Here is a 113,263-nt window from a genome sequence, read left to right as displayed (position 1 = left end):
CGCGCCCTCGGCGCGACGCCGCCCGCCTGGTGCCACCTGCCGCTCGTGCGCGACGCCGAGGGGCGCCGGCTGGCCAAGCGCCATCAGGCGCTGTCGATCCGCGAGCTGCGCGCGCGTGGCATGACGCCGGACGAGGTGCTGGCGCAGGCGGAGGCCGTTCGGCCGGGAGCGTGAGCGGCGCGAGGCCGCCGCTGGCGAGCGGATTGCAGCGCGTCGTGCGCGCCAACCCCTGCACCGCGCCCACATGCCCGACGACCTCACTCCCTTCCCGCGCCGCCCGCTCGGCCGCACCGGCTTCGAGGCCAGCATCCTGGGCATCGGCGACCTCGCCGACCGCAGCGTGCCGCTGGAGCAGTGCGCGGCGACGCTCCGCCGCGCCGTCGACGCGGGGCTCAACGTCGTCGACACGGCGCCGAACTACGAGGACGGCTACTCGGAGCAGGTCGTCGGTCACGCGCTGCGTGGGGTCCGCGAGCGGGCGTTCGTGATCACGAAGATCGACGACCTGACCGACCCCGTCGCGCCGCAGCTCGAGGAATCGCTCGCGCGGCTGCGGATGGAGCACGTCGACGCGCTCGTCTTCCACAACCTCTCGGACCTCGACGTCTTCCACACGCTCATGGAGCCGGGCGGCGGCTTCGCGCAGCTCGCGGACTGCGTCGCCCAGGGGCGCACGCGCTTCCGCGGCATCTCGTCGCACAGCCCCGAGGTGCTGCACGCCGCGATCACCGCGGGCGTCTGCGACGTCGCGATGTTCCCGCTCGGCCCGTTCGTCGACGAGCGGTACGTCGCCGAGACGCTGCCGCTGGCGCGGGCGCACGGCGTGGCGACCGTGTGCTTCAAGACGTTCGGCGCGGGCAAGCTGCTGGGCGACGTGCTGGGCTACAACCAGCCGCTCCAGCTGCGGCCGCGCGGCAAGCTGTCGTCGGGCGGCGCGAACGCCACGCTGGACGACGCGCCGACGCTGCCGCGGCTGACCGTCGAGGAGTGCCTGCACTACACGCTGACCCTCGACCCCGACGTGGCGCTGCTCGGCCTCAGCTTCCCGAACGAGCAGGACCAGGCGTTCGCCGCGGCGCGCCGCTTCGCCCCGATGTCGGATGCCGTGATGGCCGACGTGCGCCGGCGCGCGGTCGAGGCGCGGCGGGACAAGGGCCCGTGCTGGTGGAACCCGGACCCGCTGGCATGACCGCGGTCGGCGGGCGCTAGATTCGGCCGGTCCGCCGACGTCCACGCCCGCCCCTACCCATGCTCCAGCCCCCGCTCGCCGACGTCGAGGTGCGCGTCCTCGGCGCCCTCATCGAGAAGGCCGTCACGACGCCCGACGTCTACCCGCTGTCGCTCAGCGGGCTGACGGCCGCGTGCAACCAGACGTCGAACCGCGACCCCATCATGCGCCTCGACGAGGAGCAGGTGTCGCAGGCCGTCACGACGCTGCGCCGCCGCAACCTGCTGCGCGCGATCCAGCCGATGGGCTCGCGCGTCACGAAGCACCAGCACCTGCTGGCCGACGCGCTCAACCTGGATGCGCGCGAGCTCGCGGTGCTCGGCGTGCTGATGCTGCGCGGGTCGCAGACGGCGGGCGAGCTGTACACGCGCACCGCGCGGCTGGCGGAGTTCGCGGGGATCCCGGACGTCGAGGCGACGCTCGACGCGCTGATCGCGCGCGAGCCCGAGGCGCTCGTCACGCGGCTGGCGCGCCGCCCCGGGCAGAAGGAAGTCCGCTACGCGCACCTGATGGCGGGCGAGCCCGCGATCAGCAGTGCGCCCGACGTCGCGGAGCCGGCGCGCGCCCCGGCTGCAGAGGTGCAGGACGACCGCGTCGCCGCGCTGGAGCGCACCGTCGACGAGCTGCGCGCGGAGCTCGCGGCGCTGCGCGAACGGTTCGAGGAGTTCCGCGCGCAGTTCTGACGGCGAGCTGGAGGCGACCCGTCAGCGCGTCCAGATCACGATGCTGCCGCAGGGCGCCGCGTCGCCGCCCGCGGCGCCCGGCAGCCGGCGGAACTGCGCCGGCGCCGACGCGTCCGTGTAGATCTCGATGCCGCGGACGCGGTCGGGGCGCGCGAAGTTGTCGATCTCCAGCCGGTCGAGCGTGTCGAAGTAGTGCCCGTCGATGAAGAAGCCGGGCGTGCAGTCGCCGAACGGGCCGCGCATGAGGATCGAATCGCCTTCCAGGCGCACACCGCTCATGTTCTTGAACAGGTCCGACGTCTGGATCACCAGCCGCTTCGAGATGTCGGCCGCGGTGAAGTAGCGCCCCGGGCCCGAGCGGCGGCGGTCCTCGAAGCCCGCCAGCCCCTCGCTGTAGCGCGCGGTGACCTTCACCGCGTCGAGCACCGCCTGCATCGTCTGCAGCGAGAGCCGCAGCGGCGCGCCGCCCTGCACGACGTCCACCGGGCGGCGCTCCGGGAAGAAGCCGACCGCGCGCACCTCCAGCAGCCGCGTGCCGTACGGCACGTTCGCGAGCGTCCACGCGCCGGTCGCGTCGGTGCGCGTCTGCGCGCTGCCGGCGATGCTCACGAGCGCGCCCTCCAGCGGACGGCCGCCCGCGGTCGCGACCACGGTCCCGCGCAGCGTGCCCTCGCCGGTGCGGCGCGCGCGTGCCGGCGCGGCGCTGTCGGAGGGTGCGGCGGTGGCCGCGACCGCGGCGTCCGCGCGCGCCGCGCCCACGTACAGCGCCCGGTGCAGGAAGCCGTCGGCCGGCACCTCGAGGTCGATCATGTCCGTGCTGTCGGCGCCGCGGCTCGCGCCGACGGCCATCAGCCCGCCGCGCGGCACGTTGCAGAGCGCGAACAGCCCGTCCGCGGCCGTCGTCGCGACGATGCGCTTCGTGGTCGGGACCATCCCGCCGCGGCCGAGCGTCAGCTCGCTCCACACGCCCGCCACCGACGCGCCCGCGACCGGTGCGCCGTCGCCCGCGCCGCGGACGACTCCCATCACCACCGCGCCCGAGTCCGCGGTCGCCGGCCCACAGAGCTCGGCCCGGATCTGCGCGGCCGACGGGCTCGCGACATCGAGGCGCACGGGGCGGCCACGCTCCACCTGCACCGCGCGCTGCGGCGGCTCGATGCCGAGCGAGTCGAGCATCGGGTGCAGGAAGCCGAGCGTGTAGCGGCCGTCGGCGACGCCGGAGAACGTGAAGCCACCGATCGAGTCGGAGACGACCGAACGGGTGCCACCCAGCGCATCGGTGGCGGAGACCAGCTGCACGGTGGCCCCGGCGAGCGGCGCCCGCGACAGCCCGTCGCGCACCACGCCGCTGACGGTGATGCCGGCGGGCGTCTGGGCGGCCGCCGGAGCGGCGAGGAACGCGACGAGGAAGGAGAGGTGACGCAGGCGCACGGGAGGGTCGGCTGGTGGGTGGGTGCCGACCAACTTACGCGCCGGCGCCGATCCCGCGAGTCGCCTGCCGTTGCAGCTGACTCGCGCTAACGCGCGCCGAACATGGCCGCGGGGCGCAGCCGCAGGCCGACGCCGAGCCGCGTCCCGCCGAGGTCCAGGCGGTCGAACGCCGCGAAGTCCGCGGACATCGGCGCCGAGCCCACCTGGCGCCGCACGTCGCCCTGCACCGCGATCCAGCGGCGCACCGGCACCTCGAGCGTCGCGCTGCCGTAGCCGAAGCCGCCGCGGCCCGCCGAGCCGAAGTCGTCGGCGTACGCGACGCTGCGCGGCGCGTCCACGAAGTCGCCCCACTGGTGCAGCCGGTAGCGCGCGACGCCGCCGCCGGCGCCGAGCAGCAGGCGCACGCGGTCCGTCGCACCCGCGCGCGTCCCTCTCCACCGGAACGCCTGCCACTCCATGCCCACGTACTGCAGCGACGCGACGTCGAGCGTCGTCTGCTGCCGCACGTCGGCCGTGACGCCCGTCGCCTGCGCGCGGCTCACGGACGCGACCGTGCTCCGCCCCGACTCGGCGCCCAGCAGCACGCCGAAGCGCGGCGTCAGCGCGACGTGCAGCTCGCCGCCCGTGAGGCGCGGCCGCAGCGCGCCGTCGGTGGGCAGGAGCGCGCGGTCCATGAGCGCGAACAGCTCGCTGCGTCCCGACGGCCGGAGCTGGCCGAGGCGCGCCGTCACGCTGACGCGCCCCAGCCACGACGCGGACGACGACGTGGACGACGAGTCGCGCGCGGGCTGCTGCGCCGCCGCGGGCGTGGCGAGCAGCGCGAGCGCCAGCGTGTGGACGAACGTGCGGGCGGCGCTCATCGGGCGGGCTCGCGCACGACGAAGTCGAGCGTCACGCACGCCTGGCGCGTCTGCCGGCGCTGCGCGAACACCATGCACGACGTGTGCGGGAGTCGCGGCCGCACCGTGAACGTCGCCGCCCCCACCAGCGCGTCCGCCTGCACGGTGACGCGCGCGCTGCCCTCGCCCTGCGAGCGCACGACGCCGCTGCCGTCCACGTCGACGACGCGCGCATCGGCGGAGCGCCACGTCAGCGCGGGCGGGCCGTCGAGCATCGCGTGGCCGCGCGCGTCGGTGACCTCCACGCGCAGCTGGCGCGCCGCGCCCAGCGTGCCGAACGCCGTGTCCACCGGCGCGAGCGTGAGCCGCGCGGCGCGCTGGCGCACCTCGACGACGACGCTGTCCGCGAGACGGTCGGCCCAGTAGCCCGCCGGACGGACGCCCGTGGGGCCGACGTCCAGCGCGGCGACGATGGTCACGCGGCCGTTCCCGATCGCGCGGAAGACGCCCTCGGCGTCCTGCGCGACGACGTCGCCGCGCGAGAGCGACCAGCGCAGCTTCGCGCCGTCGAGCGGCTGGCCGTGCTGGTCGAGCACGCGCGGGCGCACGAGCGCGGTGTCGCCAATGCTCGCGAGCGACGCGGCGCTGGCGGCGGTGAGGCCGACGGTCGTCGGCTCCGGGCCGGCGGGCGCGACGACATCGTCGGGCGCGCAGGCGGCGAGCGTGACGAGCACCAGGATCAACGGGCGCAGGGAGGGCCGGAGCATGAGGGGAGAGGGGACGCGGGGAATCATGGCGCGGTCCGCGGCGCGGCCGGGGCGGTGGGCGGAACGACGACGGCGGTGAGCAGCAGCCGCGCGTGCGCGCCCGGCTCGATGCGCGCGATCGACCACTCCTGCGTGGGCGCGCGGTACGTGCCCTCGACGGGCGTGGTGCGGACGACGGTGAAGCCCGGCTCCGTGAACGCGCGCGGGATGACGACGTCGATCGCCGGACCGCGACCGTGGTTGGTGACGGTGAGCGTGATCGTGATCGTGTCGCCGACGGCGGGCGTCGCCCGATCGGGCGTCGCCGTGAGGTCGAGGTCCGGCGGCGGCGGCACGACCTCCACGGCCAGCGCGACCGAGCGCGGGGCCGACGCGGGGTCGATGCCGTTCACCTGCAGCGTGTAGGCGCCTTCGGGCAGCGTGGCCGCGACGGGCACCGCGGCCGCGAACGTGCCGTCGGTCGCGACGGGCACGGTGCCGAGGAGCGACGGCGCGGTGCCGCGTCCGATCAGGTAGAGCGTGACCCAGGTGCTCGGCGCGAAGCCGCTGCCGTCCGCGGTCGCGCGGCCGCCGTGCTCCAGCTGCAGCGTGCGCGACGAGTCCACCGGGAGTGCGGCGCCCGATTCGTCCGCCGCGCGCAGGCGCAGCGTGAAGCCGCCGTCGCGCACGCGCACGATCGTGTCCTGCACCACCTCCGCGATCGTCGCGAGCGGAGTGGTAGGCGTGGGCATCGGCGCGACCGGGACGAACGGGCCGGCCGCCGACGTGAACGCGCTCGTGCCGCACGGGTTCACCGCCGCCACCCGCACGAGGTACGCGCGGTTGTTCGTCAGCCCCTGCACCGTCGCCGCGGTGGGCGCCGCGCCCGTGGCCGCGAGCTGCGTCCAGCTGCGGCCGCCGTCCATGCTCCCCTCGACCACGTAGCCCGTGATCGCGCGGCAGCCGACGGTCTCGGGCGCCGACCAGGTGATCGCGAGGCTGCCCGCTCCCGGCGCCGCGGCGACGTTGCGCGGCGCCGACGGCGGCGCGGCGGCGACGATGCTCGCCGTGGTCGTGGGCGCGCCGGTCATCACCAGCGTGTACGTCGACGCCGCCGCGCCGGTGAGGCCGACCGCGCGCAGCGTCACGCGCTTGCCCGCGCCGACCGCCGCGTCCGCGAACGCTGCATTGGCCCACGTCAGCGCGACCTCGTCGCCGGGCTGCGCGCCGACCAGCCGCAGGTCGTTGCGGGTGATGGTGGCGTCGGTCGTGCCGTCGTGCACCTTGTCGGCGACCGCGAACGAGCCGCCGATGGTGAGGAGCCGCGACGTGATGCTCGCCGTGCTGGTTGGCGCGCCGGCGAGGCTCAGCGTGTAGTTGCCCGCGGCCGCGCCGGCGAGCGTCGCGCCCGTGATCGACACCGGCTTGCCGTTGCCCGTGAGCGGATCGCCGAAGGCCGCGGTCACGCCCGCCAGCGTCACCGCGTCGCCACCCACCACGCCGACGAGCGTCAGCGCGCTGCCGGCGATGGTCGCGGTCGCGTTGCCGTCGAACGGCTTGCTGGCGGCCGTGAACGTGCCGCCGATGGTGACCGGGCGCGCCGTGATGCTCGCGGTCGTCGTGGGCGCGCCCGTGAGGTCCACCGTGTACGCGCCCGCGTCGGCGCCGCCGAGCGTGACGTTGGTGATGACCACCGTCCTGCCGGTGCCCGCGCCGGCCGACTGGAAGCCGAGCGTGACCGACGCGATCGTCACCTGCTGGCAGGGGCCCACGCCGACGAGCGAGAGCCCGGACGTGTTGCCCGTCGCCGCGGTCGTGCCGTCGTAGACGCGGTCGTGCGCGGTGATGCCGCCGGCGATCGTGACCGTGCCGGTCGCGGGCACGACAGGCGGCACGATCGGCGGAACGACGACGATGACGCCGCTCGTGATGTCGGCGGTCGTCGTCGGCGCGCCCGCGACGTTCAGCGCATAGTTGGAGGCCGCGGCGCCCGCGAGCGTCGCCGCGGTGATCGCGACCGGCTTCGCCGTCCCGACGGCCGCGTTGGCGAAGGCCGCCGTCACGCCCGTGAGCGAGAGCGCGTCGCCGCCGACGGCGCCCAGCACGGTGAGCGCGTTCGTCGCGATGGTCGCGGCGGTCGTGCCGTCGAACGCCCTGCTCGCCGCGGTGAACATGCCGCCGATGGTGACGGGCCGCGCGGTGATGGCCGCGGCGGCCGTCGGCGCGCCGGCGAGGTTCACCGTGTACGACGCCGCGTTGGTGCCGCCGAGGGTGACGTTCGTGATCGTCACCGTCCTGCCCGTGCCGACCGCCGCCGACTGGAACGCGAACGTCGCCGACGCGATGGTGACCTGATGGCCGCCGTTCACGCCCGCGAGCGTCAGCGCTCCGGTCGTGCCGGTGGCGACCGTGGTGCCGTCGTACGCGCGGTCGCTCGCGGTGAAGCTGCCGCCGATCGTGACGGTGCTGCTCGCGCTGGCGATCACCAGCTCGGCCGACGTCGCGTCGCTGAGCGTGAAGCCGTCCGCGTCCGTGATCGTCGCGGTGACGGAGTAGGTGCCCAGCGCGAGCGGCGTGGTGAGCGCGAGCGACCAGCTGGTCCCGCTGCGCACCACGGCCGGCGTCGAGGTGGTGGTGTACTGGACGCCGTCGAGCACCACCGACAGCGCCTCGCCCGCGGCGACCGTGGCGGTGCCGGCGATCGTCGGCGTCGTGCTGGTGGTCGTCTGCGCCGTCACGGTCACCGGGCCCGCGGGGCGCGAGCTGACGACGGTGGCGAGGTAGGCGTTCAGGCCGTTCAGCAGCTGCGACTGCGCGGCGTTGCCGCTCTGGTTCGAGCCGTCGGTCGCCAGCGTGCCCGTGTAGCCCGCGACGTAGCCGCCGATGCTGGTGCCGCCGGGGCTGTCGCCGTTCGTGATCTGGATCGAGCCGCCCGAGTACGCGAACGTGATCGGGCTCGCGGGGCGCGGCAGGATGCCGATCAGGTCCGTCGTGCTGCCGGTGTTCATCCGCCAGTTGGCGGAGGCCGGGATGTCGAGCGTCGTGCCGTTCGTGCGCACGATCCGCAGCGTGCCCGGGATGTCGTTCCCCTGGAGCTCGAACTGGTTCGTCGACGAGCTCTGGATGAAGAAGAGGCGCGCGATCCCGAGGGTCGCGAACGTCTTGACGCTCTCGGCCGAGCCGGCGGAGGAGGCGCGCGTCCCGATGAAGCCGTTGGGGAGCGGCACGCTCACCAGGTTCTGGGCGCGCAGCTCGCCCGCCGCGCCCACCAGCGCCACCAGCGCCACCAGCATCGCCATCCACCGCCAGGTGCGCCGCCCGACCCCGCGCCCGACCACACCCGCCAACGCACCACGCATACGACCTCTCGAGGGAGACACGACGACCGCCCGGGCGGATCCGCCCACGCGCATGGCCGGTCAGTCTCGACCCCTCGGATGGCCTGCTGCAGTCGTCGACCGCAGTTGCGCGGAAACGTCATGAAGGCGGCCCCTCGTGGTGCGGTGGGCCCCGTGGCGCTAAGGTAGGGCGCCCCTCCTCCCCGCCGCGCTCCTCCCCCCGCCCCGCGCCCACCGTGCAGGATCTCACCACGGGCTCCATCACCCGGCACCTGCTGAAGACCACGAGCTTCATGCTCGTGATGATGGTCTTCCAGACGCTGTACTTCCTGATCGACCTGTACTGGGTCGGCCGGCTCGGCACCGAGGCGGTCGCCGGCGTCGCCATCGCCGGCAACCTCTCCTTCGTCGTGCTCGCGGTCGGCCAGGTGCTCGGCGTGGGGACGACGACGGTCGTCTCGCACGCGGTCGGGCGGCGCGACCAGCCCGAGGCGCGGCACCTCTTCAACCAGTCGATGGTGCTGTCGTGCGTCGCCGGCGCGGCGTTCCTGGTGGCGGGGCTCGCGCTGCTCGGGCCGTACACGCGCGCGATGGGCGCCGACCCGGCGACCGCCGCGGTGGCCGCCGCCTACCTGCGCTGGTTCGTTCCCGCGATGGCGCTCCAGTTCCCGCTCGGCGCGATGGGCGCGGCGCTGCGCGCGACCGGCAACTTCCGCCCGACGATGATCGTGTCGACCGCGAGCGTCGTCCTCAACATGATCCTCGCGCCGTTCCTCATCTTCGGCTGGGGGACGGGGCGCGCGTTCGGCGTCGCGGGCGCGGCGATCTCCTCGCTCGTCGCGATCGTCGTCGGGCTGGCGTGGATGGCGACCTACTTCCGCCCGGCCGACGCGTTCCTGCACTTCGCGCGCGCGGAGTGGCGGCCGGACGTCGCGCAGTGGCGCCGCATGCTCGCGATCGGGCTGCCGGCCGGCTTCGAGTTCGCGATGATGGCGCTCTACCAGGTCGTCGTCTACACGGTCGCGCGCCCGTTCGGCGCGGCGGCGCAGGCGGGCTTCGGCATCGGGATGCGCGTGATCCAGGCGGGCTTCATGCCGGTCGTCGCGCTGGGGTTCGCCGTGGCGCCGGTGGCGGGGCAGAACTTCGGCGCACGGATGGCCGACCGCGTGCGCGCCACCTTCAAGGACGCGGCGCTGCTGGCGACCGTGGTGATGGCGCTCTTCGCGCTGCTGTCGCACGTGGCGCCCGAGGCGATGGTGCGCGCCTTCACCGGCGACGACGCGGTGGTCGCCGTCGGCGCCGACTACCTGCGCATCATCTCGTGGAACTACGTCGCGTCGGGGCTGATCTTCGTCGCGGGCAGCACGTTCCAGGCGATGGGCAACACGATCCCGTCGCTGGTGGCGTCGGCGGTGCGCATGTCGCTGGTGATCGGGCCCGCGCTGCTGCTCTCGCGCCTGCCCGGCTTCCGCCTCACGTGGGTCTGGTACCTCGCGATGGCCACGGTCTACGTGCAGCTCGCGCTCAGCCTCTGGCTGCTGCGGCGCGAGTTCGCGCGGAAGCTCACGCCTGGCGCGGCGACGCCGGCGGTCGGTCCCGCCGCGGCGGTGGAGGTCGCGGGCGGCTGACCGCCTGACCCTGATGAGCTCCGGAGGTACGGCATGCGATCGCTCACACCCCACGTGCTCGTCGCGCTGCTCGCGCTCGCGCCCTCCGCCGCCCACGCGCAGCGCGCGCCCATCCTCACGGAGGCGAGCGTCACCGCCTTCCTGCGCGCCTTCGAGCCGACGGCGGCCGAGCACGTGCGGCTGCGCGGGTTGGTCCGCGCGGTGACGCGCGACGTCGCCGTGCAGCGCAGCGACTCCGTGCGCGCCTGCCGCGGCGACGAGCGGTCGGTCATCCAGCCCGGCACCGCGGCCGGCGTCCCGATCGACTCGTTCGAGCGGCTGATGCAGGCCGCCGTGAACGGCGACCAGGCCGCGAAGCGCCGCGTGGACGCGATCACCGCGCAGATGCAGGCGGCGTCGCGCACGGTCACCGCGCGCGGCAACGACTGCGAGCGGCAGGCGCCGCCGCAGGAGTGGTTCGTGCGCCGCCGCGCCGCCGCCAACGCGGAGCTGCGCCGGCTCGGCTGGTCGGGCGCGAGCCGCGCGACCATGCGCACGACGGGACGCACCGTGGAGTTCGGGGCGCGGCTGGACTCGATCGCGCTCGCGCACGCGGACGGCGCGCTGTCGCCGGCGGCGCTGCGCGCGCTGCACGACGCGCTGCACGCGGCGGTCATCGGCGACGATGGCGCCGCGCGCCTCGCGCCGCCCGAGCGTGCGACCGTCGCGCGCCACCGCGCCGCGCTGCGGGCGACGTTCGCCGCGTTCGACCCGTGATGACGCACGAACGGGGACGGCCACCGTGGCCGCCCCCGTTCGTGTCTCGCGTCGCGCCCGTCCGCCCCCCGACGGCGGGCGCCCTCCAGCGTCGTGCCACGTCGTGCCGCGCCCTGCTCACATCCCGAAGCTGGTGTCGTCGCTCGGCGCGGTCTCATCGCCGCTGCGGTCCACCACCACGTTGTAGCCGCTGAAGTGCTTGATGCGGCCGTAGAGGTAGAACGTGCCCGGATCGCGCTGCGTCCGCACGCTCGGATCGGCGAGCGACTCGTTGATGCACGTGCGGCTGCCGGTCGGGCACCAGAACGCCTGGTACTTCTTGTCGAGCGCCGTCGCCTTGTCGTAGAGGTAGAGCGTCACGGTCTGCGTCGGCACGAAGCGGACGTCGGGGCTGAAGCGCACGCGCGGGTGGCCCGCGGCGTCCGTCCAGGTGCGCACCGTGAAGGTGATCGCGCTCGCGAGCGGCGTGCACGGCGCGTCCCACGTGCCGGGGCCGTAGCTCGACGTCGACGGGTCGCAGACGGCGCCGGCCGGGAAGCGGATCTCGTGCGCGCCGATGCGCTCCGTCTGCGCGGCCGACGGCGAGTACGTGAACTGGTGCAGCGTCGTGTCGCCGGCGGTGCCGATCAGCGTCGCACGGCTGGTGACCTCGCGGGGCGCGAGCGTCGACTCGGCGGTCACGGGCGCCGTGCCCGGCGCGTCGGCGCACGCGGTGACCAGCCCGCCCAGCAGGGTGAGGCTCGCGGTCAGAGCGGCGCGGCGAACGATGGCGGTACGCGACATGGGATCGATGACAGGAGGGTGTATTGGAGGGGGAGTGGGCCGCATCGTCGTCGGTGCCGCCCTTGGTTTCTTCCCTCACTGTCATGTATCGACGTTCATGTTCGCCGACTTGAGCGCTCCCGCACCACTTTCTGCGAGAACTTGAGCGCGGGATCGTCACGCGGCGTGCACGGGGTGTCACGCCGTGCGCCCGAAGTGCCGCCCGCGTGACGCCATGGACGCGCTTCACCTCGATGGTGCTCCGCGTCGCGGACACGATCGGGCTGGAGCACGACTTCACGCTGACGCGCGAGGCGGCGGCGAAGCCCTGATCGAGCGCGCGGCGCGCCGGACCCGAACGGCAACGACGGCAAGGATGTGAGTCCGAGAAGATCTGATAACGACGGATGGCTCCGGCGGAGCGCGAGGTGTCTCGCCGCCACGCGGAGCCATCCGCTCTTATCGGATCCTATCCGAACTTCATCCCTGCAAACGCCGTTCGCCGTTCGGGCCCGGCGCGCAGCATCACCGAGCCGCCGGCAGCGTGAGCGTGAAGGTGCTCCCCGCCCCCGGCGCGCTCTCCGCCGTCAGGTCGCCGCCCATCCCGCGCGCCAGGTCGCGGCTGATCGCCAGCCCCAGCCCCGTGCCCTCCGCGGTGCGCGTCAGGTCGCTGCGGACCTGCACGAAGGGCTCGAAGATCGCGTCCAGGCGATCCGCCGGGATGCCGATGCCGGTGTCGCGCACGCGCACGCGCACCGCCGCGCCGGCGGCGTCGCCCTCCGCGCGGGCGCACAGCGCGATGGTCCCGCCGGCCGGCGTGAACTTCACCGCGTTCGAGAGCAGGTTGGCGAGGATCTGCCGCAGCTTCTCCGCGTCGGCCCGCACGCGCGGCGCCGGCGCGCCGGCGTCCACCGTCAGCGTCAGCCCCTTCGCGCGCGCCTGCGGGATCACCAGCTCCTGCGCCGCGCGCAGCGCCTCGTCCACCGGCACCGCCTCGAGGTCGTAGCGCACCGCGCCCGTCTCGAGCTTCGCGTAGTTCAGCACGTCGTTGATGAGGCCCAGCAGGTGGCGCTGGCTGGCCTGGATGCGCGCGAGGTCGGCGCGCTGCTCCTCCGTCACCGCCCCGCGAATCCCCAGCTCGATCAGCTCCGCGTAGCCCCCGATCGCGTTCAGCGGCGTGCGCAGCTCGTGCGACATCGTCGCCAGGAACGCGCTCTTCGCGCGGTTCGCCTCCTCCGCCGCGGCGCGCGCCCGCTCGGCGTCGTCGCGCGCGGACTCCGCGACCGTGTAGAGGCGCGCGCGCTCCAGCGCCTGCGCGCACTGCTCGCCGAACGCCGACAGCAGCGCGACGTCCTCGTCGGCGAAGGTGCGCGGGCCCACGAAGTACACGGTCAGCACGCCGATCACGCGCTCCTCGAAGCGCAGCGGGATGGCGCCGTACGCCTCGAAGCCGCCCGCCTCCATCGTCGGCCACAGGCCCGGGTAGCGCGCCTCCCACGCCGCGCGGTCGCCCAGCAGCAGCGGACGGCCCGCGAGAACCGCGTCGGTGCCGGGCGACCCGGGACGCAGCGGATAGCGGGAGCGGCCCACCGACGCATCGACCTCGAAGCCGATCATCTGCAGCACCTGCAGCTCGGCCGGCGTGTCGTCCGACGCGCGATCGATGCGCAGCACGACGCCGCCGCCCGCCGCGCCGAAGGCAGGGAGCCCGCGCTCCAGCATCACGGCGGCCACCTGCTCCGCGCTCAGCGTCGCGGAGAGCGCCACGGTCAGCTCCTGCAGCAGCTCCGTGCGGCGGCGCGCGCGCACCTGCTCCGTGACCTCCGCCGCGATGATGACGACCGCGTACGGCCGGCCGGCCGGATCGCGCAGCGCCTCGAAGCGCAGGTCGAAGAAGTACTCCTCGACGACGCCGTCGCGGTCGCGGTCCAGCAGCACGCGGCTCTCGGGCAGCGATACGGGCGTGCCCGTCGCGAGCACCTCGTCGAGCAGCTCGAAGTAGCCCTGCCCCGCGACCTCGGGAAACGCCGTGCGCACCGGGACGCCGATCAGCGGGCGCCCGCCGCCCATCGACTCCGCGTAGCGCGCGTTGGCGATCTCGTAGACGAGCGACGGCCCCGTGAGCACGGCCACGCCCACCGGCGCCTGCGAGAAGACGTCGCGCAGGTGGCTCTCCGCGAGCGCGGTCTCGGCGAGCGCGCGCTCGACCGCGGTGGTGCGCTCCTCCAGCGTCGCCGCGGACTCCTTCAGGCGCCGCTCGGTCAGCACGCGCTCGGTCGTCTCCATGCAGACCACCAGCGTCCCCGCGATGCGACCGTCGTCGTCGCGCACGGCGCTGTAGCTGTACGTCCACCACACGTCCTCGAGCCGCCCGTTGCGCTCGATGGGGAGGTACAGGTCCTCGTGCCACACGGGGACGCCGGTGGTCATGACCTGCTCGATCTGCGGGCCGATGACGGGCCAGATGTCCGTCCAGAACTCCCGTCCGCACGCGCCCAGCGCGCGGTCCGCGCGCCCGCCGGTGCCGAGGCTGGGGCGGTAGGCGTCGTTGTGGAACTGGACGAGCTTGGGGCCCCACCAGAGGAACATGGGCTGGCGCGAGCTCAGCACGAGGCCGACGGTGGTGCGCAGGCTCGTCGACCACCGCTCCACGGGGCCGAGCGGCGTCGCGGCCCAGTCGATCTCGCGACAGCGGGCGGCCATCTCGCCCGGCGCGGCGAAGACCGCCTCGCCCGGATCGGCGATCACGGTGCCCCCGTTGGCGGTCATGCTTCCGGCCATCGGACTCGCTGCCGCGTGGACCTGCGCCATGCGTCCCGCGACCGGCGGGCGCCCCTCCATAAGGTAGCCCTGGACCGGCGTGCGGCTACCGAGACGCGTCAGGTCGTGCCGATGGCCTCGCCGACCGCGGCGGCCGCGGCCGCCAGCCACGGATCGCGCGCCATCCACTCCTCGTTCGGCGCGAACAGGAAGACCATCCCACCGTTGGCGAGCTTGGGGAGCAGGCGCTCCGCGCGGCCGGGCTCGACGGCCGGGCACCCCTCGCTGCGGCCCGCCTTGGCGGCGGTCACGTACGGGGCGCCGTGCGCCACCACGCCGCGCGCCCGCGCGTTGTCGTTCCAGTCGCCCGAGACGCCCTTGAGCCGCAGCCCCACCGAGCGGTACGCCTGCCCCGCCGACTTGCCGCGGAAGGCGTAGAGCTCCTGGGCGACGAACAGCCCCAGCGACGTCGCCGCGCTCCCCGTGCGGTTGGAGAAGCGCTGCGGCACCCCGTCGGCCGAGGCGGCCGAGCCGCGCCCGTGGGCGACGGTGAAGGGACCGTCGACGACCGCGAGGCGCTGCATGTCGAACACGTAGCCGCGCGGGGTCGAGCTCGGCAGCCCGTAGTCCACGAAGTAGAGGTACGGGTTCTCCGTCGCCTCGGGGTGCGCGGCGCGGTACGCGAAGTAGCCGCGGAAGGCGTCCTCGAGCGCACGCGGGTGGCTCGTCCGGCGCACCTCGGACGCGAGGGCGGCGAGCGCGGCCTCGGTCGCCGCGTCGCGCGTGCGGGCGGCGCGCACGGCGGTCATGACGCTGGGCACGACGCTGTCGCCGCGCACGAGCGCCGTCGTCGCGGCCATCACGGGCCCCGGCTCGGCGTTCCCCGGCGCGACGTACGCCCCGACCAGGAGCGCGGCCGTGATCGCCGTGAGCGCGTGCTGCAGCTGCTTCCCTCGCGTCATCGATCTCCTGGGTGGCGGCGTGACGAGGCGGGCCCGGGCATGGGACCGGCGGGCGCGACGTGCGGGCGACGGGAAGCGGGGCCCGTCGCGCGGGGCACACGCACCACGTGGGCGCGCGACCGTATGCATCCAGTCTAGCGCGCACGAGGGGCGTGTCCGGGCGCACTTTCGGGCCGCTTTCGCCCCGCGCTGTCCGCGCGGTCAGCCGCGCGCGATCGGGAGCGCTGCGAGCCCTCGCGTCGCGGCGACTGACGCGCGGATGCCATTCGGAACGTCGGGGAGCCGTCCGTGACACCAGGCCGTGCCCAACGCCGGGCGCGGCTCCAACGTTGACGTGCAGCGGGCGCCGCCACATCGCGCCCACCTCCCCACCGACGAGGACCCGATGACCATGCGATACACGAGCGCCGCGGCCGTGCTGGCCGCGGCGACGCTGGCCGGCTGCACGCCGACCGCGGACGCCCGCCCGGCGCACGAGGCCACGCAGGCGACGCAGGCGACGCAGGTGACGACGGCGCAGACGACGACCCACGCGCCCGTGCTGGCCGCCGCGCCGGCGGGCGCGGTCCGCTTCACGGTCGCCGCCACGGGCAACACCGCGCGCTACCGCGTGCGCGAGCAGCTGATGGGGCGCGACCTGCCGAACGACGCCATCGGCGAGACGACGCAGGTCACCGGCGCGATCACGGTCGACGACCGCGGCGCCATCGTCGCCGACCAGTCCCGCTTCGTCGTCACGACCGCCGGCCTGAAGAGCGACAGCGACCGCCGCGACGGCTACGTGCGCCGGCGCCTGCTGGAGACCGAGCAGTTCCCGACGGTCGAGCTCGTGCCGACGGCGGTGCGCGGCTTCCCCGCCCGCATGCCCGCCGCCGGCGCGACGGCCGGCCCGGTGACGTTCGAGCTGGTCGGCAACCTCACGGTGCGCGGCGTGACCAAGCCGACGACGTGGCGCGTGACCGCGAAGCAGGCCGGCGGCACGGTCACCGGCACGGCGACCACGCGCTTCACCTTCACGGACTTCGGCATCACGCCGCCGAAGGTGCCGGTGGTGCTCAGCGTCGCGGACACGATCGGGCTGGAGTACGACTTCACGCTGACGCGCGAGGCGGCGGCGAAGCCCTGAGCCGGCGCAGGTCGCGCGGGACCCGAACGGCGAACGGCATTGCAAGGATGAAATTCGGATAAGGTCTGATAACGACGGATGGCTCCGTGTAGGGCGACGTTCCTCGCCACCACGCGGAGCCATCCGTCGTTATCAGATTTGGTCAGATCTTCATCCTTGCAATGCCGTTCGGGTCCAGCGCGCCGCGTCACCTCGCCGCCGGCAGCGCGAGCGTGAACGTGCTTCCCACGCCCGGCGTGCTCCGCGCCGTCAGGTCGCCGCCCATGCCGCGCGCCAGGTCGCGGCTGATCGCGAGCCCCAGCCCCGTGCCCTCCGCGGTGCGCGTGAGGCTCGCGTTCACCTGCACGAACGGCTCGAACACGCGCTCCAGCTCCTCGCGCGCGATCCCGATCCCCGTGTCGCGCACGTGCACCAGCACGCGGTCGTCGCCGCACTCGCACGCCACCTCCACGCGCCCCGGCGCGTCGGTGAACTTGACCGCGTTCGACAGCAGGTTGAGCAGCACCTGTCGCACCTTCTCGCGGTCGGCGTGCGCGACGGGTGCCGGATCGCAGAGCGCGACCGCGAACGCCAGCCCCTTCGCCGCCAGCTGCGGCGCGACCAGCGGCTCCACCGACGCGACCACCGCCGCCAGCGGCACGTCCGTCAGCTGGTAGCGCACCGTGCCCGTCTCGATGCGCGCGTAGTTCAGCACCTCGTTCACGAGCCCCAGCAGGTGCAGCTGGCTCGCCTGGATGCGCCGCAGGTCCTCCACCTGCTGCGGCGTCACCGGGCCGCGGATCCCCATCTCCATCAGCTCCGCGTAGCCCCCGATCGCGTTCAGCGGCGTGCGCAGCTCGTGCGACATCGTCGCCAGGAAGTCCGCCTTCGCGCGGTTCGCCGCCTCCGCCTCGCGCCGCGCCGCCTCGGCCTCCGCGCGCGCGCGCTCGCTCTCCGTCAGCAGCCGCTCCACCTCGCGGCGCGCCAGCACCTGCTCCGTGATGTCGACGCCGTGCGCGAGCACGCCGGTGCGCGCGCCGTCCGCCTCGGCCAGCGGCTGGAACACCATGTCCACGTAGCGCAGCTCGCGCGGCGCGCCCGGCGTGCGCTCCAGCCACACCGGGGACTCGCGCCCCTCCCACGGCTCTCCGGTCTCCTTCACGCGGTCGAGCAGCGCGGCGAACCCCTGCTCGCGCGCCTCCGGGATCGCCTCGTCGAGCGGACGACCGAGCAGCGCGCGGCGCCCCACCAGCGCGTAGTACGCCTCGTTGACGAACTCGTAGACGTGTGCCGGGCCGCGGTACACGACCGCGAAGCTCGGCGCGCGGCGGAACACCTCCTCGAGTCGCGCGCGCTCGATCCCGAGCTGCTGCAGCAGCCGCTCGCGCTCCGCCTCCGCCGCCTTGCGCTCGCCGATGTCGCGGAAGTGCACCATCAGCCCGCCCGCCCACGCGTACGTCTGCACGTCGAACCAGGTGCCGAGCGGCGGGAAGTAGGCCTCGGCGGACGTGTGGCGGCCGGTCGCCATCGCCTCGCGGTACGGCCCCTCGAACGGGGAGCCGACGACGCCCGGGAACGCCTCCCACAGCGTGCGCCCCAGCAGCGCCTCGCGCGTCGTCTGCAGCAGCGGCTCGGCGGCGTCGTTGACGTAGGTGAAGCGCCACTCGCGGTCCACCAGGTAGAACGCGTCGGCGATGCTCCGCAGCACCGCGTCCGCGTGCTGGCGCGCCGACGCCTCGTCGTCGCGCGCGCGCTCGCTCTCGGCCAGCAGGCGCTCCACCTCGCGCCGCGCGAGCACCTGCTCGGTCACGTCGACCGCGAAGTTGAGGATGCCGATCACGGCGCCCGACGCGTCGCGCACCGGCTCGAAGCGCACGTCGAACCAGGTGTCCCGCGGGCCCGTGCCGTCGCGGTCGTAGCGGATGTGCGTCTCGCGTCCGACCCACGGCTCGCCGGTGGCGAAGACGCGGTCGAAGCGCTCGATCACGCCCTGCCCGTCGAGCTCCGGAAACGCCTCGCGCACCGTCAGCCCCGTGACGTCGCGCCCGCCGCCGCTGATGCGCCGGAACGCCGCGTTCACGAGCGCGTGCCGGTGCTCGGGTCCCATCAGCAGCGCGACCGGCGCCGGCATGTGCAGGATGATCGCGCGCAGCCGCTCGCGCTCCGCGCTCACCGCCGCGACGAGCCGCGCGCGCTCGGCCTCCGCCTGCCGCATCGCGCTGACGTCGGTGAACAGGATCGCGACGCGGCGCTCCTGCGGCGCGCCCACGCGGAAGGCGAAGACGTCGAACCAGCGCCCCATCGCGTCGGAGCCGCTCTGGAAGCGCCCCGCCTCGCCCGTGACGGCGACGTGGCCGTAGCGCTCCACCCACTCCATCTCCAGGTCGGGCACGAGCGCGCGCGCCGTGCGTCCCAGCGCGCCCACGAGCCCCGTCTGCTGCGCGAAGGCGGCGTTGGCGTCGACGAAGCGGTAGTCCACCGGCCGGTCGCCGTCGAACAGCATCTCGACGATGCAGAAGCCCTGGTCCATCGCCTCGAAGAGCGCGCGGTAGCCGGCCTCGCCGGAAGGCGCCGCCACCGGCGGCACGTCCGCGGGCGCGTCGTCGAGCACCACCAGCAGCCAGCTCACCACGCCGTCGGGGCCCGCCACGGGCGTGACGCGCGGCCGCGCCGTCGGCGCGCCGGTGCGCAGCGCCTCCGCCAGCGCGTCGCGCAGCGCCGACGCGTCGCCCCCGATCGCGCCGTCGCCCAGCGCGTCGCCGAGCGAGCGGCCGGCCAGCGCGGGACGCGGGATGCGCGCGGCGGCGCAGAAGGCGTCGGTCGCCGCCGCCACGGTGTAGCGCGGCGCGTCGGGCGCCACCAGCACCGCGACGCTCGGCATGGCGGCGAGGACGGATGCCAGGTCGCCGGCGTCGGGCGTGGCGGACGGCGGCGCGCCGCCAGGACTGGCCGGTGCGCCGGTGCGGGGAGCGGTCATGCGGGAACGCGGGGTGAAGGGCACGCCGATCGGACGAGCGGCCTGCCGGCCCCTGCCGAGGAGCGAGGGGCGTGCCGCGACGCGCCGGGACGCCGAACGGACGCCTTGCGGGCACCTCGCGCGCCGTGGATCATGCCAGCGTGACCCAGCCCTCCCTCGACGAACACGACGGGCCCGCGCCGCAGGCACCGGTGCAGGAGTACCGCGACCTCGGCTTCGGGCGCGTGGTCGCGCAGCAGGTGCGCGGCCGATTCCTCGCGCACGACGGCCAGCCCACCAGCCGCAAGTACGGACTCGGCGCGCAGCGCGTGGAGCGCTTCTACCTGCGCGCGCTGGCCGAGCCGCTGCCGGTGTTCATGGCGTGGGCGCTGGGGGCGCTGCTGCTGCTCAACGGCTTCTTCACGCTGGCGTACCTCGCCCTCGGCCCCGGCGCGCTGCAGGGCGGCGAGCGGCTCGGGCTGTCGGATCCGTTCCTGCGCGCGTTCAGCTTCAGCGTCGGCGTCTTCACGACCACGGGCACGGGCCCGGTGTTCGCCGTCGGCGCGACGACGCACTGGCTCGTGATCCTGGAGTCGTTCATCGGGCCGTTCGTGCTCGTGTCGACGGCGGGGCTGCTGATCGCGCGCCTGACGCGCCCGCGCATGCGGCTCCGCTTCAGCGAGTCCGCGGTGGTCGCGCCGTACGAGGGCGGGCGCGGGCTGATGTTCCGCATGGTGAACGTGCAGCCGGCGGAGCTGAGCGACGTGCAGGTGCGCGTCAGCATCACGCTCTACGAGGAGGTGGACGGCCGGCGCGAGCGCGAGTTCTACCCGCTGGAGCTGGAGCGCACGTCGGTGGACCTGTTCACGCTGCACTGGACGGTGGTGCACCCGATCACCGCCGACAGCCCGCTGCGTGGCATGACGCCGGACAGCCTGCGCGAGGCACAGGCGGAGCTGCTGATCCTGGTGAGCGCGCACGAGGAGACCTTCTCGACGCGGGTGACGGCGCGCGCGTCGTACTGGTGGGACGAGATCCGCTGGGACGCGAAGTTCGCGAGCATCTTCGCCAGCGCCACCGACGGCGTGCTCGCGATCGACGTCGAGCGGCTGGACCGCCTGGAGCGGCTGGAGCCCGGGAGCACGAGCACGCCCGCGCCGCGCGAGCTTGCGCCGCCGGGGCCGCGGGCGTACACGGGCGGCTGATCCTGGCGTGTCGCGCCGGTCCCCGAACGGCAAACTGCATTAGACAGGATTAGACGGATTCGACGGACAAGATCGGATTACGCTCCGTGTGGTGCACGGCACCTCACCGTCACGTGGAGCGTAATCCGATCTTGTCCGTCTAATCCGTTCAATCCTGTCTAATGCTTTCTGGGTCCGGCACGACGATCAGCGGTCGTCCCCCGCCCCCACGCGCACCGCCTCGAAGTCGAGTTCCTGCTCCAGCTCGCGCAGCACCTCGTCCGAGATCGCCCCCTCGTTGCGCAGCCGCACGAGCATGCGCCGCTCGGCGCGCATCATCTCGGTGCGCAGCCGGCGCCGGCCCTCGGGCTCGCCCGCGTGGTGCTCCAGCAGCCGCAGGCGGTCGCGCAGCTCGCCGCGCAGCCACTCGACGTCGCGCGCGTCCACCCACGGCTCGCGCGACAGGTCCTCCAGCGTCTCCGCGCCGCGCCGCGCCGCCTCCAGCCGCGCGACGCGCGCCTCGGTGTGGTGCGTCTTCTCGGGCACGAACGCGAACGCGCGGATCAGCGGCGCCAGCGTCAGGCCCTGCACCACCAGCGTCAGCACGATCACGCACATCGTCACGAGCACGATCTCGCGGCGGTACGGGAACGGCGTGCCGTCGGCGAGCACCAGCGGCAGCGCGAGCGCCGTCGCCATCGACACGATCCCGCGCATGCTCGTCCACGCGACCAGGAAGACCGGGCGCCACGCCGGCGCCGGATCGTCGCGCCGGATCCGCCGGCTCAACAGCCGCGGCGCGTACGTGGCGATGGGCACCCACAGCAGCCGCACGACGATCGCCACCACGCCGATGACGACGCCCGCCCGCACCACCGATCCCAGCGTCCCCGCGGGCACCTCGGTCAGCAGCGCGCGGCACTGCACGCCGAGCAGCAGGAAGATCGCCGCGTTGAGGACGAAGATCGCGAGGTCCCACACCGACCGGTTCTGCAGGCGCGAGAGCGGCGCCACGGCATTGGAGAAGTGCTGCCGCAGGAACAGCCCGCCGGCGACGCACGCCAGCACCGCCGACACGTGCAGCGTCTCCGCCGCCACCCACGCCACGTACGGCGCCGCGAGCGTCAGCAGCGTCTCGGCCATCACGTCGCGCGACCAGCGGATCGCGCGCAGCACGAGCCACGCGATCAGGATCCCGATCGCCACGCCCACGCCCGCATCGACGAAGAAGCGGACGATCGACTCGCCCCAGCTGAACACGCCCGTGACGGCCGCGGCGACCGCGCTGCGATAGAGGATCAGCGCGGACGCGTCGTTGACGAGGCTCTCGCCCTCGAGGATGACGATCACGCGGCGCGGCACCGGCAGCCGCGACACGATGGCCGCCGCCGCGACGGCGTCCGGCGGCGACACGATGGCGCCGAGCGCGATCGCGACCGCCCACGACATGCCCGGGAAGAGCGCGCGCGCCGCCACCGCGACGGCCACCGATGTCGCCAGCACCAGCCCGATGGCGAGCAGGCCGATGGGCCGCCGGTTGGCGTTGAAGTCGCGCAGCGACGTGAAGAACGCCGCCGCCCACAGCACCGGCGGCAGGAAGACGAAGAAGACGATGTCCGGCTCGAGCCGCGGGATCGTCATCCCCGGCACCAGCCCCACGAGGAAGCCGGCGGCGACCTGCAGGATGGGCGGCGGCACCGGCAGCCGGCGCCCGAGGGCGGTGACGGCCACCACGATCGCGGCGAACGCGATGGCGAGGACGATCGGTGGGAAGTGCGGCATGTCGGAGGGCGCGGCGCTCGGCGGCCCGAACGAGGGACGGGCCGCGTGGACAATCTCCACGCGGCCCGTCCCGTCTGCCACCCGCCGAACGCCCGATCAGTAGAACTGGCGCAGCTCCACGCGCGTGTTGTTCAGATAGACGCCGTAGAGGCGCACGTTGTCGCCCGTGCGCAGGCTCTGGAACCTGTTCTGGTCCGCGCGGCTCACGTTGTACGGCAGCGAGACGGTGAGCGTCCCGTTGCTCGTGTTGAGCGAGAACAGGCCGTTCGTCTGGTCCATCGCCCGCACGGTCCCCTGCACCGACTGCACGTTCGACGACGACCCGGTGGTCGTGCCGCCCGTGCCCTGCACCGGCTGGTCGACCTGCACGAGGTCCGTGTAGTACGAGTTGTTGTTGGTGCTCTGGATGCGCGCGGTCACCTGGTCGCCGGCGTCCAGCGAGGTGACGGCGTAGCTCTGGTTGTTGTAGACGACCTTGGTCTGGTTGTCGTAGTTCAGCCCGACGGTCTGGCCATTGGACAGCTGGAGGCCGATCTGCTGGTTGCGCGTGTCGACGCCGCGCACGACGCCGCTGACCTGGTTGCCGTTCCCGGCCGCGCCACCGCCCAGCACGGCGCCGAGGATGTCGGAGATGCCGCCGCCGGTCCCGTTCGAGGCGCAGGCGCCGGTCGCCAGAAGCATGAGCGTGGCTGCGCCCCGGCGCGCCGCGCGAATCATCGTCGTCATGGATGCCCTCCGGTCGAAGTCGCCGTATGAAGGGCAATGACGGTGCCGGAACGGCACTGCGGCCTGCGGGCTGCGGGCCGCGGGTCCGGCCGCTCGGGACGCGTCCGCGCGCCGGACCTGTTGGCCTATGGGGAGGATCCGGATCCTTCGGATCTGAACGGATCATGCGGATCGCTCCTCGCGGCGCGTCGGTCCGTGCGCCGGTGCGGAGGAGATCCGAAGCATCCGCGTCATCCGAAGCATCCGCGTCCTCCCCAAAGGCAGCAGGGGTCCGGCGCGCGCGCCCCAGAACCGTCTGGGACCGCCTAGAGCTTGCAGAGCCCGCCGTAGGTCTCGGGGCGCCGGTCGCGGTAGAACTGCCAGACGTTGCGCACCTCGCGGATCTGGTCGAGGTCGAGCTCCGCCGTCACCAGCTCGTCGCGGTCGCGCGACGCCTGGGCCACGATGCGCCCGCGCGGGTCGCAGAAGTAGCTCTGCCCGTAGAACTCGCCGATGTTCCATGGCGCCTCGGTGCCCACGCGGTTGATCGCGCCGACGAAGAAGGCGTTCGCCACCGCGTGCGCGGGCTGCTCCAGCTTCCACAGGTACTCCGACAGCCCCGCGACCGTCGCCGACGGGTTGAAGACGATCTCCGCGCCGTTCAGCCCCAGTTCGCGCGCGCCCTCGGGGAAGTGGCGGTCGTAGCAGATGTAGACGCCGACCTTCGCGTAGCGCGTCTGGAACACCGGATAGCCGAGGTTCCCGGGACGGAAGTAGAACTTCTCCCAGAAGCCCGGATTGCACTGCGGGATGTGGTTCTTCCGGTATTTGCCCAGGTACGTCCCGTCGGCGTCGATGACGGCGGCCGTGTTGTAGTACACGCCGGTCGCCTCCTCCTCGTACAGCGGCACCACGATCACCATCCGGTGCTTCCGCGCGAGGTCCTGCATCAGCCGCGTGGTCGGCCCGTCCGGGATGCGCTCGACGGCCTCGTACCAGCGCGGGTTCTGCTCGGCGCAGAAATAGGGGCCGGTGAAGATCTCCTGCATGCAGAGGATCTGCACGCCCTCGGCGCCCGCCCGCTCGATGAGCGCGACGTGCTTCTCGACGTTGGCCTCGCGGATGCGCGCGATGGGCGCGTCGGTGCTGCAGGCGTTGGTGGCCTGGATCAGGCCGCACTTGACGATTTCCGGCATTCGAGAGGCGGCGTGTCAGGAGTGAGGAGGTGCGGGCTGCGTGCGGCGTGCCGCGCCGTTCAGGTGTCATCCCGAGCGCAGCGAGGGATCTCGCGTGCGTCACGCGTGGGATGCCCCTTCGCGACGGAGAGCGGATCCCTCGCTACGCGCGCGATGACGACTCCGCGAGCGTCCGCCCGCGCATCAGCGCCAGGTACAGCACGAAGCTCAGGCCGAACGTCACGAACCACGCGTACGCGTACAGGTGATCGAGGAAGCCCGGGTTCGCGACCACGCCGCCCGGCGTCGAGACGGCGCGGACGAAGCCCGGCACCACGGGCAGGATCGCGAGCACCAGCGCGACCATCGCGCGCCCGTTCACGCCGCCGCGGTAGGTGTACGCGCCCTGCTCGCGGAACAGGTCGGGGAGCGACAGCCGCTGGCGGCGCACGATCCAGTAGTCGGCGATCAGGATGCCGCCGAGCGCGCCCATGAGGCTCGAGTAGCCGAGGAGCCAGGTGAAGATGTAGGCCGCGGCGTCGGCGTAGAGCTTCCAGGGCATCATCGCGATGCCGAGGACCGCGGTGATCAGCCCGCCCGTGACGTAGCTGATGCGCCGCGGGCTCAGGTTCGAGAAGTCGTTGGATGGCGAGACGACGTTGGCCGCCATGTTGGTGGTCAGCTGCGCGGCCACCACCACCAGCGCCGCGAAGACGATCACCCCCGGGCTGCCGATGCGCGTCACCAGCACGACCGGATCCCAGATCGGCTCCCCGAAGATCGCGATCGTCGCGCTGGTGACGGCGACCCCGATGAACGCGAACGCCGTCATCGTCGTCGGCAGTCCCAGCGCCTGGCCGAGCGCCTGCGAGCGCTGGCTGCGGGCGTAGCGCGTGAAGTCGGGGATGTTCAGGCTCAGCGTCGCCCAGTAGCCGACGTTGGCCGTCAGCGCCGCCGGGAAGAGCGCCCAGAAGGTCGCGCGGCCGGCCGGCGCGCCCTGCAGCCGCGGCGACTGCGCGAGCACGTTCGCCAGCCCGCCGCCGTTGCGCACGCCCCACCAGAGCAGCAGCGCGCCGCCCGCCAGCAGCAGCGGCGCCGACCAGCTCTCCAGCACCTTGATCCCCTCGGTGCCGCGGAGGATGATCGCCACCTGGATCCCCCAGAACACCGCGAACGCGTACCACGTCGCGCCGGGAAGCGTCGCCCACCCGCGCCACGCGGCGCGAGCCAGCGTGTCGAGCGCCAGCGCGCCGATCCACGTCTGGATGCCGAACCACCCGCAGGCGACGATCGCGCGCAGCACCGCCGGCACGTTGGCGCCGCGCACGCCGAACGCCGCGCGGCAGAGCACCGGGAAGGAGATCCCGTACTTCGTGCCCGCGTGCGCGTTGAGGATCATCGGCACGAGCACGATGACGTTCCCGAGCAGGATGGTGAGCATGGCCTGCCACCAGGTCATGCCCTGCGTCATCAGCCCCGAGGCGAGCGTGTAGGTCGTGACGACCACGCTCATCCCGATCCAGAGCGCCGCGATGTTGTACGTCGACCAGGTGCGGCGCGACAGCGGCGTCGGCGCCAGGTCGTGGTTCCAGAGCGGGCTGTCGCTCAGGTCCTCCTCGACCGTGACGAAGTCCTGCCGCACGTCGGGCGTGTAGGCGCCGTGCGCGGTGGGCGCGCGGGCGCCCGTCGGCGGCGCGGTCATCCGAGGTGGATCTCGACGCGGTGGTCGCGGAACGGCGAGGGCGACGCGTCGCGCGGCGCGGCGACCGGCGCTGCGTCCGACCTGGGTGCGAGCCCGGCGCTCGTGCGCGGCAGCCACTGCCCGCGCCCCTCGCGCCCCACGACCCGGTAGTCGTCGACGATCACCTCGCCGCGCGACAGCGTCGTGCGCGCGAAGCCGGCCAGCTCCATCCCCTCGTACGGCGACCAGTCGGCGTTCGTCTCCATCTCGGCCGGATCGACGCGGCGCGTGGAGGTCGGGTGGATGATCGCGACGTCGGCGTCGGCGCCGACCTGGATGGCGCCCTTCCGCGGCGCGAGCCCCATGATGCGCGCGGGGTTCGTGCTCAGCTTCCGCACCATCTCCTCGAGCGAGAGCCGGCCGCCGAGCACGCCCTGCGTGTAGGTGAGCGGGAGCAGCGTCTCGAGGCCGGGCATCCCCATCGGGATCTTGGTCCAGTCGCCGTTCCACATCGCCTTCTGCTCGCGCGTGAAGGTGCACGTGTCCGTGGAGACGACGGAGACCTCGCCGCGGCGGAGTCCCTCCCACAGCCTATCAATGTCATTCCGGCCCTTGAGCTGGGGGCAGCAGGCGAACAGGTGCCCGTCCGGCCGCTCGAACACCGAGTCGTCGAGCACGAGGTACTGCACGCACGTCTCGGCCAGCACGGGGACGCCGCGCGCCTGCGCCGCGCGCACGATGTCCGTCCCCTCGGCCGTCGACATGTGGACGATGTAGAGCTGACCGCCGGTGACCTCGCACCAGCGCACCGCGCGCTCGATCGCCTCGGCCTCGATGAAGTTCGGGCGGGTGATGCGGTGCAGCTGCGCGCCCCAGCGCTGCATCTCCTCGGGCGTGTGGTGGCGCGCGATCAGCTCGTCCAGGACGCGCGCCGACTCCGCGTGCACCAGCAGCATCGCGCCGTGCTCGCGCATCTGCTCCAGCGTGCCGAAGAGGGCGCGGTCGTCCGACTGCCACCCCTCCGACTCGTAGATCATGAACTCCTTGAACGTGGTGAAGCCGCGCGCCACCATGTCCGCGATCTGGTCCTTCTGCTCCTGCCAGCGCGTGATGCAGATGTGGAAGGTGTAGTCGATGAGCGACTTCCCCTCCGCCTTCCTCATCCACGTGTCGGCCGCCTGGGCGAGCGTGCCGCCCGCCGATGGAATCGCGAAGTCGATCACGGTCGTCACGCCGCCGCGCGCGCCGGCACGGGTGCCGGTGCGGTAGTCGTCGGCGGAGACGGTGCCGCAGAAGGGCAGCTCGAGATGGACGTGCACGTCGAGCACGCCCGGGAGGACGAGATGTCCCGTCGCGGGGATGAAGTCGGCGCCCTCGTCGTCCAGCTCCGTGCCGAGGGCGGCGATCTTCTCGCCGATGATGCCGACGTCCCCGACGAACGTCCCGCCGGGGGTGACCACCGTGCCGCCCGCGATGACCTTGTCGAAGCGCATGCGTCGGTCGCTCCAGCTGAGAGGTGAGGGCCGTCTACGCGCGCGCGGCGAGCGTCAGCGCGTGGTCGAGCGCGTCGAGCGCGAAGTCGACGTCGGCGGCGGTGATGCACATGGGCGGCTTGATGCGGAGGACGTTGCCATCGAGGCCGCCCTTCCCGATCAGCGCGCCCGACTCGCGCATCGCCTCCAGCACGTCGAGCGTCTGCTGCTGCGCGGGCTCCTTGGTCGCACGATCTCTCACGAGCTCGACGCCGAGCATGAGGCCCATGCCGCGGACGTCGCCGATGAGGGCGTGGGACTGCTGCAGCCGCTGCAGCCCCGCCTTGAGCCGCCCGCCGACGACGCGCGCGTTCTCCTGGATCCCCTCCTGCTCGATGACGTCGAGGACCGCGAGGCCGGCCGCCATCGAGACGGGATTGCCGCCGTAGGTGTTGAAGTGGATCCGCTGCGTGAGCGCCTGCGCGATGTCGCTGCGCGTGGTGACGGCGGCCAGCGGCGCGCCGTTGCCGATCCCCTTGGCCATCGTGACGAAGTCGGGGACGACGCCGAAGTTCTGGAAGCCCCAGAAGTGCTCGCCCGTGCGCCCGAAGCCGGTCTGCACCTCGTCGGCGATGCACAGCCCGCCGTGCTCGCGGGTGATCGCGTACGCCTCGCGCAGATAGTTGGGGGCACCGTGCGTCGCGCCGCCGACTCCCTGGATGGGCTCCGCGATGAACGCGGCGATCTTCCCGGGGGTGGAGTAGCGGACGATCTCGCGGATCTCGCGCGCGCTCTTGGTGGCGATCTCCTCGGGCGTGCCGCTGAACGGGCTGCGGTACGGGTCGGGGTTCACGACGTGGTGCACGTGCCCGTCGCCGCCCGCGGGGAACTTCCAGGTGTGGTGCGAGGTGAGCCCCTGCGCGCTCGGGGAGCCGCCGTGGTAGGCGTTGCGGAGCGCGATCACGTCGCGGTGGCCCGTGTGCAGCCGCGCCATCGTGATCGCGAGGTCGTTGGCCTCGCTGCCGCTGTTGACGAAGTAGGTGACGTCGAGGCCGGGCGGCATCTTCGCCGCGAGCTTCTTCGCCAGCAGCGGGAAGCTCGGATGCAGGTAGATGGTCGTCGCGTGCTGCAGCGTCGCGACCTGCTCCTGCACGCGCTTCACGACCGTCGGGTGGCAGTGCCCCACCGAGACGGTGACGATCCCCGCGAACAGGTCGAGGTAGCGGCGCCCGGTCTCGTCGTAGAGGTACTGCATGTGCCCCTCGACGATGAGCAGCGGCTCGCGGTAGAGCGTGAACACCGCGGGGTTGGCGAACTGCTTCCGCATCGCGAGGATCTCGTCGCGCGACGGCCCGGTGTACGGGCGCGGGACGTGATCGGTGGGCGGGAGCTGGTGGCGCGGCGGGGCGTCGAGCGTGCGTTCGGGGGCGATCGCGGTCATGTCGGTCTCCCTTGTGGGGCAAGCTCCCTGCGGCGTGCTGCGCGTGAACTGCTTTAGACAGGATTAGACGGATTAGACGGACAAGATCGGATTATCTCCTCTGCCGCGCGCGGCTCCATGCGCCGCGAGGAGCGCACATCAGATCTTGTCCGTCTAATCCGTCTTAATCCTGTCGAATGCTGTTGTCGTTTCTCTGCGTCGTGGCGATGCCGGCACGGCTCACGACAGGCTCGCCACACCGCGCGTCGGCGCCGCGTAGCCCTCGACGGGCTCGTAGCCGCCGTCGTACTCGCTGGCGTCGGGGCGGCGGATCTCGGACTGCAGCACGACGCGCTCGCGCCGGATGCCGCGGAAGTCCTCGACCGTGCGCCAGCCGTCCGCCGCGTGCTTCTCCAGGAACGCATCCAGCCCCGCGTTCAGCTTCTGGATCACGTGCGGCCCCACCGCCTGGTCGAGCATCGCGGCCGTGCACACCTGCACCGTGCCGCAGCCCAGGAGCAGGTAGCTGAGCGCCTGCGTGAAGTCGGAGATGCCGCCAATGCCCGAGAAGGCGCGGTCCGGGAAGGCCTGCGTCATGCGCGCCATGTTGGCGAGCGACATCGGCAGGATCGCGGGCCCACCGAGCCCGCCGCTCGACACCTTGCCGTCGACGTTGATCTCGAACTCCAGCGTCTCCGGGTCGATCATCGGCAGCGACGGGAAGGTGTTGCTGCTGACGATCGCGTCCGCGCCGCCGCGGAAGCAGGCCGCCGCCTCCACCACCATGTCGCGCGTCGCCGGCGTCAGCTTGCACCACACCGGGACCCGCGCGACCTCCTTCACCGCCTCGGTCACGACGGAGCAGAGCCCCTCATCCTTGCCGATGTTGGACCCCATGTCCTTCCGGTCCATGTGCGGGCAGCTGAAGTTCAGCTCCAGCCCGTCCGCGCCCGCGTCCTGGCACGCCTGCGCGAGCGTCTGCCAGTTGCGCAGCTCCTTGTCGTTCCCGGAGCCGGCCATGATCGACGCGATGAGGGCCTTGGTGGGATGCGCCTCCTTGATGCGGCGCAGGCGCGGCACCCACCAGTCGAGCGTCTTGTCGGAGATCAGCTCCCAGTTCCAGCTCGAGTGCAGCGCGGCGCCCGGCCGCTTCCGCATCGACACGCTCGCGTCCTCGGGCGAGGTGCGCAGGAACTTCGCCTTCGCGCCGACGACGTTGATCACCGGGTGCAGCCCGATGGTCTTCGTGACGACGCCGCCCCATCCGGCCTCGAAGGCGCGGAGGATGTTCTGCTCCGACTCGGTCGGCGGCGCCGACGAGAGCAGGAAGGGATTCTCGAACCGGATCCCCGTGAAGGTGACGGATCGATCGGCCATGGGGAGCCTCCTCAGCTCATCCAGTTCACGCCCGCTTCGCGATTCCACTTGGTGGTCATCTTCTTCGCCTGCGTCCAGAGCTCGATCGAGCCGCGCCCCGTGATGTCGCCGACGCCGAACTTCGAGTCGTTCCAGCCGCCGAAGGAGAACGGCTCGCGCGGCACGGGCACGCCGACGTTCACGCCGACCATCCCCGCGTTCGCGCGCTCCATCACCCGGCGCGCGATGCCCCCGCTCTCCGTGAACACCGACGCCGCGTTGCCGTAGGGCGACGCGTTCTCCACCGCCAGCGCCTCGTCGACGTCCTTCGCGCGCACGATCGCGAGCACGGGGCCGAACACCTCCTCACGCGCGATCGCCATGTCGGGCGTCACGTGGTCGATGATCGTCGGCCCCAGGAAGTAGCCGCCCTCGCGCCCCGGCACGCGCGCGTGGCGGCCGTCCACCAGCACGGTCGCGCCGGCCGCCTCGGCCTCGTCGATGTAGCGCGTGATGCGCTCGCGCGCGGCCTCCGAGATCACCGGCCCGACGTCGCGTCCCGGCACCATCGCCCGCGCGTGCTCCACCATCCGCTGCACGATGTGGTCGGTGGCGCTCACCGCCACCATCACGCTCGCCGCCATGCAGCGCTGCCCCGCGCACCCCGACATCGACGCGATGACGTTGCTCGCCGTCATCTCGCGGTCGGCGTCGGGCATCACGATCAGGTGGTTCTTCGCGCCGCCGAGGGCGAGACAGCGCTTGAGGTTCGCGGTGGCGCGGCGGTAGACGATCTTCGCGATCCGCGTCGAGCCGACGAAGCTGAGCGCCCCGATGTCGGGATGGTCGCACAGCGCCTCGACGGCCTCCTGGCCGCCGTGCACGATCTGCAGCACGCCCTTGGGCAGCCCGGCCTCCTCCAGCAGCTCGGCGATGCGGCGCGCGCTCAGCGGCACGAGCTCGGACGGCTTGAGGATCAGGCAGTTGCCCAGGGCGACCGCGTTGGGGATCGACCAGTTCGGCACCATGTTGGGGAAGTTGAACGGCGTCACCGCCGCCACGACCCCCACGGGAAAGCGCTCGACGCGGCACTCGACGCCGCGGCTGACCTCCAGCACCTCGCCGGTCACGATCTGCGGCAGCGAGCACGAGAACTCGGTCAGCTCGGCCGACTTCAGCACCTCGGCCCGCGCCTCGCTGGCGATCTTGCCGTTCTCCTCGGTGACCAGCGCGGCCAGCTCGTCCAGGTGGCGCTCGAGCAACGCCTTGTAGCGGTAGAAGACCTGGACGCGGTCCTTGATGGGCGTCGCGGCCCACGCGGGCGCGGCCTCGCGGGCGGAGCGCACGGCCGCGTCCACCTCGCGCGCGGAGGAGAGCGGGACGCGCGAGATGACCTCGCCGCTGCTCGGGTCGTACACCGGGGCGACGGGGACGTCGGGGACGACGAAGGCGCCCCCGACGTAGTTCTGCACATCGGCGTATCTCATGCGCCAACATGGGAACGGGTACGGGGGCCCGCAAGAAGAGGCGGGCGCGACGGCAGGGCGAGCTGCGGACTGCGGGCTGCGGATCCTGCTCCGTGCCGTCGGCGGCCGACGTCGTGCCACGCCTGCACGAACCAATCGGGAGACTACGGATCATTCGGATGAGACGGATCGTACGGATCGCTCCTCGAAGCGCATGGAGCGTCGCCGCCACGCGGGACGATCCGCAGCATCCGTCTCATCCGGAGCATCCGTAGTCCCTGGTTCGCCGACCCGTGCCCGACGCGCCGGACCCTGAACGGCATTGGACAGGATGACAGGATGACCAGGAGGCTCCGAGGCGGCGCATGGAGCGTCGCACTACGCGGAGCCTCCTGGTCATCCTGTCCTCCTGTCAAATGCTGTTACGCGTTGCCGAGCTGACGCTCAGTCGACGCCGATGTCCTCGTGCCAGAGCTCCGGCCGCGCGGCGATGAAGTCGCGCATCAACCCCACGCAGCGCGCGTCGTCCACGACGGTCAGCTCCACGCCGTGCGAGCGCAGGTAGTCCTCCGGCCCGCGGAAGGTGCGGTGCTCGCCGACGACGATGCGCGGGATGCCGTACAGCAACGCCGCGCCGCTGCACATGTCGCACGGCGAGAGCGTCGAGTAGAGCGTCGAGCGCCGGTAGTCCGCGGCGGTCAGCCGGCCCGCCTGCTCCAGGCAGTCCATCTCGGCGTGCAGCACCGCGCTGCCGCGCTGCACGCGCCGGTTGTGCCCGCGGCCGACGATCCGCCCGTCGAGCACGAGCACCGCGCCGATCGGGATGCCGCCCTCGGCCAGCCCCTGCCGCGCCTCGTCGAGCGCGGCATCGAGGAAGACGTCCACGCGCCCGGGCTAGGTGCGTCGAACGCGCGCAGTGATGCCGGCGCGGTGGCGCCGCGCCGCCTGGTGCGCGCCGACCGCCGCCAGCCCCGCGGCGAGCATCAGCACGCTCGACGGCTCCGGCACGACCGCGACCGCGAAGTTGGCGCTGCTGAACGTCGCGAGCGCGTCGCGGCCGCCCTGCCCCGACAGGTTCGTCAGGCGCGCCAGCACCCGGAGGTCCGCGTTCTCGTCGTTCAGGTCGGTGGAGAACACGAGACGCGGCACGTCCAGCCCGCTGTTGAAGTAGACGAAGAATCCCGCGCCCGACGTCGTCAGCCGCGCCGCGATCTCGTTCGCGGCGGTGCCGGCGGCGAAGGGGATCGGCGAGGGCGCCAGCACGAGCGTGTTCACCCCGGTCGTGGGCAGGCTGCCGACGGCGCCGATCGCGAAGCTCAGGCTGCCGATGCCGTACGCGCCGTACACCGCGGGGTCGAACACGAAGACGTCGGTCGCCGGATCGAACGTCGTGAAGAGCTCGTTCCCCACGATCTGACGGCCGGGCGTGGTCAGCGCCGTGCTGCCGGTGAACGGGTCGGCGCTGAACGTGATCGTCTGCTGCGCCGGCGCGACCGACGCGTGGACCAGCAGCACCGTGGACACCACTGCGAGACGTCGCAGCGTCTGCATGCGAACCTCCGGGGTTGGTGGACGGGTCGCCTGCTATTCTCGGCGTCCGGCGGGCCGTGTCAATGACGAACGGATGGAATCTCGGCCTTCGAGCGCCCCCCGACTCGTGCCGTGAACGCGCTCGACCGTGGCTCAGCGGCGCCCGGACGGCTCTCGGCGGCTGCTCGCCTCGGCGGCCAGGCGGCCGCACATGATGTCGCACAGCCGGAACACGTCGTCGTCCGCGAGGCCGTAGTACACGTACAGCCCCTCCTTGCGCCGCGACACGAAGCCGGCGCCGTGCAGCAGCAGCAGGTGCTTCGAGACGTTCGCGGTGTTGAGCCCCGTCGCCTCGACCAGCTCGCCCACCGTCCGCTCGCCACCGCGCAGCGCCTGCATCAGGTGCAGCCGCGCCGGCTCGGCCAGCGCGCGGAAGCGCTCGGCCACGAGCGCGATCGTCGCGGGGCTCAGGGGCGTCGTCGCCATCACGCCGGCGCCGGCGCGAGTTCGGCGTCCTCGTGCACCACGGGGAGCCCCGCCTGCCGCCACGCGCCGTAGCCGCCGCTCATGTTCACGACGTTCGTGAGCCCGCGCGCGTGCAGCACGCTCGCCGCGATCGCCGAGCGGCTCCCGCCCTGGCAGTGCAGCACCACCGGGCGATCCGTCGGCAGCGCGTCGAGGTGCTCCGTGAGGAAACCGACCGGGATGTTCGGCACGTCGGGCAGGTGGCCCGCCTCCCACTCCGCGCGGCCACGCACGTCGATCACCGTCGCCTCGCCGCGCTCCACCATCGCGGCCACTTCCGCCGGCGTGCGCTGCGTGATCGTGCCGAGCGGCTGGCCCGAAGCGGCCCACTGCGCGATCGCGTCGGCGCCCAGCACGCCCGCGACGCGATCCAGCCCGATGAGCGCGAGCGCGCGCGTGGCGGCGGCCGCGCTCTGCGTCGCGTCGTCCACCAGCAGGTATGCGTCGCGGTCGTACGGCAGCAGCCAGCCCGCCCACGTCGTGAAGCTGCCGCCCAGCGGGATGTTGATCGTGCCCGGCACGTGCCCCTGCGCGTAGAGCGCGTTCGGCCGCGTGTCGACCACGATCTCGCCGCGCCGCAGCAGCGCGCCCAGCGCGTCCGCCGGCAGGCGCACCGCGTCCGGGAGCGCGCCGAGCACGCGCGGGCCGTCCCGGTTGATGCGCTTCATCTGCGCGAAGTAGCGCGGCGGCTCGGGCTGGCCGTCGAGCACCATGCGCACGAACTCCGATTCGTCCGTCGTCGCGACGCCCCAGTTCCCGATCTTCTCGTAGCCCACCGTGGACGACGGGATGGCGCCGAGCGCCTTGCCGCACGCCGAGCCGGCGCCGTGGCCGGGCCACACCTGCAGGTGATCGGGGAGCGCGCGGAAGCGCTGCAGCGACCGGAAGAGCGTGCGCGCGCCCGCTTCCATCGTGCCCGCGTGACCCGCGGCCTTCTCCAGCAGGTCGGGGCGGCCGACGTCGCCGACGAAGACGAAGTCGCCCGTCAGGATCCCCCACGGCCCCGCGCCCGCGGGCGTGTCGGTGACGACGAAGCTCAGGTGCTCCGGCGTGTGTCCGGGCGTGTGCATCGCCTCGAGGCGGACGTTGCCGACCATGAACGCATCGCCGTCGCGCAGCAGCGTCGCGCCGTCGGACGCCGCGAACGCGTACTGCCAGTCGTCGCCGCCCTCGCCCGACAGCAGCAGCCGCGCGCCCGTGCGCGCCGCCAGCTCGCGCGCGCCGCTCACGAAGTCGGCGTGGATGTGCGTCTCCGTGACGTGCGTGATGCGCAGCTTCTCCCGCGCCGCCGCGTCCAGGTAGGGCTGCACGTCGCGGTTCGGGTCCACGACGACCGCCTCGCCGGTCCGCTGGCAGCCGATCAGGTAGCTGGCCTGCGCGAGCCCGGTGTCGTAGAAGCGCTGGAAGAACATGGTCAGGCTCGGGTGGAGTCGGAGGACGCGCGCGGCGCGGCGACGCTGGTGGCGGCGCCCGCGAACGCGCCGCGGTTCTTGTAGAGGACGAAGGTGCCCATCGCCAGCAGGAAGACGCCGAACGCGCGCCTGAGCGCCGCCTGCGGGACGCGCGCGGCGAGCGCGGTGCCCACGAGCGCGCCCGTGACGGCGGCGGCGGTGAAGCCGGCGAGGAAGCTCCAGTCGACGGACACGGTGCCGAGATAGCCGGCGAAGCCCGAGGCCGAGTTCATCGCGATCACCAGCAGCGACGTGCCGACGGCCTGCCGCATGGGCACGTGCGCCAGCAGCACGAGCGCGGGCACCACGAGGAAGCCGCCGCCGATGCCGACGAGCCCCGTCAGCACGCCGACGCCGAGCGCGATGGGCGCCAGCAGCGCGAGGCGCGGCGGCGCATCGAGGGTCGCGTCGTCGTGGCGGCCGCGCAGCATCGATACGGCGGCGGCGAGCATGACGACGGCGAGCAGCGCCAGCTGCACCGCGCCCGCGAGGAGTCCCGCGAGCCGCGCGCCCGCGAACGCGCCGAGCATCGCCAGCACGCCGAAGGCGAGCGCAGTGCGCACGCGCACGTTGCCGAGCCGCCAGTGCAGCGCGGCGCCCACGAGGCTCGTGACGCCGACGACGGGGAGGCTCATCGCGATCGCCGGCTTGGCCGCGTAGCCGAGCACGTAGACCAGCACCGGGACCGTGAGGATCGAGCCGCCGCCGCCGAGGAGGCCGAGCGAGAGGCCGATCAGCGTCGCCAGCGCCAGCCCGAGCGCGAGCATCGTGTGTGGTGAGGGGTTCGACGGAATGTTCAACCAACCAGTAGAATGCCTCGCGGCGGCGGCCGCGTCAACGCGCGGCCGTGCGTCCGCGCCCCTGGCGGGCGCCTGTCCCCGCGTCACATTGCTGCGCGCCGCGCATCCACCGTCGCACGCTCCCGTCTCCTCGATCCCAGGTCGCAGACATGTCCGACCGGCCGGACCTCGTCACGCGCCGCGAGCTGCTCGCGGCCGGTCTCACGGTGGCGGGTGGCGCGCTGCTCGTGCCGTCGCTCGTGCGGCAGCTGTCGGCGCTGCAGCCGCCCGGCGCGGCCAACGCGCGCGACGTCCTCATTCGCAACGCGCGCGCGTTCGACGCCGAGGCGCCGATCGCGGCGCTCGCCGACTTCCGGACGGCGATCGCGCACCACTACGTGCGCAGCCACTTCGGCCCGCCCGCGCGGCTGCCGCGCACGTGGACGCTCACCATCGACGGCGGCGTGCAGCGGGCGGTGACGCTGACGCTCGACGAGATCCGGCGCATGCCCGGCGCGGTGACGCGGCCGGTGACGCTGGAGTGCGCGGGCAACGGGCGTGGCCTGTTCGGGCTCCCCAAGACGTCGGGCATCCAGTGGGGCTACGGCGCCGTCAGCACCGCGACGTGGACCGGCGTGCCGCTGGCCGCGATCCTCGAGCGCGCGGGGCTGCGGCCCGACGCGCGCCACCTCTGGATGGAAGGCCTCGACCGCGCGCCGGCGGGCTCGGTCCCCAAGTTCCTGCGCAGCATCCCGCGCGAGGTGGGGCTGGACGGCGCGTTCGTGGCGTACGCGATGAACGACGGCCCGATCCCGCTGCACAACGGCGGCCCGCTGCGGCTGCTCGTGCCGGGCTGGTACGGCATGGCGTCCACCAAGTGGCTGACGCACGTGCACGCGATGCCGGTCGAGTCGGACAACTTCTACATGAAGAACGGCTACCGCTACGCGGACGGCCGCGGCGTCACGGCGCTGCGCCCCAAGTCGGTCGTCGCCTCACCGCTGGAGGGCGCGCGCGTGCGCGCGGGCCGCGTGACGATGCGCGGGCAGGCGTGGAGCGGCAGCGGCTCCGGCGGCATCCGCGGCGTCGACGTCTCGGCCGACGGCGGCCGCACCTGGCGCGCGGCGCGGCTGCTGGGCACCGAGCAGCCGGGCGCGTGGCGCTCGTGGGAGGCGGACGTGGACGTGACCGCGGGCGACGCGACGCTGATGGCGCGCGCCACCGACGCGTCGGGCGCGACGCAGCCCATGCAGCCCGAGGTGAACCCGGGCGGCTTCGCCAACAACGTCGTGCACCGGGTGACGATCCATGTCGCGTGATCGCTCGCGTGACCGCTCGCGTGAACGCGCACGCTCCGCCGCGCTGCGGCTCGCGCTGGCGACGCTCGCCTGCGGCGCCTGCACCTCCGACGCGCGCGACGCCGGCGCCGCGAAGGACTCGGCCGGCGGCGCCGCGGCCGCCGCGCGCCCCGACACCGCGCGTGCAGCCTACGCGCCGCCGTCGCCCGGCTTCACCTCCGCGTACGGCACGGTGGCCGCGACCGACACGGCCGCGCTGGTGGCCGCCGCGCACCTCGCGTCGCTCGCCCCGGGACTCTCCGACGCGGTGACGGCGCGCGCGGCGCGCGAGGAGCGCGAGTCGCTGAAGGCGCTGCCCGCGGGCGCGGGACGCGAGCTGGTGGTCGGCGCGTGCCTGACCTGCCACTCGGCCACGATGCTCACGCAGCAGCACAAGGACACGGCGGGCTGGAACAAGACCGTCACCCAGATGGTCGGGTGGGGCGCGCCGCTGCCGAAGGAGCAGCAGCCCACGCTCGTCGCGTACCTGGCGGAGCACTTCCCGCCGCTCGCGCCCGGCCCGCAGACGCGGCCCGTGCCGCCGTGAGTCGGCGGGTGCGCAACGCGCTCCGCCGCGCGCTGCTCCTCCTGCTCGCGTCGGCCGCGCCGGCCCTCGCGCAGCGCCGCGGCGCGCCGGTGATCGACATGCACCTGCACGCGCACGCGCTGGCGGACTACGGCGGCGGCTTCCCGGCCTGCACCAACGCCGGCCCGCTCGAGTGGCTGCCCGTCGACCCGCGCGAGCCGATCACCTTCGCCCGCCAGCTGGCGCGCTGCGCGGTGACGGTCCCGCCGGCGGCCAGCGACTCGGCGCTGCTCCGCGAATCGCTGGCGATGCTGGCGCGCTACAACATCGTCCGCGCCGTCACCACCGGCACCGTCGAGCGGGTGGGCGCGTGGCGCGCCGCCGCGCCGGACCGCATCGTGCCGGCGACCTACTTCGATGCCGAGGGGACGCGCATGCCCGCGGACTTCCGGCGCCTGCACGCCGAGGGGCGCCTCCAGCTGTTCGCCGAGGTCGGTCCGCAGTACGACGGCCGCCGCGTGGACGACGCGGTGTACGAGCCGTTCTTCGCGCTGGCCGAGGAGCTCGACATCCCGGTCGGCGTGCACTTGGGCGAGGGACCGGTGGGCGGCCCGCACGTGCTGGGCGGCTCGCCGTACCGTGCGCGGCTCACGAGCGCGCTGCAGCTGGAGGAGGTGCTGGTGCGCCACCCGAAGCTGCGCGTGTACGTGATGCACTTCGGGTCCCCGCTGGTGGACGAGACCATCGCGCTGCTCTTCTCGCACCCGCAGGTGTACGTCGACGTCGCGCAGAACAACTGGGGGACGCCGCGCGCGCACTTCTACGCGCAGCTGCGGAAGCTGGTGGACGCGGGCTTCGCGTCGCGGATCCTGTGGGGCTCCGACCAGATGATCTGGCCGGGCACGATCGGCGTGGCGATCGAGACGATCGAGCGGGCGCCGTTCCTGACGGCGGCGCAGAAGCGCGACATCCTCTACCACAACGCCGCGCGCTTCCTGCGGCTCACGCCCGAGCAGATCGCGCGCGACCACGCGCGCTGAGCGCGCGCACCGCGAGCAGCCCTCCCAGCGTCGCGCCGGCGAGCGTCGCCACGCTGGCCGCCGCGCGATACCAGAGCGGGATGCCGCCGCCGAGCGTGCCGGCGACGAGTCCGAGCGTCGTCCACGTCGCGCCCAGCGCGAGGGCGCCCACGAGCGGCGCGCGGCCGTACAGCGCGCCGGCGATGCGCCCGCCCGCGAGCGCGACGAGCGTCGCGAGCTCCAGCATCACGGCGGCGAGCACCGGGTGCTGCCACGGCAGCCGCCCGGCGCCCGGCGCGAGCACCGACGCGAGCTCGACACCGGTGCCCCGCAGCACCACGCCCGCCAGCGGCACGGCCACCAGCGCCACCAGCGCCCCGAGCAGCACCCAGGCGGTGAACACGACGCCGACGAGGTGCACGACGTCGCTCGCGCGCAGGTGGCGCAGGCCGTCGTACAGCAGGTGCGGCGCGGTGCGCAGCGCCTCGCGGCGGTACCAGCGGCGCGCGGCGGTCTCGCCGTCGCGCGCGACGCGCCGCGCGAACTCCTCGGCCAGATCGCCGAGCAGCGGGTCGCGGAAGCCGGCGGTGGCGCCGAGGGACGCGAGGAGCTGCTCGGCGAGTCGCGGGGACGCGGTCATGCGGGCTCCGGATGCGGGTTCGGGCCGACGCCGGCCCAGACGGATGCGGCGACGCGCCGCGCGTCGCGCAGGGCGCGCGCGCCGGCCGCGGTGACCTGGAACTTCCGGCGCGCGCGCCCGCCGCGCACCGGCTGCGGCGCGGTGGTCCACGAAGACACGAGCCCCTTCTCCTCCAGGCGCTGCAGCGTCGTGTAGACGGCGCCGACGGAGTAGTCGTGCCCCGTGCGCTCGGACACGTCGCCGCGCACCGCGAGGCCGTAGGCGTCGTCGCCCAGGCGCGCGACGGCGAGGAGGACGGCCAGCTCGAGGGGGCCGAGGACGGGGGCGGACATGGTTTTATTCTGTAGAACAAATCATCGCGCCGCAAGAGCCGACCGCCGCGCGGCGCGCCGTACACGCGCGTACGGCGAGGTCGTACACACGTCGCGCCGCCGTCCGACAGATTGTCCGGGACGGTCTGCGTACCCTGCGTCGCACTGCCCCGGACGCGCTCCCACTTCGCCCGGGGCTCACCCGCATCGATAGGGAAGCGCCGCCCGATGACTGCCCCGTCCCGCGCGCCGCGCGCGCCGCACGGAGGGACGCCCGCCGTCCCGCTGCCGCCGCCGCCCGAGCGCCCGCAGCCCAGCCCGGCCCCCGTGGGGCCGCCCGACCGCTCCTCCCAGCTGGACGAGAGCCTCGGCGCCACGTGGCGCTACGACCTCCCCGCCGGGATCGTCGTCTTCCTCGTCGCGCTGCCGCTCTGCCTCGGCATCGCGCTCGCCTCGGGCGCGCCGATGCTCTCGGGGCTCGTCACCGGCATCGTCGGCGGGCTGGTCGTGTCGGCCCTCAGCGGCTCGCAGCTGATGGTGAGCGGCCCTGCCGCCGGCCTCACGGCGATCGTCATCGCGGCGATCGCCGAGCTGGGCTCGTTCGACCGCTTCCTCGTCGCCGTCGTCCTCGCGGGCGCGATCCAGGTCGGCCTGGGCGTCGTGCGCGCGGGCATCATCGGCTACTTCTTCCCGTCGTCGGTGATTCGCGGGATGCTGGCCGCCATCGGCCTGATCCTGATCCTCAAGCAGCTCCCGTACGCGTTCGGCGCCGGCATCGCGCCCGCGGGGCTCGACAACACCGATCCCGCGAGCGGCGGCGGCGGCTCGCTCGGCGCCATCCTGGGCGCGGCGGGCGCGATGCGTCCGCTGGCGGTGATCCTGTCGGTCGGCGCGCTGCTCGTGCTCGCGTTCTGGGACCGCATCGCGCCCGCGAAGGTGCGCAAGGTCGTGCCCGCGGCGCTCGTCGTCGTGGTGCTCGGCGTCGCCGGTGCGGCGCTGGGCGCGTTCACGCCCGGCTTCGCGCTCCCCGCGGCCGCGATGGTCTCGCTGCCGACGCCCGAGTCGCTGCGCGACCTCGCGTCGCACATCACGCTGCCGCAGTGGAGCGCGCTCAGCGACCCGGCCGTGTGGCGGGTCGCGCTCACCATCGGCATCGTCGCCAGCCTGGAGACGCTGCTCAGCCTCGAGGCGACCGACAAGCTCGATCCGTACAAGCGCAGCGCGCCGGCCAACCGCGAGCTGCTCGCGCAGGGCGTCGGCAACATGGTCGCGGGCGCGGTCGGCGGGCTGCCGATGACGGGCGTGATCGTGCGCAGCGCGGCGAACGTCGGCGCCGGCGCGCGGACGTGGCGCTCGAGCTTCCTGCACGGCGCGCTGCTGCTGGTCGCCGTCGTCGCGATCCCGGGGCTGCTGAACCGCATCCCGCTCGCGGTGCTCGCGGCGATCCTGCTCTTCACGGGCTACAAGCTCGCCAACCCGAAGCTGTTCCGCGACGCGTGGCGCATCGGGCCCAAGTACTTCGTGCCCTTCGTCGTCACCGTCGGCGCGATCCTCGCCACCGACCTGCTGGTGGGCATCTGCATCGGCCTCGCGGTCGGCACCTTCTTCGTGCTGAAGGACGACTTCAGCCACGCGTACTCGTACGAGGTGGACGAGTCGGCCGACCACCAGCGCGTGCAGCTCACGCTGGCCGAGCAGGTGACGTTCCTCAACAAGGCGCGCATCAACGAGGCGCTGCACGCGCTGCCGGCCGGCAGCCACGTCACGGTGGACGCGACGCGCTCGCGCCACATCGACCCGGACGTGATCGAGCTGCTGCACGAGTTCGACGCGAATGCCCGCGCGCGCGGGATCGCGCTGCGGCTGGTCGGCGTGCCCGCACCGGCGGGCGCGGGCGGCGCGCACTAGCCGACGCTCCTTCGCGCCGGACCCGAACTGCATCAGACAGGATTACAACGGATCATCAGGATTTACAGGATTACGCTCCGCGTGGCGAGATGGTCTTTCGCGCCACGCGGAGCGTAATCCTGTAAATCTGTCTAATCCTGTAATCCTGTCTGCTCTTGCAGTTCGGGTCCGGCGCGCCCAGCGGTCAGCGCAACGTGGTGATAGGATCCACGCGCGTGGCGCGCCGCACCGGGGCCAGCAGCGCCACCGCCGCGCAGACGACCAGCAGCGCCACCGCGATGCCCAGCGCCACCGGATCGAACGGCGCCACTCCGTAGAGCAGCCCGCGCAGCAGTCGCGCGATGCCCACGATGCCCGCGGCGCCCGCGGCGAGGCCGAGCGCCATCCACGCCCCGCCCTGCCGCAGCACCAGCGCCGCGATGTCGCGCGGCCGCGAGCCGAGCGCCACGCGCACGCCGAACTCGCGCTCGCGCGCCGCGGCCATGCTGGCGAACATCGCGTACACGCCCACCGACGCGAGCACGAGCGCGAGCACGCCGAACGCCGTCATGAGCAGCACCGGCAGCCGGCGCCCCGACAGCCCGTCGGCGATGATCGCGTCCATCGGCGTGACCTCGCGCAGCGGGAGCAGGCGGTCGTACTGCGCGAGCGCGCGCCGCACCGCGCCCGCCAGCGGCGCCGCGTCGCCCTGCGTGCGCACGAGGAAGATCGGGCCGTTCCACGGCTGCTGGCGCAGCGGCATGTACGTCGACAGCTCGGGCGTCAGCTTCGTCGGGTCGTTCGCGACGTCGCCCACCACGCCGACGACGGTGAAGTACGGCGCGTCCGTTTCGGGCCCCAGGCGCAGCCGCTTGCCGACGGCGTCCTCGCCCGGCCAGAAGCGGCGCGCCATCCCCTCGCTGACGATGATGACGGGCGGCCCGTCCGGACGGTCCTGCGGGCCGAACGTGCGCCCGCTGCGCAGCGGCACGCCCGTCGTGCGGAAGTAGTCCTCCGAGACCGTGAAGTGCAGCGCCATCGGCAGCGTCTGGCCCGCGGGCGGCGGCGGCGCGCCCTCCGGCGCCACGCCGTTGCGGCCGCCGACGCGCGTGGGCACGTCGCCCGACGTGCCCACCGCGACGACGCCGGGCAGCGCGCGCAGCCGCGCCTCGAACTCCTCGATGAAGCGCACGCGTCCCTCGGCGCTGCCGTAGGGCGCGCCGAGCGGGAGCTGCACGCTCGCGGCCAAGAGCTGCCGCGGCTCGAAGCCGAGCGGCGCGGCGGTCATCGCGAGCAGGCTGCGCGTCAGCAGGCCCGCACCCGCGAGGAGGCTCACGCAGAGCGCGATCTGGCCGGCGACCAGCAGCCCGCGGAACGAGCGCGCGCGGCTGCTCTCGCTGGCACCGCGCCCCTCCTCGCGCAGCGTGCCCTGCACGTCGCCGCGGCTCACCGACAGCGCGGGCGCGAGCCCGAAGGCGACGCCCGTCGCGACCGCGACGAGCGCCGTCACCAGCAGCGCGCCGCCGTCGAGCGTCAGCTCCGCGTACGACGGCAGCGCCGCGAGCGCCTGCCCGCGCAGCGCGCGCAGGCCGAGCAGCGCGAGCAGCACGCCCGCCGCGCCGCCGGCGACCGCGAGCACCGTGCTCTCGGTCAGCAGCTGCCGCACGAGGCGGCCGCGCCCCGCGCCCATCGCCGTGCGCACCGCGAACTCCTTGCGGCGCGAGAGCGTGCGTGAGAGCATCGCGCCGGCGAGGTTGGCGCAGGTGATGACGAGCACCAGCCCCGCGCTCGCCATCAGCACGAGCAGCGGCGTGCGCGTGTCGCCCACCAGCGCGTCGCGCACGGGGATCGTGACGATGCTGACGCCGGCGTTGAAGCGCGGCTGCTCGCGCGCGATGCCGGCCGCGATGCCGGCGATCTCGCGCGCCGCCGCCTCGGGCGTCACGCCCGCGCGCAGCCGCCCGACGATGCCGAAGTTCTGGCGTCCGTACACGCGCACCGGATCGCGCAGCGCGCCGCGGAAGCTGAGCGGGAAGTAGAAGTCGACCGCGCCCTCGGGGCCGACGAAGCCGCGCGGCAGGATGCCCACCACCGTGCGCGTGATCCCGTTGACGCGCACCGTGCCGCCGACGATGCCCGGGTCGCCGCCGAAGTGCCGCTGCCAGGCCGCGTGCGTCATCACGACGTTGTACGCGGTGTCGGACTCCGCGTCCTCGACGCGCGGCAGGCGCCCGCGCGCGGCGGAGACGCCGAGCGTGGTGAAGAGCGCGGGCTCCGCCCACTCGACCTTCACGACGCGCGGGTCGTCGCCCGCGATCAGCGCCGCCTCGCGCGGCGTGCTCTCGAACGCCGCGATCGACTCGAAGGAGCGCTGGCGCTCGCGGACGTCGCGGATGGTGCCGACGCTCATCGGCCCGCGGTCGGTCGTGCCGTTCTCCCAGCGGCCGTACATGCGCATCACGCGGTCGGCGCTCGCGTACGGCAGCGCGTCCAGCAGCACCGACTTCACGACGCCGAACACCGCCGCGTTGGCGCCGATGCCGAGGGCCAGCGTGACGACGGCGAGGAGCGTGAAGACGGGCGCGCGGCGCAGCGAGCGCAGGCCGTAGCGCAGGTCCTGCCGCAGGTCGTCGAACCAGTCGCGCCGGTCGGCGGCGCGGCGGTCGGCCTCCAGCAGCTGGGTGCACTCGGTGCGCACGGTCGTCACGTCGCCGAAGCGCTCCAGCGCCTTCGCGCGCGCCTCGGCCGGGTCCATGCCGCGGGCGACGTAGTCGCGCACGCGCTGCTCCAAGTGGAACGCGAGCTCGTCGTCCACCTCGACCTGGGGCGGCTTCCGGAAGGGGTGCATGGTCACCTCGCCCAGGCCGGCGCGCGCGTCGAGCCGACGGCCGACGTCACCGCCGACGCGAAGCGCTCCCAGCCCGTGGTCTGCTCGCGGAACTGCCGCTCGCCCTCGCGCGTGAGCTGGTAGAACTTCGCGCGGCGGTTGTTCTCGGAGGTGCCCCACTCGCCCTTGATCCACCCCTTCCGCGTCATGCGGTAGAGCGCGGGGTAGAGCGAGCCCTCCTCGACGCGGAGCACGTCGCCGGTGGCGCTCTCGATCCAGCTGGCGATGCCGTAGCCGTGCATGGGGCCCCACGAGAGCGTCTTGAGCACGAGCAGCTCGAGGGTGCCCTGCAGCAGGCCGGAGTCCTTGGTGAACACGAAGCGATCTCCCGGGTGGCGGCGGGGACGGGCGGCCAGCGTGGCCCCTTCCTCTGCCGATCTAGGGGAGAGGATGCGACGGACTCCCTTAGACGCGCAAGGGGAGCGACCCGAACCGCGGGCGCTCCCCTCGTTCGAAAACCGTTCGCGCCGTCGGTCCTAGTGCGCGCCGCCCGGCAGCCAGAAGAAGGCGAACGCCAGGATCGTGTAGACCGCCAGCAGCTGGACGCCCTCCATCCAGTGCGACTCGCCGTCCTGCGCCACGAGCGTCATGATCCACACCGAGATCCCGACCGCCACCACCTCCAGCGTCGTGAAGCGGAGGTCCATCGGCTGCGGCGCGACGACGTAGCTGAGGAAGACGAGCACGGGCGCGACGAACAGCGCGACCTGGATCGACGAGCCGACCGCGATCGTGATCGCCGCGTCCATCTTGTTGCGCGACGCCATCAGGATGGCCGACGAGTGCTCGGCCGCGTTGCCGATGAGCGCCACCAGGATCACGCCGACGAACACCTGGTTCATGCCGAAGCTCTCGGCCGTCGCCTCGACGGCGCCCACGAGCAGCTCGGACATCAGCGCCACGCCGGCCGTCGCGGCCAGCAGCAGCGCCACCGCGCGCCCGGAGCCGCCGCCGTGCGTCAGCTCGGCCGAGTGGTCGCCGGCCTCGCCCACGTACAGGTGCTTGTGCGTGCGCAGCGAGAAGAAGAGGCTCGCGACGTAGGTGAGGATGAGGACGACCGAGATCTCGACGCTCAGCGTCCGCTCGCTCACCGCCGCGGTGTTGCCGACGATGAGGTGGAAGATCGCGGGGATGAAGAGCGAGATCGCGCTCAGCACGAGCAGCGTGGAGCTGAGCCCCGCCGCGGTCTGGTTGAAGTGCTGGCGCTCGTACTTGATGCCGCCCCACAGCGCGCTCGCGCCGAACACCAGCAGCACGTTGCCGATGATCGAGCCGGTGATCGACGCCTTCACGAGGTCGAAGTAGCCGGCGCGCAGCGCGACGATGGCGATGATCAGCTCCGCCGCGTTGCCGAAGGTCGCGTTCAGCAGCCCGCCGATCCCCTCCCCCAGCTGCTCGGCCAGCCGCTCGGTCGCGCGCCCCATGAGCGCGGCGAGCGGGATGATCGCGGCGCTCGACGCGAGGAAGACCGCCAGCGGCGCCGCGTGCACGACGTGCTCCAGCACGAGCGCGACCGGCACGAAGACGAGGAGCAGGAGCAGCCAGTTGTCCTTCAGCCAGACGGGCATGCGCGCGGGAGTGGGGTGGCGGACGGCGGCACGGGTCGCGCAATTCTAGCGGAGGACCGCTTCCACAGTCAGACCCGCACTCCACCCGCCCGTGACCGCTCCCCGCTCCGACGGCGCGACCGCGCTGATCGTCGTCGACGTGCAGCCCGACTTCCTCCCCGGCGGCGCGCTCGCCGTCGCGGACGGCGACGCCATCCTGCCGCCGCTGCGCGCGCTGCTGGAGCGCTTCCCGTTCGACCTCGCGGTGGCGACGCAGGACTGGCATCCGCGCGGCCACGCGTCGTTCGCCAGCGCGCACCCGGGCCGGCAGCCGTTCGACACGATCACGCTGCACGGCCACCCGCAGACGCTCTGGCCGGACCACTGCGTCCAGGGCACACCGGGCGCGGCGCTGCACCACGCGCTGCCGTGGGACCGCATCTCGGCCGTGATCCGCAAGGGCGCGCAGCCCGACGTGGACTCGTACAGCGGCTTCCGCAACAACTGGGACGCCGCCGGCCGCCGCCCGCCGACGGGGCTCGCGGGGTACCTGCGCGAGCGCGGCGTGGACGAGGTCGTGGTGTGCGGGCTGGCGCGCGACTACTGCGTGCGCTGGACGGCGGAAGACGCGGCGGCGGCCGGCTTCCGGACGACGGTGCTGTGGGAGCTGACGCGCCCGGTCGATCCGGCGTCCGACGACACGGTGCGGGCGGCGCTCGAGCGCGCGGGCGTGCGCATCGCGGCGACCGGGGACGACCTCCGGTAGCGCCGCGCGGCGAGCCGGGGCGGTTAGGTTGCGGACGTGCCGCTCCTCACCGCCCTCTGGCTCGCGCTGCTGACCGCGTTCGCCGCCGCCCCGACGGTCCGTCCGTCGGAGGCCGCGTCGTCGCCGGTCGCGGCGTGGTCGGCGGTGCCGGCGGACCGGCCGGCTGCGGCGGACGAGCAGGCCCGCACCGGGCGCCCCGAGCGCGAAGCGCTGCGGGCCGCGCGGCCAGTCACGGGCGCCGTCGCCGCGCGGGGCGAGACCGCGACGGGCCACGCGCCGCCGGTCGCGCTCGCGACCGCGCCGCGCCTCTCGGGTGAGGCCGCCTTCGCGGTCGATGTCCGCGCCCGCGCGCAGGCCGGGTCGCACGCGGCCGCCGCGCGCGGCGGCGTCCTCCCGTACTTCCCCACCGCCCCTCCAGGGCTGAGGGCCCTCCGCGCCGTCGCGCCCGCGTGTCGTTCCCACGGGCCGCGCACGCACGCGCGCCACAGGGCCTCCGTCGATCCCCTTCCCCGGGCGCATTCCGCCCCGGGGTCCCCTCGACGCGTCCCCGGACGCCCTGGAGAGATCCGCATGTCCCATCCTGCCCGCCCCCTGCCGACCGCGCTGCCGACGCCCGAGTCCGCGGCGCCCGCGCCCCACCCCACGCTCGTCCCGACGGCCGCCGACGCGACGTCGTGGCCCTGGTATCGCAGCGAGCCGTGGCTCGCGGTCGAGCTGTCCGCGTTCGTGCCGCTGCTGGTGGTGATCGCCTTCCCCGGGCGCTTCCAGATCGCCCTGCTCGCCCTCGCCGGGTTGCTGGTCGTGCTCGGCCTCGTGATGCTGGTGCGTCAGGGGCCGTTCGCGCCGCGCCGTCCGAGCGACCACCGCTGACCGCCGAGGCCGATGCCCCACGAGACCGCGCTCATCGCCACCATCGCCGCGGGCCTCGGGCTCGCCTTCCTCCTGGGCCTGCTGGCGACGCGCCTCCGGCTCCCGCCCATCCTCGGCTACCTGCTGGCCGGGGTGGCGGTGGGGCCGTTCACTCCCGGCTACGTCGCCGATGCCGGCCTCGCCTCGCAGCTGGCCGAGCTGGGGGTGATCCTGCTGATGTTCGGCGTCGGGCTGCACTTCTCCATCGCCGACCTGCTGGCGGTGCGGCGGATCGCGATCCCCGGCGCCATCGGGCAGATCGCGGTCGCGACCGGGCTCGGGGCGCTCGTGTCGCACCTGTGGGGATGGTCGTGGGGCACCGGCCTCGTCTTCGGGCTCGCGCTCTCGGTGGCCAGCACGGTGGTGCTGCTGCGCGCGCTCGAGGACCGCGGGATCCTCGGCTCGGTGGACGGACGGATCGCGGTCGGCTGGCTGATCGTCGAGGACCTGGTCACCGTGCTCGCGCTCGTGCTGCTCCCCGCGCTCGCGCCCGCGCTCGGCGCCGGGCCGGCTGGGGCGGGGAGCGGCGGCGCGAGCGGGCTGCTCGCGACGCTCGCGGTCACGCTGCTCAAGGTCGCGGGCTTCGTCGCGCTGATGCTGGTCGTCGGCCGGCGCGCGATCCCGTGGCTGCTCGGCCGCGTGGTGCGCACCGGCTCGCGCGAGCTGTTCACGCTCGCGGTGCTGGCCGTCGCGCTGGGCATCGCGGTGGGCGCGGCGACGCTGTTCGGCGTCTCGTTCGCGCTCGGCGCGTTCTTCGCCGGCGTGATCGTCAGCGAGTCGGACTTCAGCCACGAGGCCGCGACCAACGCGCTGCCGCTGCAGGACGCGTTCGCGGTGCTCTTCTTCGTGTCGGTGGGGATGCTCTTCGACCCGATGATCCTCGTGCGCGAGCCGCTGGCGGTGCTGGCGGTCGTCGCGATCGTGCTGGTCGGCAAGACGCTGGCGTCGCTCGCGATCGTGCTCGCGTTCCGCTACCCGCTGCACACCGCGCTCACGATCTCCGCCAGCCTCGCGCAGATCGGCGAGTTCTCCTTCATCCTCGCGGCGCTCGCGGTGTCGCTCGGCCTGCTGCCGCCGGACGCGCAGGGATTGATCGTCGCCGGCGCCCTGCTGTCGATCACGCTCAACCCGTTCGTCTTCCGCGCGGTGGAGCCGGCGGGCCGCTGGTTGCGCGCGCGGCGCGGCCTGGCGGAGGCGCTGGAGCGCCCGGCCGGCGCGCTGTCCGAGCTGCCCGCGGGCGTGGACGCGGCGCAGCTGCGCGAGCACGCGGTCGTGATCGGGCACGGCCGCGTCGGCGGTCCCGTGGCGGAGGAGCTGGCGCGGCACGGCATCCCGTACCTCGTCGTGGAGCAGAGCCGCGAGACGGCGGAGGCGCTCCGCGCGCGCGGGCTGCCGGTGATCTACGGCGACGCGACGCGTCCGGAGGTGCTGGCGGGCGCGCACCTGGAGCACGCGCGGCTGGTGGTGGTCGCCGCGCCCGACGCGTACCAGGCGCGCGCGATCCTCGAGCTCGCGCGCCGGCTCAATCCGGAGGTGGACATCGTGGTGCGCACGCACAGCGACCAGGAGCGCGGCTTCCTGGAGGCGCACGGCGCGGCGCGCGCGCTGGTGGGCGAGCGCGAGCTGGCGGTGAGCCTGGCGCGGCACGCGCTGCGGCGCTTCGGCGTCGCGCACGACATGGAGGCGGTCGCCGCGCGCACGCTCGCCGGCGGCGCGGTGGAGCACGCGCATGGCTGACCGCGCGCGCGGCGCGCCGACGGACGTCACCGTGTCCGGCGAGGACTGGAGCGGCCGCGACGTCTCCGGGCAGGCGCACACGCGCGTCGCCTTCGTGGACGTCGACATGAGCGAGGTGCACGACGAGGGCGCGGTGTTCACCGAGTGCACCTTCCGCGGCGTGCGCTTCAACGCGTCGGTGCACGCGAACGCGGCGTTCCTGAACTGCACGTTCAGCGGCTGCGACTTCTTCGACGCGCGCCTCACCGAGTGCAAGCTGGTGGGGAGCACCTTCGCGCGGTGCACGTTCGACGCGCTGCGGGTCGCGGGCGGCAACTGGTCGTTCGTCGCGCTGCCGAGCGCCGACCTGCGACGGGCATCGTTCAGCGGCGTACGGCTGCGCGAGGCGGACCTGACGGGCGCGCGCCTGCAGGGGGCGACGCTGCGCGACGCCGACCTCTCGGGCGCGACGCTGCGCGGGGCGCAGCTCGCGCGGTGCGACCTGCGCGGCAGCGATCTCTCGGCGGTGGAGCCGGAGCACGTCGCGCTGCGCGGCGCGATCGTGACGTACGAGCAGGCGCTCGCGATCGCGGCGGCGCTGGGCCTCGACATCCGCGCCGAGTGACGCGTCGCGGGTCCGAGCGTCGGCGCGCCGGATCCGAATGACAAAAGCAGACAGGATTACAACGGATCAAGCGGACAAGATCGGATGTACGCTCCTCGCGGCACATGGAGCTACGCGCGGCAGAGGAGAGAAATCCGCTCTTGTCCGTTCAATCCGTCAAATCCTGTCAAAGCCGTTCGCCCTTTTACGTCCGGCGCACCGGACCTGTTCGCCTATTGGTGAGGATGCGGATGCTGCGGATGCGACGGATCATGCGGATCGCTCCGTGTTGCGCGTGGGACGTAGGCGCCGCGAGGGACGATCCGAAGCATCCGCTCCGATCCGGAGCATCCGCATTCCTCCAACAGGTCGAAGGTTAAAGGGCTCGGGCGCGCGCGCGGAGCGCGGCCTAGATTGCCCGCATGGCCGACGCTCCCTCCCAGCTTCCCGTCGCGCTGACCTTCGCGGGCCTCGCGGGCGCGGGCCCCGAAGGCTCCGCGCCCACGGTCATGCCCGCCGACGCCGGCGAGACGCTGCGCGCGTTCTTCGAGGCGCATCCGACCGTGGAGTTCGCGCAATTCGAGCTGGCGCTGAACGAGGCCGGCGACGACCTGGAGTTCGCGGCCGGCACGCTGCACGGCGAGGACGGCGCGCCGCTGCGGGAAGGGCGCGAGGCGCACCGCGCCGGCGAGGCGTTCCGCCGGCTGCTGCGCCACGATCCGCACCTCGCCGCGCTGCCCGTGCGGCTGGTGGTGGCGATGGAGGGGATCGAGCACACCTTCCGCATCATGCGCGACGCGACGGGCGCCGCGCGGCCCGCGGGCCAGTCCACCGACGCCGACGCGCGCGCCGCCGCGCGCGAGCGTCGGCGACTGGAAGCGCACGACGCGCGCTGGGACCAGCGCGACGTGCTGCCGCCCGACGACGACCACGCCGCGTGAGCCGCGCATGACCGCCCTCGCATCGGCCGAGTCCGCGCTGCTGCGGCTGTTCGGCATCCGCCACCCGGTCGTGCAGGCGCCGATGGCCGGCGGCTGGACGACGCCCGAGCTGGTGGCCGCCGTGTCGAACGCCGGCGCACTCGGCGCGCTGGCCGCCGCGCGCCTCACGACGCCGCAGCTGGAGGACGCGCTGGAGCGCGTGCGTGCGCTCACCACGCGGCCGTTCGCGGTGAACTTCCTGCTCGCCGCGCCCGCGCCGCCGCCGCGCGACACGCAGGCGATGGACGCGGTGCTCGACCGCCTGCGCGCGGCGCACGGGCTGCCGCCGAGCGTGGCGCGCCCCGCGGCGCCGCCCGCCGCACTCGTCGACGAGCAGCTGGGGCTCGTGCTCGCCGCGGGCGTGCCGATCGTCAGCTTCGCGATGGGTGATCCGGGTGATCGCATCGCGCGCGTGCAGGCGGCGGGCGCGGTGGCCGTCGCGGCCGCGACGACGGTGGCGGAGGCGGAGCTGCTGGCGGCGCGCGGCGCGGACGCCGTCGTCGCGCAGGGCGCGGAGGCGGGCGGGCACCGCGGCACCTTCGAGGTCGGCGCCGACGGCGAGGTGCCGCTCGTCGGCACGATGGCGCTCGTGCCCGCGATCGTGGACGCCGTGCGCGTGCCGGTGCTGGCGTCCGGCGGCATCATGGACGCGCGCGGCCTGGTCGCCGCGCTCGCCCTCGGCGCCGGCGGCGTGCAGATGGGCACGCGCTTCCTGCTCGCGCACGAGAGCGGCGCGTATCCCGCCTACCGCCGCGCGCTGATCGCCGCGCGTGAGACGGACACCGCGGTGACGCGCGCCATCAGCGGCCGGCCCGCGCGCGCGCTGCGCAACGCGCTGGTGGACGCGATCGCCGCGGCGGGTGACGCGGGGGTGTCGCCGCTGCCGTATCCGCACCAGGCGCTGGCCAGCGGCGACCTGTACGCGGCGGCACGCACGCGCGACGACGCCGCGCTGGCGGCGATGCTCGCGGGCCAGGGGCTGCGGCTGGCGCGCGCGGAGCAGCCGGCGCGCGCGATCGTGGAGGAGCTGGTCGCGGAGCGGACTCGGATCGTGCAGGCGCTCGCGCGCTAGCCCTGGGCCGTCCTACGGCGACGGCGACGGCGCGTCGGGCACCACGGACAGGATGTTGGCCGCCGTCGGGAGCGTCACGCGGAATCGGTCGCCCGGTCGCATGGTGATGGGGCCCGTGGTCGGCGTGCGGCGGTCGGCGAGCAGCCGCGCGGTGATGGTGACGCCGCCCGCGCCGCCGGCGGCCAGCACGTCCCCCTTCAGCGCGAGCGTCTGGGTCCGGTTGGGGGCCACGATGCCCACGCGCCGCGGCACGCCGCCGCGCGCCGTGGCGAAGACGGTGGCCTCGAACAGCGTCTGGTTCTCGAACACGACGAGGGCCGGCGCCACGGGCTCCGGGGCGGTGCGACGCCCGGCGCACGCGACGAGGGCGACGGCGAGCGCGGCCGCGGCGACGGACGGGCGATGGCGCATGACTCCTCCGGTAGACGGGATGCGGGCCACCAGCGCACGACGCACGCCGGAGCGCCGACGCCTCGGCGCGGCCGCGCGCGGCGGCATCCGGATTGCCGCCCCGGGCGCGTGCGTCGCCGCGCGGCCGACGCGCCGCGCGGCGGAGTCGGCGGCCCCGCTGGGCCGCCTCCACCACATCCGCGTGGAGGGCACGATGGCCAGGCAGCAGACCGGCAATCCCAACCCGTCGGCGACGCAGCCGCAGCAGTACCACCAGGATCCGTCGCAGACATCCCAGGCGGCGCAGCAGTCGCCATCCCAATCCCAGCAGTCGGAGCAGGGCCAGCAGGCGCAGCAGGCGCGCGGCCCGATCGCCGGCGCGCCGAACGCGGACCGCGAGCGCCAGCGGTCGGTGAGCCGCGAGGCCACGCCCGGCACCGGCATGCAGCGCGGCGAGCGAGCCGGCATGACGACCGGCGCCGGGCGTGGCGCGACGTCGCCCTCGCTCCTGCCGGCGTTCATGGCGAACCCCGACCTGATGGCGAGCGCGTTCATGTCCAACCCGTTCGCGTTCGCGCAGGCGATGAGCCAGGAGATGGACCGCCTGTTCGGTGCCCCGGGCGGCGAGACGTTCTCCCCGTACGACCGGACGGGCGGCGCGCCGGGCCGCTCGCTCGTGGGCGGACGTCAGCAGCAGGGACCGCAGGGGCTGCAGCGCTGGGCGCCGCCGCTCGAGGTCTTCCAGCGCGGCGACGAGCTGGTGGTGCGCGCCGACCTCCCCGGCATGCGCCCCGACGACGTGCAGATCGAAGTCGAGGACGGCGTGCTGACCATCTCCGGCGAGCGCCGCGAGGAGCACGAGGACCGCGAGCGCGGCTTCTACCGCACCGAGCGGAGCTACGGCGCGTTCTCGCGCAGCATCGCGCTCCCCGAGCACGTCGACGAGGAGCGCGTGCAGGCGCGCTACGAGCACGGCGTGCTCGAGGTGACCGTGCCCGTGCCGCAGCAGCAGCCGCGGCGTGGGCGGCGCGTCGAGATCCAGTCGGGCGCCGGCGCGTCGGGCGCGCGCGGCAGCAGCGCCGAGGGCGGCCGGCCGAACGCCTGACGGATCGCGCGAAGGCTGGCCGGCGCGTCAGGCCGCGTCGGCCAGCCCCAGGTGCGCGCGCGCCCGCGCGAGCGCGTCGTCCAGCGTGCCGCACACGTTCGCCTCGCCGATCTCCGCGAGCGCGGTCGAGCGTGAGAGCGCGAGGAGCGGCTGCGAGTGGACGTCGGACAGCAGCACCAGCGTGCCGTCGCCGCGGCTGCGGCGCACGACGTCGCGCAGCGCGTGCAGCCCCGTCGCGTCGATCGCGGGCACCGCGCGCAGCCGGATGATCAGCACGCGCGGCGCGCCCGCGACCCGTGCCAGCGTGTCCTTGAACCGCTCGGCCGCGCCGAAGAAGAACGGGCCGCTGATCTCGTAGACCTCCACGCCGCGCGGGATGTCGCGGCGGCGCGCGCCGTCGGGATCGCGCGCGGCGTCGACGGCCGCCGCGTCGTCCAGCTCGCGCGTCACGACGCCGACGTTCGTCACCTCGGCCATGCGGCGCATGAAGAGGAACGCGGCGAGCACCATCCCGACCTCGATCGCGACGGTGAGGTCCACCAGCACCGTGAGCGCGAACGTCACGAGCAGCACGGCCACGTCGCTGCGCGGCGACCGCAGCTCGCCGCGGAAGGTGCGCCACTCGCTCATGTGGTAGCTCACCACGAGGAGGATCGCGGCCAGCGTCGCCATCGGGATCAGCGCCGCCCAGCGTCCCACGAAGAGCGTGACGAGCAGCAGCGTCAGCGCGTGCACCATGCCGGCGATCGGCGTGCGGCCGCCGTTCTTGACGTTGGTCGCGGTGCGCGCGATCGCGCCCGTGGCCGGGATCCCGCCGACGAGCGGCGTGACGAGGTTCGCGATCCCCTGCCCCACCAGCTCCATGTTGGAGCGGTGGCGCCCGCCGATCATCCCGTCCGCCACCACGGCCGACAGCAGCGCCTCGACGGCGCCGAGCAGCGCGATGGTGAACGCGGGCCCGACGAGCGCCTGCACCTGCGCCAGCGTGACGTGCGGCAGCGTGGGGCGCGGCAGCGCGGCGCTGATCGCGCCGAAGCGGCTGCCGATGGTCTCGACCGGCAGCTGCAGCAGCTGCACGAGCGCGGTCGTGACGAGCAGCGCCACCAGCGTGCCCGGCACGCGGCGGCTGACGCGCGGCCAGACCACCAGGATCGCGAGCGCGACGCCCGCGACCAGCACCGCGGCGGGCGTGACGGTGTCGAGGTGCGCCGCGTACGCGCGCCACTTGGCGACGAAGTCCGGCGGCACGTCGCGCATGCGCAGCCCGAGCAGGTCGCGCACCTGCCCCGTGGCGATGATGACCGCGATCCCGCTCGTGAAGCCGGTGACGACGGGATGCGGGATGAACTTGATCGCCGCGCCCAGGCGCGCGACGCCGAGCACGACGAGGATCGCGCCGGCCATCAGCGTCGCGACCATCAGGCCGTCCACGCCGTGGCGCTGGACGACGTCGTAGACGACCACGACGAAGGCGCCGGTGGGCCCGCCGATCTGCACGCGCGAGCCGCCGAGCGCGGAGATGAGGAACCCGCCGACGATCGCCGTCCACAGCCCGCGCTCGGGCGCGACGCCGCTGGCGATGGCGAAGGCGATGGCGAGCGGCAGCGCTACCACGCCGACGATGACGCCGGCCGTGGCGTCGGCCAGCGCCTGCTGCCGCGTGTAGCCGCGGAGCGTGGTGAGCAGCTTGGGGAGGAGCACGGCGGGCGGGTTGTGTTGAACCGGCGTTCAATGCTAGGTTACGGCGCATTGAACGATCAGTCAACAGCCGCCGCCGGGAGGGAGGCGCGATGCCAGGCACCAAGGCGCCCGAGAGCGCGCGACGCGAGCAGATCCTGACCGCGGCCTACGAGGTCGCGGCACGCGAGGGGCTCGAGGGCACCACCATCCTCCAGGTGGCGGCCGCCGCGCAGCTGAGCCCGGGGCTGGTCATGTTCCACTTCAAGAGCAAGCGCTTCCTCCTGCTGGCGCTGCTCGACTGGCTGCTGGCGACGACGACGGTGCTCCACGTCGGCGGCGACATCGCCGCCCTCGCGTCGCCGTACGACCGGCTGATCGCGCTGCTGCGCCAGGAGATGCACCGGCTGTCGCGCGAGCCGCTGCGCATCCGCCTGACGTTCGACTACTGGACGGCCGGCATCCGCGACGCGGAGATCCGCGCGCGCGTCAGCGCGGAGCTGAAGCGCTACCGCGACGCCTTCCAGCCGCTCGCGCGCGCGGTGCTGGAGGCCGAGCCCGCGCGCTTCGCGGGCGTGACGCCCGAGGGGCTCGCCGCGGTCAGCGTCAGCTTCATCAAGGGGTGCGCGGTGCAGTCGATGCTCGACCCCGAGCGCTTCGACATCGCCCAGTACCTCGCGGCGGCCGAGGGCCTCATGGCGCAGTTCGGCGCCCCGGCCGCGACGCACTGACCGCACGCGCCGCTCTCCTCTCCTCCTCCGTCCGCATGTCCGCCGTCCCCCGCCCCGCCCGCACCACCGAGACCGAGCTCGAGGTCCCCTCGCTCGCGCGCGGCCTGCGCCTGCTCGGGCGCTTCCTGCGGCTGCGCTGCCCGCACTGCGGCGGCGGGCCGGTGCTCGCGCGCTGGCGCGTCGGCATGCCGTGGGGCGTGATCCGCGACCGCTGCCCGGCGTGCCACTTCCGCTACGAGCGCAGCGACGACGGCTACTTCGCGGCCGCGATGCTGATCAACCTCATCACGTCCGAGCTGCTGTTCGCGTTCTCGTTCGCCGTCGCCATCCTCGCCACGTGGCCGGAGGTCCCGTGGGACGGGCTGACGTACTACGCGGCGGCGGCGATGCTGCTCTTCCCGCTGCTGTTCTACCCGGTCTCGAAGGTGCTCTGGCTGACGATCGACGTGATGCTGCGCCCCGTCACGCCGGCCGAGCTGCGGTAGCGAACTCGCCCGCGCGGCGCGCCGGCAGCGCGAACGCGAAGCACGCGCCGCCCTCGGGCGGGAACGCGGCCCACACGCGGCCGCCCAGCGCCTCCACCGCGTCGCGCACGATGCTGAGCCCGAGCCCCGTGCCCTCGACGCCGGTCACCGACTCGATGTGCGCGCGGAACCCGCGCGCGAACAGCTGCGCTCTCGCCTCCTCCGGTACGCCGAGCCCGTTGTCGCGCACCTCGACGACCGTCTCCGGCGCCCCGTCCGGCCCCGCCTCGCTCGTGTGGCCGCGCACCTCGGCCCAGCGCACGGGCGCGTCGGGATCGGCGTACTTGATGGCGTTCGAGAGGTAGTTGACCGTCGCCAGCTCGACGGCCGCCGCGCTCACCTCGACGCGTGGCAGCTCGCCCACGCGCACCTCGACGCCCGCCATCCGCGCCGCGTCGCGCAGCTGCCGCACCGCCTCGGCCACCGCCTGCGGCAGCAGGACGCGCCGCTGCTGGCGCGAGTCGGGATCGAGGCGCGAGAGCTCGATCAGGTTGTCGAGCGTCGCGCGCATGCCGGCCGCGTTGCGCCGCACGATGTCGAGCAGCCGCGGGCGCTGGTCGTCGGGCAGCCCCTCCAGCGCGAGCAGGTCGCCGGCGCCGAGCACCGCGCCGATCTGGTTCTTCAGCTCGTGCGTCAGCGCGCGGTTGAAGCCGCGCAGCCGCTCCTCGCGCTCGGCCAGCCGGCCGCGCATCCGCTGCAGGTAGTGCGCGACGCTCGCCTCCTGGATCACCGCGACGGCACGGAAGAGTCGGTGGCCGCACGCGAGCAGCTCGTCCTTCTCGCACGGCTCGTTCATCGTGCGCACCGCGGCGATCAGGTGCGAGAACACGATGCCGCCGAGCAGCTCGAACTCCTTGAGGATCTGGTACTCGTCGAAGCCCTGCCCGTGGCGCAGCGCGCCGAGCTCCATCGCCTTGGCGATCACGGGCGCGTCGGCGGCGACGCCCTGCGCGGGATGCTCCAGGTACGCCGCGATCCCGTCGATCAGGAGCGGGACGTGGTCGAGGAGATCCTCCGTCGGGAAGACGTGGTTCGGGTCGAGCGCGACGCGCGCGCTGATGCGCTCCAGCCAGCGGTGCGTGAGCTCCTCGCGCGCCGCGCGGATGCTGTCGGCGAGCGCCGGCGCGAGCGGGCACGGGAGCGAGAGGTCCGTGTAGGCGGTCACGCGGCGGGCGGCGGGAGCGGGGGGCGGGGACGGCCGCCCACAAGATACGCCGCGGCGGCCCGTCCCGTTTGGGCCCGGCGCGGTGCCGATGGGGCGACGGCGCCGCCGATTTCGTGATGCGCGTCACCCGGGGCGCACGACTTGCCGCTCGCGGCCGGACCCGCCCGTCCCCGCCCGCGCCCACGCTCCACATGTCCGCGCTCCGATCCGCTCGCCCGCGTGCCGTCGCACGCGCGACGTTCCTCGCGGCCGTCGCCCTGCTGCTGTCCGCGTGCGCCGTCGCCACGACGGGCGACACGGCGCCGTCCATCGACGTGGTCCAGCTCTCCGACAGCGTGCTGCAGCTGCGCGTGGGCGGCGAGGGCGCGCTCTCGGCACGGCTGGTCGATCCGCGCGGGCAGGAGGTCGCGGGGCGCCGCGTCTTCTGGTCGGTGCGCGACACGACGATCGCGGTGGTGTCGCAGGCGGGCGTGGTGCGCGCGGTGGGTCCGGGCACGACGCGCGTCGCCGCGAACGTCGAGGGGCGGAGCGCGACGGCGAGCGTGATCGTCGCGCCGCGCCCGGTGAGCGTGGTGCGCGTGGAGCCGACGACGGTGCAGCTGGCGGTGGGCGGCGCGACGCCGCTGCGCGTGCGCGCGTGGGACGACGCGGGCGGCGAGGTGACGGGCGCGGGCACCGTGGCGTGGAGCAGCAGCGACACGACGATCGTGCGCGTCGCCGCGAACGGCGTGGCGACCGCGGTCGCGCCGGGGCTCGCGGCGATCATCGCGTCGATCGACGGGCGCACGGGCGTCGTCGGCATCGTCGTGTCGCCGGTCGCGGTGGCGAGCGTCGCGCTGGCGGCCGAGCGCGACACGCTGTTCGAGGGGACGAGCACGCAGCTCACGCTCGCCGTGCGCGACGCCGGCGGCGCGCCGCTCGGCAACCGTCCCGCCAGCTGGGCGAGCGACCGGCCGGGCGTGGCGGCGGTGTCGGCGTCGGGCGTCGTGAGCGCGATCGCGCCGGGGAGCGCGACCATCACGGCGACGGTCGAGGGGCACGAGGCGCGCGCGACGCTGCTGGTGGTCGCGCGCCCGGCGGCGTCGGTGCTGGTGTCGCCCGACGCGAGCACGCTCTACGTGGGCGGCACGCAGCGGCTGCTGGCGCTGGCGACGGACGCGTCGGGCGCGGTGCTCGCGGGCCGCGCGGCGACGTTCGCGAGCGACGCGCCGTCGGTGGCGCGCGTGGACGACGCGGGCGTGGTGACGGCCGTCGGGCCGGGCACCGCGACCATCACCGCGACGAGCGAGGGACGGCGCGGCACGGCGACGGTGCGCGTGCTCGCGGTGCCGGTGACGATCGTGGAGGTGCGCCCCGCGGACGTCGCGCTGCGCATCGGCGCGACCGCCGCGCTGACCGCGACGCCGCGCGCGGAGGATGGATCGGCGCTCGCGGGCCGCCCGGTGACGTGGAGCTCGGGCGCGCCCGCGATCGCGACGGTGAGCGAGAGCGGCGAGGTGCGCGGCGTGGCGCCGGGCACCGCGCTGATCCTGGCGCGCGCGGAGGGCGCATCGGGAACCGTGACGGTGCGCGTGCTGCCGGTGCCGGTCGCGCGCGTGGTGCCGTCGCCGGCGACGATCGCGCTGGCACCGGGCGCCGCGACGCAGCTGGGCGTGTCGGTGCTCGACGAGCGCGGGACGCCGCTGCCGGACCGCGCGGTCGCGTGGTCGACGAGCGACGCGTCGGTGGCGACGGTGTCGGCGACGGGCCGCGTGAGCGCGGTGGCGCCGGGCACGGCGACGATCCGCGCGAGCAGCGAGGGGATCACGGGCGAGGCGACGGTGACGGTCGCGGTGCCGCCGGCGCCCGCGCCGACTCCCACGCCCACGCCTGCGCCGACGCCCACTCCCGCGCCCACTCCCGCGCCCACTCCCGCGCCTGCGCCGACGCCCACTCCGACGCCGACGCCCACGCCGCCGTCCGGTGGCGGTGCCGGAACGCCGGCGCCGACGCCAGCTCCGGCTCCGACGCCAGCTCCGACTCCGACGCCAGCTCCGACTCCGACGCCAGCTCCGACTCCGACGCCGGCACCCACCCCCGCGCCGACTCCCACGCCGACGCCGACACCTTCACCAACGCCGACGCCCGCACCGACGCCGACGCCGACGCCGACGCCGACGCCGACGCCGACGCCGACTCCCGCGCCATCGCCGACTCCAGCACCCACTCCAACACCGACGCCGGCACCCACGCCGACGCCTGCGCCAACTCCGACGCCTACACCGACTCCGGCGCCTGCGCCGACGCCGACACCGACGCCAGCTCCGACACCGGCGCCCACGCCGACGCCAACACCCGCGCCGACGCCGACTCCCACGCCGACCCCGACGCCCGAGGCCCCAGGAGCGATCACGTCGCTTCGCCTCTCGCAGTCGTCGGTCATCCTGCGCGTCGGCGACCAGGCCAGGCTCGACGTCGAGGCGCTCGACCGGAACGGCCGCGTGATCACCGGGCTCGGCGCCCCGTCGTGGAGCACCTCCGACGACCGCGTCGTCAGCCTGCGCGGCAACGGCAACGTGCGCGGCGAGTCCGTGGGACGGGCGAGCGTCACCGCGACGCTCGGCGGCCGCAGCGTCAGCGCGCTGGTCGAGGTGCGCGCGCGGTGATCGCGTCCAGCGCGGTACGGTCGTGGAGTCGGCCGCCCACGACCACCGCGCGGATCCGCGCGAGGTGCGCGACGTCCGCCAGCGGATCGGCGTCCAGCAGCACGAGATCCGCGACCTGCCCCGCGCGCACGCTGCCCACCGAGTCCGCGACGCCCGCCCAGCGCGCCGACGCCAGCGTCGCGCTGCGCAGCGCGTCGAACGGCGTCATCCCGACCTCGCGCGCCAGCAGCGCGAGCTCCTCGTGCAGGCTGCTGCCGGGATAGACGAGGTACATCCCGAGGTCGGTGCCCGGCAGCACGGGCGCGCCCAGCCGGTGCAGCACGCGCAGCGCGGCGGTCTCGCGGTCGTACGCGCGGTTCAGCGCCTCCAGCGACGGCGCCGGCCGCAGCGGATCGCGCAGCATCCCCAGACGCACCGCCCACTGCGAGCGCTCGTGCGGCGAGATCCACCGGTTGCGCGGGTCGAGGCGGCCGAGCGAGTCGGTGACGAGATCCCAGAACCGCTCCGTGGGGATGCGGTCCTGCCCGGACACCAGCAGCGTCGGCACGAGCGCCGCGTCGCGCTCGCGGATCCGCGCGGCGAGCGCGGCGCGCGACGCGTCGGGCATGCTGTCGATCGCGTTCGCCCAGCCGAACAGGTGCTCGAAGCTGCGCTGCCCCGCGTCCACCGCGCGCCACGGCCCCACCGTGCGCAGCGCCTGCGGCGCGTGGCCGACGAGCGCCAGCCCGTGCGTGCGCGCGGCGCGCGCGAGCGCGTCGTGCACCGCGGGCGTGCCGGGATCGATGAACTTGAGCATCCGCCCGCCGCTGCGCGCCACGCTGTCGCACACCGCGAGCGCGGCCTCGGGCGTGGTGACGGCGACGTGGCCGCGATGCCAGCGCGGCGTGGGATGCGGCGTCGACGCGGCGAGCGTCGCCAGCCGCTCCATGAACGCGAGGCTGCCGGGCGTCTCGACGACGAAGCCCGCGACCAGCACGCGCGGCACCGGCCACCCGCGCGCCGCCGCCACGCGGCGCACGCTGTCCGCGTCGGCCGCGCGCAGCGTGCCGACGTCACGCACCGCGGTCACGCCGTGCGCGACCAGCAGCGGCAGCCAGTCGGCGTCCTTGCCGTCGAGGTGCACGTGCATGTCCCACAGCCCCGGCACGAGGTAGCGCCCCCTGCCGTCGACGACCGTCGCGCCGCGCGGCGCGCGCACCGACGACGCGGGCCCCGCCGCGGCGATGCGGCCGTCGCGCACGACGACCGTCCAGTCGCGGCGCAGCGCGGGCGTGGTGCCGTCCGCCACCGCGACGCCGACGATCGCGAGCGCTGGCGCCGCACCGGTCGCGTCGTCGGCCGCGCGCACGGGCGCGCACGCGGCGAGCGTGAGGAGCAGGGTCGTGCCGATCGAGCGTTTCATGGCATCCTGAATGAGAGGCGGTGCAACCGACCGCTGGTCCGCGAGTGCGTGGACGCGCATGCTTCACGCGACCTTTCAACGAGAGAGCCGATCGTGAGCGTCCCCATCGTCCGCCGCGCCCTGCTGGCGCTCTGCGTCGCCCTCCCCCTCCCCCTCCCCCTCCCCCTCGGCGCGCAGACGGCGACCGCGGACGCCGTGGCCGAGCGGCGCCGCGTGCAGGAGGAGCGCGTCCACAACGACTGGGCGTGGCTCGCGCGCTTCCGCGACGACAACGCCCGACTCGGCCCGCCGCGCGCCGGCGAGCGGCGCGTGGTGTTCATGGGCAACTCGATCACCGAGGGGTGGGCGCGCCACTTCGACGCGATGTTCCCCGGGAAGCCGTACGTCGGCCGCGGCATCAGCGGGCAGACGACGCCGCAGATGCTGGTGCGCTTCCGGCAGGACGTCGTCGCGCTGCGCCCCGCGGTCGTCGTGCTGCTCGCCGGCACCAACGACATCGCGGGCAACACGGGCCCGTCGTCGCTGGCGATGATCGAGGACAACGTCGCGTCGATGGTGGACGTCGCGCAGGCGAACGGGATCCGCGTCGTGCTGCTGTCGGTGCTGCCGGCGTACGACTATCCGTGGAAGCGCGGCCTCGAGCCCGCGCCCAAGATCGTCGCGCTCAACGCGTGGCTGAAGGCGCACGCCGAGCGACGCGGCGCCGTGTACGTGGACCTGCACGCGGCGATGCGCGACGCGCGCGACGGCCTGCGCGCGGAGCTGTCGGGCGACGGCGTGCATCCGAACGAGGCGGGGTACCGGGTGATGGCGCCGCTGGTGGAGGCAGGGATCGAGCGGGCGCTCCGACCCTGAGGCGAGATCCTCGAGCTGCGTGCTGCGTGGCCGGCATCGACGCGCCCGACCCTGTGCCCGTTGGAGGGGTTCGGATGCTTCGGATTGTTGGCGGATGCTTCGGATCGTCCCGCGTGGCGGCGCCGTCCCATGCGCTCCGAGGCGCGATCCGAATGATCCGTTCTCATTGGAAGCATCCGCATCCTCCCCACAGGCACCGTCTCCGCGGTGCGACGACGCGTCCCGAGGTCGTGCACGCAGCACGGAACACGCAGCACGCAGCCGTCTAGGTTCCCGCTAGAACCAGCAACCCCCGCACGTCCACCCCCTGCCACAGCCGCTCGCGCATCGCGCGCGTGTCGGCCAGGGCGCGCGCGCCGACGGGCGTCACCGCGAACAGCCGGCGCGACGGACCGTCGGCGCGCACGCGGGTCGAGAGCAGCAGCCCCTTCGCCTCCAGCCGGTCGAGCGTCGCGTACACGGCGCCGATCGCGACGTCGCGGTCCGTGACGCGCTCGATCTCGCGGCGCACCTGCATGCCGTACGCCTCGTCGCGCGTGCGCAGCACGGCGACCACCACCTGCTCCTCGAACACGCCCAGCGGCGCGTGTGGCGACTCGCTCATGGGCGCGCTCACTGCTCGCGGAGGACGACGGACGGGTTCAGCATCCCCGCACGCCACGCCGGGATCAGCGCCGCCGCCAGCCCCACCAGCAGCAGCGCGACGCCCGCGGCCGCGAACGCGATCGGATCGAGCGTGCCGACGCCGAAGAGGAAGGTGGCCAGCAGCCGCGCCAGCGCCGCGGTCCCCACGAGGCCGATCGTCACGCCGACGCCCACCAGCGCCGCGCCCTGCCCGACGATGCTGCCGATCACGCGCCGCGGCATGAGGCCGAGCGTGACCTTGATCGCCCAGTCGCGCTTGCGGCGCGCCGCGAAGTGCGCGATGACGCCGTAGATCCCGACCGCGCCCAGCACCAGCGCCAGCGACGAGAGCAGCGCGAGCAGCGACATCACCTGGCGCGCGGGGCCCACCGCGGCGTCGAGCACGCGCGACATCGTGGTCGTGCCCTGCACCGCGAACTCCGGCGCGACGGTCGTCACCGTGCGGCGCGCGTCGTCCAGCACCGCCTCGGCGCTCGCGTCGTCGGCCGTGCGCAGCACCAGCGATGCCGACGCGCCGAAGATCGGCGCCTGGCCGGCGAGGTAGTACACCGTCGCCTCGTCGTCGTCGGTGAGGTTCCCCTCGGCGACGTTCGAGACCACGCCGACGATGCGCTGCGGCGCGCCGAAGCCGCCCACCAGCCGCCGGCCGATCGGGTTCTCGCCGGGGAAGTGCTTCTTCACCAGCGCCTCGTTGACGACGATCGACATCACCACGTCGACGCTGTCGGCGTCGGTGAAGATGCGGTCCGTGTTGTCGAACAGCCGCCCGTCGCGCAGCCGGATCCCCATCGTCTCGAAGTAGTTCGGCGTGACGATGCGGAAGTACGTGTTCGTCCCCTGCCCGCCCGCGTCGCGCCCCTCGACGCTGAGGGGGAAGCTGTCCCCCTGGCCGCGCAGCGGGAGCTTCATCGCGACACCGACCGCGCGCACGCCCGGCAGCGCGGCCATCGCGCGCGAGATCTCGTCGAGCGTCTGCCGGCGCGGCCCCGCCCCGAGGCTGCGGTTCGACATCACGTCGACCACGGCCAGCCCCTCGGTGCGGATGCCGGGATCGATCGCGTAGAGGTTGGAGACGCTGCGCACCAGCAGCGCCGCGCCCGACGCGATGAGCATCGCGAGCGCGACCTCGGTGACGACGAGCGCGCCTTCCAGTCGTCCGCCGCGCCCCTGGATGCCGCCGGTGCGCGCGCTCCCCATGCGCGCGCGCAGGTCGCCGCGCCAGAGGGAGATCGACGGCACGAGCACCACCAGCAGCACCGCCGCCAGCGCCAGCACGAGCGCGGCCACGAACATCGTCCAGTCGAAGCGCGCGCTCTCGGCCCACGCGCCGATCGGCAGCGCGCCCGCGAGCAGGCGGAAGCCGAGCGCCGCGAGCGCGCCACCGACCACCGCGGCCAGCACGCCGACGAGCAGTGCCTCGACCACGAGCTGCTGCGTGAGGCGCCCGCGGTTCGCGCCGAGCGCCGAGCGCACTGCGAGCTCCGACGACCGGCCCTCGACCTGGCCGAGCATGAGCGCCGCGACGTTGGCGCACGCGATCAGCAGGATGAGCCCCATCACGACGAGCGTCGCGAGCAGCGCCGGGCGCATGGAGCCGAGCAGCTCCTGGCGCAGCGGCGTGACCGCGGGATCTTTCGTCTTGTCGCCCGCGGTCGAGTACTGGAAGCGGCCGGCGAGCGTCTTCGCGAGGCTGGCGAGCTGCGGCTGCATCGCGTCGACGCGCACGCCGGGCAGCGTGCGGCCAGTGAGCGAGTAGCTGCCATTGCGCCCCTGGGGATTGAGCGGGCGCGCGTGCCAGAGGCGCACCGCGGGATCCGGGAACCAGAAGCCGCGCGGCATGACGCCGATCACCGTGCGCGGCGCGCCATCGATGGTGAGCCGCTTGCCGATCACCGACGGCTGGCCGCCGAGCTCCTGCCACAGGCCGTAGCTGAGGACGACGACGGGCTCCGCGCCCTGCGCGTCGTCGCCCTCGCGGAAGCCGCGCCCGAGCATCGGCCGCGCGCCCAGCACGTCGAACAGCTCCCACGACGTCTGCCGCGCGGGGAGGAGGCGCGTCGGCCCGCCGTCCTCGCCGCGGAGGATCACGTCGCTCGGCCGGTGCGCGGCGACCTGGCGGAAGCCCGGGATCTTCCCGCGCAGGAAGAGGAACTCCTCCTCGGTCCACCAGCCGCCCATCCAGAGCGTGCCCACCTCGTCGGCGTGCGCGTAGGGCAGCGGGTCGAAGAGGAGCGGGCGCGCGACGCCGAAGACGGCCGCCGAGCCGCCGATCCCGAGCGCCAGGGTGAGGACGGCGAGCAGCGTGTAGGCGCGGCGGGTGCGCAGGCGGCGCGCGGCGAAGCGCGCGTCCGAGATCCAGCTCTTCAGCATGGGCCCTCCGGGCCGATAGGCGTTCGCGCGGGGCTCGAATCCGGTCCACTCGCGCCACCACGTCCAGCCGAGCAGCGCCGGCGCGGAGCGCAGCGCCTGGCGCCAGAGCCAGCGGCTGGCGGCGGGCTGCCCGCCGGCGGCGGCGTGCTCGCCGTACTCGGTCGCGAGGTCGGCGAGCACCTCGTCGCGCTCCGCGCGCGGCAGGAGCGCGCGGAGGATCGCGAGCGGGAGCCGCGGCAGCGGCGGCGGGTGACGGACGTCGGGGACGGGCATGTGACAGATTCTACATTGTAGAATGCGACCGCGCACGCGGGCCCGCGTGGGGGTCGAGCGTTGGACCGACGGACTTCACGGATGGTTTACTCGGGCTGCGGATCCTGCTTCCCCGCTCGAGAGCCACCATCGTGCCCAGCCTGTTCGCCTTTGGTGAGGATACGGATGCTCCGGATCGGAACGGATCCTCCGGATCGCTCCGTGTGGCGCACGGGACGTCGCCGCCACGCGGAGCGATCCGAAGCATCCGCTACATCCGAAAAATCCGTATCCTCTCCAAAGGCGAATGGGGTCGGCGCGCCGGACCCTGAACGGCATTGGACAGGATGACAGGATGACGAGGAGGCTCCGCACCGGCGCTTGGAGCAGCGCGCCACGCGGAGCCTCCTCGTCATCCTGTCATCCTGTCTTCTTGCAGTTGTCGTTTGAATCGGCAGCCCGCAGTCCGCCGCCCTACTCTCCTCGCAGCGCCCCCGCCGGACTGACCCGCGCCGCCCGCCGCGCGGGCACCCAGCCGGCCGCGAACGCCACCACGCCGAGCACCAGCACCGCCGCCGCCACCGCCGTCGGGTCTTGGCCCTCGAGGCCGAAGAGCAGCGAGCCCGCCGCGCGCCCCGCCGCCAGCGCGCCGGCCACGCCGACCACGCTCCCCACCAGCACCATCCGCCCCATCTGCCCCAACACCAGCGCCCGCACGCGTCGCGCGTCGGCGCCGAGGGCCATGCGCACCCCGAACTCGCGCGCGCGCTGCGCCACCGTGTACGCCAGCACGCCGAACAGCCCTACCGCGGCCAGCAGCGTCGCCAGCGCCGCGAAGCCCGCCGACAGCGCGCCCACCATCCGGTCCAGGAAGACGTTCTCGCGCGCCTGCTGGTCCATCGGCTTGAGCAGCGCCACGGGCAGGTTGCGGTCGACGCGCGCCACTGCCGCCGGGATGCCGCGCAGCACCTGCGACGGCGCGCCCGCCACCCGCACGTAGAACATCGCGGCCGTCACGGTGCTGTCCTGCCGCTGCGGCGTGTACAGGATCGGAGGCGGCGCGTCCTTCACGCCGCTGTAGTGCGCGTCGCGCACGAGCCCCACGATCTCGACGTCGTACGTCCCCTCGGGCGTGCCGTCGTCGCGCGCGAGGCGCTTGCCCACCGCGTCGCGGCCGAGGTTGAACTTGCGCGCGAACGCCTCGTTCACCACCGCGACCTTCGGCGCGCCGATGCGGTCGCCCGCCCCGAACTCGCGCCCCGCCACGAGCGGGATCCCCATCGTGCGGAAGAAGCCCGGGCCCACGCTGTTCAGGCGCGTGTTGACGTCCGTGTCCGGCCCGCGCGCGAAGCCCTCGACGCGCACGTTGCCGCCGTTGTTGCTCCCCGTGAGCAGCGGCGTGCCCGATGCCGCGACGCCCACGACGCCCGGCACCGCCGCCACCTCGTCCTCCGCGCGCGCCAGCGCCGCGTGCGCGCGCCGCGCATCGTAGCCGCTGAGCTGCGGCAGCAGCGCGAACTGCACCACGCGCCGCGTCTCCATCCCCAGGTCCACGCGGCCGACGTTCTGCAGGCTGCGCACGAAGAGCCCCGCGCATCCCAGCAGCGCGACCGATATCGCGATCTGCGCCGTCACCAGCGTGCTGCGGAAGCGCGACGCCGCGCGGTGCCCGCCCGGGATCTGCCCCGCGCCGCTGCGGATCGCCGTCACCAGCTCCGAGCGCGTGCCGTGCAGCGCCGGGAAGAGCCCGAACAGCAGCCCCGTCGCCAGCGACACGACGCCCGCGAACACCAGCACCGACGGCCGCAGCTCGAGCGACAGCATCGCCCCGAAGCCCACCGACGCTGCAGGGATGAACGAGCCGATCACGCGCAGCATCCCGTACGCGACCACGATGCTCACGAGCCCGCCCACCACCGCCAGCACCAGCGACTCGGCCAGCAGCTGCAGCACCAGCCGCCGGCGTCCCGCGCCGAGCGACATGCGCACGGCCATCTCGGCGGCGCGGCCGGCGCCGCGCACCAGCAGCAGGTTGGCGATGTTGGCGCACGCGATCAGCACGACGAGCCCCGTGATCGCGAACAGGAACACGAGCGGCGTGCGCGTCGAGCCGCGCAGCGTGCTCTGTCCGTGGCGGCCGTCGGTCACGGCGACCTCGCGCGCGAGGAAGCGCGCCTTCGTCGTGGCGCTCATCTCCGCGTGCAGCGGCAGCTCGAGGTCGCGCAGCAGCGGACGGTAGACGGTGGTGAGCGCCGCCTGCGCCTGCGCGATCGACGTCCCCGGACGCAGGCGGCCGAACAGGTACGCCCAGTAGCGCGTGCGGCTCGCGAAGTCGCTGCTGGGGCCGAAGAACGGATCGAGCTCCGCGGCCTGCAGGATCGGCACGAACACCCACGGGCGCAGGCCGAGCGTGGTGCCCTGGAAGCCGCGCGGGGCCACGCCGACGAGGGTCAGCGGCTTCCCGTTCACGAGCAGGCGCTTGCCGATCACCGTCGGATCGCCGCCGAGCTGCGATGTCCAGTAGTCATGGCTGACGACGGCGACCGCGTGCGCGCCCGGCGCGACGTCGTCCGCGGGGCCGAGCAGCCGCCCGAGCGCCGGCGTGAGGCCGAGCACGGAGAAGTACGAGCCCGAGACGAACACGCCGTCGCCCTGCGCGGCGCGGCCGTCCACGGCGACGCTGGCGAGGAAGAGGCGGTGCGCGGCGACGCCGGACAGCCCGCTCTGCGTCGCCTGCTGCAGCGCGCGGAACGTCGGGAAGCTGAAGACGTCCTCGCACGCGCCGGACTGGTTGCACTGGTCGTTGCCGGGCTTCGGCCCGGGCGCCGACAGGTTCACGAGCTGCTCGGGCGCATGCACCGGGAGCGGCTGCAGGAGCAGCTCCTCGAACACGGAGTACGCGGCCGCGTTGGCGCCGACGCCGAGCGCGATGCAGACGACGGCGACCGCGGTGAAGCCGGGCGCGCGTCGCAGCCCGCGCAGCGCGAGCCGCAGGTCCTGCGCGATGCTGCCGAGCGTCTCGCGGAAGCGGAGGCGATCCTCGCGACGCGCGGCCGAGGCGTGCAGGCGCTCGCGCGCCTCGTCGAGGGAGCCGAAGCGCCGCTCGGCCTCCGCGCGCGCGGCCTCGGGCGACATCCCCTCGCGCGTCAGCTGCTCGGCGCGCAGCTGCAGGTGGAGGCGGATCTCCGCGTCGGCGTCGTCGTGCGCGAGGTCGCGGCGGAGGACCGCGAGGCGGAACAGGCGCCGGATGCCGGGCCGGATCTCGGAGTGTGACATCGCCGTCCCTCCTCAGGCCGGCCGCGGCGCGGCGGTCAGGATGTCGGTGACGGTGGCCGCGTAGCGCACCCATTGCGCGGTCTCCGCGGCGAGGTGCGCGCGGCCGGCGTCGGTGAGCCGGTAGTAGCGCGCGCGCTGGTTGTTGGCGGTCACGCCCCACTCGGCGGCGGCGAGCCCGCGCGCCTCGAGGCGGTGCAGCGCCTGGTAGAGGGCGGAGTCCTGCACGCCGAGCGCGCCGCCGGACCGGCCTTCGAGCCAGGCGGTGATCTCGAAGCCGTGCATGGGGGTCCACGACAGCGCCTTGAGGACGAGCACGTCGAGGGTCCCCTTCACGAGGGGGAGGGCGTCGGCCACGGGGCCTCCAGAGTGAGGGTACAGACTCTGAGGGCCTTACGGGCCGTGTGCTTTTCGGTTTCGGGGGCTGGTCTGGCGCGCCGGCGGGGGCGGCGGGCACGGGCTCCGGCTCCCAGCGATCGCGGCCGCTGCGGAGCCTCACTGCTGCGCGTGAGTCTCCTTGCTGCGATCGAGGTCGCCTCCGCCCGCACCCGCCGCCCCCGCCCCATGTCCCGAGTGCGCGCAGCGCGACGAGGGACCTCGGGGTTCGCACGCAGCACGCAGCACGCAGCACGCAGCACGCAGCCGTTCAGGATCCGCAGTCCGCAGCGCCGTCGGAACGGAGAGTTGCAGCCGCGAGGTTACGGCGCCAGCAGATCCAGCACGTCCTCCTGCGCCACCTCCCCCACGTAGTCCGCCACCGCCACGCCTTCGAGGGCACGCGCGATCGCGTCGCGCTCGTAGCGCACGCCGCGCAGCAGCGCCTCGAGGTCGGCGACGTCCAGGCGGCCCATGAAGTCGCCGAAGATGCGCGCGGACTCGATGCGATTGTCGCGCACGTCGAGCCGCACGTCGATCTCCCCCACCGGGAAGCGGCGCGCGCGCTGCACGTTGCTCGGCGGGTTCTCGCCGTAGTTCCACGTCCACGCGCCGTACTTCGACTCGACCAGCGCGTGCACCGCGGCCCAGTCGTCGTCGGTGAGCGCGAGCGTGGGAATGCGCGCGCGGTCGTGCGTGCCGAAGATCTCGTCGAGGATCAGGTCCTGCAGCGCGCCGACGTCCAGCGGCGCCGCGAGGAACTCCGAGATGTTGGCGACGCGGCTGCGAATGCTCTTCACGCCCTTGCTCTCGACCTTGCCCGGCTTGGGGCGCAGCGCGGCGGTCACCGCGTCGAGATCCGAATCGAGCAGCAGCGTGCCGTGGCTGAACATGCGCGTGGGCGTCGCGAACTGCGCGTTGCCCGAGATCTTGCGGCCGCCGGCGAGGATGTCGTTGCGGCCGCCCAGCTCCGCGGGGACGCCGATCTTCTGCAGCGCGGCGATCACGGGCCGCGTGAAGTGGTCGTAGCGGCTGAAGCGCCCGTGCACCTCGGGCGTCATGAAGCTGAAGTTCAGGTTCCCCAGGTCGTGGTAGACCGCGCCGCCGCCCGACACGCGGCGCACCACCTGCACCTCGCGCGCGGCCACGACGTCGGCGTCGATCTCCTCGATGGTGTTCTGGTTGCGGCCGATGATGATCGCGCGCGCGTTCACGTAGAACAGCAGCACGTCCTCGTCGGCGGGCCGGTTGCGGAAGACGTGCTCCTCGAGCGCGAGGTTGACCTGTGCGTCGGTGATGCCGCGGTTGTCGACGAAGAGCATGAGGTGGCCTGATGGATGGTGACGCAGCGGAGGCGCGCGCACGTGCGCTGCCGGCCACTGCCCGCCGCGTCCCGCCGTTGCCCCGCGCGAGACACTCGAGCCGGAGCGGGAATGTTAGCTACCGCCCGCGCCGGCCGACCGGCCGCGCGCACGGTAGCGACCCATCACCCAGGAGACGCCGCAGTGCACGTCAACCTTCGCAGGGCTTGGGCGACCCTCGTCACCGCGACGAGCCTCGCCGTGGCCGGATGCGCGTCGGATCTCGCCGCCCCCACCGGGCCGGCCGCGGCCACCACCGCGGCCGCGCCGGCGATCGGCACCTTCCGGCCGTCGGTACAGGTGGCCCAGGACAGGCAGCAGCGCGTGTTCACCGGGCCGCGCGGGCGGCGCTTCACCATCGACCACGCGACCGCGCGGATCACCGACGACAGCGGCCGCGCGGCGCAGCTGAACGACCGGCAGCTGCGCATGGTGGAGCGGTCGCTCGACGACATCGCCGCCTTCGAGGCGCGACTCGCGCGGCTGCAGCGCGACCCCGGCTTCCGCGGGCGCATGGAGCGCGCGAGCCGCAACCCGCGGAAGGTCCTGGTGCGCACGCACGCGGCGACGGCGCCTGCGGCGGCGGGCGGCGCGAAGCGCGCGGGCTCCGCGCTCGCGCCCGCGGCGTCGCCCGTGCGCGCGGCCTCGGCGCTGCGCCCCGGAAGCCCGACGCTCGCGCTGGCATCGGACGCGTGCACGGACCTCGAGCTGGCGATCTACGCCACCACCGAGGCGTACCAGAGCGCGGTCGACGCGTTCGAGCAGAACCTGCTGGAGCTGGTGACGCTCGGCTGGGACTGGAACAACGGCGAGTGGGTTTGGTCGCCCGAGAGCTACCTCAGCCAGCTGGCGTCGTGGGAGATGAAGCAGACGGTGCTCGCCGCGACGATCTCGATGCTGCGCGTCCAGCTGGACATCATGGCGGTGCAGTACGACATGATGGGCTGCTGGGACCAGCCGCCGCAGGAGCCGGGGACGGGCACGCCCGGCACGGGCGGCGGAGGCGGAGGCGGCGGCACCACGCCGACCTGCCACGAGGAGTACGTCATCGTGGAGGTCAGCGACGACGGCGGCATGACGTGGTACATCTACTGGGAAGGCTGGGCGGAGGTGTGCGAGTAGCGGGCGGCACGCGCCAACGTCCACGCGAGCTTCCTCGGCGGCGGCGGGTGCGGGACGGCCCGCCGCCGCGTCACGACACCACCACGAGTCCGATGCACGCGACCCCGACACCCGCCGCCTCCCACTTCCTGCGCGCGCTTCGCACGATCGCCGTCCTCGCAGGCCTGCTCGTCGCGCGCGACGCACCGGCCCAGACACCGCGCCTCGAGGCGCGACTCAGCGGCACCGCGACGTTCCGGCAGCACGGCGACACCGTCTGGTTCACCTCCACGGCGCGGACGCCCGCGGCGGCGTACGTCTTCCTGCTGCGCGGCGACACCGCAGTCCTGCTCGCGCCGAAGGTCCCGCAGCCGGTCATGCCGAGCTTCGGGCGCACGCTGCGCGACATGGTGCGCGAGGCGCAGGAGCGCGAGGCGCTGATGCGCCGGCTCGACGTGCTGGGCGTGCCGAGGACGCGGCGGTCGCCGTGAGCGTCCCGGCTAGTGGATGGTGACGCGCCGGATGCGCGCGCCTTCCTGCATGCGGTCGACGACCTCCATCCCGCGCACCACCTCGGCGAACACGGTATAGTCGTGGTCCAGGCGGACGTTGTCGACGGTGTTGAAGTAGAGCTGCCCGTCGCCCGTGTCGCGCCCGCGCGTCGAGACGCCCACCGTGCCGCGGCGGTTCTCCAGCCCCACCTCGTCGCGCGTGAACGGACCGTCGCCGACGTACTCGTTGGCGCGCGGGCTGCCGCCCTGCACGACGAAGAAGGGCGCGATGCGGTGGAACGTCAGCCCGTCGAACCAGCCCGCGCGCGCCAGCCGCACGAAGCGCCACGTGTTCGTCGGCGCGTCCATCGGGAAGAGCCGCAGCTCGACGCGGCCGCCGTCGGCCATCTCGATGGTCGCGCCACGCACGCCACGCAGCTGCGCCACGGTCGGCACGGGCGGCTCGGGCAGCGGCGCGGGATCGGCGCGCACGCCGGTGAGCGCCGCCGCCTTCCGCGCGATCTCCGGGTCCCAGTCGCGCGCGTAGCGCGCCGGCACGCCGGCGCCGAGCGCCTCCACCAGCGCCATGCGCGCATCGCGCTCGGTCTCGCGGCGGCGCGCGGTCATGCGGTCGAGCGCCTCGACCAGCGCGGGCGTCGCGGTCGGCGCGCCGGCCAGCGCCTTCGCCGCCGACATCAGCTGCTGCGCCGCGTCGGTGCGCAGCGCGGCGACGTACGTCGCATCGTCCAGGTGGCCCGTGAGCGCCGAGAGCCCATCGATGGCTTCGCTCGCGACGTTCGCGTCCGCGTCGCGCGCCAGCCGCCGCAGCGTCGTCGTGTCGGCCAGGCGGCGCGCCGCGCGCGCGGCATGCACGCGCGCGAACGGATCGCGGCTGGCGGCCACGCGCGCGAGCTTCGTCCGCGCACGCGCCGGCGCGACGGCGGCCAGCGACACGAGCGCGCGCGGCGACGAAGACGCTTCCAGCACCGCGACGGCCGCCGCGTCGTCGGTGCACTTCGCCAGCGCGTCCGTCGCCGCCAGCGCCACGTGCGCGTTCGGGTCGCGCGTGGCCGTCACGAGCGCGGGGCACGCCGCCAGCGCCACTGCGCGGTAGCGCACGATGGGTGCGGGGTCGGTGATCATCGCGGCCGTCGCGGCCAGCGCGCGCACGTCGCCGCTCGCGTCGCGGCGCAGCGCCGCCAGCTCGTCGGGCGTCGCGCCGCCGGCGGCGATGCGCGCGGCGGCTGCGGTGGCGCGCACGTCGGTCGGCAGCGCGGCGGTCGTCGCGACCTGCTGCAGCCGCGCCGCCACGGCCGCCGGCACGAGCCCGCGCGCGGCGCGCTGCCGCGCGAGGAAGAACAGCCCGCGCACCGCGCCGCGCAGCGGCAGCTGCGCCGCGAGCGCCTCCGCCGTCGCCGCCACGTCCGCGCTGTCGATGCGCACGCGGCCCGCGTTCTCCGCGATCTGCCCGCGCACGGACGCGTCGGGCTCGCGGCCCAGCTTCGCGAGCAGGATCGCACGCGCCCGCGCCGCGCCCTCGCCGCGCTGCACCGCCTGCCCCACCGCGTCCGCCGCCGCGCGCCGCACCGTGGCATCGGTGTCGTCCAGCGCGCCCGCGACGTCGTCCAGCAGGTCGGGCCGCTCCCAGCGCCCGAGGCCGCGCACGGCCATGCGGCGCAGCGTGGCGTCGCCCGCGCCGATCCCCGCCCGCAGCGTCGCCGGGTCGGCGGCGGTGGCGCCGCGCGCGTCCTCGGCCCGGATCAGGGCGTCCAGCGTCGGGGCCTGCGCGGGCAGGGCGCCGGCGGTGAGGCTGAGGGCGAGCAGTGCCGCGATGGGGCGCATCGTGACGTGGTGGGGAATGGAGGCGATCGGCGCCGCGGCGCCCGGAGAGTGGCCAATGGAAGGTGGCCGCGCGGCGGCCGCAACCGAAGGGTCCGGAGCGCCCGGCGGCCGCAGCCGGAAAACTCGCTCTTGACGGGCGGTGATTCCTGCTGAAATATCAGCACGGTTGATTTTTCAGCACGCCCCTCACGCGGACCCCGCCGTGACCAGCCAGCCCGAGACCCTCGACCTGTCGCGACGCGAGCGCCAGGTGATGGACATCCTCCACCGCCGCGGCGAGGCCACGGTGGCCGAGATCATGACCGACCTCCCCGATCCGCCCACCTACTCGGCGGTGCGCTCGGTCGTGCGCATCCTCGGCGAGAAGGGGCTGATCCGGCATCGCGACGACGGCCCGCGCTACGTCTACTTCCCCGCCACGCCGGCCGAGTCGGCGCAGGAGCGGGCGCTGGCGCACGTCGTCAGCACGCACTTCGCCGGCTCGCCCGAGCAGGCCATCACCGCGCTGCTCCGGATGTCGGACGTGGACCTCAGCGACGCCGACATCGCGCGGATGCGCGACAGCATCCGGCGCGCGCGCGACGACGGGAGGTAGGCCGATGCTCCCCGCTTCCCTCGTCCTGCTGCTCGCGAAGGCGACGCTCGTGCTCCTCGCCGCGTGGGGCGTGACGCGCCTGCTGCAGCGCGCGCCCGCCGGCACGCGCCACGTCGTCTGGCTGGTGACGCTCGCCGGGCTGCTGCTGGTGCCCGCGCTCGCGACGTGGGCGCCGCTGCGCCTCGCGGTGCTGCCCGCGGAGCCCGCGCCCGTCGTGGCGCCCACCGTCGCGCCGATCGTCGCGCCGCCCGTGGCGAGCGCGCCGACCGCGGCATCCAGCTCGCGAACCGAAGCGCCCGCGGTCGCCGCGCCCGCGCTCCCCGCCGAGAGCGACGTCGCCACCTCGACGCCGCTCCTGCGCCGCCTGCTCGGCCTCGCGCCGTCGCTGCTCGCGCTGTGGGCCGCGGTCGCGCTGGTGATCGGCGCGTCGCTGGCGAAGGCGTGGCTCGCGGTGCGCCGCATCATCCGCCGCGCGGAGCCGCTCGACGGGCACGACTGGCTCGACCCGATGTGGGAGATCGCCGACCGCCTGGGCCTCGACGACGCGCCGCGGCTCCTCCGCAGCGCCGACGCGAAGATGCCGTTCGCGTGCGGCATCCTGCAGCCGACGATCGTGCTGCCGGCCGAGAGCGACGGCTGGTCGCTGGACCGTCGCCGCGCGGTGCTGCTCCACGAGCTGGCGCACGTGCGCCGGCGCGATCTCGCGGGCCACACGCTGGCACGGCTGACGTGCGCGCTGTGGTGGTTCCATCCGCTCGTGTGGACCGCGGCCAGGCGCCTGCGCGCCGAGAGCGAGCGCGCGTGCGACGACCTCGCGCTGTCGTGCGGCGCGCGCGCCGCGGACTACGCCGAGCACCTGCTGGACATCGTCACCTCGGTGCGCGGCGACGCGACGCCGATCACCGCGCTCGCCATGGCGCGCCGCACCGAGTTCGAGGGCCGCATGCTCGACATCCTGGATCCCGAGCGCCCGCGCACGGCGCCCAGCCGCCGCCAGACCGCGTCGCTCGTCGCGGTGCTCGCGCTCATCACGGTGACCGTCAGCGCCGCCGCGCCCGCGCCGCGCGCGGCGACCGCCGCGCCGACCGCGACGCCTGCTTCGGTCGTCGTCGACGACGATCCCGAGGTGCGCGACGAGACGTCGGCGTCGCAGGTCGACGTTCGCACCGAGACCCGCGTCGAGAAGCGCACCAGCGTCGAGCGGCAGCGGCAGCGCACGATCGCCACGGTCGAGTCGACCGACGCGCCGAATCCCGCGCCGAATCCCGCGCCGAATCCCGCGCCGAATCCAGCGCCGGAGCCGGTCGTCGAGAGCGCGCCGAGCGTGGCGCTGCGCATGCTGATGGGCCGCGACGCCCAGCCGCCGCGCGCCGAGGCGAAGGACGAGCGCGCGACCCTGCTGGCGAAGGTGCTGCGCACGGACACGAGCGCGTCGCTGCGGCGCGTGGCCGCGTGGGGCCTGTCGGAGTACGCGGACGAGTCGGTGGCGGCGGCCGCGCTGGCCGAGGCGCTGCGGCGCGACGCGAGCGTCGCGGTGCGCGAGATGGCCGCCTGGTCGCTCTCCGATTCGGACGACGACGTCGCGCGCGCCGCGCTGGTGGCCGCGCTGCGCGACGCGAACGCGCGCGTGCGCGCCACCGCCGCGTGGTCGCTCGGCGACGCGGGCGACGCCTCGTCCGTCGAGGCGCTGGTGGGCGCGCTGGCCGACACGAGCGCCGCCGTGCGCGCGCGCGCCATCTGGGCGATCGGCAACATCGAGCCGCGCACCGCGCCGCGGCAGCTCGTCGCGCTGCTGGGCGACCGCGACGCGCGCGTGCGGCAGCTGACGGCGTGGGCGCTGTACGAGATCGAGGACCCGGCGACGGCCCCGGCGCTGCAGGCCGCGCTGCGCGCCGAGACCGAGAAGGAGCTGCAGCTCGGCTACATCCGCGCGCTCGCCACGCTCGGCGAGAAGTCCGTCGAGGCGCTGCGCGGGCTGCTGGAGTCGAACGACCAGAACGTCCGCACGATCGCGGTGCGCGCGCTCGCGGGCGGGCACGCCGCCGGTCTGTGGCCGTGGCCGTGGCCCGATCCGCGCCCGCATCCGTGACGCGCTGACATGACGTGAGCAGTGCCGCGGGGCGACCGCGCGTGCGTGGTCGCCCCGCCCTTTCCGCCGAAGTGCTGATTTTTCAACCATCACGGCCGCCGCCACGCGCGCGCCGGAGGGAGACACGATGATCCGCCTGCTCGGAGCGCTCGCCACCGCGGCCGCCGCCACGCTGTCCGTCCACGCGCCCTGGCTCGGCGACGACGTCGAGGATCCACGCGACCGCGCGTCCACGGTCGCGGCCGCGCAGGACGTGCGCGCGCTCCTCACCGCGGCGCGCGGCGCGCCGCCCGTGCTCTGCGCGCTCGCCGCGCGCTCGGTCGGCAACTACGGCTGGAACGACCGCGCGGGCGCGCCGGTGACGCCGCTCGGCGACGCGCTCTCCGCGCGCGACGAGGACATGACGCGCCTCTCCGACGCCGACGTCGAGCAGCTGCTGACGGGGCTCGCCGACGCCGACGGGTGCGTGCGCGAGCTGTCGGCGCGGCTCCTCGGCGCGCAGCGCGGCGAGCGCGTGGTCGCGCCGCTCGTGCAGCGGCTCGGCGCCGGCGACGCGGCGCTGCGCGCGGCGGCGGCGTTCAGCCTCGGGCTCGCGCATCCGCGCACGGCGGTCGATCCGCTCGTGCGCACGCTGCGCGACGCCACCACCGACGTCCGCGCCAACGCCGCGTGGGCGCTCGGCCGCATCGAGGACGGGCGCAGCCTCGCGCCGCTGGTGGCGATGGTGCGCGATCCGCAGCCCGTGGTGCGCGAGGCCGCGGTGGTCGCCATCGGCCACCTCGACTCGACGAGCGCCGCGACCACGCTGATCGGCGTGCTCCGGCGCGACGAGGCCGCGTCGGTGCGGCGCGTGGCGGCGTGGGCGCTCGGCCAGCTGGAGGCGACCGACGCCGGCGCCGCGCTGGCGGAGGCGCTCGAGAAGGATGCGGACGCGCGCGTGCGCGAGATGTCCGCGTGGGCGCTCGGCGAGATCGAGACGCGAACCGCCTCCGCGGCGCTGATGCGCGCGCTGCGCGACGACGAGTCCGACGCCGTGCGCGAGATGGCCGCCTGGGCGCTCGGCGAGACGGAGGACCGTACGGCGACGATCGCGCTCGGCACCGCGGCGGCGGGCGACCGCAGCGCGCGCGTGCGCGGCACGGCGGCGTGGGCGCTCGGCCAGCTCGACGGCCGCGCGGCGCCGGCCGGGCTCCTGCGCGCGCTGCGCGACAGCAGCGAGGACGTGCGCCTCAAGGCCGCGTGGGCGCTCGGCCAGATCGGCGACGCGGCCGCGGTGCCGGTGCTGCGCGAGGCCCTGGAGCGCGAGACGGGCGGCACGCGCACGCGCAGCGCGATCGTGCGCGCGCTCATGAAGTCCGGCGAGCGGTCCGAGCAGACGATGACCGCGCTGCTCGCCTCGAAGGACCCGCAGGTGCGCGAGGCCGCGGTGCGCGGGCTCGCGGGGCGCGACGCGTTCGGCCCGTGGCCGTGGCCGCAGCCGCGCCCGCGGCCGTTCCCCTGAGCGACGCCGCGCTCATGGGATGGTTCAGGGGATGGCCAGCCCGTAGCGCGCGTTGATGGCCTGCGCCGCCGCCGCGGCCAGCAGCCCCTGTCCGCGCGCGCTCGGGTGCACGCCGTCGAGGCTGATGTTCGGCCCGAACGGCGCGCTGGAGAACAGCAGGTCGTACACGCGGAACGCCGGCTTCGGCAGGTCGTACACGGTGGAGAGCGCGAAGTAGGCGTAGCCGCTCTCCGCCGCCCGCGTCTGCATGTGCGCGTTGATCTGCGCCATGCGCGCGTTGATGGCCTGCATGTCGGTCGGCGTCAGCACGTAGTCCGCGGCGCCCGGCACGTCGGCACAGGTGGCGGTGGCCGGCGTGCGCGCCAGCAGCCCGAGCACGTAGCCCGGCACGAAGACGTAGTTCGGGCTGAAGTAGCAGCTCGTGCTGACGCTGATGCCGAGGGCGAGCAGCGTCGGCCACTCGTTGAACAGCTCGCGCGCGCGGCGGATGCTGGGGAAGTTCGCCGCGTTGTCGGGGAGGCCGACGAGCACCGCGCGCGCGCCCGTGCCGCGCACCGCCGCGAGCACCGCGTCGTAGTCCGCCTGCCAGTCGGCGAACGGCGTCATCGCCGCAATGCGCCCGGTGCTCGCGGGCAGCACGTCGTTGGCCGCCAGCTCCACCGACACGAAGGTCGGCTGCTGCGCCTGCATCGCCGTGACCTGCGTCTGGCCCGGCAGCAGCACGCGGCTGTAGAGCGTGCCCACGCGCGGGCTGCGCGCCGTCGCCGACTCCACGGTCGTGAAGCGCGCGTCGTGCACGTCGGCGCCCGAGATCGCGACGTTGCCCGTGGGGAGCACGATGCCCGCGCGCAGCGGCGCGCACGTCGTCATCACCACGCTCACCAGGTCGTCGCCCGCGCCGAACGCCGTGAACGCGCCGAGCAGCGCGAGGTTGGTGGCGAGCGGCGCGAGCAGCGGCGGGCTGCAGCCGGGATCCTGCACGAGCGGCAGGGTGAACGTCGCGCCCGCGACGCGCGCCGCGAGCTGCGCGGGCCACGACGCGCGCTGCGTGGCGGCCGAGATGCCGGCCGACTGCACGCCCATGCTGTTGCTGGTGCCCAGCGCGACGTAGCGCGCGAACACGTCGCCCGCGGTGGGCGCGGCGGCGACCGCGATGTTCGCGTGTCGCGCCTGGTCCGGCGGCGCCAGCGTGGGCGCCACCGGATCGGTGCAGGCGGCGACGAGGAGTGCCGTGGCCAGTGCGGAGGGAAGGCGTCGCATGGGGACCTCCTGGGCTCCTCCGCGGCAGCGTGGGCTGCTACCGCGCGTCGTGCGGGTCGGGTCGGCCCGGGTGCAGCGGCGTCGTCGACGGCGGGTCGCTGGCCGGGAAGCTCTCCTCGCTTGCCTCGTCCACCGCGTCGTCATGGTCGGGACGCGCGGGCGCCGGCTCGGGGCCGGCGCCGTGGCGGCGGTCCTCGCGGGGCGGCATGGGGTCCATCGGATCGCGGAACGGGGACTCGGTCTCGCCCATGGGGCTCCTCGGCGGTGGGACGTTCAGGTGCGGTCCACGCGGCGCGGTCCGACGGTCTGCCAGCATGCAACGGCGCGCCCGTGCCGGCCAGCCCCCATCTCGCACGAGACGGGCCCGGCCGGCACGGTCTCGATGTCGTCAGCCCGCGAGCACGCGGTCGAGTCGCTGGCGCAGCGCCGCCGCGGGCACGGCGCCCACCACGCGCTCGACGATCTCGCCGTCGCGGAAGACGAGCATCGTCGGCAGCCCGCGGACGCCGAGCCGCGCGAGCGTCGCGGGATTCGCGTCCGCGTCCAGCTGCAGCACGCGCAGGCGCGGCGCGTAGTCGTGCGCCACCGCCTCGACGACGGGCGCCATGATGCGGCACGGCGCACACCACGCGGCGGTGAACTCGACGGCGACGTGCCCGGTGCCCGGCGCCACCTCGGCGGCGAAGGTGGCATCGGTGACGGACGGCAGCGCGATGGAAGCGGACATGGTGGCTCCGGCGAGAGTGAGGTCGGGCGATTGCCCGGGCTCCCGGCAGCCTACAACTTCAAGCGCACTCGAGGTCAACCCCACGCACGGACGGAGCGGCGCATGGACGGCGTGAACGACGGCATGAGCATCGGCGAGGTCGCGCGGCGCGCGGGGCTGGAGCCGTCGGCGATCCGCTACTACGAGAGCGCCGGCCTGCTCCCCGAGCCCGCGCGCGTGAGCGGGCGCCGCCGCTACGACGAGGACGTGCTGGAGTGGCTGTCGCTCATCGCGCTGGCGCGCGAGGCGGGGTTCACGATCGCGGAGATCCGGCAGCTCGTGACCGACTTCGCGCCGGGCACGCGGCCGGCCGCGCGCTGGCAGGTGCTCGCGACGCGCAAGCTGGCGGAGATCGACGCGATGGTCGCGCGCGCGGAGCGCATGCGCGCGGTGCTGCGCGTGGCGCTCGACTGCGGCTGCTTCCGGCTGGAGGACTGCAGCGCGCTGCTGGCCGTCGATCCGGTGGACGGCCTGAACCCGTGCGCGATGCCGGCGGCCGCGGTCGAAGCCGCGCGGAAGCGGAGCGCCGCCGCGCGCTGACGGGCCGTCAGGCCGCGGCCGCGAGCTCCGGGCGCAGCGTCCGCGTCTCCACCTCGGCCGCCAGGCGCCGCTCCGCCGGCCGCACGACGAGCGCGTACACCGCGACGGCGCCGAGCGCGCACACCGACATCGTGCCCGTCATCGCGGTCGCGGTGCGGCCGTCGAACAGCGACGCCGCGACGCCGCTGGCGAGCGCGCCGCCGAGCATCTGCAGGCCGGTGAGCACCGCACCCGCGACGCCGGCAATGTCGGGCATCGGCTCCAGCGCGCCCTGCGCGGCGTTCGGCCGCACGACCCCCTGCCCCACGTGGCTGACGACGATCAGCGGCACGAGCGCCCACACGCTGAGCGCGCCCGCGCTCGCGAGCGCGAGCAGCACGACCGCCGCGATCGCGATGGTCGCGAGGCCCGCGGTCACCAGCCGCGCCGCCGGCACGCCGCGACGTCCGAGGCGCGCGTTGGAGAACGCGCCGAGCATCAGCCCCACCGCCGTCGCCGCGAACAGCGCGCCGTACGTGCGCTGCGACACGCCCATCAGCCCGATGAGCACGAGCGACGAGCCCGAGACGTACGCGAACAGGCAGCCGAAGCAGAGCGCCATGATGAGCGCGTAGCCCATCGTCACCGGGTGGCGCATCACGCGCCCGTAGCTCGCGAGCGTGCCGCGCACCGTGAGCACCGCCTGCTTCCGACGCGGTGCCGTCTCGCGCAGCCCCAGCGCGGCCGCCGCCAGCAGCACGAGCCCACCCGCCGCGAGCGCGCCGTAGATCGCGCGCCACCCGCCCGCCGCCGCGACCCACACGCCGAGCGTCGGCGCGATGATCGGCGCGACGCCCGCCGCGAGGTTCACGTACGACTGCCGCGCGCGCGCCTCCGCCCCCGAGAACAGGTCGCGCACCGTGGCCAGCACCAGCACCTGCGCGGTGCCCGCGCCCGCGCCCATCACGAAGCGCCAGAGCAGCAGCGCGCCGAGCGACTGCGCGAAGGCCCCGAGCGCCCCGAACGCCGCGAACGTCGCGACCGCGGCCAGCAGCACCGGGCGACGTCCGAACCGGTCGGACAGCGGACCGAACACCAGGGGCCCCGTCGCGAAGCCGATCATGAAGACGCTCAGCGTCAGCGCGGCCGTCGCGGGCGTGACGCCGAGCGAGGCGGCGGTGGCGTCGAGGACAGGGAGCCCCATGTCCGTGGCGAACGACGCCAGCGTGACGAGGGTGGCGAGCAGGACCGTGAACGCGGGCGACGTGGGACGGAGACGCATCCTCGGAGGGTATCGGCTCCGATCGATGCGGTCCAAGACTTTGTAGCAACGGTGTGAGACGCGCTGCTTATTACTCGCATGGAGCTCCGCCACCTCCGCTACTTCGTCGCCGTCGCCGAGGAGCTGCACTTCGGCCGGGCGGCCGTCCGGCTGCGCATCGCCCAGCCCGCGCTCAGCCAGCAGGTCCGGCAGCTGGAGCGCGAGCTGGGCGTCGAGCTGCTCGCCCGCACCAAGCGGCGGGTCGCGCTCACCGAGCCCGGGCGCCTCTTCCTCCCCGAGGCGCGGCGCACGCTGGCGCAGGCGGCCGCCGCGGCCGACGTGGCGCGCCGGGCGGCGGCCGGCCAAGTGGGGCGGCTCCGCATCGGCTACGTGGACGCCGCGCTCTGGGGCGTGCTCCCGGCCGTCCTCGGCGCGTACCGCGAGCGGCACCCGGGCGTGCGCCTGACGCTGATGGAGCGGCTCCCCACGCAGCAGGTCGCGGCGCTGCGGCAGGGCGACCTCGACGTCGGGATCGGCCCGCCGCCGCGCGGGGCCGCGGAGCTGGAGACCGCGCCCGTGTCGCAGGAGCGCGTCGTCGTCGCGCTGCCTTCCGCGCATCCGCTGGCCGCACAGGAGGCGATCGACCTGCGCGCCCTCGCCGACGAGCCGTGGGTGCTGGTGCCCGCGCGCATGCCGAGCCGGCTGCGCGAGCTGGTCATGTCCGCGTGCGCGGCGGCCGGCTTCACGCCGCGCGTCGCGCAGGAGGCCAAGCAGCTCGACGCCCTCGTCGCGCTCGTGAGCGCGGGGCTCGGCGTGACCTTCGTGCCGCACGCGGCGGGGCGGCTGCCGCGTGCGGGCGTCGTCTACCGGCCGCTGGCGGGCGAGGAGCTGCGCTTCCCGCTGGTGGCCGCGTGGCGCCGCGGCGATGCGCCGCCGACGGTGCAGTCGTTCCTCGACGTGCTGCGCGAGATCGTCGAGCGGTAGGAGACGCGCGGTCAGTCCGGCGCCATCGTGGCGGCGAGATAGGGCGCGGTGCGACTGCCGCGCGCGCGCGCGACCTTCTCGGGCGGCCCCTCCACCACCACGTGCCCACCCTCCTCGCCCGCGCCCGGGCCCATGTCGATGATCCAGTCGCTGCCCGCGGCGACGCGCATGTCGTGCTCCACGACGACCACCGTGTTGCCCGCGTCCACGAGCCCCGAGAGCTGCGTCATCAGCTTCTCGACGTCCGACGGATGCAGCCCCGTCGTCGGCTCGTCGAGCACGTAGAGCGTGCTCCCGCGCTGCACGCGCTGCAGCTCCGTCGCGAGCTTGATGCGCTGCGCCTCGCCGCCCGACAGCTCCGTCGCCGGCTGCCCGAGGCGGATGTAGCCGAGCCCCACCTCGTGCAGCACGTCGAGCGCGCGGCGCACAGCCGGCTCCTCGTCGAAGAAGTCGCGCGCGGCGTCCACCGTGAGGTCGAGCACCTGCGCGATGTTCTTCCCGCGGTACTCGACCTCCAGCGTCTTCGCGTTGTAGCGCGCGCCCTTGCAGGTGGGGCACGCGGTGTAGACGCTGGCGAGGAAGAGCAGCTCGACGCAGACGAAGCCCTCGCCCTCGCAGTGCTCGCAGCGCCCCTTGGCGACGTTGAACGAGAAGCGGCCCGCGTCGTACTTCCGCGCCTTCGCCGTCCGCGTCGCCGCGAACAGCCTGCGCACGTGGTCGAAGAGGCCCGTGTACGTCGCGAGGTTCGAGCGCGGCGTGCGGCCGATGGGCTTCTGGTCCACGCGCACGAGTCGCCGCACGTGCTCCATGCCGCCCACGATGCGCCCGCCGATCGGCGCCATCGCGGCGCGCTCCAGCTCCGGGCCCTCGTCCTCGTCGTCGGCGGGGACCGCGTGGCCGAGGTGCGCGGCCACCAGCTCCACCATCACCTGGCTGACGAGGCTCGACTTCCCCGAGCCCGACACGCCGGTGACCGACGTGAAGACGCCGAGCGGGATGCGGACGTCGAGGCCGTGCAGGTTGTTGCGCGTGACGCCCTGCAGCTCGAGCCACGCCTTCGGCGTGCGCGGCGTGCGCGCGGGCGGTCCCTGCTGGTCGAACAGGTAGTGCCGCGTGCGCGACGCGCCCACTGCGCGCAGGCCGTCAGGCGGCCCGCTGTAGAGCACCTTCCCGCCGTGCTGCCCCGCCTGCGGGCCCACGTCCACGATCCAGTCGGCGTGGCGGATGACGTCGATCTCGTGCTCGACGACGAACAGCGTGTTGCCCGACGCCTTCAATCCGTCGAGCGCGCGGAGCAGCGCGACCGTGTCCGCCGGGTGCAGCCCCGCGGACGGCTCGTCGAGCACGTAGACGACGCCGAACAGGTTGGAGCGCACCTGCGTCGCCAGCCGCAGCCGCTGCAGCTCGCCCGGCGAGAGCGTGGGCGTGCTGCGCTCCAGCGTCAGGTAGCCGAGGCCGAGGTCGAGCAGCACCTGCAGCCGCGCGACGAGGTCCTGGCCGATGCGCTGCGCCACGAGCGCGCGCTCGGGATGGTCCGTGCGCATCTTCCGCACGTTGGCCGCCGTGCCGTCGGCCGCTGGCTTCAGCAGCGCGTGCAGCCGCGCCAGCGGGAGCCGCGAGATCTCCGCGAAGTCCAGCCCCGCGAACGTCACCGACAGCGACTCCGGGCGCAGGCGCTTGCCGTGACAGACCGGGCACTCGCTGCTGATCATGTACTGCGCCGCGCGCCGCTTCATGAGCGCGCTCTGCGTCGTCGCGAAGGTGTGCAGCACGTGCCGCCGCGCGCTGGTGAAGGTGCCCATGTAGCTCGGCTCCTCCTTCCGCTTCAGCGCGCGGCGCGTCTCGGCCGGCGTGTAGCCGGCGTAGACCGGGACCGTGGGCTGCTCCTCGGTGAAGAGGATCCACTGGCGGTCCTTCTTCGGCAGGTCCTTCCACGGCACGTCGACGTCGTAGCCGAGCGTGACGAGGATGTCGCGCAGGTTCTGGCCGTGCCACGCGGGCGGCCACGCGGCGACCGCGCGCTCGCGGATCGTGAGCGACGGGTCGGGGACCATCGACTCCTCGGTCACCTCGTACACGCGCCCCAGCCCGTGGCAGTTGGGGCACGCGCCCTCCGGCGTGTTCGTCGAGAACGCCTCGGCGTGCAGCTCGGGCTGGCCCGGTGGATAGGTGCCCGCGCGCGAGTAGAGCATGCGCAGCAGGTTGAACAGCGTGGTGACGCTGCCGACCGACGAGCGCGTGGTGGGCGTGCCGCGCTGCTGCTGGAGCGCGACGGCGGGCGGCAGGCCGTCGATCTCGTCGACCTCGGGGACGCCCTGCTGGTCGAACAGCCGGCGCGCGTACGGCGCCACCGACTCCAGGTAGCGGCGCTGCGCCTCGGCGAACAGGGTGCCGAAGGCGAGCGACGACTTGCCCGAGCCCGAGACGCCCGTGAAGACGACGAGCGCGTCGCGCGGGATGTCGACGTCGACGTCCTTGAGGTTGTGCTCGCGTGCGCCGCGTACGCGCACGAAGCCCGGCCGTGCGCCGTCGCCGGAATCCTTCATCCCGTCCGCTCCCGTTCGTGATGGTCGGGCCGGCCGTGGCGCAGGAGTCGCGCCGTTGCGCCGCAGCCGGATACCTTGCCGGCATGACGCACATCGCCTTCCTGGGAACGGGCCTGCTGGGCAGCGCCCTCGTCGAGGCCGCGCTCCAGCGCGGCGACCGGATCACCGTCTGGAACCGCACGGCCGCCAAGGCGCGGGCGCTGGAGGCCTTCGGCGCCACGGTCGCCGACACGCCGGCCGACGCCGTGCGCGGCGCCGCGCGCGTGCACCTGGTGCTGAAGGACGACGCGGTGGTGGAGGACGTCGTCGCCGCGCTACGGCCCGGCCTCTCGCCCGACACGGTCATCGTCGACCACACGACGACGCAGCCCGCGGAGACGGCCGAGCGGGCGCACCGGCTGCGGGCGGAGGGGGTGCGCTACCTGCACTGCCCCGTCTTCATCGGGCCGGCGGCGGCGCGCGAGGGCAAGGGGACGATCATGGCCGCGGGTCCGCGCGCCGACTTCGACGCGGTGCGCGACGCGCTCGCGCGGATGGCGCAGCGCCTGGAGTACGTCGGCGAGCGGCCCGACCTCGCGGCCGTCTACAAGCTGTGCGGCAACGCGTACATCATCGGCATCGCGGCGCTGGTGGCGGACGTGTTCAGCGTCGCCAGCGGCGCGGGCGTGCCGCCGCAGGACGTCGTGCAGGTCGTGCAGTGGTTCGACCCGTCGTCGGTGATCACCGGGCGCGGGAAGAAGATGCTGGCGCGCGACCACTCGCCGAGCTTCGAGCTGGAGATGGCGCGCAAGGACGTGCGGCTGATGCAGGAGACGGCCGGCGACCGCCCGCTGGCGGTGCTGCCGGCCGTCGCCGCGCGCATGGACGCGCTGATCGCCGAGGGGCGCGGCGCCGACGACCTCGCGGTGATGGGGCGCGACGCCGTCGGCTGACCGTGCCCGTGCGGGCGTGCCTTACTTCTGCACGCGCACGCCCGTCGTCCCGCCCGCGCTCAGCTTCGCGCCCGTCAGCGTCCCGATCGCGCCGAGCGTGGTCTGCGCGGCGTTGAGGCCGAGGCGGAAGTCGTCGTCGTTGAAGGTCGCGAACAGGTCCGTCGGCTGGTGCCAGTGCGGGTCCCAGCCGTTGCCGATCTGCGTGCCGCGCTCGTTCTCGCGCAGGCTGATGGCCGGCACGATGTCCTGGAACGGCCCCGAGTCGGTGTTGGTCATGTGGCTGCCGACCGACGCGGGGTAGTCGCTCGCGTACTTCTCGTTGGCGCGCTGGAAGGCCCACGCCAGCGCCTGCGAGCCCGCGGCCATCCTGGACGCCGTCTGGAACTCGATGTTGACGTCGGCCTCGGGGCGCTGCTCGCGCGCGGTCTTTCCGTCGCTGCGCGGCATGCCGTGGTCGTACAGCATCATGTCGTGCTGGATCATGCCGAGCCACTTCGGCTCGGGATAGCGCTTCGAGCCGGCCGGCTCCTCCTTCCCCTGGAGCGCCTGCCGCTGCGCGACGTAGGCGCGCGCGCCGTTGAGCCCCGTCTCCTCGTTGTTCCAGAGCACGAAGCGGATGGAGCGCTCGGTCTGCACGTCCGGGCTGCTGAAGATGCGCGCCAGCTCCATCACGATCGCGGTGCCCGAGCCGTCGTCGTTCGCGGCCTCGCCCCAGCCGATGCCGTCCATGTGCGCGCCGACGATGTACATCTCGTCGGGGCGCGTGGTGCCGACCTTCGTGCAGTAGACCTCCTGCCGCTGGCCGGGCGTGCTGGGCTGCGCGTTGAGCGCGCGCAGACGCGCGTCGGGCTGCGCCAGCGAGTCGTTGTTGACGCCCGTGCGCGCGCGGATGCCGCGCGGCCGCCCGCCGCCCTGGGCGACGTTCGGGTCGCGCGCCGGTGGACGCTGCGCCGGCGCACCCGTCGCGTTCGCGGAGCGCGGCGTCGGCGCGGGCGGGTTGTACTCGTACGTGAGGCGCTCGGTGTTCGTGCAACCGTAGCTCTTCAGCTGCGCCTCGATCCAGTCGATGGCCGCGCGGTTGCGATCGGTGCCCTGCCGCCGGTCGCCGAACCTCGTCAGCTCCTTGATGGTCGCCTTGTAGCGCTCCAGCTCCAGCCGGCCGACCAGCGTGCGGACGTCGTCGGGCGCCGAATCGGCGGGCGCCTGCGCCTGGAGGGGCGAGTGGGCGAGGGCGAGCAGTCCGCAGACGCCGAGCAGGGACGCGGTGTGGCGCATGGATCGGGGCTCCGTGGTGGCCGGTGATTCCCGGGAATGGAGACGAAGCTAGCCGGCGTCACGCGGGCGCGCGCGGCACCACGCGCGGCACCTCGTAGTGCAGCTCCGCGAAGCTGGTGCCCACCGCGCGCACGGAGACCAGGCGCAGCGGCGGCTGCGTGATCGCGCGCGGCAGCAGCGGCTTGCCCGCGCCGAGCGTGACCGATCCGATCTGCACGAAGATCTCGTCGAGCAGCCCCGCGTCGTGGAACTGCCCCGCGAGGTCGCCGCCGCCGACGATCCACACGTTCTTCCCCGCGGCCGCCTCCACCATCGCGCGGTGCACGGGCCGCACGTCGCCGCGCACGAAGCGGACGTCCGCGCCGGGCACGCCGGGCAGCGTGCGCGACGTGAAGACCCACACCGGCTGCGGGTAGGGCCACGGCTGCGGCGGCTCGGCCTGCACGACGTGGCGGAGCATCCACTCGTACGTGGCGGAGCCCATGGCGAGCGCGCCGACGTCACGGATGAAGGTCGGGTAGCTCGTCTCCTCGGGATCGCCGAGCGGGAAGAGCCAGTCGAGCGAGTCGCCGGGGCCGGCGATGAAGCCGTCGAGGCTCGAGGCCGTGTAGTACTGCGTCTTCATGCGGAGTGGTCGGAGATGCGGAGGCCGGGGACGCGAGCTACGCGGCGCATCGCGCGCGCAGCCAGTCCACGAGATCCGCGAGCACCACCGCGCGATCCGCCGGCCGCTCGTTGTAGATCTCGTGGTACAGCGCGTCGTAGCGCTTCAGCGTCCCCACGCCCGCCGGCAGCCGCGCGTGGAACGCCTCCGCGCCCGCCGGATCGACGAAGCGGTCGTCGCCCGCGACCTGCAGGAGCGTCGGCACCTCGCAGCGCACGGCGTCCGCGATCGCCCGCTCGCCCGCCGCCAGCATGAACGCCACGAGCCGCGGCGTCACCCGGTCGTGCATCTCGGCGTCCTGCCGCACCGCCGCGAGGACGTCGGGATCGTGCGAGACCTGGTGCATCGGCAGCCGGTTGGGCACGCGCAGGTTCGGGAGCCAGCGGTCGCCGACGAGCGCCGCCCACCGGTCCACGCGTGACACGCGCGGGCGCAGCGCGGGCGACGAGAGCACCATCCCGCGCGGCCGGATCCAGCCGCCCGTGACCGCGCGCGCGACGATGCACCCGCCCATCGAGTGGCCCAGGATGAACGGGGCACGCGCGTCGCCGCGCGCGCGCCGCTCCATCGCCACGCGCTCGTACATCAGCGCGGCGTCGTCCACCAGCGCGTCGGGCGACGGCAGCGTCGCGCGGGGCCCGTCCGAGCGGCCGAAGCCGCGCTGGTCGAAGCTGCGCACCTCGATGCCGAGCGCGCCGATCGCGGCCGCCACGTGGTCGTAGCGCCGCGCATGCTCGCCGAGGCCGTGCACCAGCAGCAGCGCGCCCGCGTCCGGCGTGCCGGCGTCCGCGGCCCAGCGGCGCTCGACGACGCGCGTGCCGTCGGCCAGCGTGACGGGCGCCTCCTCCGCCGGCGCGCGGGTCGGCGTGTCGTGCGTGGTGGACATGGCCGCCAATCTGCACCGCGGGCGGTGCCCGCAATAGCTTTGGACCGGGAGGAGGTGGGAGCCATGAGGAGCTCGTCGCAACGGATGGTCGCGGCCGCGCTGGCCGTCATCGTGGGTTCCCTCGTGGGCGCCGGCTGTCGCAGCGCGGCGCCGGCGGGCGAGGGCGCGCCCGCGCCTCGGCCCGACGCGCAGCCCACGCCGCAGATGGCCGCCACGCCCGAGCCGGCGCCCGCGCCGCGTGCCGAGACCGGCCGGCCGCGCCGCGCCGCGGACGTCGAGTTCGTGCACGGGATGATGGCGCACCACGCGCAGGCGCTGGCGATGACGGCGATGGTGCCGAGCCGCAGCCGCCGCGACGACCTGCGCGCGCTCGGCCAGCGCATCGAGGTGTCGCAGCGCGACGAGATCGCGCTCATGCAGCGGTGGCTGACCGCGCGCGGCGAGCGCGTCCCGAGCGTGGACCCGGCGCACGCGCACCACATGGACCCGCGGCAGATGCCGATGGCGATGCCCGGCATGCTGACCGCGGCCGAGCTGCAGCGCCTGGCCGACGCCCAGGGCGCCGCGTTCGATCGCCTCTTCCTGCAGTCGATGATCCGCCATCACGAGGGCGCGCTGACGATGGTGGCCGAGTACCTCGCGAAGCCCGGCGCGGGGCAGGACACGGAGCTGTTCCGCTTCGCGTCCGACGTGGACGCCGACCAGCGCGCCGAGATCCGGCGCATGCGCGCGCTGCTCGACGCCATGGCCCGCCCATGATCTCCTACCCGACACGACCCATGAGATTCCTTCCGTTGGCCCGCACGACCGCCGTCCTCGCTGCCACCCTCATCGCCGTCGACGCGGGCGCGCAGGCGATGCCCGTGCAGAAGTCCGTCACGCCCGCCGCGCAGGGCCCCGACCCGCGCGTCGGCCTCGCGGGCGGCTGGATGGACGCGAAGGAGGCGATCCGCAACCTGCAGCTCGTGGGGCACCAGCCGCGCCCCGCGGGCTGGTTCAACCCGGCGTCGATGGGCGACTTCGGATTCGCCAACGCGGACCTCGCGTTCAGCGGCAACTACGCGTTCCAGGGCGGCTACAACGGCGTCCAGATCTGGGACCTGAGCAATCCCGCGAGCCCGTCGCTGAAGTCCGCGATCGTCTGCCCCGGCGGCCAGGGCGACGTGTCGGTCTACCGCAACCTGCTCTTCATGTCGGTCGAGGAGCCGCGCGGCCGCGTGGACTGCGGCACGACCGCGATCGCCGACACGGCGAGCGCCGACCGCTTCCGCGGCGTCCGCATCTTCGACATCACCGACATCGCGGCGCCGAAGCAGATCGCCAGCGTGCAGACGTGCCGCGGCTCGCACACGCACACGCTGCTCGCCGACCCGAAGGACACGGCCAACCTGTACGTCTACGTGCAGGGCACGAGCCCGGTGCGTCCGGCGTCGGAGCTGGCCGGCTGCTCGGGCCGCGCGCCGAGCGAGGACCCGAACACCTCGCTCTTCCGGATCGAGGTCATCAGGGTGCCGCTCGCGAACCCGGCGGCGGCGGCGATCGTCAGCACGCCGCGCGTCTTCGCCGACTCGGCCGGCAACGTCGCGGGGCTGTGGAAGGGCGGCAGCCACGGCGCGGGCACGCAGGAGACGGCCCAGACCGACCAGTGCCACGACATCACGGTCTACCCGGAGCTGGGGCTGGCCGCGGGCGCCTGCTCGGGCAACGGCATCCTGCTCGACATCCGCGACCCGGCGAACCCGAAGCGCATCGACGAGGTGAGCGACCCGAACTTCGCCTACTGGCACTCGGCGACGTTCAGCAACGACGGCAGCAAGCTGCTGTTCACCGACGAGTGGGGCGGCGGCGTCGCGCCGCGCTGCCAGGCGACCGACAAGCCGGAGTGGGGCGCGAACGCGGTGTTCACGCTCACCAACCGCAAGCTCAAGCCGGCGGGCTACTACAAGCTCCCGGCCGCGCAGAGCGCGACCGAGAACTGCGTCGCGCACAACGGCTCGCTGATCCCGGTGCCCGGCCGCGACATCATGGTGCAGGCGTGGTACCAGGGCGGGATCTCGGTGTTCGACTTCACGAACCCCGCGAAGCCGGTCGAGATCGCGTTCTTCGACCGCGGGCCGATGGATCCGCAGCGCCTCGCCCTCGGCGGCTACTGGTCGGCGTACTGGTACAACGGGCACATCGTCGGCTCGGAGATCGGGCGCGGCCTCGACGTCTTCAAGCTGACGCCGAGCGAGCTCCTGTCGCAGAACGAGATCGACGCGGCGATGCTGGTGAAGGCCGACGCGCTGAACCCGCAGCTGCAGACGCGCATCACGTGGCCGGCGAGCTTCGTGGTGGCGCGCGCGTACCTCGACCAGCTGGCGCGCAACAACGGCCTCTCGGCGGCGCGCCGCACGGCCGTGGCCCGCGCGCTGGACGGCGCGGAGCGGCAGCAGGGCGCGGCGCGCCGCACGGCGCTGACGACCCTGGCCACGGCGCTCGACCGCGACGCGGCGACGGCCGCCGACGGCGCCAAGGTGCGGATGCTGGCGGGCGCGGTGCGCGACCTGGCGCGCTGAGCACACGCGCCGGCCCGAACTGCAGTAGACGGGATTAGACGGATTCGACGGACAAGAGCCGGATTACGCTCCGTGTGGTGCATGGCACGTCGCCGCCACACGGGAGGTAATCCGGCTCTTGTCCGTTCAATCCGTTGTAATCCTGTCTACGCCGTTCGCCGTTCGGGCCCGGCGCGCCTTCCTTTGCCCGTGCTGCGCGCACCGATAACCTCCCCGCATGATGCGCCATCCCATCCGCACCGCCGCCGCCCTGTTCGCGCTCACCCCGCTGACGGCGCAAGCGCAGACGCCCGCGCCCACCGCCGTCGTCCGCGTCAACCAGCTCGGCTACCTGCCCACCGGGCCGAAGGTCGCCGTCGCCTGCGCGCTCGACTCCACGCCGCTGCCCCGCTTCCGCGTCGAGGACGCGCGCGGGCGCGTCGTGCAGGCCGCGCGGCCCACGCGCGAGGCGGGCGCGTTCGGACCGTGCGTGCGCACGTGGCGGCTCGACTTCGGCGCGGTGCGCGCGCCCGGCCGCTACCGCGTGGTCGCGCTGGGCGCGGCCGGCGACACGCTGCGCGTCGCGTCGCCCGTCGTGAAGATCGGCGCGGACGTCTACGACGGCGCCGCCGACGTGCTGCTCGCCTACATGCGCCAGCAGCGCTCGGGCTTCAACCCGTTCTTCCGCGACTCGGTCCACAAGCGCGACGGCCTGATCGTCGACGACAGCGCGCGCGCGGGCCAGTTCGTCAACGTCAGCGGCGGGTGGGCCGACGCCGCCGACTACCTGCAGTACGTCACGACGTCCGCCAACGCGACCTTCGTGATGCTGATGGCGTACCGCGACCACGACGCGGCGTTCGGCGACGCGCACGACGCGCGCGGCCTCGCGGGCCGCAACGGCACGCCCGACGTCCTCGACGAGGCGCGGCACGGGCTCGAGTGGCTGCTCGCGATGTTCCCGAGCGACTCGCTGATGTTCAACCAGCTCGGCGACGACCGCGACCACGCGTTCCTCGACCTGCCGACGACCGACAGCTCGGACTACGGGTGGGGGCGCGGGAAGGAGCGGCCCGTGTACCCGTGCACCGGCCGGCCACAGGGGCTCCTCCGCTACAGGAACCGCGCGACGGGCCTCGCCTCCACCGCCGGCAAGTACGCCTCCGCGATGGCGCTCGGCGCGCGCGTCTTCGCCACGCGGGATGCGGCGTTCGCGGCGCGGCTGCGCGAGCGCGCCGTCGCGGCGTACGCGCTGGGTCGCAAGCATCCGGGCGTCTGCCAGACCGCGCCGGGCAGCGCGCCCTACTTCTACGAGGAGGACAACTGGGTGGACGACATGGAGCTCGGCGCCGCCCAGCTCCATGCGCTCACCGGCGAGCGCCGCTACCTCACCGAGGCGATGGAGTACGCGCGGCAGGAGCCCGTCACGCCCTGGATGGGCGCCGACACGGCGCGCCACTACCAGTGGTATCCGTGGCACAACAACGGCCATCACGAGGTGTGGCGCGCGAAGGGCGCGACGGCGGCGGAGCGGCGCGAGGTCGCGGCGTTCTACCGCCGCGGGCTGGAGGCGGTCGCGAAGCGCGCGGAGAACGGCTTCCGCGTCGGCATCCCGTTCATCTGGTGCTCGAACAACCTGATGGCGTCGCTCGCGACGCAGGCCCACCTGTACCGCCGCATGACGGGCGACGGGCGGTTCCGCGAGCTGGAGGCGGCGGCGCTCGACTGGCTGTTCGGCGCGAACCCGTGGGGCGTGTCGATGGTGATCAACCTGCCGGCCGACGGCACGTGGGCGCGCGACCCGCACTCCGTGGTGGCGATGCAGTTCGGCCCCACGTCGCAGACGGGCGGGCTGGTGGACGGGCCGGTCTACCGCTCGATCTACCAGAACCTGCGCGGCATCGCGCTGCACGAGCCGGACGAGTACGCGCCGTTCAACACCGGGCACATCGTCTACCACGACGACCGCGGCGACTACTCGACCAACGAGCCGATCATGGACGGCACCGCGAACCTCACGTACCTGCTGGCGGCGATGACGCAGGAGACTCGCGTCTCGGGGGCGGTCAGGCGTCGCTGAGGCTCCGGCGCGCGAGACCCCTGTGGCTTATGGAGGGGTTGCGGATGCTCCGGATGCAGCGGATCGAACGGATCGCCCCTCGAAGCGCATGGAGCGTCGCCGCCACGGGGAGCGATCAGCAGCATCCGCATCATCCGGAGCATCCGCATCCCCCAATAGGCGAACAGGTCCGGCGCGCCGGACCCGAACTGCAGAGTCAGATAGGATGACAGGATGACGAGGAGCGTCCGCACCGGCGCGACGTCCCACGCGCTTCACGGAGCCTCGGGGTCATCCTGTCATCCTGTCTCATGTCGTTCAGGGTCCGGCGCGCCCGCCGTCGCGATGACCAGCACGCCCGCCAGCACCAGCACCGCGCCCGCGTAGCCGAGCGGGCGCAGCGCCTCACCCCAGACGAGGTACGCGAGCGCTGCGGCCACCACCGGCTCCATCGTGGCCACCGTCGCCGCGCGCGTCGCCGGCAGCCGCCGCAGCCCGAGCCCGTACACGTAGTACGCGAGGTACGTCGGCACGACGGCGATGAACGTGAGCACGATCCACGTCGTCGCGCTCTTCAACGCGAAGCGCACCGCGGGCAGCAGCGCCAGCGCGCCGAGTGGCAGCGCGTACGCCAGCACCGTCGGCGCCTCGTAGCGCACGAAGTAGCGCTTCCCGAACAGGTAGTAGACCGCGTACGCGAGCCCGGCGACCAGCCCCCACGCGACCGCCGCGCCGCCCAGCCGCACGCCGCCCGCCTTCGCGCCGCTGCCGAGCGCCACGAGCGCGACGCCGCCGAGCGTCAGGGCGAGCGCGGCGGCGGTGCGCGGCGTGAGGCGCTCCTTCAGCCAGAGCGCCGACGCGATCGCGACCCACGCCGGCGCGGTGTAGAGGAGGATTGCCGCCAGCGCCGCGCCGCCCGCGTTCACGGCGCGGAAGTACGACACGTAGAAGAGCGCCACGCCCACCAGCGCGAAGCCCGCGAACGCCGGCAGGTCGCGCGGCGCGACGCGCATCCGGCGGCGCGACAGCGCGTGCGCGGCGAACAGCGCGCCGCCCACCAGCGCGCGCCAGAAGCCCAGCTCCAGCGGCTCGACGCCGTCGCGCAGCGCGAGCCGCGCGGCCGGCCCCAGCGTGCCCCACAGCGCGGCGGCGAGGAGGATCCAGACGTAGCCCATGCAGCGAAGCTAGCGGACCCGCCGCGCGAGCCCGCGCAGCTCCTGCGCGCCCGCCGACGCCACCGCGCGCGCCACCAGCGCCACGGGCGAGCCGTTGCCGAACACGCCTGCGATCCCGCGCAGCATCCGCGGCGTGAAGCGCGCGCCCTGCCCGATCGCGTAGATCGGCTCCCACGCGTGGGGCTCGAGCCCCGCCTTGAACGCCTCCAGCCCCCGGAAGTTGTAGAAGCGTTTCCCGTGCGCGCGCAGGTGCGTCAGCGCCGCGCGCAGCCACGCCGGCTGCACGGGCGTGCCATTCGCGCCGCGCGGCGAGAGCGGCGACAGGCCCAGCGTCGCGTAGCGCGAGCCCGCGTCCGCGAAGGCGCGCATCGCCGCGTCCACCAGCAGGTGCGTCGTGCCGTTGGGCGCCTCGCGCACGCGCGGCCACTGCTCCACCAGCCAGCCGTCGCGCGCCGGCACGGGCGTCGCCACGAGGAACCCGACCACCGCTCCCTCCCGCTCCGCCACGAACACCCGCCGGTCCTCCGTGTGCCCCAGCAGATCGGGTGTGACCATGAAGCCGAGTGGCGGCAGGCCGCGAGTGGCGAGCCAGTCGTGCAGGACCGCGCGCAGCGCCGGCGCGTCGTGCGCGCGCTCGGGCGTCCATTCGACCACGCGCACGCCCTTGTTGCGGGCGCGGTGCAGCTGTGCGCGCAGCGACGCCTTGCGCCGCACGATCGTGTCCCAGCCCGCCGGGTCCCACGTCGGCTGCGCGCCGAGCCGCACGACCGCGTGGTCCGCGCGTCCGCCGAGGATCGTCTCCAGGCGCGTGCCGGCGCCGAAGAAGACCACCCGCTCGCCGTGCGCGCGCGCGTCGGCCTCCAGCTCGTCGGCGACGGCGGCGAGGCGCGGCAGCGGGCAGACCGGCGCGCCGGCCACCACGCGCACGCGGGCGTGGCGCTGGAAGCCCACCACCGCGTCGCCCGCGGCCGCGAACCAGAGCGCCATGCCCGGGTTGAGGATCTGGTAGGCGGTGGCGTTCCAGCCGTTGCGCAGCACGAGCGCGCGCGCCTCCGCCCAGCGCGGATCGGTCATCCCCAAAGCTAGCTCGTCCGCCCGTCGCGGCGGCGCGGCGCGACCGTTGCCGGGATCCCGCCCGTGCCCGACGACCTCCGCTACGTCCTCCTCCTCTTCGCGCTGTTCGTGGTGCCGCGCATCCTGCAGCGGTACCGCCTGCCGAGCGCGATCACGAGCTTCCTGCTGGGCGCCGGGGTCGCGTTCTCGGGTGCGGAGCTGATCCCGCACGGCCCCACCCTGCCGCTGCTCGCGACCTTCGGCATCGCGGCGATGTTCCTCGTCGCCGGCCTCGAGGTCAACGTCGCCGACCTGCGGCGCGGCGCGCGCGTGATCTGGGAGCACCTCGCGCTGCACGCGATCGTCCTGCTGCTCGCGGGCGTCGTGGTGACGCTGCTGCTCGGCATCGGGGCGCGGCCGGCGGCGCTCGTCGCGCTGGCGCTGTTCACGCCGTCCACCGGCTTCATCCTCAGCTCGCTGCCGCAGCTCGGCGTCAGCGTCGAGGAGCAGTTCTGGATCCGCGCCAAGGCGATCGCGTTCGAGCTGCTGGCGCTCGGCATCCTCTTCGTGACGCTGCAGTCGACGTCGGCCGAGCGGCTGGTGGCGGCGACCGCGGCGCTCATGGTGATGACGTTCGTGCTGCCGGTCGCGTTCCGGCTGTTCGCGGCGCGCATCGCGCCCGTGGCGCCGCGCTCCGAGTTCGCCTTCCTGCTGATGCTGGCCGTCGTCGCCGCGTACATCACGAAGGCGCTCGGCGTCTACTACCTGGTGGGCGCGTTCCTCGTGGGCGCGGCGGCACAGTCGTTCCGCGAGCAGCTGCCCGCGCTGTCGTCGGAGTCGCTGGTGCACGCGGTCGAGGCGTTCGCGTCGCTGTTCGCGCCGTTCTACTTCTTCTACGCGGGCACGCACCTGCGGCCGCAGGACTTCCCGCCGCGCGCGCTGCTCGTGGGCGGCGGGCTGCTGCTGGTGTGCGTGCCGCTGCGCGTGCTGCTCGTCCTCGTGCACCGCCGGGCGGCGTTCCGGCAGCCGCTGCGCGCGGGGCTGCCGGTGGCGCTCGCCCTCACGCCGACGCTCGTCTTCTCGCTCGTGCTGGCGGAGATCCTGCGCGACCGCTTCGCCGCGGCGCCGTGGCTGGTGGGCGCGCTGATCATCTACACCGCGGGCAACACGCTCGTCCCCGGCTTCGCGCTGCACGGCCGCGCCTCGGAGCTGGACGTGCTGCAGCCCGACGCGCTGGCGGAGGCGGACAATCCGGCACGGCGCTCGCGATGAAGGGGGCGTTCTCCCTCACCTCCAGGCGCGCATGAGCAGACGCTGGCCCGACCACCTGTGGATCGTCCGACACGGCCAGAGCGCCGGCAACGTCGCGCGCGACGCGGCCGACGCGGCCGGGCTGCACGTCATCGACATCGCGGAGCGCGACGTGGACGTGCCGCTCAGCGACCTGGGGAAGGAGCAGTCCACGGCGCTGGGCCGCTGGTTCGCGGCGATGGCGCCGGATGCGCGGCCCAACACGGTCATCACGTCGCCCTACCGGCGCGCGCGCGAGACGGCGGCGCTGGTGCGCGACGCGGGCGGCGTCGCGCCGCAGTCGGTCGGCAAGATCGACGAGCGGCTGCGCGAGAAGGAGTTCGGCGTCCTCGACCGGCTGACGCGCGCGGGCATCCAGCAGCGCTTCCCCGACCAGGCGGAGGCGCGCAGCCGCATCGGCAAGTTCTACCACCGCCCGCCCGGCGGCGAGAGCTGGTGCGACGTCATCCTGCGGCTGCGCAGCGTCCTCGACACGATCAGTCTGCACCACGCGCACGAGGGCTCGCGCGTGCTGATCGTCGCGCACCAGGTGATCGTGCTCTGCTTCCGCTACCTGATCGAGGAGCTGACGGAGGAGGAGATCCTCGCGATCGACCGCGAGGGCGACGTCGCCAACTGCGGCGTCACGCACTACGTGCTCGCGCCCGCGGCCGACGGCCAGGACCCGGGGCTGCGCCTCGCGGCCTACAACTTCGTCGCGCCGCTGGAGGCCACGGGCACGCCGGTCACCGCGAGCCCCGACGCGCCCGCCGCACCGCGATGAAACGCACGCCGAAGCGCGCCACGACGAGCGCGCGCGCGGTCACGCCCGCGCTGCTGCGCCGCCTGCCGCTGCCGCCGCTGGACCACGCGGGCGACAAGGAGTCGCGCGGTCGCATCCTCGCCGTCGGCGGGTGCGTGCAGGTGCCAGGCGCGATGCTGCTGGCCGGCGTCGCGGCGCTGCGCGCGGGCGCGGGCAAGCTGCAGCTGGCCACCGTGCGCGCCGCCGCGCTGCCGCTGGGGCTCGCCGTACCGGAGGCGCTGGTGGTCGGCCTGCCGACGAGTGCCGCCGGCGAGATCGCGGGCGCACGCGCCGCGGCCCCGCTGCGCGAGCACGCGGCCGCCACCGACGCGCTGCTGGTGGGTCCCGGCATGACCGCCGACCGCGCGGCGCACGCGCTGCTCGCGGCGCTGGTGCCGCGGCTGCGCGACGACGCGGTGCTCGTGCTCGACGGCGCGGCGGTGGTCGCGCTCCGGCACGACGAGGCGCTGCTCGCGCCGCTCGGCGGTCGCGTGGTGCTGACGCCGCATTCGGGCGAGATGGCGTCGCTGCTCGACGTCGCGCGCGACGCGATCGAGGCCGATGCGCCGGAGGTCGCGCGCACCGCCGCCGCGCGCTTCGGTGCGACGGTCGCGCTGAAGGGGGCCGAGAGCTGGATCGCGGCCCCCGACGGCACGCTGCTGCACTACCGCGGCAACGCGGTGGGACTCGGCACCTCGGGCTCCGGGGACACGCTGGCGGGCATCGTCGCGGGGCTGGCCGCGCGCGGCGCGAGCGCGACGACGGCCGCCGCGTGGGGCGTGTGGGCGCACGGCACCGCGGGCCGCATTCTCGCGCGCCGCACGGCGACCGTGGGCTTCCTCGCCCGCGAGCTGCTGGCCGAGGTACCCGCGCTGGTGGGGCGCGCGTAGGTGCGCTCGCCATTGCCCGTCTTGACCGGGCCATGCACTGTAGCGGGGCGGCGCCTCACGGGCGCAGCGCGCGCTCCCACCCGTGCGTGGAGGACCGATGTGGATTCCGGCCCGGTGTATCCGACTCGTCATGCAGGCGTGCCTGATCGTCGCGCTTCCCGCCTGCAGCAGGGCGGCGTCGGAGGGCACGGCTGACACGACGCGCGCGGCCGCGCTGGACACCGCGACGGTACGTCGCGCCGTGGACTCCGTGGCGGAGAGCATGACGGCTGCCTTGCTGCGGCAGGACATGGGCGGCGTCGCCGCGGGGCTGGCGGAGGACTACGTCTCACTCGAGACGCCGGGACAGATCGTGCGTGGACGGGCCGCGTACCGCACCGCCATCGACGAGATGGCGAAGGCGGGCACCTGGAGCGAGCTGGCGTTCCGCCCGGAAGGCCTCGACGTCGCCGGCGACCTCGCGGTGCGCTACGGCCGCTGGCGCATGACGTACGTACCCGCCAAGGGTGACACGATGCGCGCCGACGGCAACTTCGTGCACGTGTGGCGTCGTCAGGGGGACGGCGCGTGGCGGCTCGCGCGCGAGATCAACAACTCCGCAACGGCGGCCCCGCAGATCCCGGCGGTGGGCGTGGCGAGATAGCCCGGCGCCACCGCCGGCACGATGGACGATCTTCCGGCGGATCCCTAGCGGCAGGCCGGCGCGGGCGCCAGCTCGTCCTCGCGCTTGATCGGGGCGACGTCCAGGAACTGCACGCCCGCGGGCGTCGTCGGCGCGAGCGTGATGGCGACGCGCAGGTCGCCCTGCCCGCAGCGCAGGCGCCAGCGGCCGCGCAGCGCGTTCTCGGCGACGAGCGGTCCCTCGGGCTTGCAGTCGCCGCCGGCCTGCGTGACGAGGCGCGCGAGCGCGGCGCGGCGGCGGTCCTTCGACTCGTCGAGGAAGAGGTTCATCGCGGCGACGCTGTCGGCCAGCGCGTCGTTCCACTGCGCGACGAGCCGCGTCACCTGCGCCTGCCGCGCGAGCAGCACGGGCGCGGGCCGCGGCGCGCGCGGCTGCAGCGCGCCGGTGCGCGCCATCAGCTCCAGCGCCTGCTCGGCGACGCCGGTCCAGCCGGTGTACGTGCGGTTCCCGAGGGCGACGATGCCGACGCCGTGCTCGGGGAGCCAGCGCATCAGCGAGCCGAAGCCCGGCAGCCCGCCCGTGTGCGACACCGTGATCGGATAGCGGCACGTCTGCCCCACGCGCAGCCCGTAGCCGTAGCCGCCGCTGGTGAGCGTGATCGCGCCCGCCGCGTCGCGCACCGCGCTCGCGCCGGCGTAGCGCCACACCTGCTGCATCTCGCGCGCGGAGCTGCGCTTCAGCGGCGCGCGCTCGTCGGCGTCGCGCGCGGGCCACGCGTCCAGCATGAAGCCCACCCAGCGCGACAGGTCGCTGACCGACGTCAGCATCCCGCCCATCGGCCCGAACGAGCCGTCGGGGAGCGCGGGCTCCTCGAGCCACTGGTCGTCCTGCCGGCGGTAGCCGTGCGCCAGCCGCTGCGGCGGTACCGCGCGCGCCTCCATCCACGTGGAGCGCATGCCGAGCGGCCGCAGCACGCGCTCGGTGACGTAGCGCGTGTAGGGCATGCCGGAGACGTTGGCGACGATGCGGCCGAGGATCGCGAAGCCGAAGTTCGAGTACTCGTACGCGGTGCCGGGCGCGGTGGAGAACGGGATCCCGCTCCGCATCAGGCGCGACAGCTCGGCCTCGCTCGCGGCCAGCTGCTGGTCGCCCCACGGGTTGTCCTCGGGAAAGCCCTCGGAGTGCGTGAGCAGGTGGCGGATGGTGAGCTTCGGCGAGTCGGCGGTGGGATAGCGCAGCCCCTTCAGCTCCGGCACGTAGCGCTCGGCCGGGTCGTCGAGCGCCAGCTTCCCCGCGTCGCGCAGCTGCAGGATCGAGAGCGCGGTGAAGCTCTTCGTCATCGACGCGATGCGGAACACGGTGCCCGTGTCGACGGGGGACCGCGACGACAGCTCGCGCAGCCCCGCCGTGCCGACGTGCACGAGCCGCCCATCGACGATGATCCCGTACGCGATGCCCGGCACGAAGGTGCGCTCGGCGTGGCCACGCAGCAGCGAGTCGATCGCCGGGAAGGCGGCGCTCAGCTTCGCGAGCCGCTCGGGATCCGCGAACTGCGCGGTAGCGACGGACGGCGCGGCGGCGAGCAGCGCGCAGGCCGCGAGGGCGAGGGGACGCGTGGGCATCGGAGCGGGGGCCGGGGTGGGGAGGCTGGACGAACGATAATGCGTGGCTGCGTGCTGCGTGCTGCGTGCTGCGTGCTGCGTGGTCCACACCATCGCGCCGGACCCAGTGCCTATTGGGGAGGACGCGGATGCTCCGGATTGTGCGGATGCTGCGGATCGCTCCGCACCGGTGCATGGAGCGTCGCCCCGCGAGGAGCGATCCGAATGATCCGTTCCCATCCGGAGCATCCGCACCCCTCCCAACGGCACCATCTCCGCGGCGCGCCGACGCATCCCGATGTAGTTGATGCAGCACGCAGCACGCAGCACGCAGCACACCGCTAGCTTCTTCGCATGTCTGCCTTCAGCTTCCGCACCTCACACGACCAGGGCGCCGCCCGCCTCGGCTGGTTCTCCACCCCGCACGGCGTGGTCGAGACGCCGGCGTTCATGCCCGTGGCCACGCACGGCACCATCAAGGGCCTCTCGGTCGACGAGGTCGAGGCGGTCGGCGGCGGGATGATGCTGTCGAACGCGTATCACCTCTCGCTGCGCCCCGGCGACGCGATGGTGCGCGCGCTCGGCGGGCTGCACGCGTTCACGCGCTGGAAGGGCCCGATGCTCACCGACTCGGGCGGCTTCCAGGTCTTCTCGCTCGCCAAGCTGCGCGCCGTGAGCGAGGACGGCGTCGAGTTCCGCAGCCACCTCGACGGCTCGGTGCAGCAGTACACACCCGAGCGCGTGATCCGCATCGAGCGCAACCTGGGTGCGGACGTCATCATGCAGTTCGACGAGCTGGTGGCGGGCGGCGCGTCGGTCGCGGTCGCGCAGGCGGCCATGGAGCGCAGCCTGCGCTGGCTCGCCCGCTGCCGCGTGGAGTTCGAGCGCCTGGAGCGCGAGGGGCGCGCGCCGATCACGGAGCTGCACGCGCCGCCCGGCGCGCCCCCGCTGGCCACGCACCCCGACGACCTCGCGCCGCCGCCGCAGTCGCTCTTCCCCATCGTGCAGGGCGGCATCCATCCCGCGCTGCGCCGCGCGTCGGCGCGCGGGATCCTGAGCAGCGGCGACTGGGACGGCATCGCGATCGGCGGGCTGTCGGTGGGCGAGGCGAAGCCCGACATGCACGCGATGCTCGAGGTGTGCGACCCCGAGCTGCCGCGCGACCGCCCGCGCTACCTGATGGGCGTCGGCTTCCCGGACGACCTGGTCGAGGGCGTGCGCCGCGGCATCGACCTGTTCGACTGCGTCGCCCCGACGCGCATGGGCCGCCACGGCACCGCCTTCACGCCCGAGGGCACGGTGCAGATCCGCCGCGGCCCGTACCGCACCGACCGCCGCCCGCTCGTCGAGGGGTGCCCCTGCCCCGGCTGCACGCGCTACGACCGCGCCTACCTGCGCCATCTCTTCGTGAGCGAGGAGATGCTCGGCCCGCGGCTGCTGGCGCTGCACAACGTGGCGTTCCTCTTGACGCTGATGCGCGATGCGCGCGAAGCGCTGCGCGCCGGCACGTTCGCGTCGTGGAGCGAGGACTGGCTCGCACGCTTCCGGGAGCGCGGCAGCGCGGAGGGCGGAACGGCGGCGGACGGAAGAGCGGAGGACGATGGGGCGTGAGACGAGAGGGCGGACCCTCTAGCTCGAAGCTTCAGGCTTAAGGGGCCGCTTTACCGTCTCACGCCCCATCGTCCTCCGCCGTATCGTTCTCCGCCCCAACGTCCTCCGCCTCTCCGACCCCACTCCGTGTCCGGCACGCTCGCCGCCCTCCTCGCCTACATGGTCCTGCAGCTCGGCATCGGCGTCTGGGTCTCGCGCCGCATCGCCGACGAGTCGGACTACCTGATCGCCGGCCGGCAGCTCGGCTACCCGCTGGCGATCTTCTCGACCTTCGCCACCTGGTTCGGGGCCGAGACGATGATCGGATCGGCCGGCACCACGTACCGCGAGGGGCTGTCGATCGCGTCGGCCGAGCCGTTCGGCTACGGACTGTGCCTCATCCTGATGGGGCTCGTGTTCGCGGTCCCGCTCTGGCGCCGCCGGCTCACGACGCTGGCCGACCTGTTCCGCGAGCGCTACTCGGTGGGCGTCGAGCGGCTGGCGGCGGTCATCCTCATCCCCAGCTCGATCCTCTGGGCCGCCGCGCAGGTGCGCGCGTTCGGCACCGTGCTCTCCACCGCCGCGCCGACGCTGAACGTCGAGAGCGCGATCGCCGTCGCGGCCGGCTTCACGATCCTCTACACGGCGTTCGGCGGGCTGCTCGCCGACGCGACGACGGACCTGATCCAGGGCATCCTGCTCATCATCGGCCTCTCCGTCGTCGGCATCGCGGTCGTGACGGCGCTCGGCGGGCTCGAGGCGGTGCCGGCGGCGCTGGAGGCGGCGCGTCAGGCGCGCGCGCTCGCCGCGCCGGCGGTCGCGCCGCCGTGGCTGGAGGTCGCGGAGGCGTGGGCGATCCCCGTGTGCGGCTCGGTGATCGCGACGGAGCTCGTGGGCCGCGTGATCGCGACGCGGACGCCCGCCGTCGCGCGCAACTCGTCGCTGGCGGCGGGCGCGCTGTACGTGAGCGTCGGCATGATCCCGGTGTTCATCGGGCTCGTGGGCGCGACGCTGCTGCCCGGCCTCGCCGACGCGGAGGCGCTGCTGCCGACCATCGCGCAGCGGCTGCTTCCCACCGTCGGCTTCGCGGTCTTCGCCGGCGGCATCATCTCCGCCATCCTCTCCACGGTCGACAGCACGCTGCTGGTGTCGTCGGGGCTGATGTCGCACAACCTCGTGGTGCCGCTGCTCGGCATCACCGACGAGGCGCGCAAGGTGCGCGTCGCGCGTCTGGGCGTGCTGGCGTTCGGCGCCGCGGCGTACCTGCTCGCGCTGCGCGCCGAGGGCGTGTTCGCGCTGGTGGAGCAGGCGTCGGCCTTCGGGAGCGCGGGCGCGCTCGTCACCGTCTGCTTCGCGCTCTTCACCTCGCTCGGCGGCCCGCGCACCGCGGCGGCGACGCTGATCGCAGGGACCGTGTCGTACCTCGTGGCGAACGCCGCGGGCGCGAGTGCTCCTTTCCTGCTGTCTCTCGCCAGCGCACTGGGTACGTACGTGGGGGGTGTCGCGCTCGGAAGGATCGTTGGCGGTGCGGCGGAGGACGGAACGGCGGAGAACGGTGAAGCGGAGAACGTGACGGCGTGAAACGATGAAGCGGACGCTTCGAGCCTTGAGCTCAACGCGTCCGCTTCATCGTTTCACGCTCTTCCGTCCTCCGCGGTCACGTCCTCCGCGGTTCCGTTTTCCGCGGTTCCGTTCTCAGCTCTTCAGGCGCCCCTGCAGCGCGCCCTGCTGAGCCCCCAGCGTCCACCGACCCGTCACGCGGCTCTTCGCCGCGCTCCCGTTCTGCCGGTGCAGCACGAGCTCGAGCAGCCCCGACTCGGTGTCGGCGTGCAGCACGAGGTCCGAGCCCTCGACGTTGACGATGAGCGGGATCGCGCTGCCGTCGGTGGCGCGGCGGAAGCTGGCGACCAGCGCGCCGGCCGAGTCGGCGACGACGACCTTGGCGGGCATCGTGCGGTCGGGGAGGCCGACGCGCAGCTCGTACGTGGCGACGGGACGCGGCGTCGCGGCCATCGCGTTCTGGGCCGCCGCGGGCGCCGCGGCGAGGCCGACGCCCACGGCGGCGGCCAGCATGGACAGATATGTGTGCGCGCGCATGTGAGTAGCTCGCGTGAGGTGTGATGATGGGACGAGCGCCTGCGAATCCGCCTACGGGCGCGGGTTTTCGCGGGTTTCGGGTCGGGGGCGTGAGGCGTGCGTGAGGCGTGCGTGAGGCGTGCGTCATGAATGCGACGCGCGGCCGACGCCACCCAGGGTCAAACGACCCCGCGGGCCGCGAGGTCACTGCGGCGAATCGGTGCGCTACGCGGCGCGCGCCGGTGCGTCGCCGAGGGGTCCGCGCGTGAGCGCGGTCGCGTCCTCCAGCACGTCGAAGCGCTGCACGCGCAGGTCCGACTGGAACGGCGCGGTCGCGAGCCGCGCGGCGAGCGGGCCCGCGAGGTACGCGGCCAGCGACGCGTCGTCGTCGAACAGGTAGACGCCGCCCGCGCGCGCCTGCACCGCGTCGACGAGCCAGATCTTCCAGCGAAGACCCGGGATGGAGGCGTAGTGGGGCGCCGCGTCGGCGACGATGCGCGCGAAGTCGGCGACGGGAACGCGCAGCGCGAAGGTGACCTGGAGGATCGGCATGGGAGGCTCCCGCACGAGGATCGGGTGTCGGCGCGGGACCAGCGTCGTCACCGCCGCCATCGGGAGATGCGCGATCCACGCGCGCGATGCGACACCGCCCGCGACCCGCGCGTCGCGCGCGGCGTCGTCAGCCGCGCGCGTCCTCGTCCCTGTCGTCCCGCGCGCGCCGGCCGTCCGGGTTCAGCACCGACCGGCCGCGGCGCGTGAGGCGGCGCTCGACGCGCGTCAGCCAGCGCAGCGTCGCGAACGTCATCAGCGACGCGACGATGGCGAGCTCCCACCGTCCGTGGCCCGCCGCGGCGCCCAGCGCGCCCGTCATCCAGATGCCCGCGGCCGTCGCGGTGCCGTGCACGCGCTGCCGGCTCTTCAGGATCGCGCCGCCACCGATGAAGCCGATCCCCTGCATCAGCCCCGCGATCAGCCGCGCGTGCGCGTCCGCGTGCGGCTCGCTCGTGTCGCCCGTGAACGAGCGGCCCAGCAGCACGAACGCGCAGCTCGCGGCCGCGACCAGCGGGAAGGTGCGCAGCCCCGCGCTGCGCGACTCGCGCTCGCGCTCCCACCCGATGGGGATCGCGAGCGCGAAGGCGCCGGCCAGCTGCAGCAGGTATTCGAGGGCGAGTCGCCAGTTCATGCCCGCGTCGTCACTGCCGATGTCGTGCCGCGATCGCGGCCAGCCGCGCCTGGATCTCGCGCTCGGGCAGCCAGCGGCCGCGCACCATCACGCCCGCGCGGCGCGTGAGGTTCGCGACGTCGGCGAGCGGGCTCGCGTCCAGCAGCAGCAGGTCCGCGCGATGGCCCGGCGCGACGGCGCCGAAGCGATCGGACTTCGCGAAGTACTCCCCCACGCGCGTCGTGCCGGACGCCAGGATCTGCTGCGGCGTCATCCCCGCCTCGCGCATGCGCAGCAGCTCGCGGTGCAGCGAGAAGCCCGGGACGCTGAACTGCTGCGGCGCGTCGGTGCCCATCAGCACGCGCACGCCGCCGTCGCTCAGCGCCTTCAGCAGCTGCATCCGGTTGTCGATCACGCGCCGGCCCACCGCGCGGTCCATCTGCGGGCTCGCCATGCGCTGCGTGTGGAGGCTCGTCCACTGCGCGACCGTCGCCTTCGGCATGTACTGCAGCTCGGGATACGCGGTCACGGTCGCGACGTCCGCGGTGCCGTACAGCACCTCCCACAGCGCCATCATCGGCACCACCCACACGCCGGCGTCCCGCGAGCGCTTCACGACGTCCGCCAGCGCCGCGGCGTCGAGCGGCCCCTGGTCGCCCTTCAGCTGCTCGATGTAGCCATCGAGGTGGTCGAACGTCTCCTGCCCCATGTCGATCGCGTGCAGCAGCCCGACCTCCGCCGGCACGTGCCCGCCGAAGCGCATCCCCTCCGCCCTCGCGGTGCGCGCCATCGCGTCGTACTCGTCGCGCGTCAGCCCCGGGTGCACCTTCAGCAGGTCCCACCCCTCGGCCTTCTGCGCCTTGACCATCCGCACCGCGTCGTCCGGCGAGTTGACCGAGTTGCCGTTGAAGCTCGGGCCCGCGAGGTAGAGCGTCGGCGCGACGACGTCGCCGCGCCGCGCGCGCTCGCGCAGCGCCAGCTGTCCGGGCGCGCCGAGCATGCCGCGCACCGTCGTGATGCCGTTCGCGACGTAGAGGAACAGCACGTCGTCGGTCAGCTGCGCCGGCGCGTTCGGCGGCGGCACGTGCCCGTGCATCTCGGCCAGCCCCGGCACGAGGAACTTCCCGCGCCCGTCCACGCGCGTCGCGCCGCCCGGCACCGCCGTGCGCGCGGCCGGCCCCACGGTGACGATGCGGTCGCCCTGCACCACCACCGTCTGGTTGGCGAGCGGCCCGCGGCCGTCCATCGGGATGACCGTGACGTCGACGAACGCGGTGGTCGCGGGCGCCGGCTGCGCGACGGCGAGCGTCGGGAGCGCGAGCAGCGCGGCCCCCGCGAGACGGCGGCGGACGCGAGGCGGGATCGTGGGCACGGGAGCTCTCCTGCGGGTGAGGGGCGCGTGGGTGCCCCACGCTACCACGCCGCACGGGCCGCCGGCCAGCGCGCCGCGCGTCAGACGATCGTTCGGACCGTCGTTCAGACGCCCACCGCGTGCGTCTCCGCCTGCCCTGCCTCGCCGATCGTCGACGACTCGGGCGCGCTCGCGCGCAGCGTCGCGGCCAGCGCGGCGATGATCGCGCCCGTGGCCACCACGACCGCTAGCCCCACGCGCAGCGACGACCACTCGGCGACCAGCCCGATCACCGGCGGGCCGGCGAGGAAGCCCGTGTACCCGAACGTGCTGACGGCGGCGATCGCCGTCCCCGCCGTCTGCCCCGGCATCCGCCCCGCCGACGCGAGCACCGTCGGGAAGACGCTCGACAGCCCCGCGCCCACCGCGCCGAAGCCCACCACCGCGGCCCACGGCGACGGCACCGAGAGCGCGATCCCCAGCCCGATCGCGGAGAGCAGCCCGCCGGCGCGCACGAGGCGCGCGGGGCCCATGCGCAGCGTCAGCGCGTCGCCCACCGCGCGCCCGGTCGCCATCGCCAGCGAGAAGGCCGCGAAGCCGGCCGCCGCGAGCCCCGGCCCTGCGCCCGCGACGTCGCGCAGATAGACGGCGCTCCAGTCGGCCATCGCGCCCTCGCCGAACAGCACGCAGAACGCGACGACGCCGAGCGCCAGCAGCGCGCGCGTGGGCCGCGCGAACGCGGGCCCGCCGGGTGCGGCGTCGGCCGTCGCGGGCAGCAGCCGCGTCCCCGCGAGCCAGCCGACGAGCGCGATCATCGCCGCGACGATCCCGAGGTGCGGCGCGAGCCCCAGCCCGCGCGCCGCCGCGAGCCCGCCCGTCGCCGCGCCCACCAGCCCACCGAGCGAGAACAGCGCGTGGAAGCTCGCCATGATCGGCCGTGCGTAGCGGCGCTCGACGGTGGCGGCCTGCGCGTTCATCGCCACGCCCATGACGCCGCTCGTCGCGCCGAGCAGCACGAGGGCCGCGGTCAGCGCGACGAGTCCCGTGGCCAGCGGCGGCAGCGCGAGCGACGCCGCGAACGCCAGCACGCCCGCGCGCGTCACGGGCCGGCTGCCGTGGCGCGCGATCAGCCCGCCCGCGAGCGGCATCGCGACCAGCGCGCCGACCGCGACGCCCAGCAGCGCCATGCCCAGCTGGCCGACGCCGATCCCCAGCCGCTCCTGCACCGCGGGGATGCGCACGACCCAGTTGGCGAACCCCGCGCCGTCGAGGAAGAACACCGTCGCCACCGCGACGCGCGCCGTGCGCACCGATCGGTCGCGCATCGTCACGCGGCCGAGCCGATGGTGAGCCAGTCGGTGCGCACCTTGTTCCGCTCCTGGATCGTCAGGCCGTGGCGCTCGAACAGCGCGCGCACCTGGCCCGGCGCGTAGCCGAGCATCTCCTCCAGCACCGGCACGAGCACGCTCAGCGCGTCGTCGCTGATGACCGTGCGCCGCGCGATCTCGGCGATGTGTCGCGCTTCGGAGACCGCGATCGTGAGCCCGTCGCCGCGGTTGACGTGGAGCATCACGTGCAGGTCGGAGCTGCCATCCCCCACGTACACGACGCGCTCGCGCGGCACGCCCAGCGCCGAGCGCAGCGCCTCCACCGCCGCGACCTTGCCGTAGCCGGCGGCCACGCGCTCCACGGCCGCGATCTCGCCGGTGTCCGCGTCGTAGGCCAGGCGGGTGCCGACGACGTGGCTCGCCGGCACCAGCCCGTCGAGCGCCGCGAGCACGATCTCCTCGGGCGCCGCCGACACGACGTGGAAGTCGAACGTCGCGTCCTCGATGCCGGTCGCCAGCAGCTCCGCCAGCCGCGCGATGTTGCGCTTGAGGCGGATCGTGCGGCCGACCGCGACCAGGTCGTCGCGCCGCACGCGGCGGAACTCGGGATCGTGGCGCAGCAGGTACGCCAGCTCGGCGCCCTCCTGCACCAGGTTGAGGCGTGACAGCCCCGCGACCTTCTCGTCGAAGCGCGCGATGCCGAGCATCTCGCTCAGCAGGCGGCCGGAATCGTTGAAGCTGAGCGTCTGGTCGAAGTCGCTCACCAGCAGGTAGCGCCTGTGCATGTCGGGCACCCTCCATCGTGTCCCACGAAGGGGTAGGGCGTCCGGGCGCGCGCGTCCAGTGGCCGCGCATTCATCGCGCGCGTGTACGAATTCAGCGTCGGCTGGACGGCGGCACCAGGCCCTTCATGCGCATGTACGTGATGATGTTGCCGTAGTGCTCCCCGTTGTGCACGGCGTTGAGCGCCAGCACCTGCGCGCGCGACTGCCGCTGCCCGAACAGCTCGACCGTCGCCGCCGTCGCGGCGGCCGGCTGCGCGTACGCGCGCGCGCAGTACGCGGTGGACGCCTTGAGCGCCTGCACGAGCGCGGCCTTCGTCGTCGCGCTCCTCTCGATCTCGTCCTCGGCCCGCGCGGGCTCGCCGAGGGCGGCCGCGCACATCATGTACTGCGCGCCGGCGACGTGTCCGACCAGCTGCCCGAACGTGCGCACCGTCTCGACGGGCCGGTACGCGTAGTCGGCCTCCGACAGCTCCTCCGCCGCGGCGGTGACGAACGCCGTCACCTGCTCCCACTGCGCGCGCATCGCGGCCACACCCGCGTCGGCGGCCGGTGCGGCGGAGCCACCGTCCTTGGACACGGGTTGCTGGGCCTGCGCGGCGGCAGGGAGGACGAGCGCGAGGACGAGCACGAGGGCGGGACGGCGCATGGAACGCTCCGGGTGTGGGGTGGGAAGTGCGGCGGGACGAACTTCGGGTGCCCGCGCGCCGCTGTCCACCCGCCGTGCGCCGTCAGGCCACCGGCACGTCGTCCGGGATCGCCAGCAGCGTGACGCCCGCGACGTCCAGCCGCACCATGCCCGGCGTACGCGCGACCCGCAGCATCGCCAGCCCGCAGCCCGGGCAGCGCAGCACGACACCCATCGCGTGGCCGTAGGCCAGCAGCGCGCCCACGGGCCGTGCGTCGCCGCAGCCCGCGCACGTGGCGCGCGCGACGGTCACGTCCTGGCTGAACACCTCGCGCAGCGCACCCGCGGCGGCGTTGCCGTCCAGGCGCATCTCCTCGGTGAGCATGACGCTTCCTCCGGTTGCAGGACGTCGACCCGGCGCGATCAGCCGCCGGTGGGCCCGAAGCGCTCGGTGCGCACGCGCGCGGGATCGTGGCCGATCGCCACCAGCAGCGCGGCCACCGACTCGACGAGCGGCGTCGGCCCGCACACGAACGCGAGCGGTGCGTCGGCAGCCGGCCACGCCACCGCGTCGAGCATCGCGCGGTCGATGCGCCGATGGTGCTGCGCCCAGTCGACGGGCGTCGTCTCGCGCGTCAGCGTGTACACGATCCCGACCGCCGGCGCGGCGAAGCGCGCCAGCTCGTCGCGGTAGATGACGTCCGCCGCCGTGCGCGCGGAGTAGAGCAGCCGCACGGGCACGCGCGCGCGCCGCGCGGCGTCGGCGTGGGCGTGGTGCCGCAGCATCGCCATCAGCGGGACGACGCCCGAGCCGCCGGCCACCAGCAGCAGCGGGCCGCCGTCGTGCACGTCCCACGCGAACCAGCCGCCGATCGGGCCACGCACCTCCAGCCCGTCGCCCGCGCGCAGCTCGCCCGCCAGGTACGGCGAGACCTCGCCGTCGTCCAGCCGCTCCACCGTCAGCGCGACGGTGCGCTCCTCCGGCGCCGACGCGATGGAGTACGAGCGCTGCGCCTGGTAGCCGTCCTCCGCCACCAGCCGCACGTCCACGTGCTGGCCCGCGCGATGGCCCGGCCAGTCCGGAACGTCGAGCACCAGCGTGCGCGCGCGCGGCGTCTCGTCGCGCACGGCGACGACCGTCGCGACGCGCCATTCGAGCCGCGCGGGCGCCGTGCGCCGCGCGACGTCCGGCACGCCCTCAGGGATCGCCCTGATACCGCTGCTCACGCCACGGGTCTCCGCGATCGTGGTAGCCCAGCTCCTCCCAGAACCCGCGCGCGTCGTGCGCCAGCAGCCGCAGCCCGCGCACCCACTTCGCGCTCTTCCAGAAGTAGAGGTGCGGGATCAGCAGCCGCGCGGGCCCGCCATGCTCGGGATCGAGCGGCGCGCCGTCGTGGCCGAACGCGATCCACGCCTTCCCGCCGGTGACGTCGGCGAGCGGCACGTTGGTCGTGTAGCCGCCGTCGCAGAACGCGAGCACGAACGCGCCGCCCGAGACGCCCTCGTTCGCCGCGGCGGCGAGCAGCACGTCCACCGACACGCCCTCCCACCGCGTGTCGAAGCGCGACCACTTGGTGACGCAGTGGATGTCGACGGTCGGCGTCTCGCGCGGCAGCGCCATCAGCTCGTCCCACGTCCACCGCGCCGACCGGCCGTCGAGCCCGCGGATCGCGAAGTCCCACTCGGCCAGCGGCGTCCGGGGCGTCGGGCCGGCGGACAGCACGGGGAAGTCGCGCGTCTCGTACTGGCCGGGCGGAAGGCGGCCCGCGGGCGTCTGCAGCCGGCGCCCGCGGAAGCCGCGGGCGATGAACGGCTGATCGGGCATCGTCGCGCCTCCGGTCGTGAGTCGTCCCGTGACGCCTCCACCCTCGCGCCGCCGACCCGCGCACGCAAGCTCAGCGCAGCGGCTTCGCGCCGTCGCCCGGCGTGAAGAGCACTGTCTCGCGCCGCCCGTCGTAGCTCGCCTGCACCACGTTCACCTGGTCGCTGAACACCTCGGTCAGCAGCGCGTGCCGCACCCGCCCGCCGGCCGGCGACGCGGACGCCGCCGCGCGCAGGCAGAGCAGCAGCACGTCGCCCTCGCGGCGCGCGCCGCACCAGCGCAGCGCGATCGGCCGGCCGGTCCGGTCGGCGAGCGCGAACCGCGCGCCCACGTAGCGCTGCATCGCCGAATCCGGCGGCACGACGACGGCGCCGCCGCTCGCCGGGACCCCGCGCGTCACGACCGACGCGAAGTCGTCCGCGAACACGCGCACGCCGACCTGGATCACGCGCGTGGCGGGATCCCACGTCAGCTGCGCGACCGACGAGTGCAGCGGATGCGCCTCGCCCAGCAGCATCGCCAGCAGCGGGAGCGCGCGCGCGATCACGGCGCGGCCTCCGGCTCGCGGCGCAGCGTGTCGAGCACCGCGCGCGCGGTGTCCGGCCCCGCGTGATCCCACCACGCCGACACGGCCAGCGCACGCGCCAGATACGAGCGCGCGGCCCGCGCGTCGCCGTCGGCGCGCGCGATCATCCCCGCGTGGTAGAGCAGCAGCGCGTCCTGCGTCCCCAGCGCGAGCGCCGGCGCCATCGCGGCGCGCGCCTCCCGCACGCGTCCGTTGCGGTAGAGCGCCCACGCCAGCACGTCGTGCCCGTACGCGTCGCGCCGCGTCGCCAGCTCGGCCCGCGCGGCGTCGAGCACCTGTGGCAGCTGCCGGCCGTGGTCCAGCAGGAAGAGGCTCCACGCACGGTGGTACGCGCCCGGCTGCCGGCCGGCGGCGACCTCCATCGTGCGCGCGTGCTCCGCGGCCCGCGCGCTGTCCCCGCGCGCGGCATACGCATCGCTCATCACGCCGAGCGTCGCCGGGTCGAGCGCGATGCCGACGGCGCGCTCACCGTGCGCGATCGCGTCGTCCCACCGGTGGCGCGCCGC

The 113,263-nt window shown here is 74.3% G+C and carries 98 protein-coding genes (2 of these 98 cut by a window edge); 39 read left to right on the top strand and 59 right to left on the bottom strand.

What is annotated here, in order from left to right:
* From gluQRS to rosag_RS17080, 3 genes are all read left to right on the top strand, one after another.
* Positions 1–174, top strand: the 3' portion of a protein-coding gene (gluQRS, locus tag rosag_RS17090) for a tRNA glutamyl-Q(34) synthetase GluQRS (protein WP_284351374.1). The gene continues 747 nt to the left of window position 1, outside the view; only the last 174 of its 921 coding nucleotides appear in the window; the start codon falls outside the window, past its left edge; the stop codon is at positions 172–174.
* A 70-nt stretch (positions 175–244) separates the two neighbouring features.
* The gene (locus rosag_RS17085; protein ID WP_284351373.1) at positions 245–1,189 is read left to right on the top strand and encodes an aldo/keto reductase; all 945 of its coding nucleotides are present in this window, start codon (positions 245–247) and stop codon (positions 1,187–1,189) included.
* 59 nt (positions 1,190–1,248) lie between these two features.
* Complete coding sequence (locus rosag_RS17080; protein WP_284351372.1) at positions 1,249–1,911, top strand: YceH family protein; 663 nt, start codon at positions 1,249–1,251, stop codon at positions 1,909–1,911.
* 21 nt (positions 1,912–1,932) lie between these two features.
* Here the strand turns inward: rosag_RS17080 and rosag_RS17075 are convergent, their stop codons facing one another.
* The 4 genes from rosag_RS17075 to rosag_RS17060 all read right to left on the bottom strand — a co-directional run bounded on the left by rosag_RS17075 (position 1,933) and on the right by rosag_RS17060 (position 8,286).
* Positions 1,933–3,342 (bottom strand): MSCRAMM family protein, encoded by a 1,410-nt coding sequence (locus tag rosag_RS17075; RefSeq protein WP_284351371.1) that lies wholly within the window; start codon positions 3,340–3,342, stop codon positions 1,933–1,935.
* A gap of 86 nt (positions 3,343–3,428) precedes the next feature.
* Positions 3,429–4,202 (bottom strand): hypothetical protein, encoded by a 774-nt coding sequence (locus rosag_RS17070; protein ID WP_284351370.1) that lies wholly within the window; start codon positions 4,200–4,202, stop codon positions 3,429–3,431.
* Positions 4,199–4,948, bottom strand: a complete 750-nt coding sequence (locus rosag_RS17065) for a hypothetical protein (protein ID WP_284351369.1) — start codon at positions 4,946–4,948, stop codon at positions 4,199–4,201. Before rosag_RS17065 ends, rosag_RS17070 begins: the two co-directional genes overlap by 4 nt.
* A gap of 23 nt (positions 4,949–4,971) precedes the next feature.
* Entirely contained in the window at positions 4,972–8,286 is a 3,315-nt protein-coding gene (locus rosag_RS17060; protein WP_284351368.1) for a YDG domain-containing protein, read from the bottom strand.
* 215 nt (positions 8,287–8,501) lie between these two features.
* Between rosag_RS17060 and rosag_RS17055 the strand changes: the two genes are divergently transcribed.
* Positions 8,502–9,893, top strand: a complete 1,392-nt coding sequence (locus tag rosag_RS17055) for an MATE family efflux transporter (protein ID WP_284351367.1) — start codon at positions 8,502–8,504, stop codon at positions 9,891–9,893.
* Positions 9,894–9,926: 33 nt separating this feature from the next.
* Positions 9,927–10,649, top strand: coding sequence for a hypothetical protein (locus rosag_RS17050; RefSeq protein ID WP_284351366.1), 723 nt, complete (start codon positions 9,927–9,929; stop codon positions 10,647–10,649).
* A gap of 117 nt (positions 10,650–10,766) precedes the next feature.
* Here rosag_RS17050 and rosag_RS17045 read toward each other — a convergent pair whose 3' ends face one another.
* The 3 genes from rosag_RS17045 to rosag_RS17035 all read right to left on the bottom strand — a co-directional run bounded on the left by rosag_RS17045 (position 10,767) and on the right by rosag_RS17035 (position 15,133).
* Positions 10,767–11,432 carry a hypothetical protein gene (locus rosag_RS17045; RefSeq protein ID WP_284351365.1) on the bottom strand — a complete coding sequence of 222 codons (666 nt, stop codon included), beginning with the start codon at positions 11,430–11,432 and terminating at the stop codon, positions 10,767–10,769.
* Between the two features lie 504 nt (positions 11,433–11,936).
* Positions 11,937–14,180, bottom strand: a complete 2,244-nt coding sequence (locus rosag_RS17040) for a PAS domain-containing sensor histidine kinase (RefSeq protein ID WP_284351364.1) — start codon at positions 14,178–14,180, stop codon at positions 11,937–11,939.
* A gap of 110 nt (positions 14,181–14,290) precedes the next feature.
* Positions 14,291–15,133, bottom strand: coding sequence for a murein L,D-transpeptidase catalytic domain-containing protein (locus tag rosag_RS17035; protein WP_284351363.1), 843 nt, complete (start codon positions 15,131–15,133; stop codon positions 14,291–14,293).
* Between the two features lie 385 nt (positions 15,134–15,518).
* Here rosag_RS17035 and rosag_RS17030 point away from each other — a divergent pair, with 385 nt between their 5' ends.
* Complete coding sequence (locus rosag_RS17030; protein ID WP_284351362.1) at positions 15,519–16,259, top strand: YceI family protein; 741 nt, start codon at positions 15,519–15,521, stop codon at positions 16,257–16,259.
* Positions 16,260–16,446: 187 nt separating this feature from the next.
* On the opposite strand, the gene rosag_RS17025 is transcribed toward rosag_RS17030, so the two are convergent.
* Positions 16,447–19,215: a PAS domain-containing protein gene (locus tag rosag_RS17025; RefSeq protein ID WP_284351361.1), complete on the bottom strand. Its 2,769-nt coding sequence runs from the start codon at positions 19,213–19,215 to the stop codon at positions 16,447–16,449.
* Between the two features lie 140 nt (positions 19,216–19,355).
* On the opposite strand from rosag_RS17025, the gene rosag_RS17020 reads away from it, so the two are divergent.
* Positions 19,356–20,399: a hypothetical protein gene (locus tag rosag_RS17020; RefSeq protein ID WP_284351360.1), complete on the top strand. Its 1,044-nt coding sequence runs from the start codon at positions 19,356–19,358 to the stop codon at positions 20,397–20,399.
* Positions 20,400–20,585: 186 nt separating this feature from the next.
* On the opposite strand, the gene rosag_RS17015 is transcribed toward rosag_RS17020, so the two are convergent.
* The 13 genes from rosag_RS17015 to rosag_RS16955 all read right to left on the bottom strand — a co-directional run bounded on the left by rosag_RS17015 (position 20,586) and on the right by rosag_RS16955 (position 35,708).
* Complete coding sequence (locus rosag_RS17015; protein ID WP_284351359.1) at positions 20,586–22,160, bottom strand: Na+/H+ antiporter; 1,575 nt, start codon at positions 22,158–22,160, stop codon at positions 20,586–20,588.
* A 96-nt stretch (positions 22,161–22,256) separates the two neighbouring features.
* A complete protein-coding gene (locus rosag_RS17010) occupies positions 22,257–22,886 on the bottom strand; it encodes a hypothetical protein (protein ID WP_284351358.1) in 630 nt (209 codons plus the stop codon).
* A 305-nt stretch (positions 22,887–23,191) separates the two neighbouring features.
* On the bottom strand, positions 23,192–24,061 hold the full coding sequence (locus rosag_RS17005; protein WP_284351357.1) for a nitrilase-related carbon-nitrogen hydrolase: 870 nt from the start codon (positions 24,059–24,061) through the stop codon (positions 23,192–23,194).
* A 142-nt stretch (positions 24,062–24,203) separates the two neighbouring features.
* A complete protein-coding gene (locus rosag_RS17000) occupies positions 24,204–25,742 on the bottom strand; it encodes an NCS1 family nucleobase:cation symporter-1 (RefSeq protein ID WP_284351356.1) in 1,539 nt (512 codons plus the stop codon).
* Entirely contained in the window at positions 25,739–27,214 is a 1,476-nt protein-coding gene (gene hydA, locus rosag_RS16995) for a dihydropyrimidinase (RefSeq protein WP_284351355.1), read from the bottom strand. Before hydA ends, rosag_RS17000 begins: the two co-directional genes overlap by 4 nt.
* 34 nt (positions 27,215–27,248) lie before the next feature.
* Positions 27,249–28,634, bottom strand: a complete 1,386-nt coding sequence (locus rosag_RS16990) for an aspartate aminotransferase family protein (RefSeq protein ID WP_284351354.1) — start codon at positions 28,632–28,634, stop codon at positions 27,249–27,251.
* A 219-nt stretch (positions 28,635–28,853) separates the two neighbouring features.
* Positions 28,854–29,990, bottom strand: coding sequence for a hypothetical protein (locus rosag_RS16985; protein ID WP_284351353.1), 1,137 nt, complete (start codon positions 29,988–29,990; stop codon positions 28,854–28,856).
* 11 nt (positions 29,991–30,001) lie between these two features.
* Positions 30,002–31,456: a CoA-acylating methylmalonate-semialdehyde dehydrogenase gene (locus rosag_RS16980; protein ID WP_284351352.1), complete on the bottom strand. Its 1,455-nt coding sequence runs from the start codon at positions 31,454–31,456 to the stop codon at positions 30,002–30,004.
* 423 nt (positions 31,457–31,879) lie between these two features.
* Positions 31,880–32,320 (bottom strand): nucleoside deaminase, encoded by a 441-nt coding sequence (locus tag rosag_RS16975; RefSeq protein ID WP_284351351.1) that lies wholly within the window; start codon positions 32,318–32,320, stop codon positions 31,880–31,882.
* 9 nt (positions 32,321–32,329) lie between these two features.
* Positions 32,330–32,986, bottom strand: coding sequence for a PEP-CTERM sorting domain-containing protein (locus rosag_RS16970; protein ID WP_284351350.1), 657 nt, complete (start codon positions 32,984–32,986; stop codon positions 32,330–32,332).
* Positions 32,987–33,118: 132 nt separating this feature from the next.
* Positions 33,119–33,451 (bottom strand): ArsR/SmtB family transcription factor, encoded by a 333-nt coding sequence (locus rosag_RS16965; protein WP_284351349.1) that lies wholly within the window; start codon positions 33,449–33,451, stop codon positions 33,119–33,121.
* Entirely contained in the window at positions 33,451–34,902 is a 1,452-nt protein-coding gene (locus tag rosag_RS16960; protein ID WP_284351348.1) for an MBL fold metallo-hydrolase, read from the bottom strand. Before rosag_RS16960 ends, rosag_RS16965 begins: the two co-directional genes overlap by 1 nt.
* Before the next feature lie 2 nt (positions 34,903–34,904).
* Positions 34,905–35,708, bottom strand: a complete 804-nt coding sequence (locus rosag_RS16955) for a sulfite exporter TauE/SafE family protein (protein WP_284351347.1) — start codon at positions 35,706–35,708, stop codon at positions 34,905–34,907.
* A 182-nt stretch (positions 35,709–35,890) separates the two neighbouring features.
* On the opposite strand from rosag_RS16955, the gene rosag_RS16950 reads away from it, so the two are divergent.
* From rosag_RS16950 to rosag_RS16940, 3 genes are read left to right on the top strand one after another with little or no spacing between them, the layout of a single operon-like run.
* Positions 35,891–37,039, top strand: a complete 1,149-nt coding sequence (locus tag rosag_RS16950) for a sulfite oxidase (RefSeq protein WP_284351346.1) — start codon at positions 35,891–35,893, stop codon at positions 37,037–37,039.
* On the top strand, positions 37,029–37,604 hold the full coding sequence (locus rosag_RS16945) for a hypothetical protein (RefSeq protein WP_284351345.1): 576 nt from the start codon (positions 37,029–37,031) through the stop codon (positions 37,602–37,604). The genes rosag_RS16950 and rosag_RS16945 overlap by 11 nt, the downstream gene beginning before the upstream one ends.
* A gap of 8 nt (positions 37,605–37,612) precedes the next feature.
* Positions 37,613–38,623 (top strand): amidohydrolase family protein, encoded by a 1,011-nt coding sequence (locus rosag_RS16940; protein WP_284351344.1) that lies wholly within the window; start codon positions 37,613–37,615, stop codon positions 38,621–38,623.
* On the opposite strand, the gene rosag_RS16935 is transcribed toward rosag_RS16940, so the two are convergent.
* Together rosag_RS16935 and rosag_RS16930 are read right to left on the bottom strand one after the other, a co-directional pair.
* Complete coding sequence (locus rosag_RS16935) at positions 38,586–39,242, bottom strand: permease prefix domain 2-containing transporter (protein ID WP_284351343.1); 657 nt, start codon at positions 39,240–39,242, stop codon at positions 38,586–38,588. The two genes, rosag_RS16940 and rosag_RS16935, sit on opposite strands and share 38 nt — an antisense overlap.
* Positions 39,239–39,574: a PadR family transcriptional regulator gene (locus tag rosag_RS16930; RefSeq protein WP_284351342.1), complete on the bottom strand. Its 336-nt coding sequence runs from the start codon at positions 39,572–39,574 to the stop codon at positions 39,239–39,241. The genes rosag_RS16935 and rosag_RS16930 overlap by 4 nt, the downstream gene beginning before the upstream one ends.
* A 207-nt stretch (positions 39,575–39,781) precedes the next feature.
* Here rosag_RS16930 and rosag_RS16925 point away from each other — a divergent pair, with 207 nt between their 5' ends.
* Positions 39,782–41,461, top strand: coding sequence for a SulP family inorganic anion transporter (locus tag rosag_RS16925; RefSeq protein ID WP_284351341.1), 1,680 nt, complete (start codon positions 39,782–39,784; stop codon positions 41,459–41,461).
* 184 nt (positions 41,462–41,645) lie between these two features.
* Here the strand turns inward: rosag_RS16925 and rosag_RS16920 are convergent, their stop codons facing one another.
* The 3 genes from rosag_RS16920 to cax all read right to left on the bottom strand — a co-directional run bounded on the left by rosag_RS16920 (position 41,646) and on the right by cax (position 45,895).
* Positions 41,646–44,288 (bottom strand): ABC transporter permease, encoded by a 2,643-nt coding sequence (locus rosag_RS16920; protein WP_284351340.1) that lies wholly within the window; start codon positions 44,286–44,288, stop codon positions 41,646–41,648.
* Positions 44,289–44,290: 2 nt separating this feature from the next.
* On the bottom strand, positions 44,291–44,644 hold the full coding sequence (locus rosag_RS16915) for a PadR family transcriptional regulator (protein ID WP_284351339.1): 354 nt from the start codon (positions 44,642–44,644) through the stop codon (positions 44,291–44,293).
* 159 nt (positions 44,645–44,803) lie between these two features.
* A complete protein-coding gene (cax, locus tag rosag_RS16910) occupies positions 44,804–45,895 on the bottom strand; it encodes a calcium/proton exchanger (RefSeq protein ID WP_284351338.1) in 1,092 nt (363 codons plus the stop codon).
* Positions 45,896–45,986: 91 nt separating this feature from the next.
* Between cax and pncA the strand changes: the two genes are divergently transcribed.
* From pncA to rosag_RS16880, 6 genes are all read left to right on the top strand, one after another.
* A complete protein-coding gene (gene pncA / locus rosag_RS16905) occupies positions 45,987–46,640 on the top strand; it encodes a bifunctional nicotinamidase/pyrazinamidase (protein ID WP_284351337.1) in 654 nt (217 codons plus the stop codon).
* A gap of 570 nt (positions 46,641–47,210) precedes the next feature.
* Positions 47,211–47,510: a hypothetical protein gene (locus rosag_RS16900; protein WP_284351336.1), complete on the top strand. Its 300-nt coding sequence runs from the start codon at positions 47,211–47,213 to the stop codon at positions 47,508–47,510.
* Positions 47,511–47,522: 12 nt separating this feature from the next.
* Entirely contained in the window at positions 47,523–49,286 is a 1,764-nt protein-coding gene (locus tag rosag_RS16895; RefSeq protein WP_284351335.1) for a cation:proton antiporter domain-containing protein, read from the top strand.
* Positions 49,279–49,890 (top strand): pentapeptide repeat-containing protein, encoded by a 612-nt coding sequence (locus rosag_RS16890; RefSeq protein ID WP_284351334.1) that lies wholly within the window; start codon positions 49,279–49,281, stop codon positions 49,888–49,890. The genes rosag_RS16895 and rosag_RS16890 overlap by 8 nt, the downstream gene beginning before the upstream one ends.
* A gap of 401 nt (positions 49,891–50,291) precedes the next feature.
* Positions 50,292–50,810, top strand: coding sequence for a hypothetical protein (locus rosag_RS16885; RefSeq protein ID WP_284351333.1), 519 nt, complete (start codon positions 50,292–50,294; stop codon positions 50,808–50,810).
* A 7-nt stretch (positions 50,811–50,817) separates the two neighbouring features.
* Positions 50,818–51,921, top strand: coding sequence for an NAD(P)H-dependent flavin oxidoreductase (locus rosag_RS16880; protein ID WP_284351332.1), 1,104 nt, complete (start codon positions 50,818–50,820; stop codon positions 51,919–51,921).
* 12 nt (positions 51,922–51,933) lie between these two features.
* Here rosag_RS16880 and rosag_RS16875 read toward each other — a convergent pair whose 3' ends face one another.
* Positions 51,934–52,332 (bottom strand): hypothetical protein, encoded by a 399-nt coding sequence (locus rosag_RS16875; RefSeq protein ID WP_284351331.1) that lies wholly within the window; start codon positions 52,330–52,332, stop codon positions 51,934–51,936.
* Here rosag_RS16875 and rosag_RS16870 point away from each other — a divergent pair.
* Positions 52,331–53,416 carry an Hsp20/alpha crystallin family protein gene (locus rosag_RS16870; protein ID WP_284351330.1) on the top strand — a complete coding sequence of 362 codons (1,086 nt, stop codon included), beginning with the start codon at positions 52,331–52,333 and terminating at the stop codon, positions 53,414–53,416. The genes rosag_RS16875 and rosag_RS16870 overlap by 2 nt on opposite strands.
* A 27-nt stretch (positions 53,417–53,443) precedes the next feature.
* On the opposite strand, the gene rosag_RS16865 is transcribed toward rosag_RS16870, so the two are convergent.
* Positions 53,444–55,117, bottom strand: coding sequence for a SulP family inorganic anion transporter (locus rosag_RS16865; protein ID WP_284351329.1), 1,674 nt, complete (start codon positions 55,115–55,117; stop codon positions 53,444–53,446).
* Between the two features lie 89 nt (positions 55,118–55,206).
* On the opposite strand from rosag_RS16865, the gene rosag_RS16860 reads away from it, so the two are divergent.
* Together rosag_RS16860 and rosag_RS16855 are read left to right on the top strand one after the other, a co-directional pair.
* Positions 55,207–55,824 (top strand): TetR/AcrR family transcriptional regulator, encoded by a 618-nt coding sequence (locus rosag_RS16860; protein WP_284351328.1) that lies wholly within the window; start codon positions 55,207–55,209, stop codon positions 55,822–55,824.
* Positions 55,825–55,859: 35 nt separating this feature from the next.
* Complete coding sequence (locus rosag_RS16855) at positions 55,860–56,309, top strand: DUF983 domain-containing protein (protein ID WP_284351327.1); 450 nt, start codon at positions 55,860–55,862, stop codon at positions 56,307–56,309.
* On the opposite strand, the gene rosag_RS16850 is transcribed toward rosag_RS16855, so the two are convergent.
* Complete coding sequence (locus tag rosag_RS16850; RefSeq protein WP_284351326.1) at positions 56,287–57,513, bottom strand: sensor histidine kinase; 1,227 nt, start codon at positions 57,511–57,513, stop codon at positions 56,287–56,289. The two genes, rosag_RS16855 and rosag_RS16850, sit on opposite strands and share 23 nt — an antisense overlap.
* Positions 57,514–57,704: 191 nt before the next feature.
* Here rosag_RS16850 and rosag_RS16845 point away from each other — a divergent pair, with 191 nt between their 5' ends.
* A complete protein-coding gene (locus tag rosag_RS16845; RefSeq protein WP_284351325.1) occupies positions 57,705–60,158 on the top strand; it encodes an Ig-like domain-containing protein in 2,454 nt (817 codons plus the stop codon).
* Here the strand turns inward: rosag_RS16845 and rosag_RS16840 are convergent.
* Entirely contained in the window at positions 60,127–61,560 is a 1,434-nt protein-coding gene (locus rosag_RS16840; protein ID WP_284351324.1) for an amidohydrolase family protein, read from the bottom strand. The genes rosag_RS16845 and rosag_RS16840 overlap by 32 nt on opposite strands.
* Before the next feature lie 93 nt (positions 61,561–61,653).
* Between rosag_RS16840 and rosag_RS16835 the strand changes: the two genes are divergently transcribed.
* Complete coding sequence (locus rosag_RS16835) at positions 61,654–62,415, top strand: SGNH/GDSL hydrolase family protein (protein WP_284351323.1); 762 nt, start codon at positions 61,654–61,656, stop codon at positions 62,413–62,415.
* 265 nt (positions 62,416–62,680) lie between these two features.
* Here rosag_RS16835 and rosag_RS16830 read toward each other — a convergent pair whose 3' ends face one another.
* The 5 genes from rosag_RS16830 to lplA all read right to left on the bottom strand — a co-directional run bounded on the left by rosag_RS16830 (position 62,681) and on the right by lplA (position 70,652).
* Complete coding sequence (locus rosag_RS16830; RefSeq protein ID WP_284351322.1) at positions 62,681–63,019, bottom strand: PadR family transcriptional regulator; 339 nt, start codon at positions 63,017–63,019, stop codon at positions 62,681–62,683.
* Positions 63,020–63,027: 8 nt separating this feature from the next.
* Entirely contained in the window at positions 63,028–65,703 is a 2,676-nt protein-coding gene (locus tag rosag_RS16825; RefSeq protein WP_284351321.1) for an ADOP family duplicated permease, read from the bottom strand.
* Positions 65,704–66,156: 453 nt separating this feature from the next.
* The gene (locus rosag_RS16820) at positions 66,157–68,958 is read right to left on the bottom strand and encodes an ABC transporter permease (protein ID WP_284351320.1); all 2,802 of its coding nucleotides are present in this window, start codon (positions 68,956–68,958) and stop codon (positions 66,157–66,159) included.
* Positions 68,959–68,970: 12 nt separating this feature from the next.
* Complete coding sequence (locus rosag_RS16815; protein ID WP_284351319.1) at positions 68,971–69,312, bottom strand: PadR family transcriptional regulator; 342 nt, start codon at positions 69,310–69,312, stop codon at positions 68,971–68,973.
* A 341-nt stretch (positions 69,313–69,653) separates the two neighbouring features.
* Positions 69,654–70,652: a lipoate--protein ligase gene (gene lplA / locus rosag_RS16810; protein WP_284351318.1), complete on the bottom strand. Its 999-nt coding sequence runs from the start codon at positions 70,650–70,652 to the stop codon at positions 69,654–69,656.
* 183 nt (positions 70,653–70,835) lie between these two features.
* On the opposite strand from lplA, the gene rosag_RS16805 reads away from it, so the two are divergent.
* Together rosag_RS16805 and rosag_RS16800 are read left to right on the top strand one after the other, a co-directional pair.
* Positions 70,836–71,813: a hypothetical protein gene (locus tag rosag_RS16805; RefSeq protein WP_284351317.1), complete on the top strand. Its 978-nt coding sequence runs from the start codon at positions 70,836–70,838 to the stop codon at positions 71,811–71,813.
* 92 nt (positions 71,814–71,905) lie between these two features.
* Positions 71,906–72,283: a hypothetical protein gene (locus tag rosag_RS16800; protein ID WP_284351316.1), complete on the top strand. Its 378-nt coding sequence runs from the start codon at positions 71,906–71,908 to the stop codon at positions 72,281–72,283.
* 9 nt (positions 72,284–72,292) lie between these two features.
* Here the strand turns inward: rosag_RS16800 and rosag_RS16795 are convergent, their stop codons facing one another.
* Positions 72,293–74,125, bottom strand: coding sequence for a peptidylprolyl isomerase (locus rosag_RS16795; protein ID WP_284351315.1), 1,833 nt, complete (start codon positions 74,123–74,125; stop codon positions 72,293–72,295).
* A gap of 202 nt (positions 74,126–74,327) precedes the next feature.
* Between rosag_RS16795 and rosag_RS16790 the strand changes: the two genes are divergently transcribed.
* The 3 genes from rosag_RS16790 (at position 74,328) to rosag_RS16780 (ending at position 78,310) form a co-directional block, all read left to right on the top strand.
* Positions 74,328–74,720: a BlaI/MecI/CopY family transcriptional regulator gene (locus rosag_RS16790; protein ID WP_284351314.1), complete on the top strand. Its 393-nt coding sequence runs from the start codon at positions 74,328–74,330 to the stop codon at positions 74,718–74,720.
* Positions 74,721–74,724: 4 nt separating this feature from the next.
* Positions 74,725–76,809, top strand: coding sequence for a M56 family metallopeptidase (locus tag rosag_RS16785; protein WP_284351313.1), 2,085 nt, complete (start codon positions 74,725–74,727; stop codon positions 76,807–76,809).
* A gap of 127 nt (positions 76,810–76,936) precedes the next feature.
* On the top strand, positions 76,937–78,310 hold the full coding sequence (locus rosag_RS16780) for a HEAT repeat domain-containing protein (protein WP_284351312.1): 1,374 nt from the start codon (positions 76,937–76,939) through the stop codon (positions 78,308–78,310).
* A gap of 24 nt (positions 78,311–78,334) precedes the next feature.
* Here the strand turns inward: rosag_RS16780 and rosag_RS16775 are convergent, their stop codons facing one another.
* The 3 genes from rosag_RS16775 to rosag_RS16765 all read right to left on the bottom strand — a co-directional run bounded on the left by rosag_RS16775 (position 78,335) and on the right by rosag_RS16765 (position 80,297).
* The gene (locus rosag_RS16775; protein ID WP_284351311.1) at positions 78,335–79,570 is read right to left on the bottom strand and encodes an SGNH/GDSL hydrolase family protein; all 1,236 of its coding nucleotides are present in this window, start codon (positions 79,568–79,570) and stop codon (positions 78,335–78,337) included.
* Positions 79,571–79,607: 37 nt separating this feature from the next.
* The gene (locus rosag_RS16770) at positions 79,608–79,820 is read right to left on the bottom strand and encodes a hypothetical protein (RefSeq protein ID WP_284351310.1); all 213 of its coding nucleotides are present in this window, start codon (positions 79,818–79,820) and stop codon (positions 79,608–79,610) included.
* 138 nt (positions 79,821–79,958) lie between these two features.
* Positions 79,959–80,297, bottom strand: coding sequence for a thioredoxin family protein (locus rosag_RS16765; RefSeq protein WP_284351309.1), 339 nt, complete (start codon positions 80,295–80,297; stop codon positions 79,959–79,961).
* Between the two features lie 102 nt (positions 80,298–80,399).
* Here rosag_RS16765 and rosag_RS16760 point away from each other — a divergent pair, with 102 nt between their 5' ends.
* On the top strand, positions 80,400–80,876 hold the full coding sequence (locus rosag_RS16760; RefSeq protein WP_284351308.1) for a MerR family transcriptional regulator: 477 nt from the start codon (positions 80,400–80,402) through the stop codon (positions 80,874–80,876).
* Between the two features lie 7 nt (positions 80,877–80,883).
* On the opposite strand, the gene rosag_RS16755 is transcribed toward rosag_RS16760, so the two are convergent.
* The gene (locus rosag_RS16755) at positions 80,884–82,137 is read right to left on the bottom strand and encodes a multidrug effflux MFS transporter (RefSeq protein WP_284351307.1); all 1,254 of its coding nucleotides are present in this window, start codon (positions 82,135–82,137) and stop codon (positions 80,884–80,886) included.
* 78 nt (positions 82,138–82,215) lie between these two features.
* Here rosag_RS16755 and rosag_RS16750 point away from each other — a divergent pair, with 78 nt between their 5' ends.
* Positions 82,216–83,100 carry a LysR family transcriptional regulator gene (locus rosag_RS16750; RefSeq protein WP_284351306.1) on the top strand — a complete coding sequence of 295 codons (885 nt, stop codon included), beginning with the start codon at positions 82,216–82,218 and terminating at the stop codon, positions 83,098–83,100.
* Positions 83,101–83,111: 11 nt separating this feature from the next.
* Here the strand turns inward: rosag_RS16750 and uvrA are convergent, their stop codons facing one another.
* Positions 83,112–85,646, bottom strand: coding sequence for an excinuclease ABC subunit UvrA (gene uvrA, locus rosag_RS16745; protein WP_284351305.1), 2,535 nt, complete (start codon positions 85,644–85,646; stop codon positions 83,112–83,114).
* Between the two features lie 83 nt (positions 85,647–85,729).
* Between uvrA and rosag_RS16740 the strand changes: the two genes are divergently transcribed.
* The gene (locus tag rosag_RS16740; protein WP_284351304.1) at positions 85,730–86,578 is read left to right on the top strand and encodes an NAD(P)-dependent oxidoreductase; all 849 of its coding nucleotides are present in this window, start codon (positions 85,730–85,732) and stop codon (positions 86,576–86,578) included.
* Positions 86,579–86,599: 21 nt separating this feature from the next.
* On the opposite strand, the gene rosag_RS16735 is transcribed toward rosag_RS16740, so the two are convergent.
* The 3 genes from rosag_RS16735 to rosag_RS16725 are packed head-to-tail and all read right to left on the bottom strand — an operon-like array spanning position 86,600 to position 89,403.
* Complete coding sequence (locus rosag_RS16735) at positions 86,600–87,853, bottom strand: M20/M25/M40 family metallo-hydrolase (RefSeq protein ID WP_284351303.1); 1,254 nt, start codon at positions 87,851–87,853, stop codon at positions 86,600–86,602.
* 58 nt (positions 87,854–87,911) lie between these two features.
* Positions 87,912–88,478 carry a dihydrofolate reductase family protein gene (locus tag rosag_RS16730; protein ID WP_284351302.1) on the bottom strand — a complete coding sequence of 189 codons (567 nt, stop codon included), beginning with the start codon at positions 88,476–88,478 and terminating at the stop codon, positions 87,912–87,914.
* Positions 88,479–88,515: 37 nt separating this feature from the next.
* A complete protein-coding gene (locus rosag_RS16725) occupies positions 88,516–89,403 on the bottom strand; it encodes an alpha/beta hydrolase (RefSeq protein WP_284351301.1) in 888 nt (295 codons plus the stop codon).
* A 63-nt stretch (positions 89,404–89,466) separates the two neighbouring features.
* On the opposite strand from rosag_RS16725, the gene rosag_RS16720 reads away from it, so the two are divergent.
* From rosag_RS16720 to rosag_RS16710, 3 genes are all read left to right on the top strand, one after another.
* Positions 89,467–90,162 (top strand): DUF305 domain-containing protein, encoded by a 696-nt coding sequence (locus rosag_RS16720; protein ID WP_284351300.1) that lies wholly within the window; start codon positions 89,467–89,469, stop codon positions 90,160–90,162.
* 20 nt (positions 90,163–90,182) lie between these two features.
* Positions 90,183–91,961: an LVIVD repeat-containing protein gene (locus tag rosag_RS16715; protein WP_284351299.1), complete on the top strand. Its 1,779-nt coding sequence runs from the start codon at positions 90,183–90,185 to the stop codon at positions 91,959–91,961.
* Positions 91,962–92,178: 217 nt separating this feature from the next.
* Entirely contained in the window at positions 92,179–94,020 is a 1,842-nt protein-coding gene (locus rosag_RS16710) for a glycoside hydrolase family 9 protein (protein WP_284351298.1), read from the top strand.
* A gap of 278 nt (positions 94,021–94,298) precedes the next feature.
* On the opposite strand, the gene rosag_RS16705 is transcribed toward rosag_RS16710, so the two are convergent.
* Both rosag_RS16705 and rosag_RS16700 read right to left on the bottom strand, forming a co-directional pair.
* Complete coding sequence (locus rosag_RS16705) at positions 94,299–95,174, bottom strand: DMT family transporter (RefSeq protein ID WP_284351297.1); 876 nt, start codon at positions 95,172–95,174, stop codon at positions 94,299–94,301.
* Between the two features lie 9 nt (positions 95,175–95,183).
* The gene (locus rosag_RS16700) at positions 95,184–96,248 is read right to left on the bottom strand and encodes a DUF2156 domain-containing protein (protein ID WP_284351296.1); all 1,065 of its coding nucleotides are present in this window, start codon (positions 96,246–96,248) and stop codon (positions 95,184–95,186) included.
* 63 nt (positions 96,249–96,311) lie between these two features.
* Here rosag_RS16700 and rosag_RS16695 point away from each other — a divergent pair, with 63 nt between their 5' ends.
* The 4 genes from rosag_RS16695 (at position 96,312) to rosag_RS16680 (ending at position 99,852) form a co-directional block, all read left to right on the top strand.
* On the top strand, positions 96,312–97,499 hold the full coding sequence (locus tag rosag_RS16695) for a cation:proton antiporter (RefSeq protein ID WP_284351295.1): 1,188 nt from the start codon (positions 96,312–96,314) through the stop codon (positions 97,497–97,499).
* Between the two features lie 31 nt (positions 97,500–97,530).
* Entirely contained in the window at positions 97,531–98,301 is a 771-nt protein-coding gene (locus tag rosag_RS16690) for a histidine phosphatase family protein (protein WP_284351294.1), read from the top strand.
* On the top strand, positions 98,298–99,209 hold the full coding sequence (locus rosag_RS16685) for an NAD(P)H-hydrate dehydratase (RefSeq protein WP_284351293.1): 912 nt from the start codon (positions 98,298–98,300) through the stop codon (positions 99,207–99,209). Before rosag_RS16690 ends, rosag_RS16685 begins: the two co-directional genes overlap by 4 nt.
* 97 nt (positions 99,210–99,306) lie before the next feature.
* Positions 99,307–99,852 carry a YybH family protein gene (locus rosag_RS16680; RefSeq protein ID WP_309298187.1) on the top strand — a complete coding sequence of 182 codons (546 nt, stop codon included), beginning with the start codon at positions 99,307–99,309 and terminating at the stop codon, positions 99,850–99,852.
* Positions 99,853–99,896: 44 nt separating this feature from the next.
* Here rosag_RS16680 and rosag_RS16675 read toward each other — a convergent pair whose 3' ends face one another.
* Entirely contained in the window at positions 99,897–101,453 is a 1,557-nt protein-coding gene (locus tag rosag_RS16675) for a serine hydrolase domain-containing protein (RefSeq protein WP_284351291.1), read from the bottom strand.
* Positions 101,454–101,786: 333 nt separating this feature from the next.
* Between rosag_RS16675 and rosag_RS16670 the strand changes: the two genes are divergently transcribed.
* Together rosag_RS16670 and rosag_RS16665 are read left to right on the top strand one after the other, a co-directional pair.
* Complete coding sequence (locus tag rosag_RS16670; protein WP_284351290.1) at positions 101,787–103,043, top strand: tRNA guanosine(34) transglycosylase Tgt; 1,257 nt, start codon at positions 101,787–101,789, stop codon at positions 103,041–103,043.
* A 126-nt stretch (positions 103,044–103,169) separates the two neighbouring features.
* Entirely contained in the window at positions 103,170–104,603 is a 1,434-nt protein-coding gene (locus tag rosag_RS16665; protein ID WP_284351289.1) for a high affinity choline transporter 1, read from the top strand.
* Between the two features lie 114 nt (positions 104,604–104,717).
* Here rosag_RS16665 and rosag_RS16660 read toward each other — a convergent pair whose 3' ends face one another.
* The 12 genes from rosag_RS16660 to rosag_RS16605 all read right to left on the bottom strand — a co-directional run.
* Positions 104,718–105,119 carry a hypothetical protein gene (locus tag rosag_RS16660; protein WP_284351288.1) on the bottom strand — a complete coding sequence of 134 codons (402 nt, stop codon included), beginning with the start codon at positions 105,117–105,119 and terminating at the stop codon, positions 104,718–104,720.
* Between the two features lie 204 nt (positions 105,120–105,323).
* A complete protein-coding gene (locus tag rosag_RS16655) occupies positions 105,324–105,650 on the bottom strand; it encodes a YdhR family protein (RefSeq protein WP_284351287.1) in 327 nt (108 codons plus the stop codon).
* 127 nt (positions 105,651–105,777) lie between these two features.
* Positions 105,778–106,281 carry an MgtC/SapB family protein gene (locus rosag_RS16650; protein WP_284351286.1) on the bottom strand — a complete coding sequence of 168 codons (504 nt, stop codon included), beginning with the start codon at positions 106,279–106,281 and terminating at the stop codon, positions 105,778–105,780.
* 10 nt (positions 106,282–106,291) lie between these two features.
* Entirely contained in the window at positions 106,292–107,632 is a 1,341-nt protein-coding gene (locus tag rosag_RS16645) for an amidohydrolase family protein (protein ID WP_284351285.1), read from the bottom strand.
* A gap of 104 nt (positions 107,633–107,736) precedes the next feature.
* On the bottom strand, positions 107,737–108,936 hold the full coding sequence (locus tag rosag_RS16640; RefSeq protein WP_284351284.1) for an MFS transporter: 1,200 nt from the start codon (positions 108,934–108,936) through the stop codon (positions 107,737–107,739).
* A 2-nt stretch (positions 108,937–108,938) separates the two neighbouring features.
* Entirely contained in the window at positions 108,939–109,724 is a 786-nt protein-coding gene (locus tag rosag_RS16635; protein WP_284351620.1) for a haloacid dehalogenase-like hydrolase, read from the bottom strand.
* A 91-nt stretch (positions 109,725–109,815) separates the two neighbouring features.
* Positions 109,816–110,370, bottom strand: coding sequence for a DinB family protein (locus rosag_RS16630; RefSeq protein WP_284351283.1), 555 nt, complete (start codon positions 110,368–110,370; stop codon positions 109,816–109,818).
* Between the two features lie 82 nt (positions 110,371–110,452).
* Positions 110,453–110,734: a DUF6510 family protein gene (locus rosag_RS16625; protein WP_284351282.1), complete on the bottom strand. Its 282-nt coding sequence runs from the start codon at positions 110,732–110,734 to the stop codon at positions 110,453–110,455.
* A gap of 38 nt (positions 110,735–110,772) precedes the next feature.
* Positions 110,773–111,576: a ferredoxin reductase gene (locus rosag_RS16620; protein ID WP_284351281.1), complete on the bottom strand. Its 804-nt coding sequence runs from the start codon at positions 111,574–111,576 to the stop codon at positions 110,773–110,775.
* Positions 111,548–112,174 carry a sulfite oxidase-like oxidoreductase gene (locus rosag_RS16615; RefSeq protein WP_284351280.1) on the bottom strand — a complete coding sequence of 209 codons (627 nt, stop codon included), beginning with the start codon at positions 112,172–112,174 and terminating at the stop codon, positions 111,548–111,550. The genes rosag_RS16620 and rosag_RS16615 overlap by 29 nt, the downstream gene beginning before the upstream one ends.
* Before the next feature lie 70 nt (positions 112,175–112,244).
* Positions 112,245–112,718 (bottom strand): DUF6702 family protein, encoded by a 474-nt coding sequence (locus rosag_RS16610; protein ID WP_284351279.1) that lies wholly within the window; start codon positions 112,716–112,718, stop codon positions 112,245–112,247.
* Positions 112,715–113,263: the 3' portion of a tetratricopeptide repeat protein gene (locus rosag_RS16605; protein ID WP_284351278.1), read on the bottom strand. Its footprint extends 795 nt past the window's final position; 549 of the gene's 1,344 nt are visible here — the last part of the coding sequence; the start codon falls outside the window, past its right edge; its stop codon occupies positions 112,715–112,717. The genes rosag_RS16610 and rosag_RS16605 overlap by 4 nt, the downstream gene beginning before the upstream one ends.

The organism is Roseisolibacter agri, from assembly GCF_030159095.1.
Lineage (GTDB): Bacteria > Gemmatimonadota > Gemmatimonadetes > Gemmatimonadales > Gemmatimonadaceae > Roseisolibacter > Roseisolibacter agri.
Note: the sequence above shows the minus strand (reverse complement) of the source record. Positions and strands in the feature narration are given on the sequence as shown.

Coding starts and splice junctions, on each gene's coding strand:
- rosag_RS16650 (WP_284351286.1), bottom strand. CDS start 106,281: ATGAACTGGCGACTCGCCCTCGAATACCTGCTGCAGCTGGCCGGCGCC.
- rosag_RS16690 (WP_284351294.1), top strand. CDS start 97,531: ATGAGCAGACGCTGGCCCGACCACCTGTGGATCGTCCGACACGGCCAG.
- rosag_RS16890 (WP_284351334.1), top strand. CDS start 49,279: ATGGCTGACCGCGCGCGCGGCGCGCCGACGGACGTCACCGTGTCCGGC.
- rosag_RS17040 (WP_284351364.1), bottom strand. CDS start 14,180: ATGACCGCCAACGGGGGCACCGTGATCGCCGATCCGGGCGAGGCGGTC.
- rosag_RS16925 (WP_284351341.1), top strand. CDS start 39,782: ATGACTGCCCCGTCCCGCGCGCCGCGCGCGCCGCACGGAGGGACGCCC.
- rosag_RS17070 (WP_284351370.1), bottom strand. CDS start 4,202: ATGAGCGCCGCCCGCACGTTCGTCCACACGCTGGCGCTCGCGCTGCTC.
- rosag_RS16755 (WP_284351307.1), bottom strand. CDS start 82,137: ATGCGTCTCCGTCCCACGTCGCCCGCGTTCACGGTCCTGCTCGCCACC.
- rosag_RS17030 (WP_284351362.1), top strand. CDS start 15,519: ATGACCATGCGATACACGAGCGCCGCGGCCGTGCTGGCCGCGGCGACG.
- rosag_RS16970 (WP_284351350.1), bottom strand. CDS start 32,986: ATGCAGACGCTGCGACGTCTCGCAGTGGTGTCCACGGTGCTGCTGGTC.
- rosag_RS16800 (WP_284351316.1), top strand. CDS start 71,906: ATGCACGCGACCCCGACACCCGCCGCCTCCCACTTCCTGCGCGCGCTT.
- rosag_RS16680 (WP_309298187.1), top strand. CDS start 99,307: ATGTGGATTCCGGCCCGGTGTATCCGACTCGTCATGCAGGCGTGCCTG.
- rosag_RS16775 (WP_284351311.1), bottom strand. CDS start 79,570: ATGCGACGCCTTCCCTCCGCACTGGCCACGGCACTCCTCGTCGCCGCC.
- rosag_RS17010 (WP_284351358.1), bottom strand. CDS start 22,886: ATGACGACGATGATTCGCGCGGCGCGCCGGGGCGCAGCCACGCTCATG.
- rosag_RS16725 (WP_284351301.1), bottom strand. CDS start 89,403: ATGTCCACCACGCACGACACGCCGACCCGCGCGCCGGCGGAGGAGGCG.
- rosag_RS17005 (WP_284351357.1), bottom strand. CDS start 24,061: ATGCCGGAAATCGTCAAGTGCGGCCTGATCCAGGCCACCAACGCCTGC.
- rosag_RS17065 (WP_284351369.1), bottom strand. CDS start 4,948: ATGCTCCGGCCCTCCCTGCGCCCGTTGATCCTGGTGCTCGTCACGCTC.
- rosag_RS17035 (WP_284351363.1), bottom strand. CDS start 15,133: ATGACGCGAGGGAAGCAGCTGCAGCACGCGCTCACGGCGATCACGGCC.
- rosag_RS16730 (WP_284351302.1), bottom strand. CDS start 88,478: ATGAAGACGCAGTACTACACGGCCTCGAGCCTCGACGGCTTCATCGCC.
- rosag_RS16875 (WP_284351331.1), bottom strand. CDS start 52,332: ATGCGCCATCGCCCGTCCGTCGCCGCGGCCGCGCTCGCCGTCGCCCTC.
- rosag_RS16900 (WP_284351336.1), top strand. CDS start 47,211: ATGTCCCATCCTGCCCGCCCCCTGCCGACCGCGCTGCCGACGCCCGAG.
- rosag_RS16870 (WP_284351330.1), top strand. CDS start 52,331: ATGACTCCTCCGGTAGACGGGATGCGGGCCACCAGCGCACGACGCACG.
- rosag_RS16880 (WP_284351332.1), top strand. CDS start 50,818: ATGACCGCCCTCGCATCGGCCGAGTCCGCGCTGCTGCGGCTGTTCGGC.
- rosag_RS16765 (WP_284351309.1), bottom strand. CDS start 80,297: ATGTCCGCTTCCATCGCGCTGCCGTCCGTCACCGATGCCACCTTCGCC.
- rosag_RS17000 (WP_284351356.1), bottom strand. CDS start 25,742: ATGACCGCGCCGCCGACGGGCGCCCGCGCGCCCACCGCGCACGGCGCC.
- rosag_RS16930 (WP_284351342.1), bottom strand. CDS start 39,574: ATGTCCGCCCCCGTCCTCGGCCCCCTCGAGCTGGCCGTCCTCCTCGCC.
- rosag_RS16670 (WP_284351290.1), top strand. CDS start 101,787: ATGTCTGCCTTCAGCTTCCGCACCTCACACGACCAGGGCGCCGCCCGC.
- rosag_RS16640 (WP_284351284.1), bottom strand. CDS start 108,936: ATGCGCGACCGATCGGTGCGCACGGCGCGCGTCGCGGTGGCGACGGTG.
- cax (WP_284351338.1), bottom strand. CDS start 45,895: ATGCCCGTCTGGCTGAAGGACAACTGGCTGCTCCTGCTCCTCGTCTTC.
- rosag_RS16735 (WP_284351303.1), bottom strand. CDS start 87,853: ATGCGCCACACCGCGTCCCTGCTCGGCGTCTGCGGACTGCTCGCCCTC.
- rosag_RS16780 (WP_284351312.1), top strand. CDS start 76,937: ATGATCCGCCTGCTCGGAGCGCTCGCCACCGCGGCCGCCGCCACGCTG.
- rosag_RS17045 (WP_284351365.1), bottom strand. CDS start 11,432: ATGTCGCGTACCGCCATCGTTCGCCGCGCCGCTCTGACCGCGAGCCTC.
- rosag_RS16685 (WP_284351293.1), top strand. CDS start 98,298: ATGAAACGCACGCCGAAGCGCGCCACGACGAGCGCGCGCGCGGTCACG.
- rosag_RS16660 (WP_284351288.1), bottom strand. CDS start 105,119: ATGCGCGCGCACACATATCTGTCCATGCTGGCCGCCGCCGTGGGCGTC.
- rosag_RS16715 (WP_284351299.1), top strand. CDS start 90,183: ATGAGATTCCTTCCGTTGGCCCGCACGACCGCCGTCCTCGCTGCCACC.
- rosag_RS17080 (WP_284351372.1), top strand. CDS start 1,249: ATGCTCCAGCCCCCGCTCGCCGACGTCGAGGTGCGCGTCCTCGGCGCC.
- rosag_RS16945 (WP_284351345.1), top strand. CDS start 37,029: ATGTCGCGTGATCGCTCGCGTGACCGCTCGCGTGAACGCGCACGCTCC.
- rosag_RS16820 (WP_284351320.1), bottom strand. CDS start 68,958: ATGTCACACTCCGAGATCCGGCCCGGCATCCGGCGCCTGTTCCGCCTC.
- rosag_RS16920 (WP_284351340.1), bottom strand. CDS start 44,288: ATGCACCCCTTCCGGAAGCCGCCCCAGGTCGAGGTGGACGACGAGCTC.
- rosag_RS16855 (WP_284351327.1), top strand. CDS start 55,860: ATGTCCGCCGTCCCCCGCCCCGCCCGCACCACCGAGACCGAGCTCGAG.
- rosag_RS16840 (WP_284351324.1), bottom strand. CDS start 61,560: ATGAAACGCTCGATCGGCACGACCCTGCTCCTCACGCTCGCCGCGTGC.
- rosag_RS16770 (WP_284351310.1), bottom strand. CDS start 79,820: ATGGGCGAGACCGAGTCCCCGTTCCGCGATCCGATGGACCCCATGCCG.
- rosag_RS16750 (WP_284351306.1), top strand. CDS start 82,216: ATGGAGCTCCGCCACCTCCGCTACTTCGTCGCCGTCGCCGAGGAGCTG.
- rosag_RS16705 (WP_284351297.1), bottom strand. CDS start 95,174: ATGGGCTACGTCTGGATCCTCCTCGCCGCCGCGCTGTGGGGCACGCTG.
- rosag_RS16935 (WP_284351343.1), bottom strand. CDS start 39,242: ATGACCGCGTCCCCGCGACTCGCCGAGCAGCTCCTCGCGTCCCTCGGC.
- rosag_RS17015 (WP_284351359.1), bottom strand. CDS start 22,160: ATGCCGCACTTCCCACCGATCGTCCTCGCCATCGCGTTCGCCGCGATC.
- rosag_RS16895 (WP_284351335.1), top strand. CDS start 47,523: ATGCCCCACGAGACCGCGCTCATCGCCACCATCGCCGCGGGCCTCGGG.
- rosag_RS16825 (WP_284351321.1), bottom strand. CDS start 65,703: ATGCCCGTCCCCGACGTCCGTCACCCGCCGCCGCTGCCGCGGCTCCCG.
- rosag_RS16710 (WP_284351298.1), top strand. CDS start 92,179: ATGATGCGCCATCCCATCCGCACCGCCGCCGCCCTGTTCGCGCTCACC.
- rosag_RS16980 (WP_284351352.1), bottom strand. CDS start 31,456: ATGAGATACGCCGATGTGCAGAACTACGTCGGGGGCGCCTTCGTCGTC.
- rosag_RS16845 (WP_284351325.1), top strand. CDS start 57,705: ATGTCCGCGCTCCGATCCGCTCGCCCGCGTGCCGTCGCACGCGCGACG.
- rosag_RS16960 (WP_284351348.1), bottom strand. CDS start 34,902: ATGTTCTTCCAGCGCTTCTACGACACCGGGCTCGCGCAGGCCAGCTAC.
- rosag_RS16830 (WP_284351322.1), bottom strand. CDS start 63,019: ATGAGCGAGTCGCCACACGCGCCGCTGGGCGTGTTCGAGGAGCAGGTG.
- rosag_RS16985 (WP_284351353.1), bottom strand. CDS start 29,990: ATGGCCGATCGATCCGTCACCTTCACGGGGATCCGGTTCGAGAATCCC.
- rosag_RS16740 (WP_284351304.1), top strand. CDS start 85,730: ATGACGCACATCGCCTTCCTGGGAACGGGCCTGCTGGGCAGCGCCCTC.
- hydA (WP_284351355.1), bottom strand. CDS start 27,214: ATGCGCTTCGACAAGGTCATCGCGGGCGGCACGGTGGTCACCCCCGGC.
- rosag_RS16630 (WP_284351283.1), bottom strand. CDS start 110,370: ATGCGCCGTCCCGCCCTCGTGCTCGTCCTCGCGCTCGTCCTCCCTGCC.
- rosag_RS16760 (WP_284351308.1), top strand. CDS start 80,400: ATGGACGGCGTGAACGACGGCATGAGCATCGGCGAGGTCGCGCGGCGC.
- rosag_RS16950 (WP_284351346.1), top strand. CDS start 35,891: ATGTCCGACCGGCCGGACCTCGTCACGCGCCGCGAGCTGCTCGCGGCC.
- rosag_RS16885 (WP_284351333.1), top strand. CDS start 50,292: ATGGCCGACGCTCCCTCCCAGCTTCCCGTCGCGCTGACCTTCGCGGGC.
- rosag_RS16615 (WP_284351280.1), bottom strand. CDS start 112,174: ATGCCCGATCAGCCGTTCATCGCCCGCGGCTTCCGCGGGCGCCGGCTG.
- rosag_RS16785 (WP_284351313.1), top strand. CDS start 74,725: ATGCTCCCCGCTTCCCTCGTCCTGCTGCTCGCGAAGGCGACGCTCGTG.
- rosag_RS16990 (WP_284351354.1), bottom strand. CDS start 28,634: ATGACCGCGATCGCCCCCGAACGCACGCTCGACGCCCCGCCGCGCCAC.
- rosag_RS16675 (WP_284351291.1), bottom strand. CDS start 101,453: ATGCCCACGCGTCCCCTCGCCCTCGCGGCCTGCGCGCTGCTCGCCGCC.
- rosag_RS17085 (WP_284351373.1), top strand. CDS start 245: ATGCCCGACGACCTCACTCCCTTCCCGCGCCGCCCGCTCGGCCGCACC.
- rosag_RS17025 (WP_284351361.1), bottom strand. CDS start 19,215: ATGACCGCTCCCCGCACCGGCGCACCGGCCAGTCCTGGCGGCGCGCCG.
- rosag_RS16955 (WP_284351347.1), bottom strand. CDS start 35,708: ATGCTCGCGCTCGGGCTGGCGCTGGCGACGCTGATCGGCCTCTCGCTC.
- rosag_RS16635 (WP_284351620.1), bottom strand. CDS start 109,724: ATGCACAGGCGCTACCTGCTGGTGAGCGACTTCGACCAGACGCTCAGC.
- uvrA (WP_284351305.1), bottom strand. CDS start 85,646: ATGAAGGATTCCGGCGACGGCGCACGGCCGGGCTTCGTGCGCGTACGC.
- lplA (WP_284351318.1), bottom strand. CDS start 70,652: ATGCTCTTCGTCGACAACCGCGGCATCACCGACGCACAGGTCAACCTC.
- rosag_RS16965 (WP_284351349.1), bottom strand. CDS start 33,451: ATGGCGACGACGCCCCTGAGCCCCGCGACGATCGCGCTCGTGGCCGAG.
- rosag_RS16720 (WP_284351300.1), top strand. CDS start 89,467: ATGAGGAGCTCGTCGCAACGGATGGTCGCGGCCGCGCTGGCCGTCATC.
- rosag_RS16795 (WP_284351315.1), bottom strand. CDS start 74,125: ATGCGCCCCATCGCGGCACTGCTCGCCCTCAGCCTCACCGCCGGCGCC.
- rosag_RS16655 (WP_284351287.1), bottom strand. CDS start 105,650: ATGCCGATCCTCCAGGTCACCTTCGCGCTGCGCGTTCCCGTCGCCGAC.
- rosag_RS16625 (WP_284351282.1), bottom strand. CDS start 110,734: ATGCTCACCGAGGAGATGCGCCTGGACGGCAACGCCGCCGCGGGTGCG.
- rosag_RS16860 (WP_284351328.1), top strand. CDS start 55,207: ATGCCAGGCACCAAGGCGCCCGAGAGCGCGCGACGCGAGCAGATCCTG.
- rosag_RS17060 (WP_284351368.1), bottom strand. CDS start 8,286: ATGCGTGGTGCGTTGGCGGGTGTGGTCGGGCGCGGGGTCGGGCGGCGC.
- rosag_RS16700 (WP_284351296.1), bottom strand. CDS start 96,248: ATGACCGATCCGCGCTGGGCGGAGGCGCGCGCGCTCGTGCTGCGCAAC.
- rosag_RS17050 (WP_284351366.1), top strand. CDS start 9,927: ATGCGATCGCTCACACCCCACGTGCTCGTCGCGCTGCTCGCGCTCGCG.